This is a genomic window from Pusillimonas noertemannii (assembly GCF_003096595.1).
Classification (GTDB): domain Bacteria; phylum Pseudomonadota; class Gammaproteobacteria; order Burkholderiales; family Burkholderiaceae_B; genus Pusillimonas; species Pusillimonas noertemannii.
On record NZ_QEKO01000003.1, the window covers coordinates 57,672 to 170,602 of the forward strand.

99 protein-coding genes, 3 tRNA genes and 1 other RNA gene (2 of these 103 cut by a window edge) are annotated in these 112,931 nt (G+C 62.9%); 62 read left to right on the top strand and 41 right to left on the bottom strand.

What is annotated here, in order from left to right:
- Window positions 1-205, top strand: the 3' end of a protein-coding gene (gene rsmA / locus C7440_RS11410; RefSeq protein ID WP_116518620.1) for a 16S rRNA (adenine(1518)-N(6)/adenine(1519)-N(6))-dimethyltransferase RsmA. The gene continues 575 nt to the left of window position 1, outside the view; 205 of the gene's 780 nt are visible here — the last part of the coding sequence; the start codon falls outside the window, past its left edge; the stop codon is at window positions 203-205.
- A 42-nt stretch (window positions 206-247) separates the two neighbouring features.
- On the opposite strand, the gene C7440_RS11415 is transcribed toward rsmA, so the two are convergent.
- The gene (locus C7440_RS11415; RefSeq protein ID WP_017524723.1) at window positions 248-1,477 is read right to left on the bottom strand and encodes a spore maturation protein; all 1,230 of its coding nucleotides are present in this window, start codon (window positions 1,475-1,477) and stop codon (window positions 248-250) included.
- 200 nt (window positions 1,478-1,677) lie between these two features.
- Here C7440_RS11415 and C7440_RS11420 point away from each other — a divergent pair, with 200 nt between their 5' ends.
- The 4 genes from C7440_RS11420 to C7440_RS11435 all read left to right on the top strand — a co-directional run bounded on the left by C7440_RS11420 (window position 1,678) and on the right by C7440_RS11435 (window position 6,211).
- Window positions 1,678-3,915, top strand: coding sequence for an acyl-CoA dehydrogenase (locus C7440_RS11420; RefSeq protein ID WP_116518621.1), 2,238 nt, complete (start codon window positions 1,678-1,680; stop codon window positions 3,913-3,915).
- Window positions 3,916-4,014: 99 nt separating this feature from the next.
- Entirely contained in the window at window positions 4,015-4,758 is a 744-nt protein-coding gene (modA, locus tag C7440_RS11425) for a molybdate ABC transporter substrate-binding protein (RefSeq protein ID WP_026067983.1), read from the top strand.
- A 9-nt stretch (window positions 4,759-4,767) separates the two neighbouring features.
- Window positions 4,768-5,442, top strand: coding sequence for a molybdate ABC transporter permease subunit (gene modB / locus C7440_RS11430; protein WP_017524720.1), 675 nt, complete (start codon window positions 4,768-4,770; stop codon window positions 5,440-5,442).
- Between the two features lie 10 nt (window positions 5,443-5,452).
- Window positions 5,453-6,211, top strand: coding sequence for a sulfate/molybdate ABC transporter ATP-binding protein (locus tag C7440_RS11435; protein WP_017524719.1), 759 nt, complete (start codon window positions 5,453-5,455; stop codon window positions 6,209-6,211).
- On the opposite strand, the gene gloA is transcribed toward C7440_RS11435, so the two are convergent.
- From gloA to glyQ, 6 genes are read right to left on the bottom strand one after another with little or no spacing between them, the layout of a single operon-like run.
- The gene (gene gloA / locus C7440_RS11440; protein ID WP_026067982.1) at window positions 6,169-6,564 is read right to left on the bottom strand and encodes a lactoylglutathione lyase; all 396 of its coding nucleotides are present in this window, start codon (window positions 6,562-6,564) and stop codon (window positions 6,169-6,171) included. The genes C7440_RS11435 and gloA overlap by 43 nt on opposite strands.
- 15 nt (window positions 6,565-6,579) lie before the next feature.
- Window positions 6,580-7,464, bottom strand: coding sequence for a M48 family metallopeptidase (locus C7440_RS11445; protein WP_116518623.1), 885 nt, complete (start codon window positions 7,462-7,464; stop codon window positions 6,580-6,582).
- The gene (locus C7440_RS11450; protein WP_017524716.1) at window positions 7,448-8,179 is read right to left on the bottom strand and encodes a lysophospholipid acyltransferase family protein; all 732 of its coding nucleotides are present in this window, start codon (window positions 8,177-8,179) and stop codon (window positions 7,448-7,450) included. Before C7440_RS11450 ends, C7440_RS11445 begins: the two co-directional genes overlap by 17 nt.
- Window positions 8,180-8,181: 2 nt before the next feature.
- Window positions 8,182-8,718: a D-glycero-beta-D-manno-heptose 1,7-bisphosphate 7-phosphatase gene (gene gmhB / locus C7440_RS11455; protein WP_116518624.1), complete on the bottom strand. Its 537-nt coding sequence runs from the start codon at window positions 8,716-8,718 to the stop codon at window positions 8,182-8,184.
- Window positions 8,715-10,856, bottom strand: a complete 2,142-nt coding sequence (glyS, locus tag C7440_RS11460) for a glycine--tRNA ligase subunit beta (protein WP_116518625.1) — start codon at window positions 10,854-10,856, stop codon at window positions 8,715-8,717. The genes gmhB and glyS overlap by 4 nt, the downstream gene beginning before the upstream one ends.
- The gene (gene glyQ, locus C7440_RS11465) at window positions 10,853-11,758 is read right to left on the bottom strand and encodes a glycine--tRNA ligase subunit alpha (RefSeq protein WP_017524713.1); all 906 of its coding nucleotides are present in this window, start codon (window positions 11,756-11,758) and stop codon (window positions 10,853-10,855) included. Before glyQ ends, glyS begins: the two co-directional genes overlap by 4 nt.
- A gap of 206 nt (window positions 11,759-11,964) precedes the next feature.
- Here glyQ and C7440_RS11470 point away from each other — a divergent pair, with 206 nt between their 5' ends.
- Together C7440_RS11470 and C7440_RS11475 are read left to right on the top strand one after the other, a co-directional pair.
- Window positions 11,965-12,732 (top strand): crotonase/enoyl-CoA hydratase family protein, encoded by a 768-nt coding sequence (locus tag C7440_RS11470; protein ID WP_017524712.1) that lies wholly within the window; start codon window positions 11,965-11,967, stop codon window positions 12,730-12,732.
- A gap of 35 nt (window positions 12,733-12,767) precedes the next feature.
- Window positions 12,768-14,291: a fumarate hydratase gene (locus C7440_RS11475; protein ID WP_116518626.1), complete on the top strand. Its 1,524-nt coding sequence runs from the start codon at window positions 12,768-12,770 to the stop codon at window positions 14,289-14,291.
- A 91-nt stretch (window positions 14,292-14,382) separates the two neighbouring features.
- Here the strand turns inward: C7440_RS11475 and folK are convergent, their stop codons facing one another.
- The 4 genes from folK to hda form a co-directional block, all read right to left on the bottom strand.
- Window positions 14,383-14,892, bottom strand: a complete 510-nt coding sequence (gene folK / locus C7440_RS11480) for a 2-amino-4-hydroxy-6-hydroxymethyldihydropteridine diphosphokinase (RefSeq protein ID WP_116518627.1) — start codon at window positions 14,890-14,892, stop codon at window positions 14,383-14,385.
- 63 nt (window positions 14,893-14,955) lie between these two features.
- Window positions 14,956-16,317 (bottom strand): polynucleotide adenylyltransferase PcnB, encoded by a 1,362-nt coding sequence (gene pcnB / locus C7440_RS11485; RefSeq protein WP_116518628.1) that lies wholly within the window; start codon window positions 16,315-16,317, stop codon window positions 14,956-14,958.
- Window positions 16,318-16,326: 9 nt separating this feature from the next.
- Window positions 16,327-17,028 (bottom strand): HAD family hydrolase, encoded by a 702-nt coding sequence (locus C7440_RS11490; RefSeq protein ID WP_017524708.1) that lies wholly within the window; start codon window positions 17,026-17,028, stop codon window positions 16,327-16,329.
- Window positions 17,025-17,732, bottom strand: coding sequence for a DnaA regulatory inactivator Hda (hda, locus tag C7440_RS11495; protein WP_116518629.1), 708 nt, complete (start codon window positions 17,730-17,732; stop codon window positions 17,025-17,027). The genes C7440_RS11490 and hda overlap by 4 nt, the downstream gene beginning before the upstream one ends.
- A 77-nt stretch (window positions 17,733-17,809) precedes the next feature.
- Here hda and purM point away from each other — a divergent pair, with 77 nt between their 5' ends.
- On the top strand, window positions 17,810-18,859 hold the full coding sequence (purM, locus tag C7440_RS11500) for a phosphoribosylformylglycinamidine cyclo-ligase (RefSeq protein WP_116518630.1): 1,050 nt from the start codon (window positions 17,810-17,812) through the stop codon (window positions 18,857-18,859).
- Here the strand turns inward: purM and miaA are convergent.
- The 6 genes from miaA to C7440_RS11530 form a co-directional block, all read right to left on the bottom strand.
- The gene (miaA, locus tag C7440_RS11505; protein WP_017524705.1) at window positions 18,852-19,793 is read right to left on the bottom strand and encodes a tRNA (adenosine(37)-N6)-dimethylallyltransferase MiaA; all 942 of its coding nucleotides are present in this window, start codon (window positions 19,791-19,793) and stop codon (window positions 18,852-18,854) included. The genes purM and miaA overlap by 8 nt on opposite strands.
- Entirely contained in the window at window positions 19,790-21,682 is a 1,893-nt protein-coding gene (gene mutL, locus C7440_RS11510) for a DNA mismatch repair endonuclease MutL (RefSeq protein WP_116518631.1), read from the bottom strand. Before mutL ends, miaA begins: the two co-directional genes overlap by 4 nt.
- Window positions 21,683-21,700: 18 nt before the next feature.
- A complete protein-coding gene (locus tag C7440_RS11515; protein WP_116518632.1) occupies window positions 21,701-22,318 on the bottom strand; it encodes an exopolysaccharide biosynthesis protein in 618 nt (205 codons plus the stop codon).
- Window positions 22,319-22,404: 86 nt separating this feature from the next.
- Window positions 22,405-23,772, bottom strand: coding sequence for an N-acetylmuramoyl-L-alanine amidase (locus tag C7440_RS11520; RefSeq protein ID WP_026067981.1), 1,368 nt, complete (start codon window positions 23,770-23,772; stop codon window positions 22,405-22,407).
- Complete coding sequence (locus C7440_RS11525) at window positions 23,703-24,254, bottom strand: bifunctional alanine racemase/tRNA (adenosine(37)-N6)-threonylcarbamoyltransferase complex ATPase subunit type 1 TsaE (RefSeq protein ID WP_017524701.1); 552 nt, start codon at window positions 24,252-24,254, stop codon at window positions 23,703-23,705. The genes C7440_RS11520 and C7440_RS11525 overlap by 70 nt, the downstream gene beginning before the upstream one ends.
- Before the next feature lie 175 nt (window positions 24,255-24,429).
- Window positions 24,430-25,017, bottom strand: a complete 588-nt coding sequence (locus C7440_RS11530; protein ID WP_017524700.1) for a TetR/AcrR family transcriptional regulator — start codon at window positions 25,015-25,017, stop codon at window positions 24,430-24,432.
- Window positions 25,018-25,126: 109 nt separating this feature from the next.
- On the opposite strand from C7440_RS11530, the gene C7440_RS11535 reads away from it, so the two are divergent.
- Window positions 25,127-25,393 (top strand): c-type cytochrome, encoded by a 267-nt coding sequence (locus C7440_RS11535; protein WP_116518633.1) that lies wholly within the window; start codon window positions 25,127-25,129, stop codon window positions 25,391-25,393.
- Between the two features lie 134 nt (window positions 25,394-25,527).
- A tRNA-Arg gene (locus C7440_RS11540) sits at window positions 25,528-25,602 on the top strand.
- 92 nt (window positions 25,603-25,694) lie between these two features.
- Here C7440_RS11540 and C7440_RS11545 read toward each other — a convergent pair.
- The 3 genes from C7440_RS11545 to C7440_RS11555 all read right to left on the bottom strand — a co-directional run bounded on the left by C7440_RS11545 (window position 25,695) and on the right by C7440_RS11555 (window position 29,497).
- Window positions 25,695-26,414 carry a hypothetical protein gene (locus C7440_RS11545; RefSeq protein WP_017524698.1) on the bottom strand — a complete coding sequence of 240 codons (720 nt, stop codon included), beginning with the start codon at window positions 26,412-26,414 and terminating at the stop codon, window positions 25,695-25,697.
- Window positions 26,415-26,591: 177 nt separating this feature from the next.
- Window positions 26,592-28,316 (bottom strand): AMP-binding protein, encoded by a 1,725-nt coding sequence (locus C7440_RS11550; protein ID WP_116518634.1) that lies wholly within the window; start codon window positions 28,314-28,316, stop codon window positions 26,592-26,594.
- A gap of 23 nt (window positions 28,317-28,339) precedes the next feature.
- On the bottom strand, window positions 28,340-29,497 hold the full coding sequence (locus C7440_RS11555; protein WP_116518635.1) for an ABC transporter substrate-binding protein: 1,158 nt from the start codon (window positions 29,495-29,497) through the stop codon (window positions 28,340-28,342).
- 128 nt (window positions 29,498-29,625) lie between these two features.
- On the opposite strand from C7440_RS11555, the gene C7440_RS11560 reads away from it, so the two are divergent.
- From C7440_RS11560 to C7440_RS11570, 3 genes are all read left to right on the top strand, one after another.
- The gene (locus C7440_RS11560; RefSeq protein WP_116518636.1) at window positions 29,626-30,444 is read left to right on the top strand and encodes a helix-turn-helix transcriptional regulator; all 819 of its coding nucleotides are present in this window, start codon (window positions 29,626-29,628) and stop codon (window positions 30,442-30,444) included.
- Window positions 30,445-30,516: 72 nt separating this feature from the next.
- Window positions 30,517-31,362: an enoyl-CoA hydratase/isomerase family protein gene (locus C7440_RS11565; protein ID WP_243410894.1), complete on the top strand. Its 846-nt coding sequence runs from the start codon at window positions 30,517-30,519 to the stop codon at window positions 31,360-31,362.
- A 30-nt stretch (window positions 31,363-31,392) separates the two neighbouring features.
- On the top strand, window positions 31,393-32,307 hold the full coding sequence (locus tag C7440_RS11570) for an SDR family NAD(P)-dependent oxidoreductase (protein WP_116518880.1): 915 nt from the start codon (window positions 31,393-31,395) through the stop codon (window positions 32,305-32,307).
- A 78-nt stretch (window positions 32,308-32,385) separates the two neighbouring features.
- Here the strand turns inward: C7440_RS11570 and C7440_RS11575 are convergent, their stop codons facing one another.
- Together C7440_RS11575 and xerD are read right to left on the bottom strand one after the other, a co-directional pair.
- Window positions 32,386-32,880: an aminoacyl-tRNA deacylase gene (locus tag C7440_RS11575; RefSeq protein ID WP_017524691.1), complete on the bottom strand. Its 495-nt coding sequence runs from the start codon at window positions 32,878-32,880 to the stop codon at window positions 32,386-32,388.
- A 15-nt stretch (window positions 32,881-32,895) separates the two neighbouring features.
- Complete coding sequence (gene xerD / locus C7440_RS11580; RefSeq protein WP_017524690.1) at window positions 32,896-33,795, bottom strand: site-specific tyrosine recombinase XerD; 900 nt, start codon at window positions 33,793-33,795, stop codon at window positions 32,896-32,898.
- Between the two features lie 87 nt (window positions 33,796-33,882).
- On the opposite strand from xerD, the gene C7440_RS11585 reads away from it, so the two are divergent.
- The 6 genes from C7440_RS11585 (at window position 33,883) to recR (ending at window position 43,267) form a co-directional block, all read left to right on the top strand.
- The gene (locus C7440_RS11585; protein ID WP_116518638.1) at window positions 33,883-36,540 is read left to right on the top strand and encodes a PD-(D/E)XK nuclease family protein; all 2,658 of its coding nucleotides are present in this window, start codon (window positions 33,883-33,885) and stop codon (window positions 36,538-36,540) included.
- Entirely contained in the window at window positions 36,530-39,835 is a 3,306-nt protein-coding gene (locus C7440_RS11590) for a UvrD-helicase domain-containing protein (RefSeq protein ID WP_116518639.1), read from the top strand. Before C7440_RS11585 ends, C7440_RS11590 begins: the two co-directional genes overlap by 11 nt.
- A 32-nt stretch (window positions 39,836-39,867) precedes the next feature.
- Window positions 39,868-39,965, top strand: an RNA gene (gene ffs / locus C7440_RS11595) — signal recognition particle sRNA small type.
- 97 nt (window positions 39,966-40,062) lie between these two features.
- The gene (locus C7440_RS11600) at window positions 40,063-42,300 is read left to right on the top strand and encodes a DNA polymerase III subunit gamma/tau (protein ID WP_017524687.1); all 2,238 of its coding nucleotides are present in this window, start codon (window positions 40,063-40,065) and stop codon (window positions 42,298-42,300) included.
- Window positions 42,301-42,328: 28 nt separating this feature from the next.
- Window positions 42,329-42,655 carry a YbaB/EbfC family nucleoid-associated protein gene (locus C7440_RS11605; RefSeq protein WP_017524686.1) on the top strand — a complete coding sequence of 109 codons (327 nt, stop codon included), beginning with the start codon at window positions 42,329-42,331 and terminating at the stop codon, window positions 42,653-42,655.
- A gap of 3 nt (window positions 42,656-42,658) precedes the next feature.
- Window positions 42,659-43,267, top strand: coding sequence for a recombination mediator RecR (gene recR, locus C7440_RS11610; protein WP_017524685.1), 609 nt, complete (start codon window positions 42,659-42,661; stop codon window positions 43,265-43,267).
- 96 nt (window positions 43,268-43,363) lie between these two features.
- Here the strand turns inward: recR and tal are convergent, their stop codons facing one another.
- Complete coding sequence (gene tal / locus C7440_RS11615; protein ID WP_017524684.1) at window positions 43,364-44,341, bottom strand: transaldolase; 978 nt, start codon at window positions 44,339-44,341, stop codon at window positions 43,364-43,366.
- Between the two features lie 155 nt (window positions 44,342-44,496).
- On the opposite strand from tal, the gene carA reads away from it, so the two are divergent.
- The 4 genes from carA to greA all read left to right on the top strand — a co-directional run bounded on the left by carA (window position 44,497) and on the right by greA (window position 51,135).
- A complete protein-coding gene (gene carA, locus C7440_RS11620; RefSeq protein WP_165832557.1) occupies window positions 44,497-45,651 on the top strand; it encodes a glutamine-hydrolyzing carbamoyl-phosphate synthase small subunit in 1,155 nt (384 codons plus the stop codon).
- A 9-nt stretch (window positions 45,652-45,660) separates the two neighbouring features.
- Window positions 45,661-48,897 carry a carbamoyl-phosphate synthase large subunit gene (gene carB / locus C7440_RS11625; protein WP_116518641.1) on the top strand — a complete coding sequence of 1,079 codons (3,237 nt, stop codon included), beginning with the start codon at window positions 45,661-45,663 and terminating at the stop codon, window positions 48,895-48,897.
- Between the two features lie 150 nt (window positions 48,898-49,047).
- The gene (locus C7440_RS11630) at window positions 49,048-50,367 is read left to right on the top strand and encodes a solute carrier family 23 protein (RefSeq protein ID WP_116518642.1); all 1,320 of its coding nucleotides are present in this window, start codon (window positions 49,048-49,050) and stop codon (window positions 50,365-50,367) included.
- A gap of 291 nt (window positions 50,368-50,658) precedes the next feature.
- Entirely contained in the window at window positions 50,659-51,135 is a 477-nt protein-coding gene (greA, locus tag C7440_RS11635) for a transcription elongation factor GreA (RefSeq protein WP_116518643.1), read from the top strand.
- Window positions 51,136-51,341: 206 nt separating this feature from the next.
- Here greA and C7440_RS11640 read toward each other — a convergent pair whose 3' ends face one another.
- Window positions 51,342-51,896 (bottom strand): YhbY family RNA-binding protein, encoded by a 555-nt coding sequence (locus C7440_RS11640; RefSeq protein ID WP_116518644.1) that lies wholly within the window; start codon window positions 51,894-51,896, stop codon window positions 51,342-51,344.
- Window positions 51,897-51,913: 17 nt separating this feature from the next.
- Between C7440_RS11640 and C7440_RS11645 the strand changes: the two genes are divergently transcribed.
- The 5 genes from C7440_RS11645 (at window position 51,914) to C7440_RS11665 (ending at window position 57,615) form a co-directional block, all read left to right on the top strand.
- The gene (locus tag C7440_RS11645) at window positions 51,914-52,588 is read left to right on the top strand and encodes an RlmE family RNA methyltransferase (protein WP_116518645.1); all 675 of its coding nucleotides are present in this window, start codon (window positions 51,914-51,916) and stop codon (window positions 52,586-52,588) included.
- Window positions 52,589-52,662: 74 nt separating this feature from the next.
- Window positions 52,663-54,558, top strand: coding sequence for an ATP-dependent zinc metalloprotease FtsH (ftsH, locus tag C7440_RS11650; protein WP_017524677.1), 1,896 nt, complete (start codon window positions 52,663-52,665; stop codon window positions 54,556-54,558).
- A gap of 23 nt (window positions 54,559-54,581) precedes the next feature.
- Window positions 54,582-55,421, top strand: a complete 840-nt coding sequence (gene folP / locus C7440_RS11655; protein ID WP_017524676.1) for a dihydropteroate synthase — start codon at window positions 54,582-54,584, stop codon at window positions 55,419-55,421.
- Complete coding sequence (gene glmM, locus C7440_RS11660; RefSeq protein WP_017524675.1) at window positions 55,418-56,767, top strand: phosphoglucosamine mutase; 1,350 nt, start codon at window positions 55,418-55,420, stop codon at window positions 56,765-56,767. The genes folP and glmM overlap by 4 nt, the downstream gene beginning before the upstream one ends.
- Window positions 56,768-56,832: 65 nt before the next feature.
- Window positions 56,833-57,615: a GNAT family N-acetyltransferase gene (locus C7440_RS11665; protein WP_017524674.1), complete on the top strand. Its 783-nt coding sequence runs from the start codon at window positions 56,833-56,835 to the stop codon at window positions 57,613-57,615.
- A 31-nt stretch (window positions 57,616-57,646) separates the two neighbouring features.
- Here C7440_RS11665 and C7440_RS11670 read toward each other — a convergent pair whose 3' ends face one another.
- A complete protein-coding gene (locus C7440_RS11670; RefSeq protein ID WP_116518646.1) occupies window positions 57,647-59,134 on the bottom strand; it encodes a Ppx/GppA phosphatase family protein in 1,488 nt (495 codons plus the stop codon).
- Window positions 59,135-59,313: 179 nt separating this feature from the next.
- Here C7440_RS11670 and ppk1 point away from each other — a divergent pair, with 179 nt between their 5' ends.
- The 5 genes from ppk1 (at window position 59,314) to pstB (ending at window position 65,345) form a co-directional block, all read left to right on the top strand.
- Entirely contained in the window at window positions 59,314-61,380 is a 2,067-nt protein-coding gene (gene ppk1 / locus C7440_RS11675) for a polyphosphate kinase 1 (RefSeq protein WP_116518647.1), read from the top strand.
- A gap of 132 nt (window positions 61,381-61,512) precedes the next feature.
- Window positions 61,513-62,556 carry a phosphate ABC transporter substrate-binding protein PstS gene (gene pstS, locus C7440_RS11680; protein ID WP_017524671.1) on the top strand — a complete coding sequence of 348 codons (1,044 nt, stop codon included), beginning with the start codon at window positions 61,513-61,515 and terminating at the stop codon, window positions 62,554-62,556.
- Between the two features lie 162 nt (window positions 62,557-62,718).
- Complete coding sequence (pstC, locus tag C7440_RS11685) at window positions 62,719-63,657, top strand: phosphate ABC transporter permease subunit PstC (RefSeq protein ID WP_017524670.1); 939 nt, start codon at window positions 62,719-62,721, stop codon at window positions 63,655-63,657.
- 6 nt (window positions 63,658-63,663) lie between these two features.
- Window positions 63,664-64,524, top strand: a complete 861-nt coding sequence (gene pstA, locus C7440_RS11690) for a phosphate ABC transporter permease PstA (protein WP_116518648.1) — start codon at window positions 63,664-63,666, stop codon at window positions 64,522-64,524.
- A gap of 44 nt (window positions 64,525-64,568) precedes the next feature.
- Window positions 64,569-65,345 carry a phosphate ABC transporter ATP-binding protein PstB gene (pstB, locus tag C7440_RS11695; RefSeq protein ID WP_116518649.1) on the top strand — a complete coding sequence of 259 codons (777 nt, stop codon included), beginning with the start codon at window positions 64,569-64,571 and terminating at the stop codon, window positions 65,343-65,345.
- Between the two features lie 73 nt (window positions 65,346-65,418).
- Here the strand turns inward: pstB and C7440_RS11700 are convergent, their stop codons facing one another.
- The 4 genes from C7440_RS11700 to C7440_RS11715 form a co-directional block, all read right to left on the bottom strand.
- Entirely contained in the window at window positions 65,419-66,462 is a 1,044-nt protein-coding gene (locus C7440_RS11700) for an ABC transporter substrate-binding protein (RefSeq protein WP_017524667.1), read from the bottom strand.
- A gap of 81 nt (window positions 66,463-66,543) precedes the next feature.
- Window positions 66,544-67,842, bottom strand: coding sequence for a Rieske 2Fe-2S domain-containing protein (locus C7440_RS11705; RefSeq protein WP_116518650.1), 1,299 nt, complete (start codon window positions 67,840-67,842; stop codon window positions 66,544-66,546).
- A gap of 32 nt (window positions 67,843-67,874) precedes the next feature.
- Window positions 67,875-68,882 carry an ABC transporter substrate-binding protein gene (locus C7440_RS11710; protein WP_243410895.1) on the bottom strand — a complete coding sequence of 336 codons (1,008 nt, stop codon included), beginning with the start codon at window positions 68,880-68,882 and terminating at the stop codon, window positions 67,875-67,877.
- 48 nt (window positions 68,883-68,930) lie between these two features.
- Window positions 68,931-69,764: an SDR family NAD(P)-dependent oxidoreductase gene (locus C7440_RS11715; protein WP_165832558.1), complete on the bottom strand. Its 834-nt coding sequence runs from the start codon at window positions 69,762-69,764 to the stop codon at window positions 68,931-68,933.
- Window positions 69,765-69,984: 220 nt separating this feature from the next.
- Here C7440_RS11715 and C7440_RS11720 point away from each other — a divergent pair, with 220 nt between their 5' ends.
- The 14 genes from C7440_RS11720 to C7440_RS11785 all read left to right on the top strand — a co-directional run bounded on the left by C7440_RS11720 (window position 69,985) and on the right by C7440_RS11785 (window position 83,365).
- Window positions 69,985-70,908 (top strand): LysR substrate-binding domain-containing protein, encoded by a 924-nt coding sequence (locus C7440_RS11720; RefSeq protein ID WP_116518653.1) that lies wholly within the window; start codon window positions 69,985-69,987, stop codon window positions 70,906-70,908.
- Between the two features lie 74 nt (window positions 70,909-70,982).
- Window positions 70,983-71,059 (top strand) — tRNA-Pro (locus tag C7440_RS11725).
- A 578-nt stretch (window positions 71,060-71,637) separates the two neighbouring features.
- Window positions 71,638-72,441, top strand: coding sequence for a glutathione S-transferase family protein (locus C7440_RS11730; protein WP_133244287.1), 804 nt, complete (start codon window positions 71,638-71,640; stop codon window positions 72,439-72,441).
- Window positions 72,442-72,505: 64 nt separating this feature from the next.
- Window positions 72,506-73,753, top strand: coding sequence for an acyl-CoA dehydrogenase family protein (locus C7440_RS11735; RefSeq protein ID WP_116518655.1), 1,248 nt, complete (start codon window positions 72,506-72,508; stop codon window positions 73,751-73,753).
- Between the two features lie 16 nt (window positions 73,754-73,769).
- Window positions 73,770-74,684 (top strand): VOC family protein, encoded by a 915-nt coding sequence (locus tag C7440_RS11740; RefSeq protein WP_116518656.1) that lies wholly within the window; start codon window positions 73,770-73,772, stop codon window positions 74,682-74,684.
- Entirely contained in the window at window positions 74,681-75,280 is a 600-nt protein-coding gene (locus C7440_RS11745) for a flavin reductase family protein (RefSeq protein ID WP_116518657.1), read from the top strand. Before C7440_RS11740 ends, C7440_RS11745 begins: the two co-directional genes overlap by 4 nt.
- A 61-nt stretch (window positions 75,281-75,341) precedes the next feature.
- On the top strand, window positions 75,342-76,586 hold the full coding sequence (locus tag C7440_RS11750) for an MFS transporter (RefSeq protein ID WP_218940672.1): 1,245 nt from the start codon (window positions 75,342-75,344) through the stop codon (window positions 76,584-76,586).
- A 107-nt stretch (window positions 76,587-76,693) separates the two neighbouring features.
- Window positions 76,694-77,401, top strand: coding sequence for a class II aldolase/adducin family protein (locus C7440_RS11755; RefSeq protein ID WP_243410896.1), 708 nt, complete (start codon window positions 76,694-76,696; stop codon window positions 77,399-77,401).
- A 358-nt stretch (window positions 77,402-77,759) separates the two neighbouring features.
- Entirely contained in the window at window positions 77,760-78,242 is a 483-nt protein-coding gene (locus C7440_RS11760; RefSeq protein WP_165832559.1) for a MarR family winged helix-turn-helix transcriptional regulator, read from the top strand.
- A gap of 379 nt (window positions 78,243-78,621) precedes the next feature.
- Window positions 78,622-79,629, top strand: a complete 1,008-nt coding sequence (locus C7440_RS11765) for an ABC transporter substrate-binding protein (protein ID WP_116518660.1) — start codon at window positions 78,622-78,624, stop codon at window positions 79,627-79,629.
- A gap of 13 nt (window positions 79,630-79,642) precedes the next feature.
- Window positions 79,643-80,428 (top strand): ABC transporter ATP-binding protein, encoded by a 786-nt coding sequence (locus tag C7440_RS11770; RefSeq protein WP_017522836.1) that lies wholly within the window; start codon window positions 79,643-79,645, stop codon window positions 80,426-80,428.
- Window positions 80,429-81,199, top strand: coding sequence for an ABC transporter permease (locus C7440_RS11775; RefSeq protein ID WP_017522837.1), 771 nt, complete (start codon window positions 80,429-80,431; stop codon window positions 81,197-81,199).
- A 243-nt stretch (window positions 81,200-81,442) separates the two neighbouring features.
- Entirely contained in the window at window positions 81,443-82,642 is a 1,200-nt protein-coding gene (locus C7440_RS11780; protein ID WP_026067619.1) for an FAD-dependent monooxygenase, read from the top strand.
- Between the two features lie 15 nt (window positions 82,643-82,657).
- Entirely contained in the window at window positions 82,658-83,365 is a 708-nt protein-coding gene (locus tag C7440_RS11785) for a TetR/AcrR family transcriptional regulator (RefSeq protein ID WP_017522839.1), read from the top strand.
- A 45-nt stretch (window positions 83,366-83,410) separates the two neighbouring features.
- Here C7440_RS11785 and C7440_RS11790 read toward each other — a convergent pair whose 3' ends face one another.
- Complete coding sequence (locus C7440_RS11790; RefSeq protein ID WP_116518661.1) at window positions 83,411-85,318, bottom strand: LTA synthase family protein; 1,908 nt, start codon at window positions 85,316-85,318, stop codon at window positions 83,411-83,413.
- Window positions 85,319-85,487: 169 nt separating this feature from the next.
- On the opposite strand from C7440_RS11790, the gene C7440_RS11795 reads away from it, so the two are divergent.
- The 5 genes from C7440_RS11795 (at window position 85,488) to C7440_RS11815 (ending at window position 90,985) form a co-directional block, all read left to right on the top strand.
- Window positions 85,488-85,967 carry a MarR family winged helix-turn-helix transcriptional regulator gene (locus tag C7440_RS11795; RefSeq protein ID WP_116518662.1) on the top strand — a complete coding sequence of 160 codons (480 nt, stop codon included), beginning with the start codon at window positions 85,488-85,490 and terminating at the stop codon, window positions 85,965-85,967.
- A 351-nt stretch (window positions 85,968-86,318) separates the two neighbouring features.
- Window positions 86,319-87,494 (top strand): ABC transporter substrate-binding protein, encoded by a 1,176-nt coding sequence (locus C7440_RS11800; RefSeq protein ID WP_165832588.1) that lies wholly within the window; start codon window positions 86,319-86,321, stop codon window positions 87,492-87,494.
- Between the two features lie 58 nt (window positions 87,495-87,552).
- On the top strand, window positions 87,553-89,463 hold the full coding sequence (locus C7440_RS11805; protein WP_116518664.1) for an ABC transporter permease: 1,911 nt from the start codon (window positions 87,553-87,555) through the stop codon (window positions 89,461-89,463).
- Window positions 89,460-90,239, top strand: a complete 780-nt coding sequence (locus tag C7440_RS11810; protein WP_116518665.1) for an ABC transporter ATP-binding protein — start codon at window positions 89,460-89,462, stop codon at window positions 90,237-90,239. The genes C7440_RS11805 and C7440_RS11810 overlap by 4 nt, the downstream gene beginning before the upstream one ends.
- Window positions 90,236-90,985 carry an ABC transporter ATP-binding protein gene (locus C7440_RS11815; protein ID WP_116518666.1) on the top strand — a complete coding sequence of 250 codons (750 nt, stop codon included), beginning with the start codon at window positions 90,236-90,238 and terminating at the stop codon, window positions 90,983-90,985. Before C7440_RS11810 ends, C7440_RS11815 begins: the two co-directional genes overlap by 4 nt.
- A gap of 321 nt (window positions 90,986-91,306) precedes the next feature.
- Here C7440_RS11815 and C7440_RS11820 read toward each other — a convergent pair whose 3' ends face one another.
- The 3 genes from C7440_RS11820 to C7440_RS11830 are packed head-to-tail and all read right to left on the bottom strand — an operon-like array spanning window position 91,307 to window position 95,828.
- Entirely contained in the window at window positions 91,307-94,198 is a 2,892-nt protein-coding gene (locus C7440_RS11820; protein WP_116518667.1) for a c-type cytochrome, read from the bottom strand.
- Window positions 94,195-94,671, bottom strand: a complete 477-nt coding sequence (locus tag C7440_RS11825; protein WP_116518668.1) for a (2Fe-2S)-binding protein — start codon at window positions 94,669-94,671, stop codon at window positions 94,195-94,197. The genes C7440_RS11820 and C7440_RS11825 overlap by 4 nt, the downstream gene beginning before the upstream one ends.
- Before the next feature lie 8 nt (window positions 94,672-94,679).
- Complete coding sequence (locus C7440_RS11830; RefSeq protein ID WP_116518669.1) at window positions 94,680-95,828, bottom strand: FAD-dependent monooxygenase; 1,149 nt, start codon at window positions 95,826-95,828, stop codon at window positions 94,680-94,682.
- A gap of 303 nt (window positions 95,829-96,131) precedes the next feature.
- On the opposite strand from C7440_RS11830, the gene C7440_RS11835 reads away from it, so the two are divergent.
- Window positions 96,132-98,393 (top strand): xanthine dehydrogenase family protein molybdopterin-binding subunit, encoded by a 2,262-nt coding sequence (locus tag C7440_RS11835; RefSeq protein ID WP_116518670.1) that lies wholly within the window; start codon window positions 96,132-96,134, stop codon window positions 98,391-98,393.
- Window positions 98,394-98,462: 69 nt separating this feature from the next.
- On the opposite strand, the gene C7440_RS11840 is transcribed toward C7440_RS11835, so the two are convergent.
- Entirely contained in the window at window positions 98,463-99,833 is a 1,371-nt protein-coding gene (locus C7440_RS11840) for a phospholipase A (RefSeq protein WP_257215360.1), read from the bottom strand.
- Window positions 99,834-100,011: 178 nt separating this feature from the next.
- On the opposite strand from C7440_RS11840, the gene C7440_RS11845 reads away from it, so the two are divergent.
- Window positions 100,012-100,088, top strand: a tRNA-Arg gene (locus C7440_RS11845).
- A gap of 3 nt (window positions 100,089-100,091) precedes the next feature.
- Here C7440_RS11845 and C7440_RS11850 read toward each other — a convergent pair.
- Both C7440_RS11850 and C7440_RS11855 read right to left on the bottom strand, forming a co-directional pair.
- On the bottom strand, window positions 100,092-100,385 hold the full coding sequence (locus tag C7440_RS11850; RefSeq protein ID WP_116518672.1) for an addiction module antidote protein: 294 nt from the start codon (window positions 100,383-100,385) through the stop codon (window positions 100,092-100,094).
- A complete protein-coding gene (locus C7440_RS11855; protein WP_116518882.1) occupies window positions 100,382-100,687 on the bottom strand; it encodes a type II toxin-antitoxin system RelE/ParE family toxin in 306 nt (101 codons plus the stop codon). The genes C7440_RS11850 and C7440_RS11855 overlap by 4 nt, the downstream gene beginning before the upstream one ends.
- A 133-nt stretch (window positions 100,688-100,820) precedes the next feature.
- Between C7440_RS11855 and C7440_RS11860 the strand changes: the two genes are divergently transcribed.
- Window positions 100,821-101,711, top strand: a complete 891-nt coding sequence (locus C7440_RS11860; protein WP_116518673.1) for a DNA/RNA non-specific endonuclease — start codon at window positions 100,821-100,823, stop codon at window positions 101,709-101,711.
- A gap of 44 nt (window positions 101,712-101,755) precedes the next feature.
- Here the strand turns inward: C7440_RS11860 and C7440_RS11865 are convergent, their stop codons facing one another.
- The gene (locus tag C7440_RS11865) at window positions 101,756-102,430 is read right to left on the bottom strand and encodes a hypothetical protein (RefSeq protein WP_133244288.1); all 675 of its coding nucleotides are present in this window, start codon (window positions 102,428-102,430) and stop codon (window positions 101,756-101,758) included.
- A 111-nt stretch (window positions 102,431-102,541) separates the two neighbouring features.
- Between C7440_RS11865 and C7440_RS11870 the strand changes: the two genes are divergently transcribed.
- Window positions 102,542-103,711: an ABC transporter substrate-binding protein gene (locus tag C7440_RS11870; protein ID WP_017522865.1), complete on the top strand. Its 1,170-nt coding sequence runs from the start codon at window positions 102,542-102,544 to the stop codon at window positions 103,709-103,711.
- Window positions 103,712-103,729: 18 nt separating this feature from the next.
- On the opposite strand, the gene hpaR is transcribed toward C7440_RS11870, so the two are convergent.
- Complete coding sequence (gene hpaR / locus C7440_RS11875) at window positions 103,730-104,230, bottom strand: homoprotocatechuate degradation operon regulator HpaR (RefSeq protein WP_017522866.1); 501 nt, start codon at window positions 104,228-104,230, stop codon at window positions 103,730-103,732.
- A 388-nt stretch (window positions 104,231-104,618) separates the two neighbouring features.
- Here hpaR and C7440_RS11880 point away from each other — a divergent pair, with 388 nt between their 5' ends.
- From C7440_RS11880 to C7440_RS11890, 3 genes are read left to right on the top strand one after another with little or no spacing between them, the layout of a single operon-like run.
- A complete protein-coding gene (locus tag C7440_RS11880) occupies window positions 104,619-105,659 on the top strand; it encodes an aromatic ring-hydroxylating dioxygenase subunit alpha (RefSeq protein ID WP_116518675.1) in 1,041 nt (346 codons plus the stop codon).
- Between the two features lie 28 nt (window positions 105,660-105,687).
- Window positions 105,688-106,857 carry a Rieske 2Fe-2S domain-containing protein gene (locus C7440_RS11885; protein WP_116518676.1) on the top strand — a complete coding sequence of 390 codons (1,170 nt, stop codon included), beginning with the start codon at window positions 105,688-105,690 and terminating at the stop codon, window positions 106,855-106,857.
- The gene (locus C7440_RS11890; protein ID WP_116518677.1) at window positions 106,857-107,654 is read left to right on the top strand and encodes a helix-turn-helix domain-containing protein; all 798 of its coding nucleotides are present in this window, start codon (window positions 106,857-106,859) and stop codon (window positions 107,652-107,654) included. Before C7440_RS11885 ends, C7440_RS11890 begins: the two co-directional genes overlap by 1 nt.
- Here the strand turns inward: C7440_RS11890 and C7440_RS11895 are convergent.
- Window positions 107,612-108,556 (bottom strand): polysaccharide deacetylase family protein, encoded by a 945-nt coding sequence (locus C7440_RS11895; protein WP_133244289.1) that lies wholly within the window; start codon window positions 108,554-108,556, stop codon window positions 107,612-107,614. The genes C7440_RS11890 and C7440_RS11895 overlap by 43 nt on opposite strands.
- A complete protein-coding gene (locus C7440_RS19875; RefSeq protein WP_165832560.1) occupies window positions 108,553-109,380 on the bottom strand; it encodes a polysaccharide deacetylase family protein in 828 nt (275 codons plus the stop codon). Before C7440_RS19875 ends, C7440_RS11895 begins: the two co-directional genes overlap by 4 nt.
- A gap of 288 nt (window positions 109,381-109,668) precedes the next feature.
- Here C7440_RS19875 and C7440_RS11905 point away from each other — a divergent pair, with 288 nt between their 5' ends.
- From C7440_RS11905 to C7440_RS11915, 3 genes are read left to right on the top strand one after another with little or no spacing between them, the layout of a single operon-like run.
- Window positions 109,669-110,967: a Rieske 2Fe-2S domain-containing protein gene (locus C7440_RS11905; RefSeq protein ID WP_165832561.1), complete on the top strand. Its 1,299-nt coding sequence runs from the start codon at window positions 109,669-109,671 to the stop codon at window positions 110,965-110,967.
- A 7-nt stretch (window positions 110,968-110,974) separates the two neighbouring features.
- Window positions 110,975-111,298 carry a 2Fe-2S iron-sulfur cluster-binding protein gene (locus C7440_RS11910; protein ID WP_116518681.1) on the top strand — a complete coding sequence of 108 codons (324 nt, stop codon included), beginning with the start codon at window positions 110,975-110,977 and terminating at the stop codon, window positions 111,296-111,298.
- Entirely contained in the window at window positions 111,295-112,521 is a 1,227-nt protein-coding gene (locus C7440_RS11915) for an NAD(P)/FAD-dependent oxidoreductase (RefSeq protein ID WP_116518682.1), read from the top strand. The genes C7440_RS11910 and C7440_RS11915 overlap by 4 nt, the downstream gene beginning before the upstream one ends.
- Window positions 112,522-112,574: 53 nt before the next feature.
- Here the strand turns inward: C7440_RS11915 and C7440_RS11920 are convergent, their stop codons facing one another.
- Window positions 112,575-112,931, bottom strand: partial view of an amidase family protein gene (locus C7440_RS11920; RefSeq protein WP_116518683.1) — the final stretch only. The gene runs 1,086 nt beyond the window's last position; only the last 357 of its 1,443 coding nucleotides appear in the window; its start codon lies beyond the right edge, outside the window — the gene reads right to left on this strand; its stop codon occupies window positions 112,575-112,577.

Genomic DNA, 112,931 nt, shown 5'->3' on the forward strand with positions numbered 1-112,931 from the left:
GCAGGCAAAAGACCCGGCGGGTTTTGCCCGGGTCGTGGCCAAGTCATTCGCCCAGCGTCGCAAGATGCTGCGCAAGGGGCTCGGAGACTGGGCCAAGCTCGTCGATTGGGACGTCGTAGGGGTGCCCGAAACGGCTCGCGCCGAAGAACTGTCGGTGGGCCAGTTCATTGCCTTGGCCGATCATTTACACGAAGCCGGCATATAGCGCAGCCGGCGTCCGCGGGCGCGGCCGCCGCCAGGCGGGGCTTCAGCCAAAGAACCAGTAGCACACCCCGATCGAAGCCAGCACCCCCGCCAGGTCGGCCAGCAGGGCGCAGCCCACCGCATGGCGCGCACGCTGTATGCCGACCGCGCCGAAATAAACGGCCAGTACATAGAAGGTGGTTTCGGTACTGCCCTGCACGGTGGCGGCCAGCAGGGCGGGGAAGCTGTCGACCCCGAAGTGCTGCATGGTCTCGATAAGCATCGCGCGCGCCGCGCTGCCCGAAAAGGGCTTGGTCAGCGCCGTGGGCATGGCGTCCACGAAGCGCGTGTCCCAGCCCGCGCCGTGCACGGCCCAGCGCAGGGCGTCGAGCGCCGCATCCAGGGCCCCCGAGGCCCGCAGCACGCCGATGGCGCACAGCATCGCCACCAGATAGGGCAGCAGGTTCTTGGAGATGTCGAAACCCTCTTTGGCGCCCTCTATGAAGGCTTCATACACGGGCACTTTCTTCAGATACCCCGCAATGAGGAACACCGCAATAATGCCGAACAGCGTCAGGTTGCCCATCAGGGAAGACAGGCTGCTGATGGCGGTGGCCGAAAGCGTGGCCAGGACGGCCATGAAGCCGCCCAGAATAGCGACCGCGCCGCCCAGCCAGGCCAGCACCACCGGATCGTAAAGCTTGAGCCTTTGCATGAAGGCCACGGACAGAAGGCCGGCCAGCGTCGAGGCCGAGGTGGCCAGCAGTATGGGCAGGAACACCATGGCCGGATCGGGGGCGCCTTGCTGGGCCCGGTACATGAAGATGGTGACGGGCAGCAGCGTCAGCGAAGAGGAGTTCAGCACCAGAAACAGAATCTGCGCATTGCTTGCCGTGCGTGGCTCGGTGTTGAGCGTCTGCAGTGAATGCATGGCGCGCAAGCCTATGGGCGTGGCGGCGTTGTCGAGCCCTAGGCCGTTGGCGGCAAAGTTCAGGGTGATCAGGCCAATTGCCTCGTGCCCCCGGGGCACGCCCGGCATCAGGCGCGCAAACAGCGGCGAGAGGATTCTCGAGAGCCACTGTACGAGCCCTGCGCCTTCGGCGATGCGCAGGAAGCCCAGCCAGAGTGTCAGCGTGCCGAACAGCAATATCATCAGTTCGACCGAGAGTTCGGCCATGTCGAACAGGCTCAGGACAATGCGCGAGAAGACCTCGGGATCGTGCAGGAAGATCCATTGGTAAAGGCCGGCCAGCAGGGCCACGATGAAGAATGCGAACCAAAGGGTGTTGAGCATGGGCGTTAGATGAAGTTCGGCGCGCGTGCGGTCAAATATCAGGATTGTCGCAGAGTCTTTCCCGCCGGGCACGGTTTACTTCAGCGGACCGCCACGATCGTCCGGTGTTCAGGGATGCACGGTCGCCTGCCCGCAACGCCACGGGTGCCTGCCGGCGCGAATGAGGGATAATGAAATATCTCTGATTGTCGAGGTTGCTCATGAAATGGGACTGGCGAAGCTGGCGCCGCGGATGGCTGACTGAACCCTTGTATCGCATGGCGCAAGGCGCCATGCCGCGCCTGTCGGCCACCGAACAAGAGGCCATCGATGCGGGCGATGTCTGGTGGGACGCGCAGCTGTTCTCGGGCCGGCCCGACTGGCGCCTGTTCATGGCCACCCCCCCTGCCAGGCTGTCGGCCGACGAACAGGCTTTTCTCGATGGCCCCGTGGCCCGGCTTTGCTCGATGCTCGACGACTGGGACATCTCATGGAATCGCCACGACCTGCCGCCCCAAGTATGGAGCTTCTTGAAAGAGCAGGGTTTTTTCGGCATGATCATCCCGCGCGAATACGGCGGCCTGGGGTTTTCGGCGTATGCGCATTCTGAAGTCGTGCGGCGCATTTCGGTGCAGTCCGTCACGGCGGCGGTCACCGTCATGGTGCCCAATTCCCTGGGGCCCGGCGAGCTTCTGATGCAGTTCGGCACCCAGGCGCAGCGCGATTACTGGCTGCCCCGGCTGGCAAAGGGCCAAGAGGTTCCCAGCTTCGGGCTCACCAGCCCCGAGGCGGGTTCCGACGCGGCGGCCATGACCGACACCGGCGTCATATGCCGCCACGAGGTCGACGGCGTCGAGCAGATCGGTATCTTGCTCAATTGGCACAAGCGCTATATCACCCTTAGCCCGGTGGCCACGGTGCTGGGCCTGGCCTTCAAGCTGTACGACCCCGATCACCTGGTCGGAGATCGCACCGACCTGGGCATTTCGGTGGCGCTCGTGCCCACCCACTTGCCCGGCATCACAATAGGCCGGCGCCATCTGCCGGCCATGCAGGCCTTTCAGAACGGACCCAACCAGGGCAAAGACGTCTTCGTGCCTCTCGATGCCCTGATCGGCGGCATCGACAAGGCCGGGCACGGCTGGGCCATGCTGATGAGCGCGTTGGCGGCGGGGCGGGGCATCTCCCTGCCTTCCCTGGCCGCCGCGGCCTGCGTTTTTTCCGCCCACACCGCCGGCGCCTATGCGCGCGTGCGCAGGCAGTTTGGCATACCCATAGGCAAGTTCGAAGGCATACAAGAAAAGCTCGGCCGCATGGCGGCCAACGCCTATCTGGTCGAAGCGGCAAGGCGCTTTACCTGCGCGGGGCTCGACATGGGCCACAAGCCTTCGGTGGTGTCGGCCATCATGAAGCTGCACGCCACCGAGCGCATGCGGCAGTCGGTCAACGACGCCATGGACGTGCACGCGGGCAAGGCTGTCATCGATGGGCCCTCCAATTATCTGGGGGGGCTGTATCGCGCGTTGCCGGTGGGCATTACCGTGGAAGGCGCCAACATCGTCACGCGCAACCTCATCGTGTTCGGGCAGGGCGCCATCCGGGCGCATCCCTATCTGATGAAAGAGCTGCAGGCGCTGGCCGACAGCGACCAAGAGGCCGGCATGGACGCCTTCGACGGCGTGATCTGGAAGCATATCGGCCATAGCGCCAAAACCACGCTGAGGGCCATCGGCCATGCATGGAGCGGCGCGGTGTTGGCGGCGCCGCCCAAGGGCGTGGGCCGCACGGCGCCTTTCTATCGCCGCCTCAACCGCTATTCGGCGGCGTTTTCGGTGCTGTCCGAAATGACCGTGCTCAGCCTCGGAGGTTCGCTCAAGCGCCGCGAGATGCTCTCGGCCCGGCTGGGCGACATCCTGGCCGAACTCTATCTGCTGTCGGCCATGCTCAAGCGCTGGCACGACGAGGGGCAGCACGAAGCCGATCTGCCGCTGGTCAAGGTGTGCGCCTTCCAGGGCTTTTCGGTCATCGAGAAGCGCATCGACGACATCCTGCACAATTATCCTTCGCGTTGGCTGGCCGGCCTGCTGCGGGTCATGCTTTTGCCGCCGTTTACCCGGGTGCGGCCGCCCACCGACGCCGCGCTGGCGGCCTGCGCGCAGATTCTTCTCGAGCCCAGCGAGGCGCGCATGCGCCTGGTGGGCGAGGTCTGGAGCAACTGCAACGGCCGGGCGGTCGAAGAGCTCGAGCAGGCTTTCGACATGGTGGTCAAGACACAGCCGCTCATGGACAGCCTCAAGGACAGCGGCTTGAAAGACTGGCGCGTTGCACATTCCAAGGGCGCCATCAGCGACCAGCAGGCGCAATCGCTGGAAGAAGCCGAGAAAGCCGTAGCGCGAGTCATCCAGGTGGATGATTTCGCGGCTGACGCCTTTGCCCGCACGGGTGCGCAAGAAGCCTGACATGCCTTGCTGCAACGCATGATCAGTGACGGCGGCGTGACAAGCGTAATATATGTCTGTATATTGCGCAGTATTCGCTACACCTTTACCAAGAAGATCATGAGCCGTCTTTCGTTAGTTATCCTGACCTTGTTGTTCAGTGCGCAAGCCGTGGCCGCCGAGCTTACCGTATCGGCCGCCGCCAGCCTCACCAACGCTTTCCGCGAATTGGCCCCGCTGTACGAGGCCAAGCACCCCGACACCAAGGTGCAGCTCAATTTCGCGGGTTCCGGCGCCTTGCTGCAGCAGATCGCCAAGGGCGCCCCGGTCGATGTCTTTGCCAGCGCCGACCAGGTCACCATGAACCAGGCCCAGGAACAGGGCCTGATCAAGGCCGATCAGCGCAGCGACTTTGTTTCCAATTCGCTGGTGGTCATCGTACCCCTGCAGGGCAGCGGGGCGCCGGCCTCGATTCAGGACCTGGCCAAACCGGCCTATGAACGCGTGGCCATCGGCCTGCCTGCCAGTGTGCCGGTTGGTCGCTATACAAAAAGCGTCCTCGAAAAGGCGGGACTATGGGCGGCTATCGAACCCAAGATGATCGGGGCGCAGAACGTACGCCAGGCGCTTGATTATGTGGCGCGCGGCGAGGTCGATGCCGGATTCGTATACGCCACGGATGCGGCCATCATGCCCGACAAGGTCAAGGTGGCATTCACCGCCCCCACCCAGGACCCCATTCTCTATCCGATCGCACCCGTGGCCAGTGCCGCCAATGCCGGGGCGGCAAAGAGCTTTGTCGACTTCGTGCACACTGACGAGGCTCAGGCAGTGATGGCCAAATACGGCTTCGGCAAACCTTGACGGCCAGACATGGCGGATGCATGGATTCCCCTGGCGCTGACGCTCAAGGTTGCGGGCTGGGCGACGCTGCTCAATTTGATTTTTGGCGTCGCACTGGGCTATTTGCTGGCCCGTACGCGGTTTCCGGGCCGCGACCTGCTCGACGCCATCCTGACCCTGCCGATGGTCATGCCTCCCACAGTGCTGGGCTATTACCTGCTGGTGCTGTTGGGGCGCAACGGCGCCTTCGGCGCGTGGCTGCAGTCCACCTTCGGCATCAATCTGATCTTTACATGGCAGGGCGCGGTCCTGGCGGCGGCCATCGTGGCGTTTCCGCTGACATTCAAGTCGGCCCGCGCCGCCTTCGAGGTGGTGGAGCCTCAGTACGAGCAGGCGGCTCGGGTGTTGCGCATCGGCGAGATGGCCATTTTCTTTCGCGTGACCCTGCCTCTGGCCTGGCGCGGCATTCTGGCGGGCCTGCTGCTGGCCTTCGCCCGCGCGGCGGGCGAGTTCGGCGCCACGCTGATGGTTGCCGGCAGCATCCCGGGCAAGACGCAAACCCTGTCGATCGCTGTCTACGAGGCCGTGCAGGCGGGACAGGACGACCTGGCCAACTTCCTCGTGCTGGTCACCTCGCTGACTTGCATCGTGGTGCTGCTGGTGGCGGGCAGGTTGGTGCCTGGCCGCGTTCCGGGGCAGTCATGAGGGCACGTGCATGATCTGGGATGTAGCTTTACGCAAGCGTTTCGAGGGACGAAAGCATAGCTTCGAGCTCGACCTGCGTTTTCAAAGCAATGCGCGGCGGCTGGTGTTGTTCGGGCCCTCGGGCGCGGGCAAGAGCATGACCCTGAAAATGATCGCGGGGCTCGAAACCCCCGATGGCGGCCACGTTCGCATGAACGGCGTCGACATGTTCGACCGCGACCGGCGCGTCGATCTTTCGCCGCAGCGTCGCGGGCTGGCCTACGTGTTTCAGGACTACGCCCTGTTCCCGCATCTGACGGTCATTCAGAACATCGCCTTCGGCTTGCACCTGGGCCTGCTCAATCCGGGACGTAGCCTCAGGCATGAAGCCGTAAGGCGCTGGATACAGGCTTTTCATCTCGAGTCGGTGGCCAATCAATATCCTGAACAGCTGTCAGGGGGGCAACGCCAAAGGACGGCCCTTGCGCGCGCCCTCGTCGCCGAGCCTCGCGCCTTATTATTGGACGAGCCCTTTGCCGCCCTGGACCGGCCGCTGCGCAAGCGCCTGCGAGACGAGCTTGCCCGGCTGCAGGCCCAACTGGACATACCGATGATCCTCATCTCGCACGACGAAGAGGACGTTGCGGTGTTGGCCGACGAAATGGTGCGTATAGAGCACGGACAGGCGGGCCAGGCAAGCCTCCTGCCCGCAAGGGCACGGGGCGGCCGTTCAGAACCGGAAGCGGTTCAATCCACGCGAGAATTCGACTGGATCAACTCTACCTTGTAGCCGTCGGGGTCTTCGACGAAGGCGATGACGGTTTGCCCGTGCTTCATGGGCCCGGCCTCGCGCACCACACGACCGCCTTTTTGCTTGATTTTTTCACAGGCGGCATAGGCATCGTCGACCTCGAGCGCAATGTGGCCGTAGGCGTTGCCCAGTTCGTACGAAGCAGTGTCCCAATTGTGCGTCAGTTCAAGCACCGCGCCTTCGCTTTCGGGCTGGTAGCCCACGAAGGCCAGGGTGAACTTGCCGTCCGGGTAGTCTTTGCGCCGCAGCAGTGTCATGCCCAGCACTTCGGTGTAGAAAGCCAGTGAACGCTCCAGGTCGCCGACGCGAAGCATGGTGTGAAGTAAACGCATTGTGTGGTTCTCCGTTCAGATAAGTGGCAGGGAGGCGGGGTCGTGCCGGCGCAGCGCATCGCGGGCCGACTCGAAGCCCGGCAGGATGCGTCCGACCTCGCGCCAGAAATCCTTGCTGTGGTTCATCTCGCGCAGGTGCGCGATTTCATGGACGATGACGTAGTCGATGACGTCATGGTCGAAGTGGATGAGGCGCCAGTTCAGCATGATGTTGCCGTCGCTGTTGCACGAGCCCCAGCGCGTGCTGGCGGACGACAGGCGCCAGCGCTTGATGGCCAGGTCGTTGGCCGCCAGGAAATGATCGAGGCGCTGCTGAAACCATTCGGTGGCAACGGCTTGCAGCCAGGCGTGCACGCTGTCGCGCACGCGCTGGTGATCGGCATCGCGGGGCAGGGCAAGCAGCAGCCGGTCTCCTTCTTTCGGCGCGAAGCGCTGTCCGGTAAACGAATGCGCCGAGCCCGGGTGGCCCAGGGCCAGTTCGATGCGCTGGCCGAAGTAAGGGACGTGCGTGCCGTCCTTCCAGTGCGTGTCCACCATGGCCAGCTGCTGCTGCCGTTCATGGCGCCACCGCAGTTTTTCAAGTATCCAGCGTGCTTTCTCTTGCACGGCGGCGTCGATCTGGGCCAGCGTTACCCAGTTGGGCGCTGTGACCTGCAGGCCGTCGTCATTCACGACCAGGCCTATGCTTTTACGGCGCGACCGGCGCAGCACGAAGCCGATGGGCTGGTGTTCGGTCTGCACTTCGCGCCAGCGTGCGCGGGGCGGCAGGGAAGGGGGAGGGCTGACGGCAAGGGGTGTGCCGGTAGGGGCGGTGCTGCGCGGAGACGCCGGGGATGGCGGTGCGGGCGGCGCGGCGGCTTCCGGCTCGAAAAGGCTGAGTTGCCTATTCTCGAGCGGCATAGCGTTCGGGGTTGAGCTGGCGCATTTCATTCTCTATCCAGTCCTGAACCTTGCGGTTGACCTCTTCGGCATCGAGTCCGGCGGTTTCGATGGGGGGGCCGATGGAGACGGTGATGAGGCCAGGCCTTTTGATAAAGGAGTTCTTGGGCCAGCATTCGCCCGCATTGTGCGCGATAGGTACGACCACGGCGCCGGTTCGTGTGGCCAGCAGCGCACCTCCCATTTTATAGCGTCCCGTCTTGCCGGGGGGGATGCGCGTGCCTTCGGGAAAAAGCAGGGGCCAACGGCCCTCGTCGAGGCGCTGCTGGCCCAGCCGCACGACCTGCTCGAATGCATCGCGCCCCTTGCTGCGGTCGATGGGTATCATGCGCAGCAGCGCCAGGCCCCAGCCGAAGAAGGGAATGCGGTTGAGCTCTTTCTTGTAGACGAAGCAGACTTCGCGCGGCAGGTAGGCCGGCAGGAAGAGGGTTTCCCAGGCCGACTGATGCTTGCTGAGCACGACCGCCGGACGATCGGGCAGGTTCTCCCAGCCTTTCAGCCGCCAATGCATGCCGGTAATGACGCGGCCGGCCCACATGACCAGGCGGGGCCAGCCGATCGTGAGCCGATAGCGCCATTTCAGGGGCAAGGGTGCCCAGACGAGGCAGGCAAGGGCATAGGGAATGACCGTCACGATCATGAACAGCAGCAGCAGTGCCGAACGCAGGGCCGCCATGATCAGGCTTCCAGCCAGCGGTCGACGATCTGGGCCAGATCGTCGGCCACTTGCGTGCCGGGGGGCAGTTCGCCGCTGTCCAGGGTTTTGAGCCCGTTGCCGCTTAATACCAGCCAGGGGGCACAGCCGGCCTCATGTGCCGCCTGCAGATCGCGCAGCGAGTCGCCGACCGCCGGCACGCTCTTGAGATCGATGTCGTAGCGCCGGGCGATGTCCAGGTACATGCCGGGCCTGGGCTTGCGGCACTGACAGTTGTCGTCGGGGCCGTGCGGGCAGATGAAGATGGAGTCGACATGGCCGCCCAGCTGGGTAAGCTCGATGCGCATCTTGGCGTGGATGGCGTTGAGCGTTTCCATATTGAACAGGCCGCGCGCCAGGCCCGACTGGTTGCTGGCGATGACCACCCGCCAGCCCGCCTGCGACAGGCGGGCGATGGCTTCGAGGCTGCCCGGCAGCGCCACCCACTCGGCAGGGCTCTTGACGAAGCTCGGGCTGTCGTGGTTGATGACCCCGTCGCGATCAAGTATGACCAGCTTCACGATGCAAGCCTTGAAATGTCGGCGACCTGGTTCATGGTGGCGTGCAACTGGCCCAGCAGGGCCAGCCGGTTGGCGCGAACAGCCGGATCGTCGGCCATGACCATGACGTCGTTGAAGAAGGTGTCGACTGCGGAGCGCGCCTGTGCCAGCGTGGCCAGGCTGCCCGTGAAGTCGCCCCGCTGGAACTGTGCCTGGGCCACCGGCCCGATCTGCTCGATGGCCTGGGCCAGGGCGCGCTCGGCGTCTTCGGTGAACCTGGAGGGGTCGACCCGGCTTGCGGCTTCATCGCTTTTCTTGAGGATGTTGCCGATGCGCTTGTTGGCGGCGGCCAGGCTTTCGGCCTCGGGCCGCTGGGCGAAGCTCGAGCAGGCCTGGATGCGGGCGCGTACTTCGTGCAGCGGCGGCTCGGGCGCCAGCACGGCCTCGACGACGTTCTTGTCGTGGTCGGCGCCCAGCTGGTTGCGGTAGCGCTCGTAGATAAAGCCCTTGACCGCCTGGGGAGTGTCGGCCGCAATGTCGAACTGCGAAAATGTGCCGGCGGCGGCGTCGAGCAGGCCGGCGAGTGTCAGGCGCGAATCGTCGGGAACCGAAAGATAGCCGCCCGCGCTAAGCTGCTCGAAGGCGCTGATAATGCCCAGCGCGGCCCGGCGCAGGCCGTAGGGGTCGCGCTCGCCGGTGGGCACGAGGCCGATGCCCCAGATGCCCACCAGGGTTTCTGCGCGCTCGGCGATGAACAGGATGGTGCCGGTCAGCGAGGCGGCGTCGACGGGTTCGTCGAGGCGGATGCGGTACTGGCCGCGCAGGGCCGAGGCCACGTCGGCGGGTTCGCCATCGGCTTGCGCGTAATAGGCCCCCATTACACCCTGCAGCTCGGGGAACTCGGCAACCATATTGGTGACCAGGTCGGCTTTGGCGAGCAGGGCGGCGCGATCGGCCAGGGCGGCGTCGGCGCCCAGCCGTTCGGCCAGGTAGCGCGCAATGGCGCGCACGCGATCGCTGCGCTGCAACTGCGAGCCCAGCTTGTTGTGATAGACGCTGTTTGCCAGTGTGGCGACGCGTTCGGCCAGCGGCTGCTTGCGATCCTGCTCGAAGAAGAACTGGGCGTCGGCCAGGCGGGGACGCACTACGCGCTCGTTGCCTTCGACAATGTTGGTGGGATCTTCCACCCGCATATTGCTGACGATAAGAAAGCGGTGCGTGAGCTTGCCGGTGCCGGGGTCGAACAGGGGGAAATACTTCTGGTTCAGCCGCATCGTCAGGATCAGGCACTCGGGCGGCACCTCGAGGAAGCGCGGGTCGAACTGCCCGGCATAGACCGTGGGGTGCTCGACCAGGGCGGTGACTTCGTCGAGCAGCGCCTCGACCTCGGGATCATTGCCAAGCGTTGCGTTCAGGCGTGCAGCGTGTTGGTCGAGCTGCTTCAGGATGTCGTCGCGGCGGGCCGCGAACGAGGGGACGACCATGCCGTCGTCGAGAAGCCGGCTTTCGTACGAAGTTGCATCGGCAAGGTCGATGCTTTGGCTACCCATGAAGCGGTGGCCCATGGTGTGCCGGCCCGCCTGCAGGCCCAGGGCCTGCACGGGAATGACATCGGCGCCCCACAGGGCGATCAGGCCATGCGCGGGCCGCACGAACTTGACCGAGGTGACGCCATCGGCCAACTGGTAGCGCATGACCTTGGGAATGGGCAGGCTGGAAATGGCCGTGTCCAGGGCTTCCTGCAGGCCGTCGGCCAGCAGGGCGCCGGGTGCGACGCCGTTGGCATAAAGGTAGTCCTGCTTGCCGTCGGACTCGCGCACGAGGTCGGCCGGCTGCAGATGCTGCAGGCCCTTGCTGGCCAGTTTCTTGGCCAGGGCCGGCGTGGCCTCGCCGCTGTCGGTCAGCCCCACCTTGGCCGGCATGAGCTTTTCGCTGTAGTGCTCTTCGGGGGCCTGGGCCAGCACGGCATCGAGGAGCACGGCAAGGCGCCGGGGCGTGGCGTAGTCAACCACCCGGCAGCTGGCGCCAAGCAGGTGCTTTTTCTCGAGCACGCCGCGCAGGCCTTCGGCAAAGGCGCGGCCCAGCTTCTGCAGGGCCTTGGGGGGCAGCTCTTCGGTCAGCAGTTCGACCAGCAGGGGGCGGGTATCGGCCTGGCTCATTGCGCGGCCTCCGCATGGGCGGCAAGCATGGGAAAGCCCAGCCGTTCGCGTGAATCGTAATAAGCCTGGGCGACGCTGCGCGACAGGTTGCGGATGCGGCCGATGTAGGCTGCCCGCTCGGTGACGCTGATGGCGCCCCGGGCGTCGAGCAGGTTGAATGTATGGGCCGCCTTGAGCGTTGCTTCATAGGCCGGCAGTGCAAGAGGCACTTCGATGAGCCGCTTGGCTTCCGCCTCGTAGTCGTTGAAATGGGCAAACAGCATGGTGGTTGAGGCGTATTCGAAATTGTAGGTAGACTGCTCGACTTCGTTCTGGTGGAAAACGTCGCGGTACAAGACGGGGCGCCCGCCGGCGCCGGTGGTCCACACCAGGTCGTAGACGCTTTCGACGCCCTGCAGATACATGGCCAGGCGCTCGAGGCCGTAGGTGATCTCGCCGGTAGCCGGGGTGCAGTCAAGCCCGCCCACCTGCTGGAAGTAGGTGAACTGGGTTACTTCCATGCCATTGAGCCAGACTTCCCAGCCCAGGCCCCAGGCACCCAGGGTGGGGTTTTCCCAGTCGTCCTCGACGAAGCGGATATCGTGCTGCGCGGGGTCGATGCCCAGGGCGCGCAGGGAGTCAATGTACAGATCGAGAATTTCGGGGGGCGCGGGCTTGAGCACGACCTGGTACTGGTAGTAGTGCTGCAGGCGGTTGGGGTTTTCGCCGTAGCGGCCGTCTTTGGGGCGCCTGGACGGCTGTACATAGGCCGCGCGCCAGGGCTCGGGGCCGATGGAGCGCAGGAAAGTGGCGGTGTGAGAGGTGCCGGCGCCCACTTCCATGTCGTAGGGCTGCAAAAGGGCGCAGCCTTGCTGGTCCCAGTATTGCTGGAGTTTCAGGATGATTTGCTGGAAGGTGAGCATGAGCAAGAGCCAGTAAAGCGAAAAGCCGCAAAATTTTTCAATTTTACCGTGCTTCCGGGCGGCGGACCGGCGGTGCGAGGCCGCGGTTGTTTCGGGCCGGGCCCGGCCGCCGATTTTCTTGAGGGGGGCAATGGTCGTATGATACTGGGTTATCGCGAACTTTCAGCTTTGGCCGCGCAGTGGCGCGGCCTCATGGAGACCCTTCTATGCCGGATCTAGTCAAGACGGACGTCGTCGACGGCGTGCTCGTCATCACGATCAATCGCCCCGAGGCCCGCAACGCCATCAACTATGAAACAGCGCTTGCCATGGCCAAAGAGTTCGAGCGCCTGGACGCCGACGACAGCCTGGCCCTGGGCATTCTTACCGGTGCCGGCGGCACGTTTTCGTCCGGCATGGACCTCAAGGCCTTTGCCGCCACGGGCCAGCGCCCGCTGGTGCCGGGCCGTGGCTTCGGCGGCCTGTGCGAAAAAGCACCCCGCAAGCCGCTTATCGCTGCAGTCGAGGGCTATGCCCTGGCGGGCGGTTGCGAGCTCGCCCTGGCCTGCGACATGATCATTGCCGCCGAGAACGCCAATTTCGGCCTGCCTGAGACCAAGCGCGGGCTTGTGCCCAGCTCGGGCGGCATGCTGCGCCTGCCGCAGCGCATTCCGCATCACATTGCGCTCGAGGTGATCCTTACCGGCGAGATGCTGCCTGCCCAGCGGGCCCATCATTTCGGCCTGGTCAATCGCCTGGTCGAGCCGGGCAAGGCGCTCGAGGGCGCCCTGGCCATGGGCCGCGTCATCGCCCAGAACGGTCCGCTTGCCGTGCAGGCCGCAAAAGAAATCATTTCCGCTTCCAAAGACTGGCGCCAGTCTGACATGTTCGACCTGCAACGTCCGCGCACCGCGCCGATTTTTGCGTCGGCCGACGCCAAAGAGGGCGCCACCGCCTTTGCCGAGAAGCGCAAGCCCGTTTGGACGGGCAAGTAGCCATCCAACTCCCTATTTTTACAACCCAGACCGTTATGACAACCCTCATCAAGGAAGATGACCTGATCCAGTCCGTGGCCGACGCGGTGCAGTTCATCAGTTATTACCATCCCGCCGACTACATCCAGCACCTGGCGCGCGCCTACGAGCGCGAGGAAAGCCCGGCGGCCAAGGACGCCATTGCCCAGATCCTGACCAACTCGCGCATGTGCGCCGAGGGACGCAGGCCCATCTGCCAGGACACCGGCATCGTCAACGTCTTTCTCAAGATCGGCATGAATGTGCGCCTGGACACCCAGCGCAGCTTGCAAGAGCTCTGTGACGAGGGGGTGCGCCGGGGCTACACCAACCACGACAATCCGCTGCGCGCCTCGGTGCTGTCCGACCCGCTCTTTACCCGCAAGAACACGCGCGACAATACGCCCTGTATCGTGAACGTCGAGCTTGTGGCCGGCGACACGGTCGACGTGCAGGTGGCGGCCAAGGGCGGCGGCTCCGAGAACAAGACCAAGTTCGTCATGCTCAATCCCAGCGATTCGCTGGTCGACTGGGTGCTCAAGACCGTGCCCCAGATGGGGGCGGGCTGGTGTCCCCCCGGCATGCTGGGCATAGGCGTCGGCGGCACGGCCGAGAAGGCCATGCTGATGGCCAAGCAGGCCCTGATGGACGACATCGACATGTACGAGCTGCTGGCCCGTGGGCCAGCCAACAAGCTCGAAGAGCTGCGCATCGAGCTCTACGAAAAGGTCAACGCGCTGGGCATAGGCGCACAGGGCCTGGGCGGGCTCACCACCGTGCTGGACGTCAAGATCAACACCTTCCCCACGCACGCGGCCTCGAAACCCGTGGCCATGATTCCGAACTGTGCCGCCACCCGCCACGTGCACTTCGTGCTCGACGGCTCGGGTCCGGCTCAATTGACGCCGCCCGCGCTTTCGGACTGGCCCGACGTGAACTGGGCGCCCGACTACAACAAGTCGCTGCAGGTCGATCTCAATACGCTCACCAAAGAGCAGGTGGCCGGCTGGAAACCCGGCCAGACCCTGCTGCTGTCGGGCAAGATGCTGACGGGGCGCGACGCGGCCCACAAGCGCATCCAGGAAATGCTCGAGCGTGGAGAATCGCTGCCGGTCGATTTCACGAACCGTGTCATCTACTACGTGGGGCCGGTCGATCCGGTTCGCGAAGAGGTGGTCGGTCCTGCGGGCCCCACCACAGCCACCCGCATGGACAAGTTCACCGATATGATGCTTGAAAAGACGGGGCTGATCTCCATGATAGGCAAGGCCGAACGCGGTCCCGTGGCCATCGAGTCGATACGCAAGCATGGCTCGGCCTACCTCATGGCGGTGGGCGGTTCGGCTTACCTGGTGTCCAAGGCGATACGCGGGGCCAAGGTCGTGGCCTTCGAAGACCTGGGCATGGAAGCCATCTATGAGTTCGACGTGAAGGACATGCCCGTTACCGTGGCCGTGGACTCGAGCGGCACTTCGGTGCACGAGACGGGGCCGAAGCAATGGCAGGCGCGTATTGCGCAGATACCGGTTGTGCCGGTCTGAGTACGCCTACGCCCCAAGGGCTGAAAGCGACAAGGCGGCCAGGTCTTTACAGACTGGCCGCCTTGTTCATTTGGGAACGGCGCGGGGGGGTTCAGAGGGCTTGCAGTGCCTGGCCGGCGCAGGCTTCCAGGAGCTCGGGCAGGCTTTTCCCCTGGAGTTTCATTTCAGGCGCCAGGTCGAGCAGGGGGCGCAGGACGAAAGCCCGCTGGTGCATGCGTGGATGCGGCACGTTCAGCCGCGGCGTGTCGATGCGTTGCTCACCGTATAGCAGCAGGTCCAGGTCCAGGGTGCGGGGCGCATTGCGATAGGGACGTTCGCGGCCATGGAGCCGTTCGATGTGCTGCAGCACATCCAGCAGTTCATGCGGCGCAAGGTGGGTGCGCAGCGAGGCTACGGCGTTGATGTAGTCGGGGCCGCTCGATTCGATCGGAGCGGTCCGGTATAGCGGAGAAAGCGTCAGTTCGCCGATGCCGTCGGCGCCGGCCAGCTGTTGCGCCGCCTGCCGCAGGGCTCGCCGTGCATCGCCCAGGTTGGCGCCCAGGCCGACGTAGGCGGTGACCCATTTTGCATCGGATTCGTCATGAGGTGCTTGACTGGACATTAGGGGTCTGGCGTGGGGCCTGCTTCAAATTGGCGCAGACGATTCAAACTGCCGCGACAGATGTCAGGCCGGCGTGCCGTCGGGGCTCGCGGCGGCCGGCTTGCGTCGGCGACGGCGCTTGCGGGGCTTGCTCGATGCCGAGCCGGCATTCTGGCGCTGGTATTCGTCGATCATCTGGGCGCGGTCGTTGCTGTCGGCATTGGCCAGGTCCATCCACCATTGGGCTTGCACGCTGTCGACCTCGCGGGCTTCGGCGCGCAGCTGCAGGAAGTCGACGGCGGCGCGGAATCGCTGGTGATCGAGCATGCGCCAGATGGTGCGCGGCGTGGCTCGTTCGAAGCGCGGCTGCATGAACCAGATTTCGCGCATGTCGGCCTGGAAGCGGCGCTGGATGGCCAGGGTGCGGGTCTGTCGGTCGATGACGTCGTCGGCGGCCAGCACGAGTGCCTGGATGGGGTGTTCGCCCTTGGCCGTGATGTCGACCCAGCGCTTGTCCACGAGCTTCCAGAGCAAGGCGGCGAACAGGAAACTGGGGCTGACCGATTTGCCCGAGCGGACTCGCGCGTCGGTGCGCTCGAGGGCGAGGGAGACGAACTGTTCGCCTTCTGGCGTCTGGAACAGGGTGTCGATGATGGGCAGCATGCCCTGGTGCAGGCCCAGCTCGCGCAACTGGCGCAGGCAGCTCATGGCATGTCCGCAGGTAAGCAGCTTGAGCATCTCGTCGAACAGTCGCGAGGCGGGCACGTTCTTGACGAGCGGCGCGAGCTTGCGGATGGGCTCCAGCGTGGCCGGATCGACGGTGCCGTCGAGCTTGCAGGCAAAGCGCACGGCGCGCAGCATGCGCACCGGGTCTTCGCGATAGCGGGTCTCGGGGTCGCCGATCATGCGCACGACGCGCTTCTTCAGGTCGGCCACGCCGCGGTGATAGTCGATGACCACCTCGTCGATGGGATCGTAATACAGTGCGTTGAGGGTGAAGTCGCGCCGGGCCGCATCTTGTTCATGGGTGCCGAACAGGTTGTCGCGCAGAATGCGCCCGTGTTCGTCGGTTTCCTGGTCGCCGGCCTCGGCCGGGGCCCGGAAGGTGGAGGTTTCGATGATTTCCTGGCCGAAGACCACGTGCACCAGCTGAAAGCGGCGGCCGATGATGCGGGCGCGCCGGAACAGCGGGCGGATCTGCTCGGGCGTGGCGTTGGTGGCGACGTCGAAATCCTTGGGTTCGAGCCCGACGATGAGGTCGCGCACCGCGCCGCCCACGATGTAGGCGTCGTAGCCCTTTTGACGCAGTACTTCACAAACCTTGATGGCGTGGCGCGAGACGTTGCGCCGATCGATACCGTGCTTGTCGCGCGACAGGCGCTCGGGGCCGCGTACCGGGCTCGAGAAGAGCCGGCCAACAAAGTTTTTTATTGTCTCTTTCAACATGGGCGTATTTTAGGACTTTGCGTCCTGCATGTCCTTGAAAATGTCCAGCACCAGCCAGCCGCGTGCCAGCGCCACCTGCCGCAAAGCTGGGCTGGGATTGGCGGCGATGGGGTCGGTGACGGCTTCGAGCAGGGGCAGGTCGTTGGACGAGTCGCTGTAGAAATAAGAGCGCTCGAAACTGTGCAGGCTCAGCCCCCGGGAAGCCAGCCAGTCGTTGACGCGCGTGACCTTGCCCTCTTTGAAGCTGGGCACGCCTTGTATGGCGCCCGTGTAGCGCCCCGCGCGCATCTCGGGAACCGTGGCGATGAGGTGGGGAATGTTGAAGGCCCGGGCAATGGGGGCGGTGACGAACTGGTTGGTCGCTGTGACGATGGCGCAAAGGTCGCCTTGCCGCAGGTGCCGGTCGACGAGCTTGCGTGCCACCGGCAGTATGTTGGGCTCTATGACCTCGCGCATGAACACTTCGTGCCACTGGTCCAGGTCGGACGTGGCGGCGGCAGCCAGCAGGCCCAGCATGAATTCGGCGGCTTCCTGGGCGGTGAGGTTGCCGGCATTGTAGCGTTCCATCAGCTCGTTGTTCAGGCGCTGGGCCTCGACGGGGTCGCCGGCGCGGCCGGTGCGGGCCAGGAAATCGGCCCATTGATAGTCGCTGTCGAGCGGCAGCAGGGTGTGGTCCAGGTCGAACAGGGCCAGGTTTTTCGGGGTGGTCATACGGTGGTCGTGTCGTCGGGCGGCGCGTCGGCCGCCAGCAGATCCTTCAATAAAGGCAGGGTGATCGCCCGGTGCTTTTCGAGCGAGTATCGGTCAAGAGCGTCGATCAGGGCGCTAAGGTGGTTCATGTCGCGGGTGTAGTGGGTAAGCACCCAGCCGACGACCTCGGGAGCCAGCTGCAGGCCGCGCTCTGCGGCCCGGGCATGCAGCGCCTGGGCGCGGTCGTCGTCGGAAAGCTGCTGAAGGCGATAGACCAGATCCCAGCCCAGGCGGGTGCGCAGGTCTTCGCGCAGCGGCATGGCCATGGGCGCGCGGTCGCCGGCCAGCAGCAGGGCAAAGGCCCGAGAGGTGGCGGCCGCCTCGCGCCAGCGATTGTACAGGGTGAACAGGGCGGCCTGCGCAAAGGGCTCGAGCTGGTCGACGTCGTCGATGGCGATCAGGCGGACGTCGATCTGGTCGCGGGAAGCCAGGTTCGCCAACTGATGCCCGCTTTGTCCGATGTCGACATACAGGGTGCCGCGGGTAGCGCAATGCGCGCGCAGCAAATGGCTGCGGCCGCTGCCGGGCGAGCCCCACAGGTAGATCGCCCGCCCCGGCTGCCAGTGGCGCAGCGCGTCGACGGCTGCGGCGTTGTCGCCGACGACGAAGTTGTCGAGCGTCGGGGGCGGGGGGGGCAGGAGGTCGAGAATGAGTTGTCGGGGCATTGCCGGGGGTAAAAGCGTAAAATGCGCTGGATGATTCAGTTCAACACGCAATTCTTACACATCCCACAGCTTTTCTCATGACTACCAAAAATTCCGCGTCCCTCACTTACCGCGATGCCGGCGTCGACATCGATGCCGGCGAGGCGCTCGTCGACCGAATCAAGCCGTTGGCGGCCAAAACCATGCGGGCGGGCGTCATGGCCGGCATCGGGGGGTTTGGCGCGCTGTTCGAGGTGCCCAAGCGCTTCAAAGAGCCGGTGCTGGTGTCGGGAACCGATGGCGTGGGCACCAAGCTTCGGCTGGCTTTCGAATGGCAGCGCCACGATACGGTGGGTGTCGACCTGGTGGCCATGAGCGTCAACGACATCCTGGTCCAGGGCGCCGAGCCCCTGTTCTTCCTCGATTACTTCGCCTGCGGCAAGCTTTCGGTCGATACGGCGGCCAGCGTGGTGGGCGGCATTGCCCGCGGATGCGAACTGGCCGGCTGCGCGCTCATCGGCGGCGAAACGGCCGAAATGCCCGGCATGTATCCCGACGGCGAGTACGACCTGGCGGGCTTTGCGGTGGGCGCAGTCGAAAAATCGCTCATCATCGACGGCAAGTCCATTGCCGAGGGCGACGTCGTGCTGGGTCTGGCCTCCAGCGGCGCGCATTCCAACGGCTTTTCCCTGCTGCGCAAGATCCTCACGCATGCCAACGCCCGGCCCACGCAAGAGCTGGACGGCCGGCAACTGGTCGACGTGGTCATGGAACCCACCCGCATCTACGTAAAGTCGGTAATGGCGGCCCTGCAGGCGCACGGATCCGCCATCAAGGGGTTGGCGCACATTACGGGCGGGGGCCTGCTCGACAATGTGCCGCGCATTCTCCAGCCCGGCCTGGCCGCCGAGCTTCACCGCGACGCCTGGCAGCTGCCCGAGCTGTTCCAGTGGCTGCAGCAGAATGGCGGCGTGGCCGATGCTGAAATGCACCGTGTGTTCAACTGCGGCATCGGCATGGTCATTGTGGTGCCGGCCGATCAGGCCGACGCGGTAGAGGCCACGCTGGCCCAGCAGGGCGAACAGGTCAGCCGCATCGGCCGAATCGTGGCCCGGGCCGCCGACGCGCCCCAGACCGTCGTCATTTAAGGCTTCGCCATACCCGGCTGGCCAGGTGCAGAACCTGCCCGGCCGCATCGTCGGCCAGGCAATCCACCACCATGCGGTCAGGCGTAGAGCGCAGCCAGGTCAGCTGGCGCTTGGCCAGCTGGCGCGTGGCCGCAATCGCCCGCTCTATGGCTTCGTCCAGTTCAGTCGTACCGTCCAGGTAGTCCCATAGCTGGCGGTAGCCCACGCAGCGCACCGAAGGCAGGCCGGGATGCAGGTCGGGCCGGCTGTGCAGCAGGGCCACTTCCTCGACCAGGCCCTGCTCGATCATGGCTTCATAGCGCCGGCGTATGCGGTCGTGCAGGGCCAGGCGGTCAGAGGGCTCGAGGCTGATCGTCAGGTAGCGAGGACCCTCGCCTTGCCTTGCGGGCCGTTTTTCCAGCAGCCGGGACATGGGCGTGCCCGTCAGGCCAAATATCTCGAGTGCGCGCTGTATGCGCTGGCTGTCGTTGGGCGCCAGCCGCGCCGCCGTGGGCGGATCGACGGCTGCCAGCTCGCGATGCAGGGCCGGCCAGCCGAGCTCTTTCGCCCGGGCATCGATCTGCGCCCGCAGCTGCGGGTCGGCGCGGGGCAGGTCGTCGAGGCCTTCGCGCAAGGCCTTGTAATACAGCATGGTGCCGCCACACAGCACGGGAATGCGGCCGCGGGCGTAGATTTCCCCGATCAGGCGCAGGGCGTCGTCGTGGAACGCCGCCGCCGAATAGCTTTCGACCGGGTCGCGGATGTCCAGCAGATGATGCGGTATGAGCTTGCGCTCTTCGGCCGAAGGCTTGGCCGTGCCGATGTCCATGCCGCGATAGATGGTGGCCGAGTCGACATTGATGATCTCGATGGGCCATTGGGCGGCGAGGGCCTGCATCGAGGCGCTTTTCCCGGCCGCGGTGGGCCCTGCAATGCAGACGATGGGGATGTTCATTGACCGCGCAGGAAGAAGCGGTCGAGCTCACCCAGCTTCCAGTGTATCCACGTGGGTCGGCCGTGATTGCATTGATCGGCCCGCTCGGTGCGTTCCATCTGCCGCAGCAGGCCGTTCATCTCGTCGAGGGTAAGGCGGCGATTGGCGCGCACCGATCCATGGCAGGCCATGGTCGAGAGCAGGGTGTTGCGCTGTTCCGTCAGCAGGGCGGAACTGCCCACCTGGGCCAGGTCGCGCAGCACGCCCCGGGCCAGCGATTCGACGTCGCCGTGGGCCAGCAGGGCCGGCACGGCGCGCACCATGATGGCGGCCGGGCCCGAAGGCCGCAGCGTAAGGCCCAGCCCGGCCAGGCTGTCTTCATGTTCTTCGATCAGGCCGAGTTCTTTTTCAGTGGCCGAGAACACGACGGGCACCAGGAGTTCCTGGCGCGGAAGATCCCGGGCGTCCATGGCGTTCTTGAGCTGCTCGTACACCACCCGCTCGTGGGCCGCGTGCATGTCCACAAGAATGAGTCCATCGCGGTTCTGCGCCAGAATGTAGACGCCATGGAGCTGGCCCAGGGCCATGCCCAGGGGGAATTCCTCTTCGTCCCGGTCGGGCGGCGCTGCGGTTGCCGGCCGCGCCGCGGCTTGCACTTCCAGCGGGCGGTACAGCGTGCGCCAGTCTTCGCCCTGGTTTCGCGAGGGGTCGTTCAGGCGGAATGCCGCCTGCCTGGGGGTAAAGCCGTAGCCGCCGTGCGCGGGAGGCGCCTGGCGCCCGGCCTGATGATAGGCCTCGCCAGGCGGCGCTGCGGGAGCATGGCCGACGGGGCCGCCGCGTGCCTCGGCCCCCAGCGGCAGGCCTGCTGGGGCCGCAGCGTGTTCCGCATCAGGCTGATGCGCAGTGGAGGGGTGCGAAGCCCCCGCGACGTGAGCCAGCGCCTGGCCTACGGCTTGCGCGACGAAACGGTGCACGGCTCCGCTTTCGCGGAAACGGATCTCGTGCTTGGCCGGGTGGACGTTGACGTCGACGGTGGCCGGGTCGACGGACAGGAAAAGCACGTAGGCGGGCTGCCTGTCGCCGTGAAGCACGTCGGCGTAGGCCTGCCGGATGGCGTGAGCGACGACGCGGTCGCGCACGTAGCGTCCATTGACATACAGATATTGCTTGTCGGCGCGGGGCCGCGCAAACGCGGGCCGTATCACCATGCCGCGCAGTGCGATCAGGCCGGCTTCGAGCTCGATGTCGAGCGATTGCTCGCAGAACTCGCGGCCCAGCACATCGAGCACGCGTTGCTGGATGGGGCCCGCGCGCCAGTGCTTTTGCGGCTTGTCGTTGTGAAAGAGGCGGAAGGCCACATGCGGATGCGCCAGCGCGATGCGTTCCAGCGCGTCCACGCAATGGCCATACTCGGTGGCTTCGGCGCGCAGGAACTTGCGGCGGGCCGGAATATCATGAAAGATCTGACGGATGTCCACCGTGGTGCCCACCGGGCCGGCCGCGGCTTCGGGCGCGGGTGAACCGGGCTCCAGTTGCCAGGCATGGTCGTCGTGGGCGGTGCGCGAAATCAGGGTCAGGCGCGCCACCGAGGCAATGGAAGCCAGCGCTTCGCCGCGAAACCCCATCGAGGCGACGGATTCGAGCTCGTCCAGCGAATGTATCTTGCTGGTGGCGTGCCGGGTCAGCGCAAGACCGAGTTCGTCGCGCGGAATGCCCGAGCCGTCGTCGCCGACGGCGATGCGGCGTATGCCGCCGCCCTCGAGCCGGATCTCGATGCTTTGCGCGCCCGCGTCGATGGCGTTCTCGAGGATCTCTTTCAGGACCGAGGCGGGCCGTTCAATGACTTCGCCGGCCGCAATCTGGCTGACCAGAAGATCGGGAAGCGGGGCAATGGAGCGTCGTTCTGGCATGTGATTAAGGCGCTGCCCCTAACCGAACAGGGCGCCGCCCGCCTGCCAGGCGGCATAGAACAGCACGGAAAAATAGATGACCGTCAGTACGGTGGCCACATAGCCCAGCAGGACGAACAGGCCGTCTCGCTGAAGCATGCCCATGGTCAGCAGCAAAATAGCCACAGCCGGCGCAGTATTGGAGAACGGCACCAGGCCAAAGGGCGCCATCAGCAGCAGGCCGGCAAACACCAGCACCAATCCGTTGAAGCGAGCCATGGGCCCCGTGGTAAGCATCATGATGCGCGGCAATACCCAGGCATCGAGCTTGGACACGATGGCCACGCCCTTGCGCAGCGCCGGCAGAAGTTTGGCTGTTTCGAGAGGGCGGTCGAGAATGCGTTGCGGCAGCCACGGAAGGCGGTTCATGGTTACGGCCGCGGCCAGCAGCACGATGGCCGCACCGAACACCGTGGAAACCCCCGGAATGGAAACCGGAATAAGAAAGGGCAGGGTGGCGATGGCACACAGCACCAGCAGGCCCTGTTCGCCGATGGCGGTCATCAGTTTGCGCAGTGTGACGGTATCGCCTTCGATGCCGTCGACTGCCTGGGACAGAGTCTCGCTGAGCGGGGTGCGGGTGTCGCTGAATTGCATCTGGTATTTGAAGAGTAAGCCGACTCTTATGGTAGCAGTTTTCAACCAGAGGCAAGGGGCGATGGCGGGGCCCGGAGCCCCGCCGATCAGGCGCGCCGGGCCAGGCCCGGGCCGGAGGCGAAATAGCCGCTTATGCCTGTAAGCATGGCGCGGGCGATGCGGTCCTGATGCGCCGAACTGCGCAGAAGGCGCTCTTCTTCGGGGTTGCTGATAAAGGCCGTTTCGACGAGGATCGAAGGGATGTCGGGCGCCTTCAGGACGGCAAAGCCCGCCCGCTCGACACGCTTTTTATGCAGGCGATTGATCTTGCCGATTTCCGACAGCACGTTGCCGCCCACTTTCATCGAATCATTGATCTGCGCCGTGGTCGACAGCTCGAGCAGCACCTTGGCGACCTGCTTGTTGTGGGAGCCCAGATTGACGCCGCCGACCAGATCGGCATTGTTTTCTTTTTGGGCCAGCCACCGCGCCGTGGTGCTGGTGGCGCCGTTCTGCGACAGCGCATATACCGATGAGCCGCGCGCCGAGGGCTTGATCCATGCGTCGGCATGAATCGAGACGAACAGGTCGGCCTTTACCCGGCGCGCCTTTTGTACCCGAACGTGCAGCGGCACGAAGAAATCGTTGTCCCGGGTAAGATAGGCGCGCATATTGGGCTGGGCGTCGATCAGTTTTTTCAGGCGCCGGGCGATGGCCAGCACGATGTCTTTCTCGCGCGTGCCTCGCGGGCCTATGGCGCCCGGGTCTTCGCCGCCGTGGCCTGGGTCCAGCGCCACCAGCACAGGACGAGGCGAGGAGTCAGGAGTGGCTGCAGCCGGCGGTTCCGGCGGAGCGGGCCTTCTGGCCACCGGGGGATTCGTGGGCAGCTTCTGGCCATCGACCGAAGGGATGGGCGCCGTGTCGGGGGCGTTCTGCGCCAGGCTTTCCAACACGTCCGCCAGCGGGTCTTCGTCCTGGAACGAATTTGCGATGGCAAGCAGAGGGTCTTGGGCCACCTGGGGGTAAAGGTCGAGGACCAGGCGGTACTTGTATTCGCCGATGGGCTTCAGGGTAAAGACCTGTGGAGCGATGGGCTGCTTCAGGTCAAGCACCATGCGGATGACGTCGGGCCTGTTCTGGCCGACCCTGACCGATGCAATATAGGGGTCGTTGGGGCGGATCTTGGACACCAGGTCGTTGAGCTTGCCATTCATGCTCAGGCCTTCGATGTCGACGACCAAGCGATCGGGGTTTTCGAGCGTGAAATGTTCGGCCTTCAGCTCGCTGTCCATCTCGAGGGTGACGCGTGTGTATTCGTCGGCGGGCCAGGTACGTACGGCGAGTATGGTGGCGGCGTGCGCCAGGCGGGGCAAGACCGGCAGCACCAGCAAGGTGGTGGCGGTGGCTAGGACTCGGCGGCGGGCGAGTCCCTGGGCGGAAATTCCTGCGGGGGGAGCACCATTGAAGTCAGCCATGATTTTCCTTTGTTGCTATAGGCGGTAAGGCGCGCCAGTCGACCGGCGCCCGCATAATCCAGGGATATCTCGAGGTCGGGAGGCGGTAAAAGCGAGCCGGCCTGTTCCGGCCACTCGATCAACACAACTGCTTGTTTTTGCAGGAGATCTCGGAATCCTGCGTCCACCCACTCCCTGGGATCGCTAAATCTATAAAAATCAAGATGATAGAAGTATAAGTTAGAAACTTTATAGGTTTCAAGCAGGGCATAGCTGGGGCTCTTGATTCTTCCCGCCACCCCGCAGGCCCGCAACAAGGCCCGCACAAAGTGGGTCTTGCCCGCTCCCAGCTCGCCTTTCAGATGTATCCGGCCGCCGGCCCCGCCCTGTTCGCCAGGTGCGAGCAAAAGGGGGGCGAGCTGCTGCGCCAGCAGGGATGTGTGCTCTTCATCGATCAAATAGATGCTAATTTCTTCTAAAACCTGATAATTTTGCATAATCATTTTTTCGGTGGAAGGGGCGGGACGCAGGCGTCGGCCGCAGTGCATGGCTGCTTGCAGAGGGCCCGTACTTATTATCCCGGACTTTGAATTCCAGACCCGAGGCCGGCCTGGAAAAGAAAAAATTGCGCCCGTTGCCTTATCCGGACATTTGCGCGCATACAACAGCCAGGCGGGATCAGTTCGCCAATACGGCCTGCAATACGATGTCGTGGAAGGTGTCCGCCGTTTCCCGGATCATTTCAGGATGATTGGGCCGAATCCAGATATAGCTGTAGTAATACATGCCCAGCAGCCCTTTCAGGCGGGTCTTGGAATAGGGCCGAAAGCTGCCCGCGGCGTGGCCGGCCTTCAGCGCATGGACCCAGGCGGATTCATAAGCGGCATGAAACGCCAGGATTTTTTCGCGCCGCTCCGCCGTAAACGACTGTATTTCACGAAAGCAGACGGTCAGCTCGGCCTTGTGGCGGGCGATGATGTCTATCAGGTCGAATCCCAGCTTGCGCAATTGGGCTTGCGGGTCGGATTCCTGCTCGAGTGTACGCCGCGCCAGCACGCCCAGTTGCGACATATAGCTGCTGCAGATTTCCTCCAGAACGTGTTCCTTGCTTTGAATGTGGTGATACAGGGCGCCCCGGCTCAGGCCTGCCGCCTCGCACAGATCATTGACACCCACCGCGTGATAGCCGCGCTCGGCAAAGAGCTTGGCGGCCACCTTGGCGATGCGCTCTTTGGATGACAGTTGGGTTAGGGACGTGTCGGTCACGGGTGGACACCTTTGCGTGGCAGGAAGAATGCTGACTTAGTCAAAAGAATCAATATTTTACCGTCGCTTTCGCAAAATCCCGGATTTGCCGCCGGGTTCAGGTAGAGCCATGCAGGGCAAGCAGGTCTACCAGGCGAATTGCCTGGCCTGTCATGGCGCCGACCTGAAGGGCACCCCGCCGTGGCCCGCCCTGGTCTACAGTGTGACGGCGTATATTCTTTACATGAACGGCATATTGGACGAGGACGCAACACTTGACGCGAAGAACCTGCCTCAGGTCAAGATGCCCAACCGCGACGGTTTTTATGTCGACGATCGTCCCGACGCCAAGAACGCGCGCTGCATGAGCGACTGCCTGAAAAAGCCCGCCAGTTGAGCCAAAGGGGATCGATTCAGGTGCGGAACCGATCAGGCCTGTTTTGAAGGCGGCTGGGACTCTATCGAGAGCTGTTCAATGGGCGGGCGGCAAGGCGGGCGCCGCCTCGCCGCCTGCTATACTTTCGCTGCCTCGCCCCTGTAGTTAAATGGATATAACTTTCCCCTCCTAAGGGAAGATTGCAGGTTCGATTCCTGCCGGGGGCGCCAGGCCAGAGGGGCGCCAAGCCAGGGGGGCGCCAGCGACGGGCCGGCGGCCGCCCCGGTCGCAGCGCCAACTCGGGCGCTTGGCTCAACCGCCGTCAACCCACCTTCCTGCCAAGCCCGCATTGCTTCATCGCCGCATTGCGCAGCCTTTCGTAGTGGGCGAGGTTGAACGTCGGGTCTTTCACGAAGCCGGATGCCGTTGCGTCCGCCGTACAACTGCAGAACTCCTCCACGTCCTGCGGCCGGTGGCTTTTCATTACTGATACACAGGAATTCCGGGTCCATGCATACGCATTTGTGCGGCTGACGCATTCCTTGCTCACGGGGTGTGTGACCTTCTTGAGGATGGCGTCCAGCCCCACACGGGCCTCGCTTTGCAGCAGCTCGGCCTTGGCGTTCTTCTCGATGCAGTCGCAGTCGAGCATGGCGCTCATGAAAGCATTGCTTTGGCATTTCGCCTTCACGTCTTTAGCGCGCTGGCTGGCTTCCGGCTCTGTGAGCAGGACGACCGGCGCGGGCTTGCCGTCGTCGGTGATTTTTCCGACCCTGGGGTCGCAATAAAGCGCATGCTCCTTTCCTGACGCGGTATCGACGATTTTGATCGGCGACTTCCACCTCAAGCACTCGATGCCTGCGAAATAGCGTGCGCGCTCCTGCGTCGATCTTTTGTACGAGCTTCGCCATGAACCATTCTTCTGCTGGACCTGGACCTCCCAGCCCGCGTCCATTGCTGTTTTCTGTTTGGCTTCCTGTGCGGATGCCGCGCTGCAGATCAGCAAGCAAGCAGCGCCCAGCAGAAAATGTTTTTTGTTCATGATGGTCTCCAGTGCCCGAGAGTTCGGGAGGGCAAAGCCATTCTGTGCTGCACGACCCACTCCCATTGGCGGAGCGGATGCTGCTCATCAGATGATGAACGAGTGCAACAGAGAATCCCATCAGGCATTTGACGGAGAATCGAGCGACGTGGACGCTTGCTTGGGCCCTGGCGACGATCAATGCGGCGCGGAGGGCGGCTTTGTCAGTTCGTCGCGCAGCCGCTGGCGCAGCTCATTCTTCTGGATCTTGCCGCTGGCGGTCAGCGGGAACTCGTCCACGAAAACAAAATACTTGGGCACCTTGTGCCGGCTGATGTTGCTGCGGCAGTATTGGCGCAGCTGTTCGGCGTCCAGCGAGGAACCTTTTGACAGCCTCAGCACCGCCGCGGCCTCCTCGCCCATGTAGTCGTCGGGCACGGCCACGACGGCCGCCTGTTCGACTTCTTCATGGCGCAACAGGAATTCTTCGATTTCAACGGGATAGATGTTTTCGCCGCCGCGGATGATCATGTCCTTCAATCGGCCGATAACGCGCACATAGCCCCGCTCATCCATGGTTCCCAGGTCGCCGGTGCGAAACCAGCCCTCCGCATCGATCGCCTTGGCTGTTTCTTCGGGCAGCAGGTAATAGCCCTTCATGACCAGATAGCCCTTGACCTGGATTTCTCCGGGCTCGTTGAAGCCCACGGGCTCGCCCGTTGCACTGTCGGCAATTTTCACGCTCGTATGCGGCAGGGGCGTGCCCACGGTCGATGATTTAAGTACGAAGCTGTCTTCGGCTTGCGTCTGGCACACGATGGGGCTGGCCTCGGTCAGGCCCAGCACGACGGTCGGATTTCCGCCGATCTTCCGGTGCACTTCTTCAATCAGGACGACCGGTATCGAGGTACCCCCCGTAATCATCTTGGTGATGCTGCGGGTGTTGAATTTGCCTTCTTGAAACAATGGATCGTTCAGCAGGGCGATCAGCATGGTGGGCACCATATTGATGACTGTGGCTTTCTCTGCGTGGATCAGTTCAAGCATTTTCCGGGCATCGAAATAGATGCCCATGATCAGCGTGCCCGAGGTCAACAGGGTGCCCAGTGCATTGACGACGCAACCCGCCGCGTGAAACAGGGGCATGCAGCAAAGGAAGCGTTCCGCCTCGCCCAGACCCGCGCGGTGCGCGGTCAGCAGGGCGTTATTCAGGGTACTGTGGTGCGTCAGCATCACCCCTTTTGGCTTGCCTGTGGTGCCGCTGGTGTACTGGATCTGGGCGACGTCCTGTGGGCTTACCGAAGCTTGCCGGCGTCTCAGGCGATCGTCGTCCACCAGTACGCCAAGCGCCACCACGTCGCGGTAGGCCATGCAGCCGGGGTGGGAGCCTTCACCGATCAATACCACGCGCTGCAGGCGCGGCAGGGCGGCGGCCTGCAAGGCGCTGCTCGCCGGGCTCCTATGGCTGGCGAGTTCAGGCACCAGTTCGTCCAGAGATTGCAGATATGAGTTGTTGCGATACGAGCCCACGGTGAACAGGGTGTGTATATCGCCATTGCGCAACAGATACTCCAGTTCGGACTTGCGATAGCCTGTGTTGACGGTAACCAGTACCGCGCCGACCTTGGCCAGGGCAAATTCGAGTGTCAGCCATTCGGGAAGGTTCGGCGCCAGCACGGCCACCTTTGCGCCCGCTTCTACGCCAAGCTGCATCAATCCCTTGGCCAATTGATTCACCCTGGCCTGGAAAGCCCTATAGTCCAGGCGGAGGTCGACGCCGAGCTCGGGATATGAATATACGACTGCTTCACGTTCCGGCGTGTCGGCCACCCGCTGGTCGAACAGGTCGCCGATCGTGCTGTCGAGCAATTCGGCGCCGTCCGTATCCGCCGTCCACAATGCCCGGTCCTTTGCCACACCCATGTCTCGCTCCGCTTTCTCTATCGTTATTTGACGTAAATCCACTTGCCGTCCTGGATGCGCGCCATGACCTGGGATCGTTCATCCACTCCGTTGTGATCCGTGGAACTGAAGTTGTAGACCGCAGTGGAAGTCGTGACGTCCCGGCTGTTCTCCAGGCTGTCTCTCAAGGCGCGGCGGAATGCCTCGGTGCCGGGTTGTGCCTTGGAGACGGCGTCTGCCGCAGCGTGCTTGAGGATCAGCATGGCGTCCCAGGCCGAGGCTGCAAATATGCCCGCGGTGTCCGGGCTGAATGCGTTTTCATAGCGCTCGATGAAGTCCATGGCGTGCTCGCGGATGGGATTGCCGGCATCCAGTTGCGAAGCCACCATCAGGGGCGACAAGGCGATGAACGCGCCCTCCACGTCTTTTCCGCCTACGCGCAGGAAGTCGTTGTTGGCAACGCCCTGGGTCTGGTAGACAAGGCCCTTGTAGCCGCGCTTCTTCAGCTCGAGCTGCGGCAGAGCCCCTGGCGTGCCGGCGCTGATGATGAGCACCGCATCGGGCTTGCCCACCGCCAGTCTCGTGACCTGGGCGGTAACGCTTTGATCCGTCTGGTTATAGCGTTCCACACCCGTCACTTCAATATCGTATGAAGGCGCGAGCTCGTTGAGTTTCTGCACATAGCCCTCGCCGTAGGCCGTGGAGATCGCAATCGCCCCTACGCGGCCGACCTTCTGTTGCTTCATGTGGTCCAGAATCAGGGCGACGGCATATTTTTCGGGCGCGCTGACCTTGAATGCCCAGGTGCGATGTCCTTCCAGCGGTTCGACGATGGCGCTGCCGCCGCCCAGGGAAATTACAGGGGTGCTGTGCCGCGCCGCAACCTCTGTGATGGCCAGGCTCGGGGGAGTCAGGCTGGAGCCCACGATGATGTCCACGTTGTTTTCGGCGATCAGCTTGGACGCCGCCCGCGATGCCTGGCTGACGTCTGTGGCGTCATTAAGCACCGTCACGTTCAGCTTGTGGCCTGCGATCGATGCAGGCCACAACTGCACCGCTTTCTGTTCGGGCAGGCCCAGCGATGCACCCGGCCCCGTCAGCGACAGGATGACTCCTACATTGATGTCGGCCTGGGCGGCCATGGGCATCGTTCCCACCACCGCGGCCAAGGCCAGGCGGCGCAATTGCTGCACTAGTTTCATTTTCGTCCCCAATATTTATAATGTCTTGCGCCTCCCTGGTGCTTTGACCAGCGGCCAAGGCATGGTAGCAAGCGCCCGCGGTCATCCATGTCATCAAAAATGAGGACACGTCCCAAGGTCGATACGCTATGAGAAGCTGGGAAGTCACAACTTCGGCAACGTACAGCGCGCAGGCGGTGATGTCCGAACTGGTATTGCAAATGGGCGCCAGCGCCTTTGGCGAGACATTGCTTACCCGTCTCAATCATCTGTTGCCTGCCGGGTCGTTTTCGCTTTATCGGGTCTGGCGCGATCAATCGCCTGTCCTGCTCATGTCGCATAGCCTTCAGCCGCTCGACGTCACGAGGCGCTGTTTCGCTGCTTACCGCAATAAGCTGTATCTCGAAGATCGCTCGTTCGACGAGGTGCGCGCAAGGCACGAAGACGCATCCTGCCTGCTGATGCACATTCGCGCCGACGAATTCAAGAACCCCGAGCACCGCGAGCAGATCTATGTGCGCAACCACGTTCGCGAGCGTTTGTCGGTCGCCCAGAGCACAAGCGATGGCTCTGTCCTCAGCCTCAACATCTATGCGCATGACGGGCACAGCTCCTATACCGATCGCCATCTGGGCCGATTTGAAAGCGTGGCGCACGTGCTTTTCGCGGGTGCGCAGCGGCACCTTGCCCTCATCGGAGCGCCCGTCCAGTCCCGGCAGCTGTGCGCCGCGGATGCCGACCTCGACAGGCTGTTTCTTTCCGGCTTGGACAAGGGGTTGACGACGCGCGAAATAGATGTCTGCGCCTGCCTTCTGCAAGGCATGACCTATGACGGAATCGCCCGGCAGCTCGACCTCAGCCGGGCAACGGTCATTACCTATCGCAATAGGGCTTTTGCGCGCCTGGGCATCAATTTCAAGAGCCAGCTCTTTGCCCAACGTGCGCGCTACCAGGACTCGCAGCCGTAGGCGTGGATCGCGGCATGCATTGCCCGCCGGCGGTCATTCTTTCGGGTGACAACATGTTCTCCAGGCCTTGCTATGATCGTTCACGACATAGGGAGACGACGCGCCATGGCAGCCGAGCCGCTACAGTACGAAAAGAACGAACACATCGCCACGATCACATTGAACCGGCCGCAGGCCCATAATGCGCTCACGCCTGAAATGCTGTGCCGCCTGGCGGACGCCCTGGCCGATTCGCGCGATGACGATACGATACGGGCTGTGATTCTTACCGGTGCGGGCGACAGGGCGTTCTGCGCCGGAGGAGACCTCGGCCGAACCTTGCCGCTGCTTACCGGCGACAAGCCGCCGCAAGACCACTGGGACGAGCGCCTGCTGAACGACCCGCAGGTCATGCCGGTGTCGTCCTTGTGCGACGGGGCCATGGGCAAACCCATCATCGCCGCCGTCAACGGCGTATGCGTGGCCGCGGGCGCGGAGCTTCTGCTGGGCACCGACATCCGTGTGGCCTCGCACGAATCCCGTTTTGCCTGGCCCGAGGTGCAAAGAGGCCTTATGCCCTTTGCCGGCTCCCTGGCGCGGCTGCCACAGCAGCTGCCTTATTGCCAGGCGATGGAACTGATGCTAACGGGCGAGGCGATCGATGCGCAGAAGGCCTTGCAATTGGGATTGCTGAACTACGTGGTGCACGGTCCCGAGGTGCTTCCCCTGGCCCAGCGCCTGGCGCGGCGCATTGCCGACAACGCGCCCCTGGCCGTCGCCGCGATCAAGAGGACGGCGGTGGATTCCATCGGGCTGCCCGAGCAGGAGGCCTTCAAGCTTGAAAAGCAGGCTTATCGCAAAGTCATGGCCAGCGAAGACGCGCGGGAAGGGCCGCGCGCCTTCATGGAGAAGCGTGCCCCGGTGTACCGGGGCAGGTAGCGCGGTTCGAGCAAATCAATGGGCATGCACATGGCAACTGAAATAGAACTCAACGGAAAAGTGGCCGTCGTCACGGGTGGCGGCAAGGGGCTGGGCCTGGCGGTATCGAAGGCGCTCGCCAAGGCGGGAGCGGCAGTGGTCGTCAACGACGTTGACGAGAGCGCGGCCCAAGAGGCGGTGGACGCCATACAGGCCGAAGGGGGCAGGGCGGTGGCCGAGGTCGTGGCCATAGGTTCCTCGCAGGCCGCGCAACGCTGCATCGACAGGGCCGTGGATGCCTTCGGCCGGCTGGACATCATGTGCGCCAATGCGGGCATCTTGCGCGACAAGGTGTTGTGGAACATGTCGGACGATGATTTCGACTCCGTCATCGAGACCCACCTGCGCGGCACCTTCACCTGCGCGCGGGCCGCGGTGCGGCGCTTTCGCGAGCAGGGCGGGGGCGGGCGGCTTATCCTGGTTTCGTCTCTGGCCGGCCAGCGCGGCAACTTCGGCCAGACCAACTACGCGGCGGCCAAGGCCGGCATCGCCGCCTTTGCCCGTACCTGGGCCCTGGAGTGCGACCGCATGGGCGTGACGGTGAATGCGGTGCTGCCCATGGCGTTTACCCAGATGGTGGCCAGCATACCGGCCATGGCGCCTTATGCGGAAATGGTGGCCCAGGGCAAGGCGCTGCCGTCCGAGTTGCGCGCCGGCATGGGCCTGGGCCTGCCGGAAGACGTGGCGCCCCTGTTCGTGTTCCTGGCTTCGCAGGCGGCGCAGGGCATTACGGGACAATGCATAGGCCTGGGCGGCGACAAGCTCTCGCTGTGGAGCCATCCGCAAGAGATACGCCATGCCTACAGCCCGGGCGGATGGACGGCCGGGCAGATAGCGCGGCTGTGGAGCAGCACGGTGGGCACGGAACTGCAAACCTACGGCATTCCCATGCCGGGCCAGGACTAGCCGCGGGCGCTTTGCCGGCTTGCGCGGCCACGGTTGCGCGGCGGTTCCAGAGTCGCCCCGGGGCCAAGCCGGGCGCGATCAATGCTTGGGCAGCGCGGCCTGGACCGGCCTGGCGCCCAGCAACTGCACAACGACCGAGGGGGCGAGGCTGATCAGATAGCCTCGCCGGCCGCCGTTCAGGTAGATGACGGGGTAGTCGAGCAGCGATTCTTCCACCCATACCGGCATCTTCTTGCGGGTGGCGAAGGGCGAGGTGCCGCCCACCATATAGCCTGAATGCCGTTGCGCCGTCGCGGGCGCGCAGGGCGCCACCTTCTTTGCGCCGATCTGGCGGGCCAGATTCTTGGTCGAGACCTCGCAGTCGCCATGCATCAGCACGACCAGCGGCTGGCCGTTCTCGTCTTCCATGATCAGCGTCTTGGCCACCTGCTGCGGGTCCACGCCCAGCTGGCGCGACGACTCCATGGCACCGCCATGGTCGACGTATTCATAAGGGTGTTCGCCGAACTCGACCTTGTTCCGCCGCAGCAGTTGCGTGGCGGGCGTTTCCGAGATGTGTTTGTCCTTGGCCATGAGAGGTTCCGGTTATCAGCCGCGGGGATGATGCCTGGCGTGCAGTGTCTTCAGCCGTTCGCGCGCGACATGCGTATAGATCTGGGTGGTGGAGATGTCGGAATGCCCCAGCAGCATCTGCACCACGCGCAGGTCGGCGCCGTGGTTCAGCAGATGGGTGGCGAAGGCATGGCGCACCACGTGGGGCGACAAGGGTACGTGTATGTCGGCCTGCAGGGCGTGCTTGCGCACGATCAGCCAGAAAGACTGGCGCGTCATGGGCGCGGCCCGGGCCGTGACGAAAAGGGCGTCGCAGCGGCGCGAACCCAGCAGCGCTGGCCGCGCCTCGGCCAGATAGCGCTCTATCCAGTGCGCGGCTTCCTGGCCCAGGGGCACCAGCCTGTCCTTGCCGCCCTTGCCCATGTTCACGCGCACCACGCCTTCGTTCAGGTTGACGTCGAGCAGGTTCAGGCCGACCAGCTCGGAAACCCTCAGTCCCGTTGCGTACAGGGTCTCGAGCATGGCCCGGTCGCGCAGGCCGCGCGGCGTGCCGTCGTCGGGCGCCTGCAGCAGGGCGTCCACCTGCTCTTCGGACAAGGTCTTGGGAAAGCGCGCCGCCTGCTTGGCGGCCTTGAGCGTGAGGCAGGGGTCGGCGCCCACCCGGCCCTGGCGCAGCGCCCAGAGGTAGTAGCGTTTCAAGGCCGCCAGGCGCCGGTTGGCGGTGGTGGCCTTGGAGCTTGCGTGCCGGGCGACGAACCAGTCCTGGATGTCGGCGGCCTGTGCGGCGTCGATGTCCTTGCGATGCTGCTCATGCAGCCAGCGCGCGAAGGCGGTCAGGTCGCGCCGGTAGGCGGACAAGGTGTTTTCCGCCAGTCCGTCCTCGAGCCAGACGGCGTCCAGAAAACTGTCGATCGAGGCGGGTGGGGCAAAATCCAAGGCGCGGCCCGTAAGGCAAAAGAAAGGGAATCCAGCAGGCAATTTTACTCATACCCGGGGGCATGCCCGCACGGTACACTTCGCAGCATGGAAACCACGCTGCCTTCCCTGGCGCCGGCTCGGCTGGCCGAGCCCGAAAGCCCCGACACGCTCGTCCTTACGGTCAACAACCGCTATGCCCGCCGCATATTGGCGAACCTGTCCGCAGGGCTCGACGAACAGCGGCGCGTCATGGCGCTGCCCGATATCGTGCCCCTGCGGGCCTGGCTGCAGCAGGCGGGCGACACGCTTTCCTTCGTGCCCGAGGCCGGGCTTGCCTCGCACGTGATCGATGCCTTCGGCGCGCGCAGCCTGTGGCAGCGCGTCATTGCCGACATCGAGGCCGAGCATGTCCTGCTCGATGCCGGCCAGGCGGCGGCGCTGGCCATCGAGGCCGACCGCATGATGTCCGAGTGGCGGCTCTCGCTGCAGCCCGGCGAAGAAACCGTTGACCACCAGCGTTTTCTCTTGTGGCGCGATGAATATCGCCGCCGGCTGCAGTCGCTGGACGCCGAGGACGCCGTACTTGGATTCGAGCGCGTATGCGATGCGGTCGAGGCCGGGCTGCTGGAATACCGCTTCTCCCGCCTGGTGCTGGCGGGGTTCACCGAGTTGTCGCCCCAGTTGCAGCGGCTCCTGGATGTGCTCGCGGCGCAGGGCGTGGAGCTTTACCAGCTAGAACTGGACGCCACGAAGGCCCGGTCGGTCCGGCGCGTCATGGCGCCCGACCCCGATTCCGAATGGCGCCTGGCGGCCCAGTGGGCGGGCGACAAGCTGCGCAGCGACCCCGACGGGCGCTATGCCATTGTTGCCGCCCAGCTCGAGGGCGACGTCGCGCTTGCCCACCGCGTGCTGCGCGAGGCGCTGCGGGGCCAGGGCGGCGAGCCGGCATTCAGCTACAACGTCGCGGTGGCCAGGCCCCTGGCGCAATGGCCGCTTATCCGGGCGGCGCTTGCCTGGCTCTACCTGCTGGCCGAGATGGCGCGTCAACGGCGATGCGCTCCCTCTGTCGCGGGTGCGGCGCTGCTGGCGGGGCGCTGCGTGGCCGACGCCGAAGAATCGGACGGACGTGCGCGCATCGATGCATCGATGCGCGCAGATGCGGTCGTCAGCCTGGCTGCGGGTGAATTCGCGCGGCGCCTGGCCCAACTGGCGCCCGCCCTGGCCGGCGCCTGGGCGGCATGCTTCGAACAGGTGCTCGCCAACGCGGGCAGGGCCTCCATCGATGTCTGGGTCGGGCGCTTCAGGCAATGGCTGCAGATGCTCGGTTTTCCCGGGCCGGCGGCGCTCGACAGCCATGCCTACCAAACCGTCGATGCGCTCGAGCGCCTGCTCGAACGCCTGGCCCGGCAGACCATAGTCCTGGGCCGCATCGACTTCGGCGCCGCCGTGGCCGCGCTGTCGTCGCTGGCCGGCCAGACGCCTTTCCAGCCGCAGCGCGACCCTTCGGCGCGGCTGGACGTCCAGGGCTTTCTCGAGGCCGAAGGCGGCCGCTGGGACGGTGTGTGGATACTTGGCCTTACAGACGAGGTTCTGCCCTCTGTGCCCCGGCCCAACCCCTTGCTGCCCTTGTCCGCCCTGCGCCGCGCCAACGCGCCGCGCGCGACGCCTGAGCGCGAACTGGCCTGGGCCCGGGCCATGTTCGACGCACTGCTGTGCACGGCGCCCGAAGTCAGGGTCAGCCACGCCTTGCAGGAAGGCGAGCGCGAACTGCGCGCCAGCCCCTTCGTCGCGCCCATCGAAACCGAAGAATACGTATTGCGGCGGCAGGCCGTGCCTACAGTGGCCATGGAACGCATCATCGACGAAAAAGGGCCCGCGCTGCCGGCGGGCGCACCCACCCGCGGCGGCATTGCCGTCATCGATACCCAGGCGCGCAACCCTTTGTGGGCGTTCGCCAGGTACCGCCTGGGGGCGGGCCAGATGTGCGACTATGCCGACCTGGCCGACCAGAACGCGCGCGGCCTCTTCCTGCACAAATGCATGGAACTCGCCTGCAAGTCCCTGACAAACAGCGACAGTCTGCTGGCGCAGGCGTCCGACGGCAGCTTGGCGCAGGTCATCGACGCGGCCCTCGAGCAGGCCGCCAGCGAATGCCTGGCCGACTACGGTGCTGTCGTACGAGAGCTCGAGCAGGACAGGGCCTCGGCCATTCTCCACGAGTGGTTTGCGCTGGAACTCGAACGCGGGCCTTTCTCGGTCAAGGCGGTCGAAGAAGCATTTCTATGGACGCGCGGGCCCTTGCAGCTTCGGCTGCGCCTCGACCGCATCGACGAACTGCCCGACGGCAGGCTGGCCGTCATCGATTACAAGACCGGCGGCGGCAAGGCCGACCCGAAATCCGACTGGATGCGCGAGCGGCCGGTGGGCCTGCAGCTGCCGTTCTATGCGGCGGTGCTTGCCGAGGACCAGGCATCGGTTGCCGCACTGCTGCTGGCCAGGCTGCATGCTCGAGGCATCGAAGTCAGGGGTTTGGCCGATGGCGACTGCGGTTTTGCGGGCCCGGCCACACTGGGCGAGTGGGCTGATTTCCAGCATTTGTCGTGGGATGCACTCATGTCGCAATGGCGCATGGTGATACAGCGGCTGGCCGATGAATACGCCCAAGGCATCGCGGCCAATTCGGTCCTGCGGGCCGACGACCTGGCTTATTGCGACGTGCTGCCTTTCCTGCGCCTGAACGAAGAGGCCGATCATGTCGCTTAGGCCGCCATCCGACGCCGCCGTCCGGCAGGCTGCGCTCGACCCCACCCAGTCCTTCCTTATCCAGGCTCCGGCGGGCTCGGGCAAGACCGAACTGCTGACCGACCGCATATTGGCGCTGCTGGCCACGGTCGAAAGGCCAGAAGAAATCCTGGCCATCACCTTCACGCGCAAGGCGGCCTCCGAAATGCATGCCCGCGTGCTGACCAAATTGCGGGCGGGCAAGGGTGAAGAACCCCCAGAGCCGCATAAAAAGCACAGCTGGCACCTGGCCCGGCAGGCCATGGCGCGCAACGATGCAAAACAGTGGAATCTGCTGGACTACCCGGCGCGGCTCAGCATACGCACCATCGACTCGTTCAGTTCGTGGCTGGTGCGCGCCACGCCCTGGCTCAGCACTTTGGGGGGCTTGCCCGGCGTTACCGAGCACGCGCAAGAGCACTATCTCGAGGCCGCCAAGGCCACTCTCGCGATGGCCGACGACGAAGAGGCCGTGGCCCGGCTCATCGCTCATCTCGACGTCGACATTCGTGCGGCCCAGGAGTTGATCGCCGGCATGCTGGGCAGCCGCGACCAGTGGCTGCCGGTGCTGGGCGAAAGCAGCGATGCCGGCCGCCTGCTGCACAACCTGTCCCAGGCCGTAGAGGCCGACTTGCGGCAGCTTGCGCAAAGCATGCCCCCCGGCTGGTCGCAGGCCCTGGCCCAGCCCATTTCGGCTGCCATCGCCGCCTTGCAGGCGGCCGGAAAACCCTGCGCCTTCGATGCGCTGCTCGATTGGGACGGCGCGATGCTGCAGCCGGCATTCGCCGAACTGGCCCGTTGGCAGGCCCTGGCCAGCGTGCTGCTTACCCAGACCAACAGCCTGCGCCGCAGCATCGACAAGCGCATGGGCTTCGAGGCCAAGACGGCGCACAAAGAAGGCCTCATGCAATGGCTGTCGGCCTGCGACCCCGAAGAGCCATGGATCAACTGCCTGGCCAGGATACGCAGCGCCCCGGTGGGCGGCTACGAGCCGGGCCAACTGGCCGTGCTGGGCGATCTGGTCCAGGTGCTGTGGCTGGCCACGGCGCAACTGAAACTGCGTTTCGCAGAGCAGTCCGAGGTCGATTTCATCGAAGTTTCCCAAAGCGCGCTGCACGCCCTGGGCAGCGCCGAACGTCCTTCCGAACTGTTGCTGAAGCTCGACGCCTCCATACGCCATTTGCTCGTCGACGAATTCCAGGACACCAGCCAGTCGCAAATACGCCTGGTGAGCCTGCTGACGGCGGGATGGGAGCCGGGCGACGGCCGCAGCGTGTTCCTGGTGGGCGATCCCATGCAGTCCATCTACCGCTTCCGCAAGGCCGAGGTGGGGCTGTTCCTGAACGCGCGCGACCAGGGGCTGGGCGAGATCGAGCTCAACTCCCTGCAGCTGACCGACAACTTCCGCTCGCAGGCCAATATCGTGCATTGGGTCAACCGCATGTTCGAGCCCTTGTTTCCGCGGCAGGCCGATCCGGGCATGGGGGCCATTCCGTATACGCCGTCCATTGCCTACAACGAGGCGCTGGACGAAGTCGGGGTCGAGCTGCATCCGGTATGGGTACACGCTTCGCTCGATGCCGGCCAGGCGGCCCGCACGGCAGAGGCCATTGCCGTCGACCTTGCGCGCGAGGCCCTGCACCGGCATGCCGGCAGCAGCCATCCCGTCGCCATCCTGGTGCGCGCGCGCGGCCACCTCGAAGAAGTGGTGCGCAGGCTCACGGCTGAAGGCATTCCTTGCCGCGCCGTAGAGCTTTCTCCGCTGAAATCGCGGCAAGTGGTCAGCGATGCCGTGCAACTGGCCCGGGCCCTGTCGCATCCGGCCGATCGCCTGGCCTGGCTTTCGGTCTTGCGTTCGCCGCTGTGCGGCGTCACGCTGCATACCCTGCACGAACTCTTCGGCACAGATCATCACACCACCGCGCGCGAGCTGCTGCGCCGATGGCTGCGCGACGAGTCAGGGGCCTCCGTGCCGCCCGACGAGGCGCGCCGCCTGCGCCACGCCTGCGTCGTCCTGCTCGACGAAGGCAACGCTTCGGGGGGCATTCCCTTCACCGCCTGGCTGCAGCACTGCTGGGAGCAACTGGGCGGGCCTGCCGTATACCCCGGCGCGGGCGACCGTGCCGACGTCGAAAGCCTGTTCCGCCTGATCGAAAGAATTGCGCCCTATGGCGGCCTGGACCCGGCCGAACTCGAGGCGCGGCTCGAGCAGCTCTACGCAGCGCCCGAGGGCGCCGGCCACGCTGTCGAGGTGATGACCATACACAAGTCCAAGGGGCTGCAGTTCGAAACGGTCATCCTCATGGGCATGCATCGCCGGCCGCGCGCTGATACCCAGCCACTGCTTCGCCTCGAGCACAGCGAGGGCCGCCTGCTGCTGGGGCCGATCAGGCACCGCGCCTCGGATACGGCCGATCCGGTATCGACGTATCTTGCCGAGCGCGAAAAACAGCGCGCCGCCTACGAGGCGGACCGCCTGCTGTATGTGGCCGTTACCCGGGCCTGCCAGCAGCTGCATCTTATCGGCGAGATCGCGCTCGATGAGCAGGGCGGCGTCAAAGAGCCTTCGGCGACCAGCTTGCTGGGGCGTCTCTGGCCCTATCTGCCGCAGCCTGTACCTCCTGAAATGGCCGAGCTGCTCGCGGGCGGGCAGGCTTCGGCCGCAGGCCCTGTTTCGCGCCCCTTGCTGCGCATGCAGATCGCAGTCCTGCCCGCCGGCGAGCCGGCCAGGGCGCCGGCGCAGGCGTCGGCCTGGCAGTGGACGCCCGATACGGCGCACGAGGCGGCGATCGGCACGGTGGCCCATGCCTGGCTCGAGCGCCTGGGACGCGAGGGGCCCGACCGTTGGCCTATCGAACGCATAGGGCAAAGCCTGCCCGTGCTGCGCAAGCAATTGGGGCGTGCCGGCCTGCCGGCGCCGTCGCTGGACGAGGCCGCGGCCGTGGTCAGCGAGGCGTTGCGCGCCACGCTGGCAAGCGAGCGGGGGCAGTGGCTGCTGCGCGCCGCGCGCGCCCATCGCGAGTGGTCGCTGCTTGACGTATCGGGTCGGGTCTCGGTCATCGACCTGGCCATTTCCGACGAAGCGGGCTGGCTGGTCGTCGACTACAAGACCGGAAGGCCCCACGACGGCGAGGGCGCCGAAGCGTTTGCGGCGCGCATGCGCCAGCGCCACGGGGCGCAGCTGCAGCGCTACTGCGAACAGGTTGCGGCGCTCGACGGACGGCCCGCGCGGGCCGCCCTGTATTTCCCCCGGGCCGACTTATGGCTCGAATACTGAAGGCCGATGCAACTCCTGTTAAACTTCTACGTGGCGGGCCCCTTCGCATGGTCCGGCGGCAAACCTGGTCAGGTCGGGAACGAAGCAGCCATAGTCGCTCAGGATCAGTGCCGAAGCCAGGCTCGCCACCCTATTTGCGCCATCCGCCCGCCAGTGCCTCAAGCCGTGTCTAATCCGGTACACTTTTCCTTTGTCTTCCGATCGCCTTCTGATACGGGTCTTCCTGCATGACATATCTGGTGCTGGCGCGCAAATGGCGGCCGCGTTCGTTTGATACTCTGGTCGGACAGGACCACGTGGTCCGCGCGCTGAGCCACGCCCTGGCCACCCAGCGCCTGCACCATGCCTGGCTGTTCACCGGCACCCGCGGCGTGGGCAAGACAACCCTGTCCCGCATTCTTGCCAAGTCGCTCAATTGCGAGAACGGCATTACCGCCACGCCCTGCGGAAGCTGCCGGGCCTGTGTCGAGATCGACGCCGGCCGCTTCGTCGACTATCTAGAGCTCGACGCCGCCTCCAATCGCGGTGTCGACGAAATGACCCAGTTGCTCGAGCAGGCCGTGTATGCGCCCAGCTCGGGCCGCTTCAAGGTCTACATGATCGACGAAGTCCACATGCTTACGGGGCATGCGTTCAACGCCATGCTCAAGACGCTCGAAGAGCCCCCGCCGCACGTCAAGTTCATCCTGGCCACCACCGATCCGCAAAAGATCCCCGTCACCGTCCTGTCGCGCTGCCTGCAGTTCAATCTCAAGCAAATGACAGCCGAGTCCATCGTGGCGCACCTTCAAGAGGTGCTGGCGCAAGAAGGCATCCCGTTCCAGGCGCCGGCACTTCGGCTTATTGCCCAGGCGGCTTCGGGCTCCATGCGCGACGCCCTGTCCCTTACCGACCAGGCCATCGCCTACAGTGCCGGAGACCTTACCGTCGAGGCCATGCAGGGCATGCTGGGCACCATCGACCAGCGCTATCTTGCGCGGCTGCTGCAGGCCCTGGCGGCGGGCAGCGGCACCGAAGTGCTGCGGGTCGCCGACGAGCTCGCCACCCGGGGCCTTTCCTATTCGGGTGCGCTGGCCGACCTGGCGATATTATTGTCCCGCGTGGCCATCCAGCAGCGTATCCCCGGCGCCGCCGATCCGGCCGAGCCCATGGCCGACGCCATTGCCGAGCTCGCCGGAACAATGCATCCCGATCTCGTCCAGCTGTTCTATTCGGTGGCCGTGCACAGCCGCAACGAGCTTTCCCTGGCGCCCGACGAATACGCCGGCTTCGTCATGGCCTGCCTGCGCATGCTGGCGCTCGCCCCCAAGGCGCACACGGACGGTCCGGCTGGCCCCCAGGGCGAGCCCTCCGGCGGCAAGCCTGCGCGGGCAGCATCGGTCGACGGCGGTCCGTCCACCCAGCCGGCGGCCGCTGTCGCCCAGCCGGCCGCCACCGATTCCGCAGCGGCTCCGGCGGGGCAGGCCACAGCTGAAGTCCGGGCCCCCGCCGATGCGTCCGCTGGCTTCAAGCCAGCTTCGGTTCCTGCGGCAGCCCCGGTTGCCGAGCCTGCTCCGCCCTCGGGTCCTTCGCCCGTTGCCGCGCCGCTTTCGCACGGTGCCGCGGCCCGCGCGTCTACGCCTGAAACAAGCCGGCAAGAAAGCCCCGCGCTTGAAGACGCTACGCCGCCTAAGCCGGCGCCCGCCGGCAATTCATCCGCTGAAGCCGGGCCCGAAGCCCGGTCCGATTCAAGCGCCCCCGCGGTCCGTGCCCAGGCGGCCGCGCCAACGCCTCTGGGAACTCCAGAGCAGGTTCGGCCACAGGCAGCGCCGCAGCCGGCGGCCCCGGCCCCTGAAGCCGCTGCCCCGGGCCAGCCCGACGACGTCCCCGCTTGGGAAGACATCCCTCCCGATGCTCAGGCGGCACAGTTAGAACCCTACGACGAGGCCGACTATGGGCCGGACGGCGGGTTCTCCACCGAGGGCGCCGGGAGCGTTTTCATCGCCCCCGACGACGCCGCCGCGCAATGGGTGCCCGACACGCCTCTGTTCGAGGCCGAGCGTCCCAAGGCACGCTCGCCGCGGCTCGCACAAATGACGGCCAAGGCGTGGCCGGCCCTGGCCGCCAAACTGCCGGTCACCGGCCTGGCGGCCGAACTGGCGCGCCAGAGCGAATGGCTGGGCGTGCAAGAAGACCAGGTCAGGTTGCGTGTTGCCGTGCGCACCTTGGCGGCCACGGCGGGCAAGCAGCGCTTGCGCACCGTGCTGTCCGAGCATTTCGGCGCTGTCGTGCAGCTGGACGTCGAGTTCGGCGCCACGGGCGAAGAAACCGCGCACGCCGTGGCCCAGGCCGAAAGGGCGGCGCGCCAGAAGCAGGCCGAAGAGGCCGTGCAGCAAGACCCATTCGTGCAGGCCCTGATCGGCGAATTCGGCGCCCAGCTCATTCCGGGCTCGGTAAAGGCCGTATACGACAACCGGGCCGCATAGCTCATTTCACTACACAGGAAACATTCTCATGATGAAAGGACAGATCGCCGGCCTGATGCGTCAGGCGCAGCAAATGCAAGAGAACATGAAGAAAGCGCAAGAGGCGCTGGCCGACGTTCTCGTCGAGGGTGCTTCGGGCGGCGGCCTGGTCAAGGTCACCATGACCTGCCGCAACGACGTCAAGCGCGTGGCCATCGATCCCACCCTGCTCGAAGAAGACAAGGACATGCTCGAAGACCTTCTCGCCGCCGCGGTCAACGACGCGCTGCGCAAGGCCGAAGCCACAGCCCAAGAGAAAATGTCGTCGGTAACGGCCGGCATGCCCCTGCCTCCGGGAATGAAGCTGCCTTTCTGATCAATGTCGTCCACGCTGCCCGAACCCGAGCCGCTCAAGGCGCTGATCGAGGCCTTGCGCCGTCTGCCGGGCGTCGGCGCGCGTACGGCGCGCCGCATGGCCTATCACATGCTTCAGCACGACGTTGCAGGCGCCCAGCACCTGGCCGCGGCGCTGGGCGATGCCGTGCGCGACCTGCGCCATTGCGAGCGCTGCAACGGCTTTTCCGACGAGGCGATATGCCCGGTATGCGCCAATCCCAAGCGTGATCCCTCTCTGCTGTGCGTGGTCGAGACGCCGGCCGACCAGAACATGATCGAATCCAGCCACGGCTACAAGGGGCTGTACTACGTGTTGATGGGAAGGCTTGCGCCCCTCGAGGGCGTGGGGCCGGCCGAGCTCCAGTTCGACCGCCTGATCAGGCGGGCCTGCGACGGCGAGGTGCGCGAGGTGATCCTGGCCACCAATTTCACGGCCGAGGGCGAAACCACGGCCCATTACCTGGCTGAATCACTGCGCTCGCATGGCTTGGCGGTATCGCGGCTGGCCAGGGGCGTTCCGGCGGGAAGCGAGCTGGAATACGTGGACGCGGGCACCATCGCCTGGGCGCTGATGGAACGGCGCAGCTCTTGAAAAGCGCCGCACCCCGCATATAGGCCGCTCTCTTTGCATGTATCGGCGCAGCGCCCGTGACGAAGCGTGCGCCAGACGCCGGCGCGGCCGCTATCTTTAAATCGTATCGACCGAAGCCCCCGCCCGCACCTGTTCGACCAGGTCGTCGAGCTTGGCTGCGTCTGCCGAGAAGATCCGGATGCCTTCGCCCAGCTTGTCGCTGGCCATGGCGTCCATGTTCAGTGTGGTGCGGAACAGCACTTCGTCCATCACGATGCGTTGGGGCGGATTTTGCACCGCGGTGCTTGGATCGAGCTGGCGGCTGAGGGGCTGGGTGCTGCCGGCCAGTTCGCCCAGCAACTCGGGGCTGATGGTCAGCAGGTCGCAGCCCGCCAGGGCACGGATCTGGCCGATGTTCCTGAAGCTGGCCCCCATGATTTCGGTGGGGATGCCGTGCGCCTTGTAATAGTGATAGATGTTGCGCACCGACAGCACGCCCGGGTCGGAAGGGCCGGCATTGGCCGCTTCGTCCCATTGCTCGCCCGCCGCCTTTTTATGCCAGTCGTAGATGCGGCCGACAAACGGTGAAATGAGACGGACCTTGGCCTGTGCGCAGGCAACAGCCTGGGCCAGCGAAAACAGCAGTGTCAGGTTGCAGTCGATGCCCTCGGCCTGCAGCGCTTTGGCCGCCTGGATGCCTTCCCAGGTGGATGCGATCTTGATCAGCACCCGCTCGCGGGGGATGCCGGCCAGCCGGTACAGCTCGATGATCTGCCGGGCGCGAATGACGGTTGCCTTGGTATCGAAGGACAGCCGCGCGTCGACTTCGGTCGAGACGCGGCCGGGCACGATCTGGAGGATTTCGCGGCCGAAGGCCACCAGCAGGCGGTCGACCAGTTCTTGCAGCGGCGCGCCCGGGTGCTCGGCCACCGTGCGCTCGAGCAGCGGCCGGTAGGCGTCTTTTTGCACGGCCTTGAGAATGAGCGAAGGATTTGTCGTGGCGTCGGTGGGACGATGCGCCTGCATCGCCTCGAAATCACCGGTATCGGCGACGACCGTGGTGTATTGGCGCAGGGCTTCGAGTTGATTGGACATGGATACGAATCTTCTTTGGGCGTTTGGCGCCCCCGGGGTATCCGAGGGGGCACACTCATAGTATAGGCGTAAAGCACAAGGCGCCGCCGAGGGTCGCCTGCAACTAAAGTATAATTGGAGGGTTTACTTACTGACTTTATAACCGGGGTTTAGCGTTGCTGCCGTCACTACTTCCCGAGGGGTCCGATTCGACTCCTCCCGCAATCCTGGCCTTGGCGGACGGTACCATCTTCAAGGGCGTCTCGATCGGCGCAGATGGACATACCGTCGCCGAGGTCGTCTTCAATACCTCCATGACGGGCTACCAAGAGATCCTTACCGATCCCAGCTACAGCGGCCAGATCGTCACGCTTACCTATCCGCACATCGGCAATACCGGCATCAATGGCGAAGACGTCGAGTCGACGCGCGTCCATGCGGCGGGGCTCGTCGTGCGCGACTGCTCGCTGCGCGTATCGAGCTTTCGCTCCACCATGTCTTTGCCCGCCTACCTGAAACAGCAGGGCGTCGTGGCCATTTCGGGCGTCGACACCCGCAAGCTTACCCGCATCCTGCGTGATGGCGGGGCCCAGGGCGCCTGCATCCTGGTGGGCGACGACGAACAAAAGGCCGTCGCGCTGGCGCGCGGTTTTCCCGGCATGGCCGGGCAAGACCTTGCCCGCACCGTGTCCACCAAAAGCATAGAGTCCTGGAGCGAAGGCACCTGGAAGCTGGGTTCGGGCTATACCCAGATCGGCCAGGGCCAGCACCACGTGGTCGCCTACGATTTCGGCATCAAGTCCAATATCTTGCGCCTGCTGGCCGATCGGGGCTGCCGCATCACCGTGGTGCCGGCGCAAACCCCCGTCGACGAGGTGTTGGCGCTCAACCCCGACGGCATCTTCCTGTCGAACGGCCCGGGCGACCCCGAGCCCTGCGACTACGCCATTGAAACCGCAAGGGCGGCCATCGCGCGCAAGATTCCCTTGTTCGGCATCTGCCTGGGCCAGCAGATCATCGGGCTGGCCGTCGGCGGCAAGACGGTCAAGATGAAGGCCGGCCATCACGGCGCCAACCACCCGGTGCACGAGCTCGGCACGGGCAGGGTGTTCATCACCAGCCAGAATCACGGCTTCAACGTCGATGGCGAGTCGCTGCCGGGCAATGCCCGCGTCACGCATGTGTCGCTGTTCGACGGCACCCTGCAGGGCTTCGAACTGACCGATGCGCCTGCCTTCTGCTTTCAGGGCCACCCCGAGGCCAGCCCCGGCCCGCACGACATCGTCGTGCTTTTCGACAAATTCATCAGCCTCATGGCCCAGAAAAAGTAATTCAGCACCATGCCAAAGCGTACAGACATAAAAAGCATACTCATCATCGGCGCGGGGCCCATTGTCATCGGACAGGCCTGCGAATTCGATTATTCCGGCGCGCAGGCGTGCAAGGCGCTCAAGGCCGAGGGCTATCGTACCGTTCTGGTCAACAGCAACCCGGCCACCATCATGACCGACCCGGAAACGGCCGACGTCACCTACATCGAGCCCATCACCTGGCAGGCCGTAGAAAAAATCATCGAACGCGAAAAGCCCGATGCATTGCTGCCCACCATGGGCGGGCAAACCGCTCTTAATTGCGCGCTCGACCTGGCGCGCCATGGCGTGCTCGAAAAACACGGCGTCGAAATGATCGGCGCCAATGCCACGGCCATCGACAAGGCCGAAGACCGCCAGAAGTTCAAGCAGGCCATGACCGATATCGGCCTGGAATCGGCCAAATCGGGCGTGGCACATACCATGGAAGAGGCCTGGGCGGTGCAGAAGCGCATCGCCGAAGAAACCCGTTCGGCGGGCTTTCCGGCTGTAATCCGCCCCAGCTTCACGCTGGGCGGCACGGGCGGCGGCATTGCCTACAACCAGGAAGAGTTCGAGGTGATCTGCCGCCGCGGGCTCGAGGCTTCGCCCACCAACGAGCTGCTTATCGAAGAATCTTTGCTGGGCTGGAAAGAATTCGAGATGGAGGTTGTGCGCGACTGCGTCGACAACTGCATTATTGTCTGCTCCATTGAAAACCTCGACCCCATGGGCGTGCATACGGGCGACTCCATTACCGTCGCCCCGGCCCAGACGCTGACCGACAAAGAATATCAAATCATGCGCAACGCCTCCATTGCGGTGCTGCGCGAGATCGGCGTCGACACGGGCGGCTCGAACGTGCAGTTCGCGGTCAACCCGGACAACGGCCGCATGATCGTCATCGAGATGAACCCGCGGGTGTCGCGTTCGTCGGCCCTGGCTTCCAAGGCCACCGGCTTTCCCATTGCCAAGGTCGCGGCCCGGCTGGCGGTCGGCTATACGCTCGATGAGCTCAAGAACGAGATCACCGGCGGCGCCACGCCGGCATCCTTCGAGCCCACCATCGACTACGTCGTCACCAAGGTGCCGCGTTTCGCGTTCGAGAAATTCCCCCAGGCCGATTCGCGCCTGACCACCCAGATGAAATCCGTGGGCGAGGTCATGGCCATCGGCCGCACCTTCCAAGAATCGTTCCAGAAGGCCCTGCGCGGCCTCGAGGTGGGCGTCGACGGCCTCAATCAAAAAACCACCGACCGCGAAAAGCTGCAGGTCGAGCTGGGCGAGCCCGGCCCCGAGCGCATCTGGTACGTGGGCGACGCCTTTGCACAGGGCTTCAGCCTCGAAGAGGTGTTCGGCCTTACGCACATCGATCCCTGGTTCCTGGCCCAGATCAAAGAAATCGTCGACATCGAGCTGGCCCTCGAGCAAAAGACGCTGGCCGATCTCGACCGCGACACGGTGTGGCAACTGAAGCGCCGCGGCTTTTCCGACCGCCGCCTGGCCTTCCTGCTCGACACGTCCGAGTCCGAGTTCCGCAAGCTGCGCCATGCGCTGGACGTGCGCCCGGTCTACAAGCGCGTCGACACCTGCGCCGCCGAGTTTCCCACCAAAACCGCCTACATGTACTCCACCTACGAGGACGAGTGCGAGGCGGCGCCCACCGACCGCAAGAAGATCGTCGTGCTGGGCGGAGGGCCGAACCGCATCGGGCAGGGCATCGAATTCGACTACTGCTGCGTGCATGCCGCGCTGGCCCTGCGCGAAGATGGTTTCGAAACCATCATGATCAACTGCAACCCCGAGACGGTGTCCACTGATTACGACACCTCCGACCGCCTGTATTTCGAGCCCCTTACGCTTGAAGACGTGCTCGAGATCGTGCACAAGGAAAACCCGGCGGGCATGATCGTTCAATACGGCGGGCAGACGCCGCTCAAGCTGGCGCGCTCGCTCGAGGCCAATGGCGTGCCCATCATCGGCACCAGCCCCGAGTCCATCGACGTGGCCGAAGACCGCGAGCGCTTCCAGAAGCTGCTCAACAAGCTCGGCCTGCGCCAGCCGCCCAACCGCACCGCGCGCACCGAGGGCGAGGCCATGGCGCACGCCGCCGAAATCGGCTACCCGCTCGTCGTGCGGCCCAGCTATGTGCTGGGCGGCCGCGCCATGGAAATCGTGCACGAGCCGCAAGATCTCGAGCGCTACATGCGCGAGGCGGTCAAGGTCAGCAACGATTCGCCCGTGCTGCTCGACCACTTCCTGAACAACGCCACCGAGGTCGACGTCGACTGCATCGCCGACGGCGAAGTCGTCTTCATCGGCGGCGTCATGGAGCACATCGAGCAGGCAGGCGTCCACTCCGGCGACTCGGCCTGCAGCCTGCCGCCGTATTCGCTGTCCGACGAGACCATCGCCGAGATCGAGCGCCAGACCGCGCTGATGGCCCGGGCGCTCAATGTCAAGGGCCTGATGAACGTGCAGTTCGCCATCCAGAATGGCGACGTCTACGTGCTCGAGGTCAACCCGCGCGCCTCGCGCACCGTGCCCTTCGTGTCCAAGGCCACCGGCCTGCAACTGGCCAAGATTGCGGCCCGCGTCATGGCGGGCCGTTCGCTGCAGTCCCAGGGCGTTACCCGGCAGGTCGTTCCCGGCTACTTTTCTGTCAAGGAAGCCGTCTTCCCCTTCGTGAAGTTCCCGGGTGTCGACACCATTCTGGGCCCCGAGATGAAATCCACGGGCGAAGTCATGGGTGTCGGCGAAAGCTTCGGCGAAGCCTTCGTCAAGTCCCAGCTGGCCGCCGGCGTGGCCCTGCCCGAATCGGGCGTGGCCTTCATCAGCGTGCGCGACCAGGACAAGCCCCGCGCCGTCGAGGTGGCCCGCGGGCTTATCGCCCTGGGCTTTACGGTGGTGGCCACGCGAGGCACCGCGGCGGCCATTGAAACAGCCGGCCTGGCGGTGCAGGTGGTCAACAAGGTCACCGAAAGCCGGCCCCACATCGTCGACATGATCAAGAACCAGGAAATCTCCCTGGTCATCAATACCGTCGAAGAGCGCCGCAACGCCATCGCCGATTCGCGCATGATCCGCACCAACGCCCTGCAGGCGCGCCTTACGTTCTTTACCACCATCGCCGGGGCGCGCGCCGCCGTCGAAGGCCTGCAGTATCTGCGCCAAGGCGGCGGCCTGAAGGTCTATCCGCTGCAAGAGCTGCACGCCAGCCTGCATTAGACCGCACAGGCGCGTTCTCGCTGCACCAAGGGCGACGGCATTGCCGTCGCCCTTTCTTCTGCCGTGCCGCTCTTGCGCACCGGCGGGGCCTGCGCGTAAACTCTGGCCCCAGCGCTGCTCCTTCAATCAATAATCAATAAGGCATGGACAATGTCGCAATCTTATTTCCCCCGCTGGAAGCCTGTACTGAACAAGAGTGAAAACATGGTGGTGCAGCCCGACGAGTACCTGTCGGCGCCGCAGAGCCTGGCCATGGGCGCCCAGCACGTCGTGGCCATGTTCGGGTCCACCATCCTGGCCCCGCTGCTGATGGGTTTCGACCCGAACGTCGCCATATTGATGTCGGGCATCGGCACGCTCATCTTCTTCCTGTTTGTGGGAGGCCGGGTGCCCAGCTACCTGGGCTCCAGTTTCGCCTTCATCGGCGGTGTCATCGCGGTAACCGGCTATGCCGGCGCCGGTCCCAATGCCAATATCGGCCTTGCCCTGGGCGCCATCATCGTCTGCGGCCTGGTGTACACGCTGATAGGCCTGGTCGTCTGGTGGCTGAATGCCCGTTCGGGCGGCGGCGCCCAATGGATAGACCGGCTGATGCCGCCCGTGGTCACAGGCGCCATCGTTGCCGTCATCGGCCTGAACCTGGCGCCCATCGCGGCCCGGGGCGCCATGGGCGGCAGCACCTTCGAGGCCCTCATGGCGCTTCTTACCGTACTTTGCGTGGGCGGGGTCGGCGTCTATACGCGCGGCACCACCCAGCGCCTGCTGATACTGGTGGGCCTGCTGCTTTCCTGCGTCATTTACGCCGTGCTGGCCAACGGCCTGGGCCTGGGCAAGCCGCTGGACTTCAGCGGCGTGGCGACGGCGCCATGGCTGGGCCTGCCGCACTTTGCCAGCCCCGTATTCAATTTCCATGCCATCAGCATCATCGCTCCCGTGGCCATTATTCTCGTGGCCGAGAACCTGGGCCACATCAAGGCCGTCAGCGCCATGACGGGCCGCAACCTGGACGTCTACCTGGGCCGCGCCTTTGTCGGCGACGGGGTGGCCACCATGATATCGGGCTCGGTGGGCGGCACGGGCGTGACCACCTATGCCGAGAACATCGGCGTAATGACCGTGACGCGCATCTATTCCTCGCTGGTCTTCGTGGTGGCGGCCTTCATCGCCATCTTGCTGGGTTTCTCGCCCAAGTTCGGCGCACTCATCCAGCTGATTCCGGGGCCGGTGCTGGGCGGCATGTCGGTCGTGGTGTTCGGCCTCATTGCCGTGGCGGGCGCCCGCATCTGGGTTGTGAACCAGGTCGACTTCAGCGATAACCGCAACCTTATCGTCGCGGCGGTCACGCTGGTGCTGGGCGCAGGCAATTTCTCCATCGCCTTCGGCGCCTTCAAGCTGGACGGCATCGGAACGGCCACCTTCGGCGCCATCATTTTGTACGCTCTGCTTAGCGCCTGCCGCGCGCGACGCTGAGTCCGGCGCGGGCAAACCAAGGGCTTGTCACAAAACGGCAATAACCCGGGGCAGGGGGGCTTGCAATTTGCCCCAACTTTGCCGACAATAACTTATGCACCCCCGGTTCAGGAGAGCCGGGGTTTTGCTTTAAATCATAAAAACTCCTTGTTTTCATAGTTAAAGAGCCAGCTCAAGAACCCAACTTCCAGTTAGTCCTTGCTGATCGCCGCCGGTGCTCCACCGACGGCACTCTTTACAGAGGCGCTCCCTCGTTGCGGAGCGTCTTTTTACTTTTCATTCAGGAACACCATGGCTGCCATACCATTGACAGCAAGCGGCGCTGAACGCTTGCAACAAGAACTGCATCGCTTGAAAACCGTCGAGCGCCCCGAGGTCATCAACGCCATCGCCGAGGCGCGGGCTCAGGGCGACCTGTCCGAGAACGCCGAGTACGAAGCCGCGCGCGAGCGCCAGGCTTTTGTCGAGGGCCGTATCCAGGAGCTCGAGGGCACGCTTTCCAATGCGCAAATCATCGACCCCACGGCGCTCGACGTCGACGGCACCGCTGTGTTCGGCGCAACCGTCGAAATCGAAGACCTCGAGTCGGGCGAGCGCCTTACCTACCAGATCGTGGGCGATGCCGAGGCCGACATCCGCGCCAACCGCATCTCGGTCTCCAGCCCTGTGGCCCGCGCGCTTATCGGCAAGGCCGAAGGCGACGTCGTCGAAGTCAAGGCGCCTGCCGGCATTCGTGAATACGAAGTGGTCGGTATCAGTTACATCTAAGCGCCGGCCGGTGCGGCCGCGTTCGCAAAGCCAGGCTTGCGGACGTGTAAAATGGCCGGCCGTTGTCGTCGCTTTACAGGCATTCATGCCAGGGCCCGGCGGGCATAAAGCCCCGGGGCAAAAAAAAGCCCACACAATCGTGTAGGGCTTTATTGTTTCTGCGCTGTATTGCTATTTCCGGCCGCCCCGGCGACTGAAGCGGGCGTTTATCGCTTGCGGGTGTCTGCGGCCCTGCCGCGGCGCACGCCGGCGCGCAGTGTCAGGGCGCTGCCTGTGCTGCGGCGCGGAATGCCATGGGCGGGCGAGGGGGCCTGTGCGGCCCGCCGTGCGGGCCGGGCGCCCGAAGCGCCCTCGTCGGCCGGGCGACGAGGCTTGCGGGCCGGCTTTGCGCCCGAGGCCGCCTGTTTTTTGGAAACATAGGGCTCGGTGGGCTTGCGGCGCGCCCGCGTGGCGTTGCGGGCCTGTTCTTCGGCTGCGGCTTTTTCTGCGTCGGGCCGGTAGATAATCAAGGTTTTGCCCAGGTGGTGCACGGCGGCGCACGACAGGGCGTCGCAGATGGTTTCCAGGGTGGTGTCGCGCTGGGCGCGCTCTTGGCCATTGACCCTTATTTTTATAAGTTCATGGGCCGTAAGATTGAGGTCGATTTCTTTAAGAACGGCCGGAGTCAGGCCCTTGTCGCCGATCATGACGACGGGATGCAGCGGGTGGGCGGCGGCGCGCAGGGCGCTGCGTTCTTGGGATGTAATGTCTAGTTTGGGCATAATGGAATTGTACGGGAATGGCCAAGAAAAAATTCTCAAAAAACTGGATTCAGCAGCACATCAATGATCCATATGTGAAATTGGCGCAACAAAAGGGCTACCGCGCCCGCGCCGCCTTCAAGCTGCTCGAGATCATCGAGGCAGAGAAACTGATGAACAAGGGCGACCTCGTGGTCGACCTGGGGTCGGCTCCCGGCAGCTGGTCCCAGGTGGCGCGAGAGCGCCTGGCCGGGCCGGGCGGCGTGGTGCAGGGGCGCATCATCGCCCTGGACATGCTGCCCATGGAACCCGTTGCCGGTGTCGAGTTCATCCAGGGCGATTTCCGCGACGACGCCGTGCTGGCGCAATTGAAACAAATTGTGGGCGATTCGCAGGTCGATCTTGTGATTTCCGACATGGCCCCCAATTTATCCGGAGTGGGTTCGGCCGATTCGGCTCGTATCCAGCACGTATGCGAACTGGCGCTCGACTTCGCCCTGCAGCATCTGCGGCCCGAGGGCGCCTTGATCGTCAAGGCGTTCCACGGCAGCGGCTTTTCCCAGATAGTCGAGTTGTTCAAGCAGCATTTCCGGCGGGTCGTCGAGCGCAAGCCCAAGGCTTCGCGCGATAAATCGTCTGAAACATTTCTGGTTGCCCGAGGCCTGAAAGCCCGGGAAAACCAAAGCGACGTTCGTTCTGTCGGGTTAGAATGAATCATTCAAGTTCCTGATCGGCTGCCAAGAACGCGGGGCGGTGAGTCAGGTCGAGGTTACGTAGGAGGTTGGCTTTGAACAACTCGTTTTCCAAGGTTGCCATATGGATGGTGATCGCGCTGGTGCTCTTCACTGTCTTCAAGCAGTTCGATGGCCGCGTCGCATCCACCGAATCGGTAACGTACACCCAGTTCATGTCCGACGCGCAGGCGGGCAAGATCAGCAAGGTCGACATCCAGGGCGACACCCTGTATGTAACGCCTGATTCCGGCCGCCCGTACAGCCTCACCTCTCCGGGCGACCTCTGGATGGTTCCCGAGCTGGTCAAGGCGGGCGTCGAGGTCTCGGGCAAGGCGCGCGAAGAGCCCTCCTTCCTTACCAGCCTGTTCATTTCGTGGTTCCCCATGCTGCTGCTCATCGGCGTGTGGATCTTCTTCATGCGCCAGATGCAGGGTGGCGGCAAGGGCGGGGCCTTCAGCTTCGGCAAGTCGCGCGCCCGCATGATGGACGAAAACACCAACAACATCACCTTCTCCGATGTCGCGGGCTGCGATGAGGCCAAAGAAGACGTCACCGAGCTGGTCGACTTCCTTCGCGACCCCACCAAGTTCCAGCGCCTGGGCGGCCGCATCCCCCGCGGCGTGCTGCTGGTCGGCCCTCCGGGCACGGGCAAGACCTTGCTGGCCAAGGCCATTGCCGGCGAAGCCAAGGTGCCTTTCTTCAGCATCTCGGGTTCCGACTTCGTTGAAATGTTCGTCGGCGTGGGCGCGGCCCGCGTGCGCGACATGTTCGAGAACGCCAAGAAGCAGGCCCCCTGCATCATCTTCATCGACGAAATCGACGCGGTGGGCCGCCAGCGCGGCGCCGGCCTGGGCGGCGGCAACGACGAGCGCGAGCAAACCCTCAACCAGTTGCTGGTCGAGATGGACGGCTTCGAAACCGGCCAGGGTGTGCTGGTGGTAGCGGCCACCAACCGTCCTGACGTGCTCGACCCGGCGCTCTTGCGTCCCGGCCGCTTCGACCGCCAGGTGGTGGTGTCGCTGCCCGACATTCGCGGCCGCGAGCAGATTCTCAAGGTGCACATGCGCAAGGTGCCCCTGGCCCCCAACGTCGACGCGCTCATTCTCGCGCGCGGCACGCCGGGCTTTTCGGGCGCCGACCTGGCCAACCTGGTCAACGAGGCCGCGCTGTTTGCCGCGCGCCGCAATGGCCGCACGGTCGACATGAGCGACTTCGAAAAGGCCAAAGACAAAATCATCATGGGGGCCGAGCGCCGCACCCTGGTCATGCCCGAAGAAGAGCGCCGCAACACGGCTTATCACGAGTCGGGCCATGCGCTGGTGGCACGCAGCCTGCCCAAGACCGACCCTGTGCACAAGGTCACCATCATCCCGCGCGGCCGGGCGCTGGGCGTCACCATGCAGTTGCCTGAAGGCGACCGCTACAGCATGGACAAAGAACGCCTGCTCAACACGATCGCGGTGCTGTTTGGCGGCCGTATCGCCGAAGAAGTCTTCATGAACCAGATGACCACCGGGGCCTCCAACGACTTCGAGCGCGCCACCGCCATTGCGCGCGACATCGTCACCCGCTACGGCATGACCGATTCCCTCGGTCCTGTTGTCTACGCCGAAAACGAGGGCGAGGTCTTCCTGGGGCGCAGCGTAACCAAAACCACGCACGTGTCCGAGTCCACCATGCAGAAGGTCGACCAGGAAATCCGCAAGATCATCGACGAGCAGTACACCGTGGCGCGCGACATCATCGAAGGCAATCGCGACAAGATGGAGGCCATGGCGGCTGCCCTGCTCGAGTGGGAGACCATCGACTCCGACCAGATCGACGACATCATGGAAGGGCGCGCCCCGCGTCCGCCCAAGAACTTCGATACGCCCGACTCGCCCACGCCGCCGGCCGGCGCGCCGGCGGTGGGTGGCGGCAGCGGCAGCACCGCCGCCACGCCTGTATAGCAACAGGTAGCCGTGATACATCCATGAGCGCCAAGCTGCTCTGCGGGCGCTTCGAGCTTTCGCTCGAGCGCCCCGTGGTCATGGGGATCCTCAACGTCACCCCCGATTCGTTTTCCGACGGATCGCGCCATTTCGAAACCGACGCCGCCATTGCGCACGGCCTGAAGCTTGCCGCCGAAGGCGCCGACATTATCGACATCGGCGCCGAATCCACGCGTCCGGGCGCGACCCCGGTGGGCCTGCAAGAAGAAATCGACCGCCTGCTGCCCGTGCTGGAAGGCCTGCGCGATTGCGGCGCAGCGCTGTCCGTCGACACGTTCAAGCCCGAGGTGATGCGCGGCGTCCTCGATGCCGGCGCCGACATGATCAACGACATCTACGGGTTTCGCCAGCCAGGCGCCCTCGAGGCCGTCGCTGCTTCGTATTGCGGGCTTTGCGTCATGCACATGCAGGGCGAACCGCGCACCATGCAGCAGGCGCCTTGCTACGCCGACGTGGTGGCCGAGGTGCGCAGCTTCATGCTCGAGCGCATCGAGGCCCTGAGGACGCTGGGGGTGCACCCCCAGCGTGTGGTGCTTGACCCGGGCTTCGGCTTTGGCAAGACGGCCGAGCACAACTACGAGCTTCTGCGCCGCCTGCAAGATCTTTTCTTCGACGATTACCCCTGGCTGGTGGCCCTGTCTCGCAAGTCGATGATAGGGCATGTCACCGGCCGTGAACCCGACCAGCGCCTGGGTGGCAGCATCGCCGGGGCGCTTGCGGGCATTGTCCGCGGCGCCGCCATGGTGCGCGTTCATGACGTGGCGCAAACGGTCGATGCCATCAAGGTGTGGCAGACAGTACAAAACGGAGTCTCCGGATGAGTCAGCGCAAGTATTTCGGCACCGACGGGGTGCGCGGTGAAGTGGGCGGCCCCACCATCAACCCCGAATTCACCCTGCGCCTGGGCTACGCCGCCGGCCAGGTGTTGGCCAGGCAGCACAACCCCATACGTGGCCGGCCCACGGTGGTCATAGGCAAAGACACGCGCATCTCGGGCTATATGCTCGAATCGGCGCTCGAGGCCGGCCTGTCCGCGGCCGGTGTCGATGTATTGCTGGCCGGCCCCGTGCCCACGCCGGCGGTGGCCTACCTGACCCGCGCGCTGCGCCTGGCCGCCGGCGTGGTCATCAGCGCTTCACACAACCCCTACCAAGACAACGGCATCAAGTTCTTTTCGGCCCAGGGCATGAAGCTGCCCGACGAGGTCGAAGAGCAGATCGAGGCCGCAATCGATCAGCCGCTGGGCTGCGTCGGCTCTGAAGCACTCGGACGCGCGCGGCGCATAGACGACGCCTCGGGCCGCTACATCGAATTCTGCAAAAGCACTTTTCCCAACGAGCTCGACCTGTCGGGCATGAAGATCGTGGTCGACGCCGCGCACGGCGCCGCCTACCAGATCGCGCCCCACGTTTTCCGCGAACTGGGCGCCGAAGTGTTTCCCATCGGCTGCCAGCCCGATGGCTTCAACATCAACGAGGGCGTGGGTGCGCTTCATCCCGAAGCCATGATCGCCGAAGTGCAGAAGCGGGGCGCCCACGTCGGCATCGCGCTCGACGGCGATGCCGATCGGCTGCAGATGGTGGACCAGGCCGGGCGCCTCTACAACGGCGACGAGCTGCTGTACGCCATAGTGCGCGACCGCCTGGCACAGGGCGAGGTCGCCGGCGTGGTCGGCACGCTGATGACCAATTTCGGTTTTGAAAAGCGCATGAAGGCCATGGGCATAGGCTTTGACCGCGCCAAGGTCGGCGACCGCTACGTGCTTGAAAGCATGCTGCAGAAGGGCTGGCTGTATGGCGGCGAAAGCTCGGGACACCTGCTGTGTCTCGATTGCCACACTACGGGCGACGGCATCATCGCCGCGCTGCAGGTGCTTACCGCCGTGCGCCGCAGCGGCCAGAGCCTTGCGGAGACGGTCGGCGACCTGAAGATGTATCCGCAAGAAATGGTCAACGTGCCCTTGCAGCCCGGAACGCAGTGGGAGTCCCATCCTGGCCTGGCCCAGGCGAAAGAGCGTGTCGAGCGCGAACTCAACGGCCGTGGCCGCGTATTGATACGCGCTTCGGGCACCGAGCCCAAGCTGCGCCTCATGGTCGAGGCCGAAGACTTGCAACTGGCGCAACAGGGTGTGCGGGAACTGGTTGCGGTCGACTTAACAAAGCGTTAACGTAGTCATCAAATACCTGAAACATTCCGCTGCCATAATGGCACAATGTCTGTGGAGTGATATTTATGCTAGAGCTTGCGCGAGTCAACGACGAACCAGAAGTCGGAGCCACATGGTCAGAGCATTCGACCGGGGGCCTGGTGCTCGGTTTGGCCCGCACCAATGAAGAGCTCGAGGCCATTCAGCGCCTGCGTTACGACGTCTTCACCAAAGAAATGAACGCCGTGTTCCCCGACGCGGTCGACGGGCTCGATTCCGACCGTTTCGATCCCTGGTGCGAGCACTTCATGGTTACCGAGGCGGGCAGCGGCCGCGTGGTGGGCACCTATCGCCTGCTTACGCCCGCCAATGCCATCAAGGCGGGCGGCTATTATTCCGAATCCGAGTTCGACATCTCTTCACTCGACGGCATACGTTCATCGCTGGCCGAGGTGGGGCGTTCATGCATTCATGCCGACTACCGCAAGGGGTCGGTCATTATGCTGCTTTGGTCGGGCATCGCGGCCCTGATGCAGCAGGGCGGCTATCAATACGTATTGGGGTGCGCCAGCGTCAGCCTGCGCGACGACGGCGTCACGGCCGCCGAGGTGTGGCGCGCCGCCAAGAAAAGCATGGCCGCGCGCCCCGACGTGCCCCACGTCACGCCGCGCCACCGCTATCCGGTCGAGCGCCTCAACAGCGAACTGCCTGCCCGCGTGCCGCCGCTCATCAAGGGCTATCTCGCGCTGGGGGCCTCTATATGCGGCGAACCCGCCTGGGACCCCGACTTCAACACCGCCGACTTCCCCGTGCTGCTCGATATCGCCAAGGTCGAGCCTCGCTATCGCAAGCATTTCGGGCTCGATTAAGGCCTGTCCTTGATCCCCGTGGGGCCCGGGCTTATTGCTCGATCAGCTTGAAATTGAAGTCGGTCTTGTTCCACTCGCAGGCTTCGCGCTGCAGCGAGTATTCCGACAATGCGTGGGTGGCCAGCCACGATTTCAGCACCTTGGTCTTGATGGTGCCCTCTTTGATCTCGAGCGACAGCGGCAGCGAGTCGAGGTCTTCCCGGCGCCGGCACAGCAGGGTGGCCAGGCGCAGGCACAGCAGAGCCTGCCACTGAAGCCGTGTGGCCGGGTATGTGCCCTTTTTGTTGAGCTTGCCCTGCAGGCTCTGGGCAAGCCACGCCAGCACCGCCTGGTCATCGTTCGAAAACCCCGGCATGTCGGCGTGCTGAAGTATGTAGGCGCTGTGGCGGTGGTAATTGGCCTGGGTAATCGACAAGCCCACCTCGTGCAGGCTGGCGGCCCATCCCAGGGCCTGGGCGACTTCTTCTTTCTCGTCGCCCGAGCCGGCCAGTGGCTCGAACAGGCTCAGGGCCGCCTTACGTACCCGCTCGGCCTGCTTGACGTCGACCTGATAGCGTTTCTGGTAAAGGGTAACGGTTTCGTCGCGCTTGTCGTGCTCTGAGTCGCGGCCGAGCAGGTCGTACAAAACGCCGACCCGCAGCGCGCCTTCGCCGGGCAGCATGAGGTCGATCTTCAGTTCGTGGAAGGCCGCCATCATGATGGCCAGTCCCCCCGGCAGCACGGGTGCGCGCGCCGCCTTGATGCCGGGCAGGTTCTGCATGACGACCTTGCCGTCCTTGATGAGCCTGGCCTGCAGCTTTTCCATGCCTTCCAGGGTAATGCCTTTTCTGGACATGCCCCCTTCGGCGAGGATGGCCAGCAGCCCTTTGGCGGTGCCCGAGGAGCCGTAGGCCTGCTGCCAGCCGGTTTTCCGGTAGCGGCGCGCGATGCCCTGGAGCTCGCCGCGCGCGGCGATTCGCGCCTGTTCCATGCGCTGGGCGGTGATCCGGCCATCGGGAAAATAGCGGCGGCTGAAACTGACGCAGCCCATGTTGAGCGAAGCCAGGTGTAGCGGCTCGAAGCTTTGTCCCAGGATGACTTCGGTCGAGCCGCCGCCGATGTCGATGACCAGGCGCTTGTCGCGTGAGGGCGCCAGCTCGTTGGCCACGCCGGAATAGATGAGGCGGGCCTCTTCGGCGCCCGAGATCACCTCGATGGGAAAGCCCAGGGCGGCCTCGGCCAGGGGCAGGATCTCGGCGATGTTGCGTGCCACGCGGAAGGTGTTGGTGGCGACGGCTCGCACCCGATTGGGATGAAAGCCCTGAAGCCGCTCTCCGTAGCGCTTGAGCACGGCCAGGGCGCGCTCGACCGCCGCGGCACTGAGGTTTTGATGAGAATCGAGCCCCGCGGCCAGCTGGACCGACTCTTTCAGCCTGTCGACGGCGTAGATCTGGGCATTGCCATTGTTCTGTTCGACGCGTCCGATGGAGAGTCGAAAGCTGTTCGAGCCGAGGTCGACGGCGGCGAGAAGATAATCCATGATGGCTGTGTTTGGCGTTGGCAGGTCCGAACCGGGTTCACGAGATTATAAAGATGAATTCGCCGCCTTAGCCCGGACAAGGGTATTTGCAACTGCTTGCGGCTGCCTGGGCCCCCTGTCATGATAGTGTAAAAAAAGTGCAGTAAAACGCTCGTTTATTCCGCAACAGGTCATATCGCATGCCTTCCGACTACTCGTCCGCTACGCCCAAGCTGCTCAATCGCGAGCTGTCCCTGCTCAAGTTCAATGAAAGGGTGCTTGCCATGGCCGAGTATCCCGACACACCGCTGCTCGAACGCCTGCGCTATCTGTGCATTGTCAGCTCGAATCTCGACGAGTTCTTTGAAATACGCATTTCGAGTCTGAAAGAGCAACTGGCCCAGCATGCCAACATTACGGCCGAAGACGGCTACACGCCGGCCCAGGCTTTCGAGCGGGTACAAGAGGCCACGCACGCGCTCATCGAGCGCCAGCACCGCCTGCTGAACGAAGAGGTTCTGCCCCTGATGGCTCTCGAGGGTATTGTCATACTTGACCCCGCCGAATGGGACGAAGCCCAGCGCGCCTGGGCAAAAGCGGCCTTCATGCGCGACGTCATGCCCATGCTCACGCCCATAGGGCTCGATCCGGCCCACCCGTTTCCGCGCGTTTACAACAAAAGCCTCAATTTCATCGTCGCCCTGTCGGGCATCGATGCATTCGGGCGGCGGGCGGCCATCGCCATCGTGCAGGCTCCCCGGGCCTTGTCCCGCGTCATGCAGGTGCCGTCCGGCATATCGGGCGTCGAGCATGGCTACATCATGCTTACCTCCCTCATCAGCGAGTTCGTGGGCGAGCTGTTCCGGGGGCTCGAGGTCAAGGGCTGCTATCAGTGGCGGGTCACGCGCAACAGCGACCTGTTCGTCGACGAAGAAGAAATCACCAACCTGCGCCTGGCGCTGCAGGGCGAGCTGTCGCAACGCAATTTCGGGGCCGCGGTCAGGCTCGAGATCGATCACGAGATGCCCGAGCATCTCGAGCGCTACCTGCAGCAAGAGTTTGCCCTGCAGCCGCAGGACACCTATCGGGTCGACGGGCCGGTCAATCTTTCGCGGCTGATGCAGTTGTGCAACGCCATCGACCGCCCAGACCTGCTTTTTCCCGAATATCGCCCGCGTGTTCCCGCGCCGTTCGACATGGTTGCGGACGACCCTCCGGCGCTATTCGAGGCCATTGCCGAGCGCGACCATCTGCTTCATCACCCCTACCAGTCGTTCGAGCCGGTGCTGGCGTTTTTGTCGGCCGCCGCCCGCGATCCGGCCGTTGTGGCCATCAAGCAGACCATCTACCGCACGGGCGAAGATTCCGAACTGATGAGCCTGCTGTTGTCGGCGGCCAGGGCGGGCAAAGAGGTTACCGTCATCGTCGAGCTCATGGCGCGCTTCGACGAACAGACCAATATCGGCTGGGCGGCCAAGCTCGAAGAAGTGGGCGCCCATGTCAGCTACGGCGTGGTGGGGCACAAGACCCACGCCAAGATGGCGCTGGTGCTGCGCCGCGAAAACGGGCGCATCCGCCGCTATGGCCACCTGGGCACGGGCAACTACCATTCGCGCACGGCCCGGCTGTACACCGATTTCGGTCTGCTTACGGCGGACCAGACCATTTGCGCCGACATGGACAAGGTATTCTCGCTATTGACAGGCCTGGGCGAAAAACCCGCCCTCAAGTCGCTGCTTCAATCGCCCTTTACCCTGCACGACACCATGGTGGCGCTCATACGCCGCGAGGCCGAGGCTGCGGCCGCGGGGCGCAAGGCCCGCATCATGGCCAAGATGAACTCGCTGCTCGAGCCCACCATCATCGAAGAGCTCTACAAGGCCAGCCAGGCGGGCGTGCGCATCGACCTCGTGGTGCGGGGCGCATGCGCCCTGCGCGCCGGCGTGCCGGGGCTGTCGTCGAACATACGCTTGCGCTCCATCGTGGGCCGGTTCCTCGAGCATTCGCGCGTTTTCTATTTCTACGCCGATGGCGAAGAGCTGGTTTATCTTTCGTCGGCCGACTGGATGGACCGCAACTTCTTCCGGCGCGTCGAACTGGGTGCGCCGGTGAATGATCCCGCATTGAAAAAACGTGTAATAAAAGAGGCCTTCATGTACGCATTACGGGATAATCAGCTGGCATGGCGCGCATTGCCCGACGGCGGCTATGTAAAGGTGCGCGCCCGGGGCAGGCCTTTCAACATCCAGAAGCAGCTCATGCAGTAGCGGGAACACCGCTTGCCGGGCCGGGGCCTGGCAGGCCGCCATATGTCATTAACCTGTCATATTTGCTGTTTAACATTCAGTCCGTGCAGGTAGCCACCTGTTATTTGACCTGAAAATCAAGAGGATTGTTCGATGTTCAAACGCGTAATATTGCAAGCCGCGGTCGGTATCGCCTTCGGCGCCGCTACTTTGGCCGCCCAGGCGGCCGACATTACCGGCGCTGGCGCGTCGTTCCCCTATCCCATCTATGCAAAGTGGGCTGCCCAGTACCAGCAGGAAACCGGCAACCGCATCAACTACCAGTCGATCGGATCGGGTGGCGGCCAGCAGCAGATCATCGCCAAGACGGTCGATTTCGGCGCATCGGACGACCCCATGAAGGCCGCCGATCTTGAAAAGAACGAGCTGTTCCAGTTCCCGGCCATCGTGGGCGGCACGGTGCCCGTGGTCAACATCGACGGCGTCAAGCCCGGCGAACTCAAGCTGTCGGGCCCCGTCGTGGCCGACATCTTCCTGGGCAAGATCAAGAAGTGGGACGATCCCGCCGTCAAGGAAATGAACCCCGGGCTGTCCCTGCCCGGCGCCGACATCGTTGTCGTCCACCGTTCCGACGGTTCGGGCACGACCTTCGGCTGGACAAACTACCTCTCCAAGGTTTCGCCCGCCTGGAAAGAAACCGTTGGTGAAGGCAAGGCCGTCAAGTGGCCCACAGGCCAGGGCGGCAAGGGCAACGAGGGCGTCGCCGCCTATGTCCGCCAGCTGAAGAACTCCATCGGCTACGTCGAATACGCCTATGCCAAGCAAAACCAGCTGTCCTGGACCCAGCTCAAGAACCAGGAAGGCAAGTTCGTCCAGCCTTCGCAAGAAGCCTTTGCGGCCGCCGCGGCCAATGCCGACTGGAAGAGCGCTCCCGGCATGGGCGTGGTGCTGACCAACGAGCCCGGCGCCGAATCCTGGCCTGTTACGGCGGCTTCCTTCATCCTGGTTCACAAGAAGCAGGGCAAGCCCGAAAACGGCAAAGAGGTCCTGGCCTTCTTCGACTGGGCATTCAAGAAGGGCGACGACATGGCCATCGAGCTCGACTACGTGCCGATGCCCGACTCGATCGCTGATCAGATCCGCGCTGCCTGGGCCTCCGACATCAAGGCTGCCGACGGCTCGGCGATCTGGAAGTAATCGTTACAATCGGGGTTTGGCCCTTGTCCAACCCCCGCAAAGACGATGCCGTGTTTCATGGCATCGTCTTTGTTGTGTAAAAATTGCGTATTCCGCCCACTTCCGACGAGGTCATCGCGTGAACCCATTCCAGGCCGCCGCGAACCGCATGCACGAGCAGTCATGAAGAAAAACCAAAATGCCCTGATGGACGTCATATTCAAGAATATGACACGAACGTTCGCCTTCCTGGTGTTCATCCTGCTCGCCGCCATCATGATCTCGCTGATCTATGGCAGCCGCGAGTCCATTGCCGAGTTCGGGTTTGCCTTTCTGTGGACCAATGACTGGAATCCGGTGACGCACAATTATGGCGCCCTGGTTCCTATTGTCGGAACCGTGCTTTCGTCGTTCATTGCCTTGCTTATCGCCGTGCCGGTGTCCTTCGGCATCGCCATGTTTCTTACCGAGCTGTCGCCGGTATGGCTGCGCCGGCCCCTGGGTACGGCCATCGAGATGCTGGCGGCCATTCCCTCTATCATCTACGGCATGTGGGGCCTGTTCGTGTTCGTGCCCATATTCCAGCAGTACATACAGCCTTACGTCATTCAGGCGTTTTCGGGCATACCCGTGCTGAGCCAGGTGTTTTCGGGTCCGCCGTTCGGCATAGGCGTGTTCACCGCCGGTCTCATCCTGTCCATCATGGTGATACCCTTCATTACCGCCGTGATGCGCGACGTGTTCGAGCTGGTGCCACCCCTGCTGAAAGAATCCGCCTACGGCTTGGGGGGCACTACGTGGGAGGTCATCTGGAAGGTGGTGCTGCCCTACACCAAGCATGGCGTGATCGGGGGCATTATGCTGGGCCTGGGGCGGGCCCTGGGCGAAACCATGGCGGTCACCTTCGTCATCGGCAACGCCTTCAACCTGCCGACTTCCATTTTCTCGCCTTCCAATTCCATCGCTTCGGCGCTGGCAAACGAATTCAATGAAGCGGGCGGCATGCAAAAAGCCGCATTGCTGCAGCTGGGCCTGATCCTGTTCCTGATCACCACGGTCGTGCTGGCTTTCTCCAAGGTGCTGTTGCTGCGCCTGTCCAAAAACGAAGGAACCTCGCGGTAGGCCACCATGTTCAATTCCGATTCCATCGTCTCCCTCGACAACAAGGTATACAAGAAGCGCCAGCGCACCAACCGGCTCATGCTGACGCTGTCGTCCGCCGCGCTCGTGTTCGGCCTGTTCTGGCTGTTCTGGATCATTCTTACGCTCATCATCAAGGGCGGCGGGGCGCTTTCATTCACCCTGCTCACCGAGGCCACGCCCCCTCCGGGTCAAGACGGCGGCCTCATGAACGCCATCGTGGGCAGCGTGATGATGGCGGCGGTGGCCACCCTTATCGGCACGCCTATCGGCATCCTGGCCGGAACCTTCCTGGCCGAGTACGGCCGGCGCGGCTGGCTGGCGCCCGCCACCCGCTTCCTGAACGACGTGCTGCTTTCCGCGCCCTCGATCGTGATCGGCCTGTTCATCTATGCCATCTATGTGGCCCAGGTAGGGCATTACTCGGGCTGGGCGGGCTCGTTTGCGCTGGCCATCCTGGTCATCCCGGTCGTGGTGCGCTCTACCGACAACATGCTGTCCCTGGTGCCCAACAGCCTGCGTGAGGCCGCCGCGGCACTGGGCTGCCCCCAATGGCGCATCATCACCATGATCTGCTACAGGGCCTCGATATCCGGCATCATCACCGGCGTCCTGCTGGCGGTTGCGCGCATCTCGGGCGAGACCGCGCCCCTGCTGTTCACGGCCCTGAACAACCAGTTCATGTCCTGGAACATGGGCGCGCCCCTCGCCAACCTGCCCGTCGTGATCTTCCAGTACGCGGCCAGTCCGTTCGAGGACTGGAACCGCCTGGCCTGGGCGGGCGCCGTACTCATTACACTGCTCGTGCTCGGCATCAACATCGCCGCCCGTTCTCTCTTTCGCAAGTAAATAAATAGCGGCGGGCCCCGCTGGGCCCGCCCGGGAAATCGACCATGAACACCGCTCAGCCCGCAGAACGCGTCAAGCTCGAAGTCAAGGACCTGAACTTCTACTATGGCAAGTACCAGGCCATCCACAACGTCAACATGTCCATCCGCGAGAACAAGGTCACGGCATTCATCGGGCCTTCGGGTTGCGGCAAGTCGACGCTGCTGCGCACCTTCAACCGCATGTACGAGCTGTATCCGGGCCAGCGTGCCGAGGGCGAGATCAACCTTGACGGCGAGAACCTGCTGACGTCCAAGATGGACATTTCCCTCATCCGGGCCAAGGTCGGCATGGTCTTCCAGAAGCCTACGCCGTTTCCCATGAGCATCTACGACAACATCGCCTTTGGCGTGCGCCTGTTTGAAAGGCTCAGCAAGGGCGAGATGGACGAGCGCGTCGAGTGGGCCCTGACCAAGGCGGCGTTGTGGAATGAAGTCAAGGACAAGCTCGGCCAGAGCGGCAACGGCCTTTCGGGCGGGCAGCAGCAGCGCCTGTGCATAGCGCGCGGCGTGGCCATCAAGCCTGAAGTGCTGTTGCTGGACGAGCCCTGCTCGGCCCTCGACCCCATTTCAACCGCCAAGATCGAAGAGCTGATCACCGAGCTCAAGACCGACTACACCGTGGTCATCGTCACGCACAATATGCAGCAGGCGGCGCGTTGTTCCGACTACACCGCCTACATGTACCTGGGCGAGCTCATGGAGTTCGGCGAAACCGACAGCATCTTCGTCAAGCCGGCGCGCAAAGAGACCGAAGACTACATCACGGGCCGTTTCGGCTGACACGCGCCCGGCATCCCGGGCGCGTTGCCGGGCGGTTCAGGCGGGCGCCGCGCCAGCCCGCGCGCAATGCTGATCATCTTGCCTGCTTGATGAATATCTGCTCGTAGAGATTGGTCCATTTGTCGGCTTCGTCCAGCAGCTTGGCCACATCGACCAGCTTCATCGGCGTGTTGCCCAATGCACTCTGGATATTGGAGCTGGTGGGCACGAAGTTGCGGTCGGCCAGAATCTGCTGGCCCTCTTCGCTGATCGAGAAATCGTAGTAAAGCAGGGCGGCATGTGGATGGGGCGCCTGGCGGGGCACGGCCAGGCCGTTTGCGCGCGCAATGGCCGGCGGCATGACGAACCAGTCCAGCGGGGCGCCTTCCTGCTTGAACTGCTCGGCGGTGAAGTTGTATACGGTCAATGCGAAGGGCACCTCGCCCGAGGCCACCATATTGGTCAGCAGCGTATGCCCCTTGCGCACCGATATGCCGTTGGTGGCGACGATCTTCCTGAACAGCGCCAGGCCTTGCTCTTCGCCCAGCGAGTCCACCACATTGGCGAACCAGTCTTCATCGGCGGCTTCTATCCCCAGCTTGCCTTTCCATTTGGGGTCGGCGAGCTCTTGGTACGATTTCGGCAGGTCTTGCTTGCGCACCAGTTCAGTGTTGTAGGCATGAACGAACACGTTCAGGCGCGAACCCACCCATTCCCGGTGCGGGGGCACAGCGCCCTCGATCAGGCCGGCGTGGCGGGGCGAACGCACGGCCGCCAGCAGGCGCTCGCGATGCAGGGATTCGAGCGCGGGCGTGCTTGCCTCGATGACGTCCACGTCGTAGCGCTTGCCCTGGGCCTCGGTGACCACTCTTTGCAGGACCTTGTCGGCTCCGGCGCGCCAGACGTTCACCTTGATGCCGTATTTCTTTTCAAACGCATCGTTGACCGCCGTTATGTCCTCCATGGTGGCCGAGGTGTACAGGGTCAGTTCCCCTTCCTTGCGGGCTTCGTTCAGCAGCCGGTCAAGGTAATCGGGCCCGTCGTAGGCGGCCAGCGCCTGGAGCTCTTGAGGGCCCGCGGCGACCGCCGGGCCCATGGCGAAACAGAGTACGGCGACGGCAAGCAGAAATGAACGCATGTTTGTCTCCTATTCCGGCTGCAAGTACTGCTGTGGCGGGCATTCGCAACATAGAGGCGTGCTATTTGCGTGCCCGTGTAGTCATGTCGGCAGGCCCTGGGTCGCAGGCTGTTCGACGCCTTCGGCCGATACCTGCATTTCGGGGGCCGAGTGCAAGGCGGCGTCGCGCGGCAGCACTGAAGAGAACGCGCGCACGCGCTGGGATGCGGCGTCCAGGCCCGGAGGAAGCACGCCTTCTTGCACCATTTTCGCTGCCTTGAGCAGCCGCTGGCGAGTCATGATGATGCCTTTGTCGGTACCGACCAGATGCTCCTTGCTGCGGTCTTCTATGGGGCCCATGCTTTCCTGCACGGCCGCGTCCTGCTCGCCGAAACCCATGACGCCGCAGTAGCTGCGGCCTTCTTTCTGGGCCTGCCTGTCCATCAGGTAGTCGTTGTCCTTGTTGGCCAGGGGGCGGAAGGTGCCCGGTATGGTCTTGCAGTGAATGCCGCGGCCTTCGAGCATGGCGTCCATCTCTTCCTGGTTGAAGGGCCGGTCGGGATGGTAGTCGAAGCTGAACGTGTAGGCGTGTTCGTCGTCGATGGGAACCCAGGCGTGGCCGCCGTGGGGGTTGCCCTTGTACGGGGGGAAGAGGCTGGTGCAGGGCATCAGCCATTGCGTGACGCGCCAGTAGTAATTACTGTCGCTCTGGTTGCGCCGGGTGGCAATATACAGGCCGCCGGGGGATTCCAGGGGTATGAATGCCGGCCGGGGGTCTTCTTTTATGTGGGCGATGCTTTGAGGGTCGCGCTTCAGCAGGGGGTCGGCGCTGGCCGACATGCTGTGCAGAAATATGGAGTGGAAGGAGTCCAGGCCTCCTTCCATGAGCTGCAGGTAGTTACAGTCCTGCTGCCGTTTCGAGACATAGCGCTGGCCCTCGGGCACGGTGGCCCATTCATAGGCGGGCAGCGGCGGCTGCTTGTCGGGCGGGCCCATGTAGGTCCACAGCACGCCGCCATGCTCGACCAGCGGGTAGGCGCGCAGCTTTATGGTCTTGCAATAGCCGCGCTCTTGCGGCTCGGAGGGAACGTCGACGCACTGGCCGGTAACGTCGTACTTCCAGCCGTGATAGGGGCAGCGTAGGCCGTCCTCTTCGTTACGCCCGAACCATAGCGACACCCCGCGATGCGCGCAGAATTCGTCTATCAGCCCCAGCCTGCCCTGGCTGTCGCGGAAGGCAAGCAGCCGTTCCGACAAGAGCTGGATGCGGACAGGAGGGCAGTCGGGCTCCGGCAATTCCTGCGGCAGCAGGGCGGGTATCCAGTAGCGGCGGAACAGCTCGCCCATCGGCGTGCCCGGGCCGGTCTGCGTCAACAATGCATTTTGTTCGGCGGTCGTCATGTCACTCCTTGCTGCGGTTGCGTAATGGTCGATCAGTGGCCGTGCGCGACGTCGTCGAACAGCTTGTCCCATTTTTCATAGCTGTCCAGAATGCGCACCGGGTCGCTGAAAACGATGGGCTTGAAGCGGGCCAGAACGGCCTCGTCGCGGCGATTGGTGCTGATCGAGTTGTCGGCCAGAATCTTCTGGCCGTCGCTCAGAAGAAAGTCATAGAAAAGCTCGGCGGAATGGGGGTGCCTGGCACCGCGCATAATGGCTATGCCGTCCGTGGATGCAATGGTCGGAGACAGCGACAGATAGTCTATCGGCGCCTGCTTGGCGAGCAGCGGCTCGACCACGTGCAGATACAGGTTCAATGCAAGCGGCACTTCGCCGGCACTGACGAGGTTGGCCGTAAGCGTGCTGCCCTTGCGTATGGTCATTCCATTGGTGGCCACCATCTTGCGGAAAAAACGCAAGCCTTGCTCCTCGCCCATGGACTGCACCAGCGTATAGAACCACTCATGCTTGGATTCGACCCCCAGTTTGCCCTTCCACTTTGGATCGAGCAGGTCTTGATAGCTGCGCGGCAGATCTTCCGGGCGGATGCGTTGCGTGTTGTATGCCTGAACATAGACATATACCCGCATGCCGGTCCACTCGCGGTGCTCGGGCAAGGCCTCGGGAATCAGTTCGCGCTGCAGCGGAGAGTCGACAGGGCGCAACAGGCCCTCGCGGTGCAGCGCTTCCATTTCCGGGGCCGTGCTGAGCACGAAGTCGACTTCATCGCGTCCGGCGCGCGCCTCTGAGATGATGCGCTGCAGTACGTTGTCGGTGCCTGACCGCCATACCTTGGTCTTGATGCCATATTTGGTTTCGAACGCCTTGACGAGCCGGGAAATGTCTTTCTCGGCCATCGAGGTATATATGGATAGTTCGCCTTCCTTGCCGGCTTGCTCCAGCAGTCTTTGGCTGCGGTCGCCCTGCGGGCCGGAGGGTTCGGCATGGGCCTGCGCCGCCGCCATCAGCATGCCGGCCAGCAGACAGGAGAGGGACTTCATCAGAGGGCTCATCGTCGTCCTTTCTTGGTTGCGGCGCGCGCGCCGGGGCTATATGGCGATGGTCTGCCCACCGTCAATGACCAGGCCGTGGCCTGTAATGAATGAAGATTCGTCGCTGGCAAGAAAGAGCACGGCGTAGGCGACTTCCTCGGGCGTGCCCATGCGATGCAGGGCCTTCGTGCTCTGAATGGAGCGTGCGCGCATCTTCTCTTGTTGCGGGCCGTCGCCGGCCAGCTCGGAGCGGGGCGGAAAACCCCGGAACCTGGGCGTGTCTATGGACCCCGGACAGACGCAGTTGACCCTGACGCCATAGGGGCCATAGTCGAGTGCCAGGGAGCGCGTAAGGTTCATCATCGCAGCCTTGGTGGCGCAGTAGGCGGAATAGTCGGGCGACACCATGAAGGAGCGCGTCGAGGCATTGCTGACAATATTGCCGCTGCCTTGCTTCATGAAATGCGGCAGGGCCGCCCTGGCCGCGCGGAACATGGAATTCAGGTTCAAGTCGAGCACGAAATGCCATTCGGCATCGGTGAATTCATGGGCCTTCTTGCGTACCGAGCCCCCCGCGTTGTTGAACAGGATGTCCAGGCCGCCCAGGCGGTCCAGGGCCATGTCCACCATGCGCTCACAGTCCTGCTGGCGGCTGACGTCGATGTGGGCATAAAGCGCCGAGCCGCCGTCCAGCCCGATGAGCTCGTCTATTCTGGGCCGGATGTCCTGCTGGATGTCGCAACACAGTACCCTGGCCCCTTCGCGGGCGAAAAGACGCGCGGTGGCGCGCCCGATGCCGCTGTTGGCGCCCGTTACGATGGCCACCTTGCCTTCCAGGCGCGCCATGCCGGGCTTCAGGCCGGGGTGTTCTTGCTGTGTCTCGCTGCCCATGTGTTTTTCCGGTTGAGGGTTCGGCGGCTTGCGAAATGCGCGGCCATGCCTTGGCTTGAAAAAAGTGTAGCGGCGCATGCCGGCGCCATGAAGCGATATTTCGGAAACTCTGACATGAGCAAAATTTGATTCTTGCCCTACAATCATTCACAGGACAGGCCGGGTGCCACTCGAGCCTGGCGCCATTTTCCCAATCGCATTTGCCGGAAGCGTTGATTTCATGTCATTCCAGCCGACACTCAATTTTCTGCGCAGCTTCCAGGTAATAGGCAAGCATCTGAATCTCGCGCGCGCGTCCGAAGAGCTGAACCTGACGCCATCCGCCTTGAGCCACCAATTGGGCATGCTCGAAAGCCAGTTGGGGGTGCGCCTGTTCACGCGCACCGGAAGAGGCCTGGCATTCACCGACAAGGGCCGCGACCTGCACGAAGAAGTGGACGCCTGCCTGGCCCGGCTGGGCGTGGCGCTGCACAATGCGCGCTCTGCCGACAAGAAGGACGTGCTGGTGGTCAGCTCCATGGCCACGATTGCCATGCGCTGGCTGCTGCCGCGCTTCGCCAGCTTCCAGAAGGCCTATGCCAGCATTGAAATCCGTATTTCAGCGCAGCCCATAGACTTCCAGCACAACGGCGTCGACTGCGCCATCTACTACGGCAGCACGCCCGCCCCGGGACTGGGGTTCGAGCTGCTGCGCAAGGTCAGCCTGATCGTTGCGTGCGCGCCCAGCGCCATCACGCGCGACAGGCCCTTGAATCAGCCCAGCGACTTGTCGCGGCACCACCTGCTGCGCGTCAAGTCGGGTCTGGACGGCAAGCGGCTGGACGAGTGGGGCGTGTGGTTCGAGTCGGTGCAGATGGAGCCGCCGCGCGAGGCCAAAGAGCTCATGCTGGAGAACCGCAACCTCGTCATCGAGGCAACCAAGTCGGGCCTGGGCGTGGCTGTGCTGGACCCCTTGATGATTCAGGACGAATTGGCGTCAGGGGCCCTGGTAAGGCCTTTGGAGCACACGGCAAAGGCTCGCGGGGCTTATTACCTGGTCTATCCTCGCACTTCGCCGCCGTCCGAGAAAGTGGCGGCGTTTCGCGACTGGCTGTTTGACGAGCTGCACAAGTCGGGGGCCGCGCAAGAGCGGAGCCTTGCCTGAGCCGGCCGCCTTTCACGAGCCTTGCCGCCGCCCCGAAAAAGGCATGCCGTTCATGCTAGAATGGCCGTCTTTGTCGGGGCGTGGCGCAGTCTGGTAGCGCATCTGGTTTGGGACCAGAGGGTCGCATGTTCGAATCATGTCGCCCCGACCACAAATTTCTAATTAAACAAAGGGCTTGCACGATACATTGTGCAAGCCCTTTGTTTTGCTGTCGAAAATTCGCAGCCTCTCTACTATTATTCGTACCTCTTCTCGGGGGGCGGTGACGCTTTCTTCCGCTTCGTCTTCCAACGAACGACTTATAGCCGGCATCGCATACGTGCAAGGCGATCCGGCTTCCATTGCTATGTGAGATGTCTGCGTTCCACACGAGTTTGCCTCTAGGCCTCAAAGCAGTCGCATGGCGGCATCTCGACCGGCCGGTCAGGGCGCTCTGACGGGTGCGCCGTCATCGCCTCAACCGTCACCTCTTTCAAGCATTGCTCCAATGCCTGGGTGCTGCGTTGTTTGTGTACCACGCCTGATAGTCGCCAGACGCGTACACACGGAACGACGAACGATCCGGATCCGAGTCATATTAGGGTAAACGTAAGGTTGTTTAAGCAACCATTAAGTGCTTTAATTGCGCCATGGAAGGTTGTTTAAACAACCATTTGTTGGCTCGATCGATTCCTGTATTGCCGTGGGCATCGGTTGCAAATACAGACATGTCACTTGGGAGACAAAAGCATGGTAGAGCTATATCACTTCTGGAGTTCGGTATGCTCGGTACGCGTTCGGATGGCGCTTGAAGAGAAAGGCGTCGAATGGGTTAGCCGCTATATCGACTTGTTCAAATTCGACCAGCTGCAGCCTTCATATTTGGCAATCAGCCCCAACGGCGTGGTTCCAGCGCTGGTTCACAATGGCGTGCCAGTGCGCGAATCGCTTGTCATCAACGAATACATCGACGAAGTATTCGACGGACCGTCGCTCAGCCCTTCCGATCCAATCGCGCGGGCACGCATGCGCGAATTCAACAAAGCCTGTGAAGACGACTTCACCCCGATTGTGAAGCTGACCCTGATGAAGTACATCTTGCCGAAGCTGCGCCGCCGCTGGGGCGAGGATGCGCTGCACGCATATGCCGAAAAGAGGCCGTCTCGATATCTGAAGGACCTGCACGGTCGTGCGCTTCGCGGCGACATTGATGAACATGAGCTCGCTGAGTGCAACGAAAATATCCAGCTCCTCCTGGACAAGGTCGAAGCCATATTGTCGTCGCCGGAATTTGGGCCTGACGCCAACGGGCACCAGTGGATCGTCGGAACTTTCTCGTTGGCGGATATTTGCATCGCTCCCTACATGTATCGACTGTATGCCTTAGGGGCAGAGCAGTTCTGGTCTGATACGAGGCGCCCGAACGTAGCGAGATGGTACAGCCAGCTATCGGCCCGGCCCGCATTCAAGGTCGCCGTTGAGTGGCCGGACGAATCAGGCGGCGGGTATGAAGAGGTGAACCTCACCTCGCAGCCGCTCAATTTAACTCGATGACTCTAGCGTGCCGCAATCAGGCTGCGTGCGGCACTTCCTTGCCTGCACTTATACCGGAGACCGCATGAAAGCAGAAGCCGTACTTTTTGACCGAGCCCCTGAACAAGCCGATTCCATCTCGGGCGCGACACGTTCCGAATTCAGCGAACTGTTGGAGCGCGCCCGCGCGCTGGCCCCCATCGTGCGAGAGCGCGCAGAGCAGACTGAGCGCGACCGCCGCGTCAGCGCCGATGTCACTACCTTGCTGAAGCAAGCTGGCCTCTATCGAGCTGTGCAGCCGCGCCGCTTCGGTGGCTACGAGCTTGAACTTGAGAATCTGCGTCAACTCGCGTTCGAGGTTGGACAGGGCTGCACATCCACGGGATGGTGCTATGGCTTGAGCGCCGCCAACGCATGGACGATGGGCATGTTTCCACTGCAAGCTCAGGAAGATGTCTGGGGTGCCGATGCGGACTGCCTGCTGGCCGCCTGCATAGCACCTACCGGCAAGGCCAGGTGCGTCGAAGGCGGCTTCCGCGTCCGTGGGCGCTGGGGTTTCGCGAGCAATTGCGATAACGCCGATTGGCTGGCGCTGGGTACGCTAGTGGATGAGGGCGAAGGCCGGCCTCCGCGTCCGATGTACCTGCTATTGCCGCGGGCCGATTGCCGCATTATTGATAACTGGCACACGGTCGGCCTTGCTGGAACCGGCAGCAAGGACATTGTGATTGATGAAGAGGTGTTCGTGCCGTCTCATCGCAGCGCGGGCTTTGCCGAGTTGCTGGGCCAGGAGGCGCCCGGAGCGCTTGTGAACAGCGGTGGGCTGTATCGCATTCCCTTCTTGAGCGGATTTCCCCCGCTCCTGGCCAACCCCGCTGTGGCGGCTCTGCGAGGGGCGGTCGATGAGTTTATCGAGCATGTCGCCATGCGCGCTACGCGTGGCGCTTTTGCCGGTGGCGGGTCCACCATCGCGCAGTTCGGCCATGTCCAGACCGCTGTGGCGGAAGCAGAGGCGGCCATCGACGCTGCACAGCTCATCCTGCAACGTGATTTGCGGTTGGCTTCGGAGCTTTCGGCAGCGGACGTCAAGATTTCCACGGAGCAACGCATTGAGTTTCGCCGCGGACACGCCTATGCGGTGAGGTTATGCGTGCAAGCCGTCAACGGCCTGTATGACGTGGTGGGCGGCACCGGCATCCACTTGGACAACGGCATTCAGCGCGCGTGGCGCGACATCAACGCGGTGGCCCACCATATCAGCGTCAACTGGAACGCGGTTTCCACGATGGTTGGCCAACAGCGTTTGGGTCTGCCGCCTCGAGGCCAGTACTGAACGGGAAGGAGCAACCGTGATTCGCTATCAAAAATTTGGCCGGGTAGAGCTCGGTGTGACCGATGTGGTCCGCGCACGCCGTTTCTACGAGGACATTGTCGGCCTTCAATATGTGGGTACCGGCGCAGCCGGTGAAGTGCTGCTGCGTTGCGACAATGAGCATCATAGTCTTGTACTACATGCGGCGGATGTGGCCGGTTTGCGTGTTGCGGGGTTCATGCTGGAGGGCGAGGACCAGTTTGCCGTGCTGCTGGAACGCCTGCGTAGTGTTGGCCTGGGTCCGCGAGAAATGTCCACTGCGCATTGTGAGCGGCGCTACCAGCAACGCGCGATCCGTGTGTTTGAGCCGCTGGTGGGGGCCGTAATCGAGTTCTACACGCCTGCGGCCGACGCGTCGCGCCCTTTTCTGCCGACCGTGGCTCACATCCAGCGCTTGGGCCACGTGGTGTTCAATACGCCGCATGCTGCCAAAGCGGTTGCCTTCTGGCGCGACATACTGAACTTCCGCGTTTCAGACGCGGTGGGCGAGATGATTACCTTCATGCGCTGCTGGCCCAACCCATGGCATCATGGGATCGGCATCGCGCAGTCGGAGAACTGCAGTCTGCATCACGTTAACTACATGGTCAGCGAAATCGATGACATCGGACGCGCGCTTGCACGCCTGCGCACGGCCGGTTCGGACGTCGTATTCGGTCCCGGCAGGCATCCCGCCTCGGACAGCATTTTCTTGTACTTCCTTGATCCGGATGGCCTGACGATGGAGTACAGCTTCGGCATGGAGGGATTCTCCGAGGATTTCGCACGCGAGCCGCGGCGCTTGCCGCTTGCGCCGGAATGGTTGGATTACTGGGGTTCGGTGCGCGACCCGCGCTGCTTCACTGGCGCCGGCGCCAACACCATCCCCGAGAGTCTTGAGGAAACGGTATGAGCGGGCCACAGACCGATGCACACGAGCACCTCGAGGCAGAACTAGCCTGGTGGACGGCTTCCAATGATCTCTTCGAAGCCGCCGCGGTGGCGGCACAGAACCTCAGGGCGGGTGGTCCAGCCATCGATCCGCGTGAGTTGCGCAATGCGCTGGGCCGCTTTGCCACCGGCGTGTGTGTCGTAACCACTCGCGCCGCAAGTGGGCGAACCGCAGGGCTAACCGTAAATTCGTTTAGTGCTGTATCGCTTGACCCCCCGCTGGTCGCTTGGTGCCTTGGCCGCAAGGCCCCGAGCATACAAGTGTTTTCAGAGGCCGAGCACTTTGCGGTGCATGTGATGGCCCACGATCAGCATGAGCTTGCGATGCACTTTGCTCGTCCGGCGGACGACAAGTTTGCTGCGGTATCTGATGCCTTTGAGCCTGGTATCGATAATGTGCCGGTGCTGCGCGATGCGCTGGCACGTTTCGAGTGCCGGAAGGCGTCGATGATCGACGGCGGTGATCATGTGATTTTCCTTGGACGTGTCGAGCGTTTCGTCTATGCCGACCGCCCCCCTTTGCTGTTCCATGCGGGACGTTTTCTATCTAGAGCGTAGTGTGGAATGCCCGGCCTCATTACCCTGAACTTTTAGGGTCAAATAAAAAAGAGAGACAAGTATGAAAATATTTCGAAACCCGTGGTGGATCGTGTTCGGATCGGTGCTCGGACTGATCGTCGGAAACGTCACAATCCTGCAGTTCTCCACTTCGGTCCTGATGAAGCCCATCATGGCTGAGTTCGGCTGGTCACGAACGATACCGTCGGCGGCCGTCGGCCTCGGAACGCTGTGTGCGGCGCTCGCCACCCCGTTTGTCGGCCGTATGATCGACAGGAGGGGCGTCAGGTCCGTGACGCTGGCGAGCATCGTTTTATTTTCCCTGGCTACGGCCGCCATGGCGTTGACGCCGGCGGCAGCATTCGTGTTTCTTGGCATGTTTGCGGCGGTGGGAATGTTTAGTGCTGGACAGGCGCCGCTGCCGTATGCACAGTCGATCGCGGCCGCTTTCGACCAGCGCCGCGGCTTGGCGTTGGGAGTTGCAATGACTGGGGTCGGCCTGGGAGCCGCGTTGATGCCCATGCTGGCACAAGCCTTTCTAGAGAGCTTTGGCTGGCGGGGCGCTTTCATTGCGCTTGGCGCGACGGTGTTTTTGGTGTCCTTTCCCGCAGTTGCGCTATTCCTGCGCGACGTTGGGGAGAGGGCCCGTGCAGGGGGGGCGGGCTTGCCTGGGCTGGAAGCCCGCGAAGTTGTCCGCAGCGGCAATTTTTGGATTCTGGCACTGGTCTTTACGTGCATTCCCGTTGTGGCCAATGGGGTCATCTTTCATATTGTGGCGTTGCTGACGGACCGCGGAATTACCGCTGAAAGCGCCGTCATCGTCTTTACTGTCATCGGGCCTTCGTTGATTGTCGGGCGCCTGCTGTGTGGTTACTTTCTGGACCGCTTCCACGCACCGTATGTAGCAGTGGTCTTCATAGCCTTGCCAGCATTGGGTGTGCTGGTCTTGCTCTCTGGCTACGACCCGAAGATCATCGCCATGGGCGCTGTACTGGTGGGCCTGGGCCTGGGCGCAGAGGTCGACCTCATTGGCTATCTGCAAAGCCGGTATTTCGGCTTGCGCGCATTTGGCCAGGTGTATGGATACCTGTTTGCGATCTTCACGATCGGCGCCGCTATCGGTCCCTTTGTAATGGGAGCCGCCTTCGACACCTTTGGATCGTACAGGCCGATCCTTATTGTGTTCTTGATGGTGCTCCTAGTCGCGGCGGGGGCTGTTGTTCGACTTCCGCGCGCTTATCCTTATCCTGTGGTGAGACCGAGCAAGCCTTCCGTGGAATCACTTGCAACGGTCGCCGGGCACTAGTTCTTTCGTTCAGCAATCATGAAACTCGTTGTACACAACCACGGTGGCCACACTTCGATTTGCAAGACTGAAGCCCTTGCCATCTTTTTTTCGAAAAACCATGAAACATGCACGGCCTCAAACCGTTCCCACCCATGAGTAACTTAGCTTTTAGGCAGCGCGAGGTCCGCCAACTGGCACGCGCATGCGATCGAGCCGCACTTGCCACCGCGTACGGACATTGCAGTGTCCGGCTGGATGAGGACTCTTTTCTCGTTTGCGCGTCCAAACCGATGGGCCTGATTTCGCCGCAAGACGAGGGCACTATCGTGACGCTTGATGCCTCTCTTCCCGATGGCGTATTGGGCGAGGTACGGATGCACCGCGAGGTATATCGGCTGCGATCAGATGTGAACGCTATCGTGCGCTTTATCTCGCCGAACATTACGGCGCTCGCAGCGCTGGGACGTACGCCGCGGGCACGGCATGGCTTCGGCGCCTACTTTGCACCCGAGGCCCCAATGTGGCGGAATCCGGAACTGGTGCGCAACGACGCAGCGGCTGCCGGCGTTGCCCGTGTCCTTGGAAGTGCGTCCGGCATCGTGGTTTCGGTCAATGGCGCGGTGGTCGCGGGGGCCAATGCTGCGCAGGCACTCGCGCTGGCAGTTTTTCTGGAGGACAGCGCACGAGTTGAGCTTGCGTCTCTCCATGCAGGATGCGAAGGCCATCGTGAGTTGACAAATGAACAGTGCCGGACGCGCGCGACATGGGCTGGAAGAGTGGCTGAGCGAATGTGGGATTATTGGACTCAGGGTGATCCTGAGTACATCTCGTGAGCCGGCTTGGAACATCGACCCGAAGTAACCGGTAGAGTTCTTCGACGCGGAGCGACATTTGTTATTCTATAGGGAGCAGTTCATCTGAGATGTACTGCTCCTCGGTTTTGAGCAACATACGTAGCAAATAGGCAGAACCATTATTAGCTCAAACTGCCTGCACACAGAAAAATACGGATACTCCTATGGCGGTTACCACGTACGGCAATAAACTTGGCGTGAGGCGGGTTGCCGGCCTGCCGTTCCGTACATGAAGCAAGCCCGTTCAAGCACGTCTCCTGCGGCGTCGCCACGTACCGACAAGCCCGTCGAACGCAGCAAAGCGCGCCATAACCCGCTGTGGGATCTGGAGCGGTCAATGGGTTATCTGCTCAACCGCGCCGCCAATATCATAGCTGCGCGATTCAGCGACGAGCTCAAGCTCCATGGAATCAACTTGCAAATTTGGCGTGTGTTAGCCGCGCTTGATCATAAAGACGGTCAATCAGTAACCGACTTGGCCAGTCACACGGCCGCTGAACTATCTTATCTGTCGCGGTCGCTGGCTGACATCGAGAAGCGCGGGCTTGTCGTACGCGTCACGTCTTCGCAGGACAAGCGCACTGTGCGACTGTCACTCACGCCGGCCGGCCGGCGTTTGGTCAAGGCACTGGTACCGTGCGGCGAGGAGGTGGAGAGCATGGCGCTGGCTGGCATTCCGAAGGCCGACGTCGAGGCGATGCAACGCGGGCTGCAGGCCGTCTATCACAACGTGGTGGCGGGCACTCAGAAAGATGTAGCCATGGGGGTAAATCGCAAGCTCACCGTGGCGCGCCGGGCTCGTCAACGGACGCGGGATTAAGCAGATGTCTCATTGGCCCAACTCGTTGCCAGCCGGTCTGGCTGCTGTCGCCGGTTAAAGAATAAGGCCCTCCCATTAACTGCCTGGAAGTTAATGGTATTTATACGTCGAGTGAGTAAATGGCGGTCCGCACATCGAAATAGAGCAGGCCGCAAAATGCCGCGAGGCACCGCTTTGGGTGCGTCCCGGCTTTTTTTCATTGCTGAATTTACGGTGCACACACGTGAATTGGGGTAACTACCTAGAAGCTTTGGCCGCGAGTTTTAAATACTATTAGGCTCATCCGAAGGTTTGCTGCAACAAGTTCAGTACAGAAGAACAGGCAGGGCAGCAGGGTTCGCAGCTGTCCCGCCCCAGACAACCCCCACGGAGACAGCCCATGCGTGTCCATCGCTATTTGCTTTCAGCATTGATCGCCGTTTGCGCCAGCAGCGCCTTTGCTAACACAGAAGTAAAGTTTGCGCTCGACTGGCGCTTCGAAGGCCCGGCCGCCCCATACCTGGTAGCCCTTGACAAGGGCTACTACAAGGACGAAGGCCTGAACGTCACGATCGACGCGGGGGCCAGCTCGGTCGAGCCCATCAATCGTGTCGCAACAGCTACCTATCATATCGGTTTCGCCGACATCAACTCGCTGATCAAATACCGTGACAACCCGCAGAACCCGCCGGTGAAGGCGGTGATGATGGTCTATGACACCCCGGCGTTTTCCATTGTTACCCTCAAAGACAAGGGCATCACCAAGCCCAAAGACCTCGAAGGCAAGATCCTGGGGGCCCCGGCGCCAGACGGCGCTTACGCCCAATGGCCCATTTTCGTGGCTGCCAACGACATCGATGCCTCGAAGGTGCGTATCGAGAACATCGGCTTTCCGGTGCGCGAGCCCATGCTGGCGCAGGGCAGGGTAGACGCCATCACCGGCTTCTGGTTCTCGTCGTTCATGAACCTCAAGGCCAATGGGGTCGAGGACGAAGACATCGTCGTCATGTTGTTGGGCGATTATGGCGTCGATCTTTATGGCAACGCCATCATGGTCAACCCCGATTTCATGAAGACCAACCCCGAGGCGGTGAAAGGGTTCGTGCGGGCCACCATCAAGGGCATACAAGACACCATCAAAGACCCCGATTCGGCCATCGACCACCTGATGAAGCGCAACGCCATCGCCAACCGCGATGTCGAACTGCAGCGCCTGAAGCTTGCGCTCGAGCGCAATTTCGTCAACGACGCCGTGCGTAAAAACGGCCTGGGCGATGTCGACATGCAGCGCTTCGAAAAATCCATCGACCAGATCGGCCTCACCTTCAACTACACCCACAAGCCGAAGGCGGCCGATATCTTCACCGCTGAATTTCTGCCTCCGCGCGAACAGCGCCTCGTTGACTGAAGGAGCCTCCCGCATGGCCGAAACCCTGGTCGAGCTCGATAATATTTCGATGGCCTACGGCGACGGCGAAACAGCCGTGCGGGCCATCGAGGATGTCACCCTGTCCATCCAGAAAGGCGAGTTCATCGCGGTCGTGGGGCCCTCGGGCTGCGGCAAGAGCTCGCTGATGAAACTGATCTCCGGCCTGCATCCGCCCCTGTCGGGCCGTCTTGCCGTCGAAGGGAAGCCGGTCAATGGGCCGCTCAAGTCTGTAGGCATGGCCTTTCAGGCCAGCAATCTGCTGCCGTGGCGAAATTGCGTGGACAACATCCTGCTGCCGCTCGAGATTGTCCAGCCGTACCGCAAGAACATCTCGTCCCAGCGGGCCAAGTACAAAGAGAAGGCCGTGAAGCTGCTCGACTCGGTCGGCCTTGCCGGGTTCACCGAGAAGTTTCCCTGGGAACTGTCCGGCGGGATGCAGCAGCGTGCGTCCATCTGCCGCGCCCTGATCCACGAGCCCGAGATTCTCATGCTCGACGAACCCTTCGGGGCGCTTGACGCCTTCACCCGCGAAGAGCTCTGGTGCGCCCTGCGCGACATACAGCAAGAGCGCCAGGTAACGGTCATGCTGGTTACCCACGATCTGCGCGAGGCGGTGTTCCTGGCGGACACCGTCTATGTCATGTCCAACCGCCCCGGCCGGGTGGTAAAGAAGTGCCCGGTCAATCTGCCCCGTCCGCGCGATCTGGAAATCACCTATGGCAAAGAGTTCCAGGAAATCGTCTACGAACTGCGATCGATGATCGGAGGAAAACACTAAATGCGTCGTTCCGATCTGCTTGTCAATGTTGTTCCTCCGCTGATTTTTACCGTGGTGCTGTTCGTTGTGTGGGAGCTTTTCTGCCGGGTGTTTTCCATTCCCCTGACCATTCTGCCGGCTCCCTCCGTCATCTTCGTCGCCTTATGGCAGTATCGCGCGCCGATCATCGACAATTCGTGGGTCACGCTGTGGACCACCCTCGTGGGCTTCCTGATGGCTACCGTGGGCGGCCTGGCGCTGGGCATTGCGGTGGGCTGGAAGAAAAGCCTCTACACCGCCATCTATCCGGTCCTGGTGGGTTTCAACTCGGTGCCCAAGGTTGCCGTGGTGCCCATTCTCATCCTGTGGTTTGGGCTGGGCGAAATCCCCGCCATCATCACGGCGTTTCTCATCTCTTTCTTTCCCATCGTGGTCAACGTGGCCACAGGCCTGGCCACCACCAGCCCCGAGCTCGAAGACGTATTGCGGGCCCTGGGCGCTTCCAAGCTCGACATCATGCGCAAGGTCAGCATACCGGGGTCGCTGCCTTATTTCTTCGGTTCCCTGAAGGTGGCCATCACTTTGGCGTTTGTCGGGGCGGTGGTGTCGGAAACCGTCGGGGCCAACAAGGGCATCGGCAAGCTCATGCTTGATGCCCAGGCAGCCTTCCAGGTGCAGATCGTCTTTGCGGGCCTGCTGGTACTGGCTTTCCTGGGCATCGTGCTGTATGCGGCCACTGCCTTGGTCGAAAAGCGTTTCACGGGGTGGGCCTTCCGCGGCCAGAATCGCTGACGGCGGCCGATCATCGCCCGCCCGCCCAAGGGTGGGCGGGCGCGGAAATGAAAACTGGTCGTTGAGTAGTGCGTGTCCGCGAATGCCCTCTCTTCTTCCTCTGTGCAGGGATGAGTCGTCGGTGACAATATATTCTTGCTGAGTTGAAAATTTTTATTATATGGCCGATTAATTAATATATAATGTGCCAATCGGTTGTAAAAATTCGTACTGGAAGTACGCGACGCACACAGGGGAGCATTCATGGCTAAATCATTGAAAATCGGCATTATCGGCGGTGGAATCGGCGGCGTGGCGCTGGCGGCGGCACTGAACCAGCGCGGCATCCAGGCGCACTTGTTCGAGCGCGCCAACGAGTTCGGCGAAGTGGGGGCGGGCATACAAATGACGCCCAATGCCGTCAAGGTCATCAAGGCGCTGGGCGGCGAAAGCGAGCTGGACAAGGTCGGCTTCCTGCCCGAGGCCCTGGTGGGCCGCGATTGGGATACCGCCGAAGAAAAGTTCCGCATCCCGCTAAAAGAAGACTGCCCGCGCCTGTACGGCGCCCATTTCTATCACGTGCACCGCGCCGATCTGCATCAATTGCTGGCCGGCATGATAGGCGACACCAAAGTGACCTTCGGTGCCCAGTGCACGGGTGTGGAACAGAATGAGCAGGGCGCTGTCGCGCATTTTGCCGACGGCTCGCGCTTCGAGGGCGACCTCATCGTCGGGGCCGACGGCGTGCGCTCTGTCGTGCGCCATGATCTGTTCGGCGCGGACGACCCGCAGTTCACGGGGCACATGTGCTATCGCGCTGTCGTGCCATTCGACCAGCGCCCTGATTTCGTACCTCCCGAATCGGCCTTCTGGCTGGGGCCCAAGAGCCACGTCGTTACTTATTACGTCAATGGCGGCAAGGCGGTCAATATCGTGGCGGTGCACGAAACCGAGAAGTGGGTGGAAGAGTCCTGGAACAGCCTTAGCAGCCGCGAGGCGCTGCTTGGCGATTTCCCGGGCTGGCACAGCTACATCCAGCAGCTTTTCGAACGCGTAACCGAGGTCTATCGCTGGGGCCTGTTCGACCGCGACCCGATGCAGACCTGGTCCAAGGGCCGCATCACGCTCATGGGCGATGCCGCGCACCCCATGCTGCCCTTCCTGTCGCAGGGCGCGGCCATGGCCATCGAAGACGCCTATGTGCTGGCCAAGGCCCTGGACGGGCTGCCGGGCCAGCTGGACAAGGCCCTGGCGCAGTACGAGGCCGAGCGCCTGCCGCGCACCAGCCGGGTACAGCTCGAGGCGCGCGAACGGGGCAAGACCTATCACCTTTCCTCGAAAGAAGAGCAGGCCAAGCGCGACGCCGAGTACCGCGAGCAGCAAAAAAAAGATCCGCATGCGGGTGGCATCAAGGCCAACTGGGTCTACGCTTACAATGCAACAGACTTCACACCGGTGCCTTAGCCCAATTTCAATGCCATGACCCAGATCAGACGTCGTTCAGAAATCTCCGCCCGCTCGGCGGGGCGCCGCCCCGGGCGTCCCGAGGGCAGCGGGGCGGGCGACAATACCTCCGAGCGCATCCTCGATGCCGCCGAAGAGGTATTCGCCGAAGTGGGCTACTCGGGCGCCACGCTGCGCATGGTGGCCGCCCAGGCCGACGTGACCCAGGCGCTGATCAACTATTACTTCGGCAGCAAGTACGGCCTTTACGAGGCGGTGTTCATACGCCGGGGCCGTGTCATTGCCGACGGGCGCATGGAGCGCCTCGAGGAGCTCAAGCAGCGTACCGATGTGTCGGTGCGCGACGTGGTTCAGGCGTTTCTTGCGCCCACCATCGCGTTGCGCGACAGCCCGGGCGGCAGGCTGTTCCTGCGGCTGCAGGCCAGGCTGCATACCGAGCCGGCCGAGATTTCATATAAATTGCGCGGCGAAGCCTATGACGCATCGACTCGCGCCTACGTGCAGATGCTGGCCAGCGTCTGCCCGCAGCTTTCGGCCAAAGAGGTCAATTGGCGCATGGCCCTGATGATCGGCGCCTACATGTATGCGTTTTCCGACACGCATCGTCTCGAGCAGCTTGCGCCCGCCGCCTGTGACATCAACGACACGGCGGAAGTGTTCGAGCAGATCACGGCCTTTGTCACCGCCGGCATCAGTGCGCCGCCGGGCTCGGGCGCCCGCTAGCGCCGGCAGGCTTCGAGCTTTCCAGTGTTGCCGGGCCCCGGCGGTTCAGGCCGCTTTGGCAGCGGCCGGCTTGCGCAACAAATGAGGCAGGGTGTAAGCGCTATTCTGGTAGGCCCACGAGGGCCACAAGGCATGCGCAAGGGCTTCTTGGGCCAGTGACTCGTCAAGCTTTTGTGGCTCGTACAAGTCGGGCGCCTGGTAGTGAAACTGCCGGGCTTCTTTGTGCGGCTCGAGCACGACCAATTGGTCGCCCTTCAGGTAGCCGTAGTTTTCGCTGTACTGCATCATGGCCCGGCCGCCGCCTTGGCCGGTCAGGTCGTGGCCGATCATGGGATGCTCGGTATTCAGCCCTGCCACTGAAAGAAGCGTGGGCGCCAGGTCGATCTGGCTGATCAGGCGCTGGTCTTGCCGCGCGGCGACGTCGGCGCCCACGATAAGGGCGGGAATGTGGAAATGGCGCAGCGGCACCAGGCTTGCGCCTCCCACCCGTGCATCGTGGTCGGCCACCACCAGAAACACCGTGTCCTGCCAATAATCGCAGTTGCGTGCCTGCTCGAAGAACCGGCCCATGGCCCAGTCGGCGTAGCGCACTGTGTTCTCGACCGTGGCGGGTTCGCCCACCGGTTCGATACGGCCTGCCGGATATTCCCACGGAGAATGGTTGCTGACTGAAAAAGCCAGCGTAAACGTGGGCTGCGCGGGCGGCGCGGCAAGCAGCTCATGGAGGCGGTCGAACATGTCTTCGTCTGAAGCCCCCCAGGTGCCGACGAACTTGGGGGCCTGGAAAGAGGGCCGGTCGTGCAGCTCAGTGAAACCATTGCCCAGGAAGAAGCTCTTCATGTTGTCGAAGTGGGCTTCTCCGCCGTAGATGAAACGCGATCGGTAGCCGTGCGCGCCAAGCAACTGCGCCAGGGTGAAGAAGTTGCTCTGGGCTCCCGGCAGCCGCAGCACCGCGTCGGCAATCGTAGGCGGAAAGCCGGCGGCGACCGCTTCGAGCCCACGCACCGAGCGGGTGCCCGTGGCATAGGCGCGCGTGAAATTCCAGCCTGTTTGCGCCAGGGCGTCGAGATGCGGGGTAAGGCCCATTCCGCCCAGGTTGCCGACGTACTGCGCTCCCAGGCTCTCCTGGACGATGATGACGATATTGAGAGGCCGCGGGCGGGGGTGGCGAGAGGGCTGCGCATGCAATGTGGGCAGTTCGCCGGAGCCGGGCTCGAACCCTGCGCCTTGGCATACGGTCTGCTGCATTTGCGCGGCATCCATGCCGCCGTAGACGTCGGTTGCCGAACGCTCGTTCTTCATGCTGTATACGGCGTAGCAGACGTTGTAGAACGAGTTGAGCGGCAGCGTGTTGAGCATGCTGTCGCCGCAATAGGCGACGGTGGACGGGTTCATGGGTCGGTGGCCCAATGTGCCGCGTATGGCCAGGAAGCTAAGGGCCAGGATGGCGATGGACGCCGGCAGTGCTTGCCACCAGGGCATGGACCAGTCGGGCCTCGAGTCGTCGAACATGGCGTGCCCCATCCATGCAAAGCCGGCAATGCCTACTGCGGCGGCAATGAGCAGGCCCTTGTAGCCCTTCCACAGCATGCCGAAGACTTCTTGTGGATGGCGCAGGTACTCGATGTAGAGCCTGTTGGGGCGGGTGTCGTATTCGGTGATGAACTGCGGCGTGGAAAGTTCGAGCAGCACGAGCAGCAGCCAGGCGAACTGGAACCACCATCCAGTCGCTGCAACCGCCATGGGCATATGGCCCATCCACGGTGCCAGCAGGGCCGGGACGGCTGCGAAGATGGCGATCTGGTGGGCGTCGATACGCAGTCCGCCCCGAAGCACCGGCAGGATTCCCCCGGCCTGTTCGACACGGCGCCATTGCCATGCCGCCAGCAGGCAGCGGCTCAATGTCAGGAGACACAGGCTGGCGACCATGAAGATGAGGACTAGGTGGCGCATATGCGAGGGGGCCGGCGAAGGCCGCAGGTTGGGGCGCTTGCGGCTCGGTGCATGCCGCGGCTGCCTTGCGCGGAGAGTGGCGGAACTGCCGCGAACATTGAAAAGGATGGCGTAATATATAACAATGCGACGGAAAAAGCGCGAAACATAATACTTTCAGGCCAAGACCATGACCAAGAACACGCGTCGCTTGCCCGGCACTTCCGCATCAGAAAACTACGATTTTTCCGAGCAGGTAGGGCACTTGCTGCGCCGCGCCTACCAGCGGCATACGGCGCTTTTCCAGCAGATCATTCCCGATACCCAGCTTACCGCGGCCCAGTTCGTGGTGTTGTGCTCGGTACGAGACAGCGGCGCATGCTCGCTTAGCCAGATCGTCAAGCAGACGGCCATTGACCAGGCCACCATACGTGGGGTTATAGACAGGCTCAAGGCGCGCAAGTTCGTTTCCGTGCGGCACGACGAAATGGATCGCCGCAAGGTGCTGGTAAGCCTTACCGAGGCGGGGCAGAGTCTGGTTGAATCCATGGTTCCATTTGCATTCGAGATCACCGAAAAAACCTTCAACGGATTCAATCCGGCCGAGCGCATGGCCTTGCTTTACCTGCTCAACAAGATGTGCGCCGGCGACGGCGACGAAGAAGAATGAGCGGCGGCGTCTCGCGCAATGCCAGCTTAAAGCTGGCAATTTACTATGTATATGTTATAAAAATGCACGGCTCACCCGGCATCAAGGTGTGTCGTTACTCGCAGTGGTAGTTTGATTTCATTTTTTTTTGTTGGTGTTTTTAGTGCTTTCCGGTGTGTCGCTGACGTGAATGACATAAAACAAATAAAGGGTTTATCCCTATGATTTGTATCTTTTGTTCAAAAAATTACATGTGTACACTTCAATCGATGCATCTAACCCCTTCAATTGCGCGCGACTCCTTGGCCTTCGCCGGAATCGTGCATTGAATAAGGAATTTCCATGAAAGGCTCGAGAGTATGTTCCCTGCTGATGGCCGCAATAATGGGTGCTTCACTATCCATGGCGGCTGCGGCGCAAGAAACGCTCAAGATCGGCGAGATCAACAGCTACAAGACACAGCCCGCGTTCCTGGGGCCATACAAGAACGGCATGGATCTTGCCGTTGAAGAAATCAACAAGGCGGGCGGAATCAACGGCAAGCAGGTCGAGCTCGTCATCCGCGACGACAACTCCAATACCGGCGACGCCGTCCGTGCCGTCGAAGACCTGCTGGCACGCGACAAGGTCGACGTGCTGACCGGCACCTTCCTGTCGCACATCGGCCTGGCCGTCACCGACTACGCCAAGCACAAGAAGGTCTTCTTCCTGGCCAGCGAGCCGCTCACCGACAAGATCGTCTGGGAAAACGGCAACCCCTATACCTTCAGGCTGCGCGCATCCACCTACATGCAGGTGGCCATGCTGGTGCCCGAGGCCGTGAAGATGAACAAGAAGCGTTGGGCGCTGGTGTATCCCAACTACGAATACGGCCAGTCGGCCGTGGCCACCTTCAAGAAGCTGCTCAAAGAAGCCCAGCCCGACGTCGAGTTCGTCGCCGAGCAGGCCACCCCGCTGGGCAAGGTCGATGCCGCGAACGTCATCCAGGCCCTTGCCGACGCCAAGCCCGACGCCATGTTCAACGTGCTGTTCGCCGCCGACCTGGCCAAGCTGGTGCGCGCCGGAACCCAGCGCAACTTCTTCAAGGATCTTTCCGTAGTCAGCCTGCTTACGGGCGAGCCTGAATACCTCGATCCTCTGGGCAACGAAACCCCCGAGGGCTGGGTGGTAACCGGCTATCCCTGGTACGCCATCGATACGCCCGAGCACAAGAAGTTCCTCGATGCCTACCAGGCCAAGTTCAATGACTATCCGCGCCTGGGCACCATCGTGGGCTACAGCGCCATCAAGTCGCTGGCCGCCGGTATTAAAAAAGCCGGCTCCACCGAGACCGACGCCATGATCAAGGCCTTCAAGGGCCTCGAGGTGGAAACGCCCTTTGGCCAGATCATGTACCGCCCCATCGACCATCAGTCGACCATGGGCGCCTACGTGGGCAAGCTGGCCAAGAAGGACGGCAAGGGCATCATGGTCGACATCCGCTATGTCGACGGCGCCGACGTCCAGCCTTCCGACGAGGAAGTCAAAAAAATGCGTCCGGCCGATTGACCACGCAAGAGCGCGCCGCAATGCGGCGCGCTTCTTCGACCACAAGGCATGAAGAAAAATGGATTTGTCGGGTTTGATCGTCCAGCTCCTGAACGGGCTGGCTGAAGCATCTTCGCTGTTTCTCGTCGCTGCGGGCCTTTCGCTTATTTTCGGCGTTACCCGCATCGTCAACTTTGCGCATGGCTCGCTTTACATGCTGGGCCTTTATGTCGCCTATACGCTGGTCCAGTCCATAGGCCATACGCCGCTGGGGTTCTGGTTCGGCCTTATTGCCGCAGCCCTGCTCATTGGCGCCCTGGGCGCCGCCATCGAGATCATATTATTGCGGCGCATTTATCGTGCGCCCGAGCTTTTCCAGTTGCTGGCCACCTTCGCCCTGGTGCTCATATTCAATGACGCGGCCTTGTGGCTGTGGGGCCCCGAAGACCTTCTCGGCCCCCTGGCGCCTGGCCTGAACGGTTCGTTCATGATCCTGGGCCGCTACTTCCCGTGGTACGACCTGGTGCTTATTTTCATCGGCCCCGTCGTGCTGGGCCTGCTGTGGCTGCTGCTTACTCGTACCCGCTGGGGCACGCTGGTGCGCGCCGCAACGCAAGACCGCGAGATGCTGGGCGCCCTGGGCGTCAACCAGGCCTGGCTGTTCACCGGCGTGTTCGCCCTGGGCGCATTCCTGGCGGGCCTGGGCGGTGCGGTGCAGATTCCCCGCGTTCCAGCAAACCTCACCCTCGACATCAGCGTCATCGGCGATGCCTTCGTCATCGTCGTCGTGGGGGGCATGGGCTCCATTCCCGGCGCCTACATTGCGGCGCTGATCATCGCCGAGCTCAAGGCGCTTTGCATCGCGCTTGGCACGGTCACCATCGGCGGCATCAGCTTTGCCTTTCCCAAGCTCACGCTGGTCGTCGAGTTCATCTTCATGGCCATCGTGCTGGTCTTCCGGCCGTGGGGCCTGTTCGGCCGCCCGCAAGGCCACAGCCGCAACTCGGCACCCATCGAAGCGCCGCTGCGGCGCTCCACCAAGCCGTTCCGGGTGCTTATTGCGGTGGTCATCGCCGTGCTGGTCGCCATTCCGCTGCTGTCCAAGTGGTTCCCGTATGCGCCGGTGCTCATGCTGGACATCATCGTGGCCGCATTGTTCGCCTTGAGCCTGCATTTCATGATGGGACCGGGCGGCATGAACTCTTTCGGCCATGCGGCCTACTTTGGCCTGGGCGCCTACGGGGCCGCACTGCTGCTGAAGGCGGCGGCGTTCTCCATGGGCTGGTCCATCGCCCTGGCGCCGCTGATCGCGGGGGTAGGGGCCCTGGTGTTCGGTTGGTTCTGCATCCGCCTGTCGGGCGTCTACCTGGCCATGCTCACGCTGGCTTTTGCCCAGATCGTCTGGTCCATCGTCTTTCAATGGGACGATTTCACAGGCGGTTCGAACGGGCTTATCGGCATCTGGCCGCCGTCGTGGCTCGAGGGCGACACCTACTACTATTTTGCGCTGGCCGTCGTGCTGGCCGCGGCCCTGCTGCTGCGCCGCATACTTTTTTCGCCGTTCGGCTATGCCATGAGATCGTGCCGCGACTCGACCCTGCGGGCCGACGCGGTGGGCATCGACGTCAAGCGCGTGCAATGGATCACCTTCATCTTGTCCGGCATTTTTGCGGGCCTGGCCGGCGCCTTGTTCGTGTTTTCCAAGGGTAGCGCGGCGCCTGAGGTCATTTCCATCAGCAAGTCGGTCGATGCCCTGGTCATGGTATTGCTCGGCGGGGTGCAAACCCTGATGGGCCCTGTCGTGGGCGCGGCCACCTTCAAGCTGCTGCAGGATTACTTCCTTGGCGCCACGCAATACTGGCACGCCATGTTCGGTGGGGTCATATTGGTGCTTGTGCTGGCCTTCCCGCAAGGCATCGCCGGCTACTTCAAGCAGCTGTTCGAAAACCTGGAATCCCGCCGCCAGAAGGTCAAGGAGAAAGCGGCATGAGCCTGCTCGAAGTCAGAAACCTTTCCAAGAAGTTCGGCGGCAACCTTGCCGTGGACGACATCAGCTTCGATCTTCACCAAGGCGAGCTGCTTGCCCTGATCGGCCCCAACGGCGCCGGCAAGACCACCACCTTCAACATGGTCAACGGCCAATTGAATGCGACGGCCGGCTCGGTGCGGCTGCAGGGCACTGAACTGATCGGCCTGGCCCCGCGCAAGATCGCGCACATGGGCGTGGGGCGCACCTTCCAGATCGCCGCCACCTTTGCCTCGCTGACCGTGGTCGAAAACGTGCAGATGGCGCTGTTGTCGCATTATCGCAAGGTCTATTCCTTTCTTAGCGTGGCGGCCGACCAGTACCGCGACGAGGCGGTGGCGCTGCTCGAACAGGTCGGCATGCAGTCGCAGGCCGACCGCCCATGCAGCGAGCTGGCCTATGGCGATGTCAAAAGGGTGGAACTGGCCATGGGCTTGGCCAACAACCCCAAGCTGCTGCTCATGGACGAGCCCACCGCGGGCATGGCCCCCAAAGAACGCAACGAGCTCATGGCGCTTACCAAGAAGCTGGTGGTCGAGCGCAACATGGCCGTGCTGTTCACCGAGCACAGCATGGACGTGGTCTTCGCCTACGCCGACCGCATGATCGTGCTGGCGCGGGGCAAGCTCATCGCTGAGGGCGATGCCAACCACATTCGAAACCATCCCAAGGTGCAAGAGGTCTACTTCGGCACCGGCAAGACATTCGAAAAGAACCAGAGTACGCAGGCAACGACATGAACCAGACAGCCACCGATAGCGGCCAGCCCCTGCTGGAGATAAACGGCCTGAACGCATGGTATGGCGCGGCCCATATTCTTTTCGACGTCAGCCTGAACGTAAGGCGCGGCGAAGTGGTGGCCCTGATGGGTCGCAATGGCGCGGGCAAATCGACCACCTTCAAGTCCATCATGGGCCTGATGGCGAAATGGAAGGGCGAAGTCAGCTTCATGGGCAAGCGCATAGCCGGACAGCAGCCCTACGAGATTGCGCGGGCCGGCCTGGGCTTCGTACCCGAAGACCGCCGCGTCTTCACCGACCTTTCGGTTACCGAGAACCTCGAGGTGGGCCGCCAGCCCTCACGCAAATGGCCCGACGGCTCGGCCGCGCCCACCTGGACGCCCGAGGCGCTGTATCAGCTGTTTCCCAATCTCGGCGCGATGCAAGACCGCCCGGGCGGTCACATGAGCGGCGGCGAGCAGCAGATGCTCACGGTGGCCCGCACGCTGATGGGCAATCCTTTCCTGGTATTGCTCGATGAGCCCTCCGAAGGGGTGGCGCCGGTGATCGTCGAGCAGATGGCGAACATGATCATCGCGCTCAAGGAGCAGGGGGTCAGTATTCTGCTGTCGGAGCAGAATGTGCATTTTGCCGAACTGGTGTCCGATCGCGTGTATGTGCTTGAAAAGGGGCAGATACGGTATAGCGGGTCGATGGATGAGCTTGCGGCCAATGAGGAAGTGCGGCGGGCTTATTTGACTGTCTAGCTTGGCAGAAAGCGCCGCTACGAATAGATCCAAGCAATCATCTGGCCGGTGGTCAAATCCAGACTATCTGAGTTCTAAAACGCCGTTGGAGGCGGGGCCTCTTCAGGCGGGCGGTCGGGCGGTCCGGCTTTGCCGGACTTCCCGCGTCTGCCTCGTACGCGTGGGCGGCGAAAGAACTCGCCCTCGCCGCTACGCGCCTCGGAACTCGAACAGGCTTTCGCCGACTGCCCCCACGCTCCCTTCGTCAGCACGCGGCGCCCTCCGACGCCCGCCTGAAGAGGCCCCGCCTCCAACGGCTTGCGTTTGTGGCTTGCCCTGCCGTCAGCTCTCACCCTCACGCAAGGCCCGAATCTTCTCCGGTAGTCCTTCCCAGGCTGGCTTGTCCGGCGCGAATCGCATCCGCAGGTATTCCAGCAGCGTTTCCAGTTGCTGGTCGTTCATGCTGTCGCCGAAGCCGGGCATATAGCCCAGTTCGGCCATGGCCGGGTTGTCGATGCCGTGCAGCAGGATCTGGATGGCGTTGTCGGGGCTGTCGCTGTGCAGATTGGTGTTGAGCGCCAGCGAGGGACGGGCGCCGAACAGGGGCGGGCCTTCTCGCGCGTCGTGGCAGACGGCGCAGGCGCCCTGGAAGAGGTTTTCGCCTGCGAGTGACAATACCCGCTGGTCGTTGCGGCTTTGCTCTTCGAGGCGTGCGGCCTGCAGCGCGGGGCTGGCCTCGGTCGAGGGAGCGGGTGCCAGGGTGCCAAGGTAGTGGGCAATGGCGCGCACGTCCTGGTCGGGCAGTTCGGCCATGCTTTGCACCACGGGCGCCATGGGGCCCGATGCCACGCCGTGCAAGGAAGAGTAGCCTGTGCGCAGATAGCGGTACAGTTCGTCTTCGGTCCAGGGAATGGGCGCCTTGGACAGCGCGTTCAGCGCGGGAGCTTCCCAGCCTTCGGCGAAGCCGCCCGCCAGGAAATTTTGCTCGCCCGATTTCTCGGCCCCCAGGGCGTTGCGCGGAGAGTGGCACGCGGCGCAATGGCCCATGCCCTGCACCAGGTAGGCGCCGCGATTCCACAGCGTCGACTGGGAAGAGTCGGGCTGGTAGGTTTCGTTCTTGTGGAACAGCAGGTTCCAGCCGGCCAGCAGGGGGCGCGCACTGTAGGGGAAAGGCAATTGGGTCGGCTCGACCCGGTTCTTTACCGGTTCCTGCGTCATCAGATAGGCGTACAGCGACTGCATGTCGGCGTCGGAAATCTTTGCAAACGCTGTATACGGAAAGGCAGGGTACAGGTGGCGGCCGTCGCGGTGTATGCCTTCGCGCATGGCGCGCTCGAAAGCCGCGTATGACCACGCGCCTATGCCTGTTTCCTTGTCGGGCGTAATGTTGGTGGTGTAGATCTTTCCGAAAGGGGTTTCCAATGCCAGGCCGCCCGCATTGGGAACGCCGCCCTCGGCGGTGTGGCAGACCATGCAGTCGCCCCCGGCCGCGACGAGGCGGCCTCGTTCTATGGCCGCCGCCGAATAGATCGAGGTGTCGACATTTGCCACGGGCGCAATGGCCGGACGCCAGGGCATGGCGGCGACCAGCAGGCTGCCCGCGGCCGCGGCCATGCCGCCCAACAGGGCGTAGGCTGTCTTCTTGGCGCGGCCGCCGCTTTGGGCAAGCGCGAGCCGTTGCTTGAGCTCGCCCGAATCAAAGGGGGGCTGGCGCAGGCGTATGCCTGTGGCGTCGTGGATGGCGTTGGCGATGGCCGCCGCCGCGGGCAGTTCGGCGTCATGGCTCCAGGCCAGGCCGACGGGGCCCTGCTCTACAAGCTGCACCTGGGTCGCCGATTGGGCCAGGGGAAAATCAGTGTCGGCGGTGGCGCCCCAGCTGTCGTGGCCAGAGGCGTCCTGTAGCCAGCGCGCGGCCGCCCTGCGCACGTCTTCTTCGATGCGCGGCGCGCTGGGGGTTTGCAGGGCGCCGGCATTGTGCCCCACGGTCAGCCCGGTCAGGTCGATGGCGCCTGTGGCGGGGTCTACGCGGATGTCGGCCACCCAGGCGGACCAGACTTCGCGAGGGGGCTGCTGGGTTTGATCGATGACATGGGCATAGGCGAACCCCCGGCCTTCGTACGAGTTCTTGCCGCTTTTGCGCGGGCTGCTCCACTTGGCCCGCTCCGCCACCGAGGCGATAAGCTCGCGGCCCGTCGCGTTGTCGATGGCGTCGAGCCTGGCCTGGACGGGGTCGCGGCCCTGAAGGCCGCAGGCTTCGTCGAAGAAGGATTCTTGCGCAAACACCTGCGCGGCGGCGGGCAGGCCCAGCATGCCCGCATAGGGTTGGGAACTGCCCGGCTCTGCATGGCGCGCTTGCGGCGCATAGTCGGCGATGCGCACGATGTGCGCGGGCGGCTGGCCGGCTTCGTACCCGCACAGCATGGCCGCTATCGACGGGCGATGGCCCGCATGCAGGCTGGCCGAGACAAGGAGTTCGCCGGCAGGCGGCGCCGCATTGCCGCTGCCCGCCTGCCCTTGCGATGTGTCGCCTGCAGCCGGCCGCGCAGAGACTTCGATGCTTACGGGCTTGGTATTGAAAGTGTCGGGGTCTTGCTGCACACGCACGGGCCGCCCGCAGGAGCGCGAGAGCAGGGCGGCGTCGACCGCCACGTCGTAGCCTTCGCTGTCTGTCTGCCCATTGGCGATGAGGCGTACGCAGTCTTCGGCGAGCCCGCATAGCTGGGCCAGTTCGCGGCGCAGCGCTTCGCTATGGCGAGTATGGGTCCAGACGACGAGCGTGTCGCCGGAGCGATGAGCGATGGCCCATGCCGGGGCCTGCTGCCGCGGGGCGGGCCAGAAATAGGTGTGCGATATCCGCTCTTCGTTCGGGCCGTGCGGTGTGTTGTTGCTGCCGAGCCTGGCGTGGCTGGCCGCGGTGGCTTCGGGCGCCGGAAGCGGCATTGCCCAGCCGGGCTGCAGCCGGCTTCGTGCTTGTTGCGCCTGCCCCGGCTGCGAGGCGATGATGCCGATGAAATCCTGGCGTACGACAATGTCGACCACGCCCGGCGTGTTGCGGGCGGCATCGGTGTCGAGATGGCTGAGGCGCGCGCCCGTGTAGGCCGTGCCGTTCCAGGCCATGCCCGGCGGACGCTGCGTGACGGCGTGCAGCAGTTCGCTCGCGGCAGGAGGCGCGATGCTGGAGGAACCCGCACGAGAGGCCGCGCCCTGCACGGGCCCTTGCACCGGGAGCGTCATGGCTGGGCTTGCGCGGCCTGGACCGCCGAGGCCATGATTTCAACATGGGTGCCGCAGCGGCACAGGTTGAACTTGAGCTCGTTGCGGATCTGTTGCTCGGTAGGGTGCGGATTGCGATTGAGCAGGGCCTGGAGCGTCATGATCATGCCGTTGAGGCAGTAGCCGCACTGCGCGCCCTGCTGGTCGATGAAGGCCTGCTGGATGGGAGCGAGCCGCTCGGGGGTGCCCAATCCTTCGAGCGTGGTGACCTCGTGCCCCGCCACGCCCTTGACGGGTATGACACAGGACCGGGCCGCCACGCCGTCGACCAGCACCGTACAGGCGCCGCATTCGCCCAAGCCGCAGCCGAACTTGGGGCCGTTCAGCTGCAGGTCGTTGCGCAGGATATAAAGAAGAGGGGTGTCTGCCTCGACCTGCAGTTGGTGCGTTTGCCCGTTGACGACGAGGGTTTGTGTCTCTGTGCGGCGTTTCATGCTCTTGTTCAGGTGTGTGCGGGTGCGCTCACGAGCGGCTCGTTGAACACATCATAGCCGAAGCACCAGTCGGGGTTTTCATTGGTGCGCAGCCACGTATTGTTGTGCGAAACCAGCTGGACCTTGCTTGCGCGCTCGGCGCGGTTGGCCTTGTACAGGTCGAATACCGCCGAGTGGTCGCTGAAGCCCAGCTCTTGGAAGCATCGTAGCAGCATGGCGGCGTCTTCGATAGCCATGGCGGCGCCCTGGGCCATGTGGGGCTTCATGGGGTGGCAGGCATCGCCAAGCAGCACCAGGCGCCCGCGGCTCCACAGGGGCAGCGGCTCGCGCTCGAGCAGCGGCCAGCGCGTGACTTCTTCGGTACCCTCGATAAGCGCCTGCACGGAAGAGTGCCAGCCGTCGAAGGTGGCGCGCATTTCGTCCTTGGTGCAGGGCAACCAGCTCTTGCTCATGTCCCAGCTTTCTTCGGGCACGCCCGTGACGTAGTAGATTTCGTCGCGCTTGCTGGTAACGAAGTAGACCATCATGTGGCGATCGCCGGCCCACCACTTGCAGCACATGTCGAAGGGCAGGGCGCCGCTGTCGACGGGGGTGGGAAACACGGCGCGGTGCGCCACGTAGCCGCTGTAGATGGGCAGCTCCGCCCCAAGCAGGGAATCGCGGATCTTCGAGTTGATGCCGTCGGCGCCGATGACGATGTCGGCCGTTTCGGTCGTGCCGTCGGTAAAGGTCAGCAGCACGTCGTCGCCGCGGTCTTCGACTTTGTCGAGCTTCTTGTTGAACTCGAGTATGCCCGGCGGCAGGGCGTCGGTCATGAGCTTGTGGAAGTCGCCGCGGTGTACGGTCAGGTACGAGGCGCCATAGTGCGACAGGGCGTAATCGCCCAGGGGGATCTGGGCAAGGACGTCGCCGGTGATGCCGTCGCGGCTGTACCAGTAGTCGGGATGGGCGCCGGTGCGGTTCAGTTCGTCTTCGATGCCTATGCGGCGCATGATCTTCATGACGTTGGGGCCCAGGTGTATGCCCGCGCCCAGGCGCGAGAAGGCGGGCGCCTGTTCGTACACCTTGACGTTCAGGCCTGCCTTGGCCATAAGGGCGGCGCAAGCCGTGCCGCCGAGTCCGGCGCCGATGATGGCGAGTTTGGGGCTGCGATTCATGGTGTCTCTCCTGTTGGTGCGTTCTTTCTGGAACGTATAATTTAAGTGTATACGCTTTAATTTTTCAGGTAAAGAGATTTTTTCACCCGCAAGGAAGAGAGCTGTCCCTGCTGTCCCTATGGGAATGGTTTGCTAAAAATAGAGTTGATTCATAGTGGTTTACCCTTAGTATTGCCTAAGGGAAGCCGCGTGGAACTTTATTTTCACGCCTATTTGCAGTATGGTGAAAATTCAACGTATACGTTGTATTAAACCCTTAGCGACGCACCCCGCGCCGCCACCAGGCAATATAAGGTGTGCCCTATGTCGTTCGCTCATCCCCAAGAACAGCTTCAGGCTCTATTCGATCGCCCCGGCGCCTTGCTGGTAACGCGCGCGGCGGGCAAGGCTCCCAAGCCGCCTCCACGCCAGCCGGGCATCGCGTCCGACTACGTACAGCCCTACGACGACATCTTCATTGCCATGCTTGCCGAAGGCAGGGTGCAGGCCTTCAACGGCCACGTCGATCTCGGAACGGGTGTGCGCACTGCGTTGGCCCAGGTGGTGGCCGAAGAGCTCGACATCGATTTCGGCCTGGTCGACATGATTCTCGGCCATACCTCGGCCACGCCCAACCAGGGGCCCACGATCGCCAGCGCCACCCTGCAGATATCGGCCGTTCCGCTGCGCCAGGCAGCGGCCCAGGCCAGGCATCACCTGGTGGGCAAGGCCGCGGCGCAGTGGGGCGTCGAGGCGCAGGCCCTCTCCGTGGCCAACGGCGTCATCAGCGCGCCCGACGGGCGTTCGGCCACTTATTGGTCATTGCTCCAGGGCGAGCAGGTCAGGCTGGAGCACGACGCACAGGTTGCCACCAAGCCGGCTTCGCAATACACGACCATCGGCAAATCCATACCCCGGGTCGATATTCCCGCCAAGGCGACGGGCCAGCTGGTGTTCGTGCACGACGTCCGGGTTCCGGGCATGTGGCACGCTCGGGTGGTGCGGCCCCCCTATGTGGGCCGCGACAGCGGCGACTTCGTCGGCAACAGCCTCATTTCCATCGACGAATCCTCAGTGGCGCACATCGCGCCCGAGATACGCGTGGTGGCCATTGGTGACTTCGTTGCGGTGGCCGCCGAACGCGAAGAACACGCCATCAAGGCCGCCAAGGCGCTGAAGGTAGTCTGGAAGCAGCCTCCCGACCTTATCGATCTGTCCGACCTCGACACGGCCATACGCGCGCAGCCCTATCAAGAACGCGTGCTGCTCGAGCAAGAGCAGGTGGGTGCAGAAACCCCGGCTGGCGTATCGCTTGAATGCAGCTATCTCTGGCCTTACCAGATGCATGCTTCGGTGGGCCCCTCCTGTTCGGTTGCAGACTACCAAGAGGGACATGTGCGCGTATGGTCCGGAAGCCAGAACCCGCACATGCTGCGGGTAGAGCTGGGCCGGCTGCTTCAGCTGGACGAAGGCCAGATCGAAGTCATCCGCATGGAAGCCTCGGGCTGCTATGGCCGCAACTGCGCCGACGACGTCTGCGCTGACGCCGCGCTGGTGTCGCGCGCCATCGGCAGGCCGGTGCGAGTGCAGCTCACCCGTGAGCAAGAGCACGGCTGGGAACCCAAGGGCTCGGCCCAGCTTATCGATGTGGCGGGCGGCCTCGACACGCACGGCGAATTGCGCTCTTACGAGCTCACCACGCGCTATCCGTCCAACGATGCGCCCACGCTGGCGCTGCTGCTTACTGGCACCACCAGCGCCGAGCCGCGCATGCTCGAGATGGGCGACCGCACGGCAGTGCCGCCCTACAGCTATCCCAACATGCGTGTGGTGTGCCACGACATGGCCGCCATTGTGCGGTCGGCATGGCTAAGGGGGGTTTCGGCCCTGCCCAATTCTTACGCGCATGATTCCTTCATCGACGAACTGGCCGTCGCCGCCGGGCGCGATCCGGTTGAATTCCGCGCAAGCAACCTCAGCGATGAACGCGCCCGCGATGTCCTGCTCGAAACGGCACGCCACGCGGGCTGGCAGGCGGGCAGCCGTGGTTCGCGCGGCCGCCCCGATGCCGACGGCATGCTGCACGGGCGCGGCGTTGCCTATGCCCGGTATACGCACAGCCGCTTCCCGGGCTTCGGCGCTTCCTGGAACGCCTGGGTCGTCGACCTTTCCGTTCACGCGGCCACGGGGCGAGTGACTGTCACTCGCGTCGTCGTGGGCCAGGACACCGGCATGGTCGTCAACCCCGACGGCGTGCGGCACCAGATACAGGGCAACATCATCCAGATGCTCAGCCGCACGCTCAAAGAAGAGGTGGCCTTCAATGCGCGCGGCGTGGTCGACCTCGAGTGGGGGGCCTATCCCATCATTTCCTTTACCGACATCCCGCCCATCGAGGTGGTGCAGGTTCAGCGCCAGGATCAACCCCCCATGGGGGCGGGCGAGTCGTCTTCGGTGCCCGCGCCGGCCGCCATCGCCAATGCGCTCTTCGATGCAACGGGCCAGCGCTTTCGCTCGGCGCCGTTCACGCCCGACAAGATACTGCGGGCGCTTGAAGGCGCCGAAGCGATTGAAGCTCTGGCCTGAGCGGCGGTGATTTTGCAAGAATGGCAGCGGCGGCCGTGTTGCCGCCGCTGCCGTGTTTTTCGGGGTTGGTCAGGGCACCAGGGCAAGGCCCACGCGCACCTGACCGGGGCTTTTCTGGTTGTAGCCCAGCAGTGTTTCGCCATAGCCCCTGAAATACTGCACGTGCAGATAGCCGTTCATGTTCAGGAAGGTGCGGCGCAAGGGCCAAGCAGCTTCGAACTGCATGGCATTGCGGCCCTCGGTGCCCTGGCGGTACAGGCCCGTCAGGACCAGGCCGTCGTCCTGGGCCCAGCGCAGCTTCCAGTCGACGTGCCCCGCATAGTGGGCATAATCGTCATTGTCAGGCTTGGCGAAATAAGCCTTGACGCGCGGCGTGAACGCCAGGGTGCTGCCGCCGTCAAAGCGATATCTGAACTCGGGCTGTATGAATACATCATTGAGCGAGCGCGATTCTTCGCCGCTTTTGCCGTTGGACTTGTGTTCGACACCCGCGGCCAGGCCCAGGTAGAAGGGGCTGTGTTCTTCAGGGCTCCAGATGCGCTCGCGGTGCCAGAACAGGCTGGGGTTGTAGGTTACGTCGACGAAGGGCTTCGATTCGCCGTCCAGGTCCCACAGGGCAAGCTGGGTATAGCCCAGATAGATATGATTGAAGAAGCGTGGCCGGGTGGGGTCGTCGGGCGTGGCAAGCCGATACTTGAAGCTGAGCTGGAAGCGCGCGTTGGTGCCGCCTCTTTGCCCTACGCCGAAATAGATCGGTTCGTAGGTGGATATGGCGTTGCGGAATTTCTCGAACGCCGCGGCACTGGCGTCTGTGCCTGCGGCCGCCACCGTGGCGGTTGCCGGAGGAGGCGGACCCTGGCTGGCATCGGCCCCTGCCGCCGCCACGACATTGTCGGGCAGCGGCGGATCCTGAGTGGCGCCCGGAGCGGCCGCGCCGGCGTCCACCACGGGGGTCAAGGCGGGCGAACTTGCCACCTGGCTGTCCTGCAAGGGGCTGGTGTCCAGTGCCAGCAGCACCGGTTCACCCTCGATGTTCAGGGCCTGCAGGCCGTTGGCCTCGGTAGGCACGACCGCCTTCCATGAAAAGGCCGCAAAGTTGTTGACAGGCAATTCGACCGGCTGGGCCGAGGCTTCCAGGTAGGCCAGGCTTCTTATCGTTTTCCCTTGCTCGTTGCGCCATTGCAACACCAGGTTCTTGGGCGGCGTCCAGCTCAGGGCATCATCGGTATCGTTGAACAGCATGCCCTTGATGCGCACGGTTTCGCCGGCCGAGGCCTGGATGGTGTCGAGCTGATAGCTCATGCCCGCCGAGGCGCCGCCGGCATACAGGCCGCTTGCCAGCGCCAGGGTGACAAGGGGAATCGCCACGTCAAAGCGGGCGCGAGCGCCTGGATTGCGATGTCGAACCGCACCGGGCTGTTTTAGCAGGGGTTGTTTCATGGGATAAGGGCTATTCGGTATTTCCATTGCCGGAAACTTTAGCACTTGCCCCACGGGGTGTCGCTACCGCTTGTAAATGTTTTATCTTTCGCCCTGTTTCCCCTGTGTGGGTGCCCTAAAACAAGTGTTGTTTTTCAAGTTTTGCGCGAGCACGGTAAAATGCGGGCACTCTTCACATGCGTCAGTAGCTCAGCTGGATAGAGCACGGGCCTTCTAAGCCTGAGGTCGGGGGTTCGAGACCCTCCTGACGCGCCACTTTCAAGCGTTGACTGGCTCTACAGTGAGCTTTACACCTGCGGCGCGGGCTAGTTTTAGCACCGTGTCATAGCGAGGCTTGGCTCCGGGGGCGAGCGCCTTGTATAGGCTCTCACGGCCAAGGCCAGCGTCTTTAGCCATTTTGGTCATGCCGCGAGCCTTGGCCACGTCGGCAAGCGCCGCCAGGAACAGGGCGGGATCGTCCTCTTCCAGAGCGGCTGAGAGGTATTCAGCGATAGCATCTTCGCTGTCGAGGTACTCTGCTGCATCGAATGGTGCGATTTTGATGGTGCTCATAGTTGTTCCTCTTGAATTTTCTTCCACATGGCAATAGCGGTCTTGATGTCCTGCTTTTGGGTGGATTTATCTCCGCCATTGAGTAGAAGGTAGACCACGCGGCCCTCGCGTGCGTAGTAGAGCCGATAACCAGGGCCGAAGTGGATGCGCATTTCCCATACGCCATCACCGATCGACTTCACGTCACCGAAGTTTCCTTGGCTGGCTTGTCTGATTCGGACCACGATCTTGGCCCGGGCTTTTAGGTCTTTCAGACCGGCTAACCAGGCAGTGAATGTCTCGGTCCGGTTGATCGTGTTCATGAACAGAATTGTATCCAAGCGGATACTTCAATGCAACTGCTTTTCGCCCCGCGCTGGAGCGGGGCTATTGCTTAGACTTTCATCGGGTCATGCCCCTGAAGTGCTTCTTCTCTGTCGCCTACAATGGCGGCGCATGACAAGAAAGAGATCCACCCCGAAGAAACGCACATCCAGAGTCAGGAAGCCGGCAGGCCGCTTCAAGCGGTTCTTCCGGGCGCTTGTTGTTTCCGCCGTCACATCGTTCAGCGCGGCCAGCTGTGTGCTCAACCCGCAGTTGCGCGAGCAGGTTCCGCTCGAACCGATTCTGTCGCAGTTGGGCCTGCCCAGCCAGGAACAGACCGCGCCACTTGTGCCGGCCACCGGCCCGCGGGTCCAGACTAATTTCGCCCAATGCCGCCAGTTCTTCCCGGGCGGACAGCCGCCAGTCGTACCAGCCGGCCCGGCCCTGCGCGAGCTGTGCTTTTCGTCGTTCGCCATATTGCACAGCGGCCAGACCAAGACGCCGGTATTTGTCGCTGAGCGCCTAAACCGTCAGATGCTAATCCGGGGGCAGGGGATAGGGCGCGCCAACCGGTTCTACACAGAGGCGCGATTGCCGGCCGCCGAACGCGCCGAGCTGGATGACTATCGCGGCTCCGGCTACTCGCGCGGACACATGGCGCCCGCCGGCGATATGGATACGGCTGAGGCCATGGCGCAAAGCTTTAGCCTTGCCAACATGGTGCCGCAGGATCAGCGACAGAATGCGGGTCCGTGGAGCAAGATCGAGGCCGATACCCGCAAGTACATCATGCGGGCGAAGGGCGACGTGTACGTGTTTACCGGGCCGGTGTATGCGCAGCGGTCAGAGCAAATCGGGGCGGGGCGGGTGGCGGTGCCGAGCTATCTGTTCAAAGTTGTGTATGACACGACGAAGGGGCGGTCATGGGTGTACTGGCAGGCGAATAGTCCAGATGCCAAGGCTGGGTCGCCGATTAGCTACGCCGAATTTGTGAGGCGAACGGGGATGCAACTCTTGCCTTGAGGTCGAAGCAGGCAAAAGAGTCGTCGAAAGCCGATTTTCCAGCCCTAGGCCTCGTCCCGCGCCAACAAATAGTGCACCGAGAAAAAAAGCTGCTCGGCTGATCGACAATCATGGCTGTGCATTGCAGCCTGGCTGGGCCATGCCTCTTCTTCGCGTTCATGCGTCAGCCTGTGATGCGCATGAATCAGTCCGCGCAGGGGTGGGGCGAGTTGTTCGAGCATGCTGCACTCAGCATCGGAAAAATGCGGCGAGCCGGCGCGGCGGTAGAGGCTCAGGTAATAAGTTTGCCCGTTCTTTTCAAAGATCAGGCTGCACTTGGCGCCAAAGCCGAGATACCGGCGAAGAGGATCCGGCTGCGACGCCGCGCTGTTGTGCACCTCGGTGTGTGCCCCCTTGTCATTGCCGTATCGGGCAACCCGGTCGAAAAGCGGGTCGAGCTGAAAGTATTTTCTGCAATAAAGCCGTGAAAGACGGGCGGCCGCCTGGGGCGCCAGCAGGGTTCCGGTATTGAATATCGGTTCGAAGCCGCTGGATTCGTCCAGTGCGAACAGAGCAAGCTGATCGACATCCGCATACTTGCGCACTAATTCCAGCAGGGCCGTTGCAAAAGCAGGTTCGCCCAGCACGGCGGCCAGGTGACCCATTGACGTGACTTCCAGCGCGGAATCTGCGCCGTCCATCGAATGTCGTGCCGTAATGCCTTGAACGAAAATTGACATGGCGTGCTGGGTTGACTTATTAGGGTTTGCGCGAAGTTCAGGAATCTTGACCAGATACTTAATATATTATCTAATTATCTAACATATTAACCATCATGAGAAGAGGGTGAGATGAGACAAACTTGGCGCGCGCTCTGCGCATCTACCGCCACCGTTGTGCTTGCGGCGTTTGCCGCGGGCGCCCAGGCGGAAACCGTGAATGTGGGCGTTACCGTGCCCACCACCGGCCCGGCTGCCATTCTGGGAATCGGGGCTCGTAATGCTATTAGCCTTTTCCCGAAGCAGGTTGCAGGCTTCGACGTCAATTTCAAGGTGCTTGACGATGCCAGCGACACCACTACATCCGTCAAGAACGCCAATCAGTATCTCAGCGAGGGGGTCGACTTGATCGTGGGTTCATCCACGTCGCCGCAATCGCTGGCCATCATCGAGGCCATCGCTGGGCGGGAAACCCCCCTGATTGCCTTGGGCGCCTCGTCGCGACTGGTCCTGCCGATGGACGACAAAAGAAAATGGGTGTTCAAGACGGCGGCCAACGATTCGCTGATGGCGCAGGCCATTATCGAACACATGGCTGCCCACAACGTGAAGACGCTGGGGTTCATCGGGTTTGCCGACGCATATGGCGACAGCTGGCTCAATGAAATCACGCCGCTTGCCAAGAAGCACGGCATTGACCTGCGCGTGACCGAACGCTTCCATTCCAAGGACAACAGCGTTACCGGCCAGGTGCTGCGCGTTATCGCCGCCGACGTCGATGCCGTCCTGGTGGCGGGCTCGGGAACACCCGCCGCGCTGCCCCATGCCACCCTGACAGAGCGGGGCTACAAAGGCCTGGTCTACCAGACCCACGGCGCGGCCAACGAAGACTTCCTGCGTGTGGGCGGCAAGGCCTTGAACGGCGGCTTCCTGCCGGTCGGCCCCAATCTTGTCTGGGAACAACTGCCCGACGACTATCCCACCAAGGCGGCGAGCGCAAAGTTCGTGCCGATGTACGAGGCCAAGTTCGGCGAGAAATCGCGTTCGAACTTCGCGGCGCAGGCTTACGACGTGCTGCTGCTTCTCGAGCGCGCCTTGCCCGAGGCGGCAAAAGTGGCCAAGCCGGGCACCAAAGAGTTTCGTATCGCGTTGCGCGATGCTCTTGAAAAGACAAGCGACTTGCGTGCCAACGCGGGGGTTTTCAACATGACGCCTGAAGACCACTCGGGCCTGGATGCCCGTGCCCGTGTCATGGTCAAGATCCAGGACGGTGAATGGGTGCTGGATAAGGCCGCTAAGTAAACCGCTGGGGCCCGGCGCTTAGGCGCCGGCTTTCTCGGCATCTCGTTTTGAGCGGATGCGAGCCTGCTTTCGAGGTTCGCTTTCCTCAACCGGGCCGGGTAGCGAAATAAGTTGGTCCAATAGGGCGTAGGCGTTCAACAGGCCGTCTCGCCCTAATTGCTTTTCAAGAGTGCCGTATTGCACCTCGATAGAGCGGCTGATGTGGTCGACGAGGTCGCGGCTTTGGTCGGTAAGGCCGACAAATACTTTGCGCTGGTCGATTGCAAGCCGGTGGCGCACGATGAGGCCGTTGCGTTCCATGCGATCGAGCACGCCGCTAAGGCTGGGGGCCAAAATGCACGATTCCACGGCGATGCGGCCGGTTTCCATTTCTCCCCATTCGTTCAATACCCGGATCACGCGCCATTGCTGTTCGGTCAGGCCATGTTCTTTGAGGCTTTTGCGGAAATAGCGCATGACGGATTCTCGCGCCCGCAGCAGAAGCATGGGTAGATTGCGGTGCTGAAACTTGTTGCTCATGGGTTCCGGCGAGAACGAGGCTGAAGGCGGTGTGGAAGCTGGCATAGCTGCCGATTATACTGGGCGAAATACTTAGTATATTTTCTAATTGATTAATGTATTAAGTTGTCAGAAGCGGCAAGGGCTTCTGAAAAGAACATGGATTTCATGAAAAATAATATTAAAACAATGGATTAAGAAGGTTTTTCTTATCGCCAACCAATATGAAAGCCAATGCCTTGTACCCTGTTGAGGGTATGGAAATCTTGCCGCTGGCCGATATACTTTTTATATGCGGCACTGAAACAGACATTTTCAGCCGGTCGACGCCAATAGAACAGCGGGGGTGCCATATGTGCGCGCCGGGCCCGCGATAAAAGTACAGGCCGATCAGAACCAGGAGACAAGCATGTTCTTGAAAAACACGTGGTATGTGGCCGCTTGGTCGCATGAAATAAACAACGAGGCCTTGCTGGGGCGCACCATCATCGGCACGCCGGTGGTGTTCTGGCGCGATGCCAAAGGCGAAGTGGCGGCTTTTCCCGATCGCTGCCCCCATCGCGGCGCACCCCTGTCGAAGGGCCGCGTCGAAGGCAGCACGCTGCGCTGCATGTATCACGGCATGACCTTCAACGGCCAGGGCGCCTGTACCTACGTTCCGGGCGGCCAAGAACGCATTCCCGCCGCGGCCAATCTGCATCGCTTCCCGGTGGTAGAGCGCAACAACTGGGCGTGGATCTGGATGGGCGAGGCCGACAAGGCCGATCCGTCGCTTATTCCCGATACCTATTGGCTCGACAGCCCCGAGTGGCGCTACAAGCCCGACTACATGCACTACGGCGTCAATTACCTGCTTATCGCCGACAACCTGCTCGATTTTTCCCACCTGGCTTTCGTGCACGAGAAAACGCTGGGCGGCAGCGCTGGCTATGCCGACGTGCGGCCCGAGATCGAAAGGCTGGACAACGGCTTGCGAGTCAGCCGCTGGTACATGGATTCCCCCCCGGCCCCCTTCGTCAAGAACCTGGTTGGCTGGACCGATAACGTCGACCGCTGGAATATGTACGACTTTGTCGTGCCCGGGGTGTTCTTGATGGATTCGGGCAGTGCGCCGGTGGGCACGGGCGCGCGCGAAGGCGATCGCAGCCAGGCGGTGCAGTTTCGCAGCGCCCAGGCCATTACGCCCGAAACCGAAAACAGCACGCATTATTTCTTCTCGCAGGCGCACAACTTCTCTATTGACGACCCAAGCGTGACCGAGACGCTGCACGCGGGCTTGCTGGCGGGCTTCAAAGAAGACTGGGACATGATCCACGCGCAAGCCGCCAGCCTGGCCCTTGATCCCGATTTCAAGATGATGCCCCTGAATGTGGACAATGCCCTGGGAAACTTCAGGGCCTTGATGAAAAAGCTTGTTTCGTCCGAGCAAGCCTTGTCCCGCGCGGCCTGACAGTGCCAGTACAGTAGGAGCAACCGACATGACTCTTCCATCTTCCCCCGTATTGCAGGCGCTTAAGAAAAGCGCCTCATCCATGGCCAACCGCAATACGCCCTTTGTCTATAACGAGTGGTACGTGGCCGCATTTGCGCAAGAGGTCAGCCGCGAATTCCTGCCGCGCATCCTGCTCGGAAAGCGCGTGATGCTGTTTCGCACTGAAACGGGTCAGGCGGTGGCCTTGTCAGACCGCTGCGCCCACCGGGCCTACCCCTTGTCCCTGGGCAAGCTCGACGGCGATACCATTGTGTGCGGCTACCATGGCTTCCGGTTCAACACAGAGGGCAATTGCATCGAGGTGCCGTCGTCTTCCAAGTGTCCGAAAGACCTGGGGGTGGCGCGCTACAAGGTGGCGGAACGCGGCCCGCTGGTGTGGATCTGGATGGGCGACCCCGACCAGGCCGATGAATCGCGGCTGCCCGAGCATGAATGGCTGTGCGACGAATCGGCGTGGGCCACGTCAAGCGGTTATTTCAACCTGCAGTCCAACTATGTCAGCATGCACGAGAACCTGCTCGACCTGACCCATCTTTCTTTTCTGCATGCCGCTACTTTCGGTACCCCCGATTATGCGCGCGCCGAATTCCGCTCCGAGATCAGTCAGGGCTATTTTGCGCTGCATCGCGATGTGGTACCCACCACGCTGCCGGCGCTATGGGCCAAGCCCACGGGGCTTGAAGGCTGCGCCACCGCGGCGCGCATCGTAAAGTCAGAGTTCAAGTCTCCGGCATTTCATCAAGTGAACGTTTCGTTCTACGACAGCAAGCTGGCCGAGCAAGACCGACGGGTATCACGTATAAAGACGGCCCACATCCTGACGCCGCAGACCAACTCCAGCTGCCATTACTTCATTGTGCACGGACGTGATTTCGGCCTGGAGGACGATGCCATCACGGGTTTCATGCACGAGAATCTGTTCAAGGCCTTCCAGGAGGACGTCGACGGCATGGCGGCGCTTGAACAGGTATGGGAAACCACCGACCCGGACGATATGTACGAAATCTCGGTGGTGTCCGACGGCCCGTCGGTGGCCATGCGGCGCTACCTTAAACAACGAGCCGATGCCGAGGCGGCCGCACGAGCTTTACCGAACGCTTCTGTACAAACGGTGTCGACGGCCGAAACACCCAGCCGCAAGGCCGAAACGGCCTGATGCCAAGCCCGGAAACGGCTGCGCCTTATCAGGCCATTGCGCGGCTGATCACAGCGATCGGCCGCGACGACTTTGGCGCTGCCGCGTTCGACCTGGTCAGCCGCGAGGTACAGGCAGACCATATCGTGGTGCAGTTCGTAGAAGGCCATCGCATCAGCGGCCTGTTTACGCAGGGCAGGGTTCTGGCGCGCGTTGCCGATGCCGTCAATCGGCGCTATCTCGAGCGTTATCACATGCTTGATCGCAGCCTGTCGTCGTTTCGAGACCTGGGAGACGGCGCTCCGGTCGTGACGCGCTTTGATCCCAAGCTGAATGACTCCCCCACCTACACGACTTACTTTTTTGAAAGAACGGGCTTGTGCGACAAGCTTTCGATTGTGAGCAATCGCGGCGACAGCATGGTGTGCTGCAATTTATACCGCCTCGAGGCGTCGGGCCCGTTCGACCAGCACAATGTAGAACGCGCCGGGCAAGTGGCGCCGGTGCTCATGGCAGCCCTGTGGCGGCATGCGGGCGAAGCGGGCAAGGTCAATTTGCCCAGCATGAAAGCAGGCGCCGAACCCGGAGAAGCCGAGCGCCAGTCCTTGGCGGCCTTGTCGCAGCGAGAGCTCGAGGTCTGCAAAAGGCTGCTGGCCGGAGCCAGCACCGAAGGCGTGGCGCTCGATCTTGGAATCAGTCCGCATACGGTACGGACATTGCGCAAGCGGCTGTACAAGAAGCTTCAGGTCAATTCGCTGGGCGATCTCTTTGCCCGCTACCTGAGCGTCATGTCGGCGGTTTCGAGCGGAGAGCGTTGAAGCGGCGAGGGGGGCGCAGCATGTGCCGCCATGCGGTCGGTGGTTGTAAACCAGATGTCGTCGCGAGAGCAAAGTTGCTGTAGAAGCTGCTCGAGGTGGCTGGAGCGGTAGGGCTGCCCTATCAGCCAAGGATGCAGGTTCAGAATAAGCAGGCGGCCGCCATTGACGCCTTCCTGGCAGAGACGCTGCACGGCGTCAAGTACCGAGCGGCACCATCGCTGCATGGATATTTTACGGTGCCAATGGGCCATGACGTCATCCAGGTCGGCGCTCATGGGCAAAGACAGAATTGTCCCATTGGGGGTTGCCATTGGGACGACACGCTCATCATGCGGCCAGTCCAGCAGGTAGCTGATACCCTGTTCGGCAAGCAAGCTCGGGGTGCGTGTGGATTCCCCGTATTCAGCCCCGTGCCAACCACATATCTTAGAGCCCGCCAGTTGCCGTAGCGGCGTCAACGAGCGGTCCAGGTAGTCGCGTTCCTGGACTTCGGTCAGGTGCTCCCCGATTACCTCGGTCACGCTGACGCCATGGCCGGCAATGTCCCAGCCCAACGCCATCGCCGTCGTAACGACTTCGCTACGAGTTGTTGCTACATGGGCGTCTGCCGCAAGCGTCGCCTTGAGGCCAGCCTTTTCAATGATGTTCATGACACGGAAGACACCCACCCGGTTTCCGTACTCGCGTATGGAGAACGCCCGAAAGTCGGGATAGGGGCCGCGGCCGAATCCGCCTGGAACATTGGGCGGCGTAAAGGCATGTGGCGCGGGATACAGGTCGTAGTATTCCGCGCTTACGACCAGGGCCAACGCTAGAGGCTTTGCCCCCGGCCACGTCAGTGGCGCTAGCTGGTGGACGGAGTCTCGTGCGTAAAAGCTGTGTTCAGTCGATTGCGGATTCATTGCCCGACCCCGTTCAGATAAGCCATGGCATTGTCGTAGCAATGCGCCATGTAATGATCTGAGATCTCGCTTCCGGTTGCATGCCAGACCCCCTCGTACGATCGAAGATACTCAAATATTTCTTCGAGGTATTTGATTCGGTGCGCCTGGCCAAAGAGCGAAGGATGCAATGAGACGCACATGACTTTCCCGCTGTGTTCGCCTTCGCGGTACAGCACGTCGAAATGCCGCTTGACCATGTCCACGAAATCTTCCGCCTCGAACGCGGAGCCTAGAAACGGCGAGTCGTTGATGTCCATGGCGTATGGCATTGAAATCAGCCTTCCCGATCGCACGCGAAGCGGCGTTGGCATGTCGTCATGAAACCAATCGCTATGGTAGGTGAAGCCCAGTTGCGCGAGGATATCCGGGGTGTTTTCAGTGGCGGCCTGGGGGCCGGGCCCGCCAGTGCCTTTTAGTGTCTTTCCTGTTTGTTCATGCACGATCTGCCGCATGCGCCGGTAGTAGGCGGCTTCTTCGGTTCCAGCCAGGCCATGCACGAATCGCGTGTTGTTGATGCCGTGGCCCAGGTAGTCCCAATCCCGTTCAACCATGGCGTCGCGGATGCTGGGGTTCTGAATCAGTGCTTCGGCATTGAGCACCGCGGTGCAGCGCATGCCATGGCGGTCCACTGCCTCAAGCATGCGCCAGAAGCCCACGCGGTTTGCGAAGTCTTGACGCCCGTACATCATCACATCAGGCGCGGGCACGCGGGCCCACGCATTGATCCATGCGTTTTCGGGCGGCAGATACTCGTAATGCAGGACATTGGGACATATCCACAAGGCGACTCGTGCCTTGTTCGGCCATCTGACAGGCGGAAGGGACGACGAAACGGCGTTTTGAAGCCACTCTTGGCGAGATCGTTGCCGTGGGGTCGGGGGGAGGGGCGAGCGATAGGAATATTGGAGCATGATGCAAGTCGAGTGGCGGATCAGCAGTTGGGGCATGCAGTAATTTCAGTTTATATCACACAAAACTCAATTAATGTATATTGCAATAGTTGTGATATACAAATAAAATTAAATCAATTGGGGCTAATGGTCTGCCCCTTCGTCATACAGGAGTTCAAAATGCTAACCAGTGAAGACAACAAGCGTTTGACGCAAGTGGGGCCGGGCACCCCTCTGGGGAATTTCTTTCGCCGTTACTGGATTCCGGCCGCAGTGCTCGAAGAAATCAAGGAACCCGGTGGTGCGCCCGTGCGGGTCGGTCTGTTGGGCGAGAAGCTGGTGGCATTTCGAGACCCCGACGGCGAGCCCGGCCTGATGAAAGAGCACTGTCCGCACCGCGGGGCCTCGTTGGCTTATGGCCGCAACGAGTCCGGGGGACTGCGCTGCCTGTACCACGGTTGGAAAATGGCGCATAACGGAAGCATTTCAGACATGCCGCCCGAGCCGCCCGAATCCAGAATGAAAGACGTGCTCAAGCACACGGCCTATCCGGTACAAGAGGCCGGTGGTATTCTCTGGACATATATGGGGCCGGCTGAAAACATGCCTCCGTTCCCCCGCTTCCCTTGGCTCGATTTACCCGAAGGGCAGCTATTGGTCGTCAAGATGTTCCAGGACAACAACTACCTGCAGGGCCTGGAGGGCGACCTCGATCCGGCCCACCCCAATTATCTTCATAAGGATTTCGACGAAGAAATCGCCCGCCAAAGCTGGTCGGGGGCGGGCTGGAAGTCCATCAGCAACCTGATGTCCGACGGCGCGCCGGCGATTCATGTGGAAGAGACGCCTCAGCTGATGCGGGTGGGGGCGGTGCGCAAAACAGACGAACCAGGCGTCGCCTATGTGCGTACGACAGAGTGGGTGGCTCCTTTTTACACCCACATTGCTACGGGGCCGAATGAATCGCAGTTGTTCAAGGCTTGGCTGCCTATAGACGACTATTCGTGTTTTACCTTTTATATTCACTACGACACGCGCAAGAAGCTGGACGTGCCCGCCATTTATTCAAATTGGGGGCATAGAACGCAGTACCCGGATTATCGAACGCCGCACACGCTGGAGAACAAGCACCTGCAAGACCGCAAGATGATGGTGGATGGTAACTTCTCGGGGGTCTCGGGCGCGGCGGTGCAAGATCGCGCGGTCCAGGAAAGCATGGGCGCGATCTTCGATCGTACGCAAGAGCACTTGGGCACCAGCGACAAGGCCGTCATCTTCTATCGGCGGCTCATCCTGCGCAAGATGCGCGAAATGCAAGAGGGCAAACCTCTACCCGCCACGACGGACGAAGCAAACTTCAATCTGCGGGCGGCATCCGTATACATGCCCGTCGACCAGCCCTGGCAAGAGGCGGTGCGTTGGATCGAAGCGCAAGAGGCGGGGCTGAAAGAGCCGGCGTCCATGGAATTGAAAGGTTGAGGCTTGCATGGTCTGGATCACATACGTCGCGACCGACGGTTCTGAGTCCCGTGTCGATGTCCGCAGCGGAGACAGCCTGATGATGGGCGCCATCCTCAACAACGTCCGAGGTATCGATGGCGAGTGCGGAGGGTGTTTGTCATGTGCCACATGTCACGTCTATGTCGAGCCCGAATGGGCTCAACGTCTCCCCGAGCCTGACTCAATGGAGATCGAGCTTCTTGAGGGCGTCATGGCCGAGCGGCGTCCCAGCAGCCGCCTCAGCTGCCAGATTTCGGTTACGGCCGAACTGGACGGCATGCAGGTACTGCTGCCGGAGTCTCAAGCATGACTCAGCCGGGCCTTGTCATTGTGGGGGGGTCGTATGCCGGGCTCAATGCCGCCGTGGCCGCCAGAAACGCTGGCTATACAGCTCCGCTTACCCTGATCGGAGACGAAGATCGGCTTCCCTATCAACGTCCCCCGCTTTCCAAGGGTTTTCTGAGGGGGGACGTGGATGCCGGCCAACTACCCTTGCGTCCTCAAGCGTACTTCGATACGGCGGGCATCACCATGCGTATGGCGACTCGGGCAGCGTCGATTGACCGGGTCGAAAAGGTTGTGAGGCTCGCCGATGGCGAGTCGCTGCCGTACGACAAGCTCGTCGTCGCTACCGGTTGTTCCCCACGCATGCTGGCGGTGCAAGGGGCCGATGCCGATGGCATCCACTATCTGCGAACCATGGACGATGCTCTGGAGATTGCAGCGCGGCTGGACAGCATTACAGCGGTGGCCGTGATAGGCGGGGGCTTCATCGGCCTGGAGATCGCCGCTTCGCTCAAACGCATGGGCAAGACCGTGTCGCTTATCGAGGCTCAATCGCGCTTGCTGGCGCGGGCGCTTTCTCCCGAGATGGCAAACTATATAGCCGACCGGCATGCGCGCGAAGGCGTGCAGCTGTATTTCAATGCGCAGATCGCTCGTTACCATGCGGCGGCAGGCCATATTGCGGGGGTAGAACTGGCTGGCGGCACCGTCGTCCCCGCCGACATGGTCATCGTGGGCATAGGTGTGGTTCCCAACGTGGCGTTGGCGGCTGAGGCGGGTATTGAATGCGGCAACGGCATAATCGTTGACGAATACTGCCGTACTTCTGATCCGGACATCTATGCCGCGGGCGACTGCACCTGGCATCCGAACCCTTATGCTGGTGGAATGGCGCGCCTGGAATGTGTTCAGAACGCGACAGACCAGGGAAAGATTGCGGGAGCAAATGCCGCAGGCGCCAACCTGGTTTACGATGTACCGCCTTGGTATTGGTCGGATCAATACGAGCTCAAGCTGCAAGGGGCGGGCCTCGCCAGCGGCTACGACCGCGCGGTCGTGCGCGGCAGCATGAGCGACAATACGTTCTCTACCTTCTATTTTTCCAAAGAAAAGTTGTTGGCGGTAGAGTCGGTGAACCGGCCCGGCGAACACATGCTTGCCCGCAAACTGTTGGCGGCGCGAGCCCAGCTAAGCGAAGACCAAGCAGCCGATACGGCTTACGACTTGCGTCAAGCCCTCATTAACTGAGTATTGCAATGGTTCCGTGGTCATGGCCACGTAACCATTGCATGCCGGTCGGATCAATCCAGTGCCGGCTCTATTCTTTCCCCCACCGCTTTTTCGATTGCCGCCGCCGCGCGGAGCAACAGGCGGTCTTGTCCTGGCGGAGCGAATATCGTAATGCCAAAAGGACGGCCTGCCGCATCTCGGCCCGTGGGTATGGCAACCACGGGTCCTCCTGCCTTGCCGGTGCACTTGGCGGCCGCGCTCATGGGTGCAAGCAAGAAGTCCGCATCGGCGCTTTGCAGGGCCGCCCGTATGCCTCCGTCGAGACTGAGGGCGAGGTCGCGTTGCCGGTCTGCGACATACCGGGGATCGAGCAGGCCGGTGGTTTGACTGGCGGCTTCCAGCAGCGACTGCCCATATGGAATAGCATC

What these genes read in the sequence shown, in the direction of transcription:
- C7440_RS11445 (WP_116518623.1), bottom strand. Translation starts at nt 7,464, where the DNA reads ATGCCGCTCGAGAATAGGCAACTCAGCCTTTTCGAGCCGGAAGCCGCC.
- C7440_RS11800 (WP_165832588.1), top strand. Translation starts at nt 86,319, where the DNA reads ATGGCCGCAATAATGGGTGCTTCACTATCCATGGCGGCTGCGGCGCAA.
- C7440_RS11855 (WP_116518882.1), bottom strand. Translation starts at nt 100,687, where the DNA reads ATGAACACGATCAACCGGACCGAGACATTCACTGCCTGGTTAGCCGGT.
- C7440_RS11785 (WP_017522839.1), top strand. Translation starts at nt 82,658, where the DNA reads ATGACCCAGATCAGACGTCGTTCAGAAATCTCCGCCCGCTCGGCGGGG.
- C7440_RS11470 (WP_017524712.1), top strand. Translation starts at nt 11,965, where the DNA reads ATGCCGGATCTAGTCAAGACGGACGTCGTCGACGGCGTGCTCGTCATC.
- C7440_RS11705 (WP_116518650.1), bottom strand. Translation starts at nt 67,842, where the DNA reads ATGACGACCGCCGAACAAAATGCATTGTTGACGCAGACCGGCCCGGGC.
- C7440_RS11760 (WP_165832559.1), top strand. Translation starts at nt 77,760, where the DNA reads ATGGGTTATCTGCTCAACCGCGCCGCCAATATCATAGCTGCGCGATTC.
- C7440_RS11720 (WP_116518653.1), top strand. Translation starts at nt 69,985, where the DNA reads ATGTCATTCCAGCCGACACTCAATTTTCTGCGCAGCTTCCAGGTAATA.
- C7440_RS11565 (WP_243410894.1), top strand. Translation starts at nt 30,517, where the DNA reads ATGATCGTTCACGACATAGGGAGACGACGCGCCATGGCAGCCGAGCCG.
- C7440_RS11600 (WP_017524687.1), top strand. Translation starts at nt 40,063, where the DNA reads ATGACATATCTGGTGCTGGCGCGCAAATGGCGGCCGCGTTCGTTTGAT.
- C7440_RS11830 (WP_116518669.1), bottom strand. Translation starts at nt 95,828, where the DNA reads ATGAATCGCAGCCCCAAACTCGCCATCATCGGCGCCGGACTCGGCGGC.
- C7440_RS11515 (WP_116518632.1), bottom strand. Translation starts at nt 22,318, where the DNA reads ATGCAATTCAGCGACACCCGCACCCCGCTCAGCGAGACTCTGTCCCAG.
- C7440_RS11745 (WP_116518657.1), top strand. Translation starts at nt 74,681, where the DNA reads ATGAGCGGGCCACAGACCGATGCACACGAGCACCTCGAGGCAGAACTA.
- ppk1 (WP_116518647.1), top strand. Translation starts at nt 59,314, where the DNA reads ATGCCTTCCGACTACTCGTCCGCTACGCCCAAGCTGCTCAATCGCGAG.
- pstB (WP_116518649.1), top strand. Translation starts at nt 64,569, where the DNA reads ATGAACACCGCTCAGCCCGCAGAACGCGTCAAGCTCGAAGTCAAGGAC.
- C7440_RS11835 (WP_116518670.1), top strand. Translation starts at nt 96,132, where the DNA reads ATGTCGTTCGCTCATCCCCAAGAACAGCTTCAGGCTCTATTCGATCGC.
- C7440_RS11545 (WP_017524698.1), bottom strand. Translation starts at nt 26,414, where the DNA reads ATGAACAAAAAACATTTTCTGCTGGGCGCTGCTTGCTTGCTGATCTGC.
- C7440_RS11825 (WP_116518668.1), bottom strand. Translation starts at nt 94,671, where the DNA reads ATGAAACGCCGCACAGAGACACAAACCCTCGTCGTCAACGGGCAAACG.
- pstS (WP_017524671.1), top strand. Translation starts at nt 61,513, where the DNA reads ATGTTCAAACGCGTAATATTGCAAGCCGCGGTCGGTATCGCCTTCGGC.
- C7440_RS11730 (WP_133244287.1), top strand. Translation starts at nt 71,638, where the DNA reads ATGGTAGAGCTATATCACTTCTGGAGTTCGGTATGCTCGGTACGCGTT.
- carB (WP_116518641.1), top strand. Translation starts at nt 45,661, where the DNA reads ATGCCAAAGCGTACAGACATAAAAAGCATACTCATCATCGGCGCGGGG.
- C7440_RS11715 (WP_165832558.1), bottom strand. Translation starts at nt 69,764, where the DNA reads ATGGGCAGCGAGACACAGCAAGAACACCCCGGCCTGAAGCCCGGCATG.
- pstC (WP_017524670.1), top strand. Translation starts at nt 62,719, where the DNA reads ATGAAGAAAAACCAAAATGCCCTGATGGACGTCATATTCAAGAATATG.
- C7440_RS11865 (WP_133244288.1), bottom strand. Translation starts at nt 102,430, where the DNA reads ATGTCAATTTTCGTTCAAGGCATTACGGCACGACATTCGATGGACGGC.
- C7440_RS11735 (WP_116518655.1), top strand. Translation starts at nt 72,506, where the DNA reads ATGAAAGCAGAAGCCGTACTTTTTGACCGAGCCCCTGAACAAGCCGAT.
- glmM (WP_017524675.1), top strand. Translation starts at nt 55,418, where the DNA reads ATGAGTCAGCGCAAGTATTTCGGCACCGACGGGGTGCGCGGTGAAGTG.
- C7440_RS11765 (WP_116518660.1), top strand. Translation starts at nt 78,622, where the DNA reads ATGCGTGTCCATCGCTATTTGCTTTCAGCATTGATCGCCGTTTGCGCC.
- C7440_RS11415 (WP_017524723.1), bottom strand. Translation starts at nt 1,477, where the DNA reads ATGCTCAACACCCTTTGGTTCGCATTCTTCATCGTGGCCCTGCTGGCC.
- C7440_RS11895 (WP_133244289.1), bottom strand. Translation starts at nt 108,556, where the DNA reads ATGAATCCGCAATCGACTGAACACAGCTTTTACGCACGAGACTCCGTC.
- C7440_RS11905 (WP_165832561.1), top strand. Translation starts at nt 109,669, where the DNA reads ATGCTAACCAGTGAAGACAACAAGCGTTTGACGCAAGTGGGGCCGGGC.
- C7440_RS11550 (WP_116518634.1), bottom strand. Translation starts at nt 28,316, where the DNA reads ATGGGTGTGGCAAAGGACCGGGCATTGTGGACGGCGGATACGGACGGC.
- recR (WP_017524685.1), top strand. Translation starts at nt 42,659, where the DNA reads ATGTCGTCCACGCTGCCCGAACCCGAGCCGCTCAAGGCGCTGATCGAG.
- C7440_RS11665 (WP_017524674.1), top strand. Translation starts at nt 56,833, where the DNA reads ATGCTAGAGCTTGCGCGAGTCAACGACGAACCAGAAGTCGGAGCCACA.
- C7440_RS11805 (WP_116518664.1), top strand. Translation starts at nt 87,553, where the DNA reads ATGGATTTGTCGGGTTTGATCGTCCAGCTCCTGAACGGGCTGGCTGAA.
- C7440_RS11535 (WP_116518633.1), top strand. Translation starts at nt 25,127, where the DNA reads ATGCAGGGCAAGCAGGTCTACCAGGCGAATTGCCTGGCCTGTCATGGC.
- modB (WP_017524720.1), top strand. Translation starts at nt 4,768, where the DNA reads ATGGCGGATGCATGGATTCCCCTGGCGCTGACGCTCAAGGTTGCGGGC.
- C7440_RS11670 (WP_116518646.1), bottom strand. Translation starts at nt 59,134, where the DNA reads ATGGATTATCTTCTCGCCGCCGTCGACCTCGGCTCGAACAGCTTTCGA.
- C7440_RS11770 (WP_017522836.1), top strand. Translation starts at nt 79,643, where the DNA reads ATGGCCGAAACCCTGGTCGAGCTCGATAATATTTCGATGGCCTACGGC.
- C7440_RS11890 (WP_116518677.1), top strand. Translation starts at nt 106,857, where the DNA reads ATGCCAAGCCCGGAAACGGCTGCGCCTTATCAGGCCATTGCGCGGCTG.
- C7440_RS11710 (WP_243410895.1), bottom strand. Translation starts at nt 68,882, where the DNA reads ATGAAGTCCCTCTCCTGTCTGCTGGCCGGCATGCTGATGGCGGCGGCG.
- C7440_RS11585 (WP_116518638.1), top strand. Translation starts at nt 33,883, where the DNA reads ATGGAAACCACGCTGCCTTCCCTGGCGCCGGCTCGGCTGGCCGAGCCC.
- C7440_RS11555 (WP_116518635.1), bottom strand. Translation starts at nt 29,497, where the DNA reads ATGAAACTAGTGCAGCAATTGCGCCGCCTGGCCTTGGCCGCGGTGGTG.
- modA (WP_026067983.1), top strand. Translation starts at nt 4,015, where the DNA reads ATGAGCCGTCTTTCGTTAGTTATCCTGACCTTGTTGTTCAGTGCGCAA.
- C7440_RS11640 (WP_116518644.1), bottom strand. Translation starts at nt 51,896, where the DNA reads ATGCCCAAACTAGACATTACATCCCAAGAACGCAGCGCCCTGCGCGCC.
- C7440_RS11915 (WP_116518682.1), top strand. Translation starts at nt 111,295, where the DNA reads ATGACTCAGCCGGGCCTTGTCATTGTGGGGGGGTCGTATGCCGGGCTC.
- C7440_RS11525 (WP_017524701.1), bottom strand. Translation starts at nt 24,254, where the DNA reads ATGATTATGCAAAATTATCAGGTTTTAGAAGAAATTAGCATCTATTTG.
- C7440_RS11570 (WP_116518880.1), top strand. Translation starts at nt 31,393, where the DNA reads ATGGCAACTGAAATAGAACTCAACGGAAAAGTGGCCGTCGTCACGGGT.
- C7440_RS11645 (WP_116518645.1), top strand. Translation starts at nt 51,914, where the DNA reads ATGGCCAAGAAAAAATTCTCAAAAAACTGGATTCAGCAGCACATCAAT.
- C7440_RS11575 (WP_017524691.1), bottom strand. Translation starts at nt 32,880, where the DNA reads ATGGCCAAGGACAAACACATCTCGGAAACGCCCGCCACGCAACTGCTG.
- pcnB (WP_116518628.1), bottom strand. Translation starts at nt 16,317, where the DNA reads ATGTTGAAAGAGACAATAAAAAACTTTGTTGGCCGGCTCTTCTCGAGC.
- pstA (WP_116518648.1), top strand. Translation starts at nt 63,664, where the DNA reads ATGTTCAATTCCGATTCCATCGTCTCCCTCGACAACAAGGTATACAAG.
- C7440_RS11630 (WP_116518642.1), top strand. Translation starts at nt 49,048, where the DNA reads ATGTCGCAATCTTATTTCCCCCGCTGGAAGCCTGTACTGAACAAGAGT.
- miaA (WP_017524705.1), bottom strand. Translation starts at nt 19,793, where the DNA reads ATGAACATCCCCATCGTCTGCATTGCAGGGCCCACCGCGGCCGGGAAA.
- C7440_RS11700 (WP_017524667.1), bottom strand. Translation starts at nt 66,462, where the DNA reads ATGCGTTCATTTCTGCTTGCCGTCGCCGTACTCTGTTTCGCCATGGGC.
- C7440_RS11815 (WP_116518666.1), top strand. Translation starts at nt 90,236, where the DNA reads ATGAACCAGACAGCCACCGATAGCGGCCAGCCCCTGCTGGAGATAAAC.
- C7440_RS11755 (WP_243410896.1), top strand. Translation starts at nt 76,694, where the DNA reads ATGCACGGCCTCAAACCGTTCCCACCCATGAGTAACTTAGCTTTTAGG.
- gloA (WP_026067982.1), bottom strand. Translation starts at nt 6,564, where the DNA reads ATGCGTTTACTTCACACCATGCTTCGCGTCGGCGACCTGGAGCGTTCA.
- C7440_RS11475 (WP_116518626.1), top strand. Translation starts at nt 12,768, where the DNA reads ATGACAACCCTCATCAAGGAAGATGACCTGATCCAGTCCGTGGCCGAC.
- C7440_RS11795 (WP_116518662.1), top strand. Translation starts at nt 85,488, where the DNA reads ATGACCAAGAACACGCGTCGCTTGCCCGGCACTTCCGCATCAGAAAAC.
- C7440_RS11490 (WP_017524708.1), bottom strand. Translation starts at nt 17,028, where the DNA reads ATGACCACCCCGAAAAACCTGGCCCTGTTCGACCTGGACCACACCCTG.
- C7440_RS11790 (WP_116518661.1), bottom strand. Translation starts at nt 85,318, where the DNA reads ATGCGCCACCTAGTCCTCATCTTCATGGTCGCCAGCCTGTGTCTCCTG.
- C7440_RS11810 (WP_116518665.1), top strand. Translation starts at nt 89,460, where the DNA reads ATGAGCCTGCTCGAAGTCAGAAACCTTTCCAAGAAGTTCGGCGGCAAC.
- C7440_RS11605 (WP_017524686.1), top strand. Translation starts at nt 42,329, where the DNA reads ATGATGAAAGGACAGATCGCCGGCCTGATGCGTCAGGCGCAGCAAATG.
- C7440_RS11560 (WP_116518636.1), top strand. Translation starts at nt 29,626, where the DNA reads ATGAGAAGCTGGGAAGTCACAACTTCGGCAACGTACAGCGCGCAGGCG.
- hda (WP_116518629.1), bottom strand. Translation starts at nt 17,732, where the DNA reads ATGCCCCGACAACTCATTCTCGACCTCCTGCCCCCCCCGCCCCCGACG.
- C7440_RS11435 (WP_017524719.1), top strand. Translation starts at nt 5,453, where the DNA reads ATGATCTGGGATGTAGCTTTACGCAAGCGTTTCGAGGGACGAAAGCAT.
- C7440_RS11850 (WP_116518672.1), bottom strand. Translation starts at nt 100,385, where the DNA reads ATGAGCACCATCAAAATCGCACCATTCGATGCAGCAGAGTACCTCGAC.
- glyS (WP_116518625.1), bottom strand. Translation starts at nt 10,856, where the DNA reads ATGAGCCAGGCCGATACCCGCCCCCTGCTGGTCGAACTGCTGACCGAA.
- C7440_RS11775 (WP_017522837.1), top strand. Translation starts at nt 80,429, where the DNA reads ATGCGTCGTTCCGATCTGCTTGTCAATGTTGTTCCTCCGCTGATTTTT.
- glyQ (WP_017524713.1), bottom strand. Translation starts at nt 11,758, where the DNA reads ATGCTCACCTTCCAGCAAATCATCCTGAAACTCCAGCAATACTGGGAC.
- C7440_RS11885 (WP_116518676.1), top strand. Translation starts at nt 105,688, where the DNA reads ATGACTCTTCCATCTTCCCCCGTATTGCAGGCGCTTAAGAAAAGCGCC.
- C7440_RS11880 (WP_116518675.1), top strand. Translation starts at nt 104,619, where the DNA reads ATGTTCTTGAAAAACACGTGGTATGTGGCCGCTTGGTCGCATGAAATA.
- purM (WP_116518630.1), top strand. Translation starts at nt 17,810, where the DNA reads ATGACTACCAAAAATTCCGCGTCCCTCACTTACCGCGATGCCGGCGTC.
- folK (WP_116518627.1), bottom strand. Translation starts at nt 14,892, where the DNA reads ATGTCCAGTCAAGCACCTCATGACGAATCCGATGCAAAATGGGTCACC.
- C7440_RS11860 (WP_116518673.1), top strand. Translation starts at nt 100,821, where the DNA reads ATGACAAGAAAGAGATCCACCCCGAAGAAACGCACATCCAGAGTCAGG.
- greA (WP_116518643.1), top strand. Translation starts at nt 50,659, where the DNA reads ATGGCTGCCATACCATTGACAGCAAGCGGCGCTGAACGCTTGCAACAA.
- C7440_RS11750 (WP_218940672.1), top strand. Translation starts at nt 75,342, where the DNA reads ATGAAAATATTTCGAAACCCGTGGTGGATCGTGTTCGGATCGGTGCTC.
- C7440_RS11870 (WP_017522865.1), top strand. Translation starts at nt 102,542, where the DNA reads ATGAGACAAACTTGGCGCGCGCTCTGCGCATCTACCGCCACCGTTGTG.
- C7440_RS11420 (WP_116518621.1), top strand. Translation starts at nt 1,678, where the DNA reads ATGAAATGGGACTGGCGAAGCTGGCGCCGCGGATGGCTGACTGAACCC.
- mutL (WP_116518631.1), bottom strand. Translation starts at nt 21,682, where the DNA reads ATGCCAGAACGACGCTCCATTGCCCCGCTTCCCGATCTTCTGGTCAGC.
- C7440_RS11590 (WP_116518639.1), top strand. Translation starts at nt 36,530, where the DNA reads ATGTCGCTTAGGCCGCCATCCGACGCCGCCGTCCGGCAGGCTGCGCTC.
- C7440_RS11910 (WP_116518681.1), top strand. Translation starts at nt 110,975, where the DNA reads ATGGTCTGGATCACATACGTCGCGACCGACGGTTCTGAGTCCCGTGTC.
- tal (WP_017524684.1), bottom strand. Translation starts at nt 44,341, where the DNA reads ATGTCCAATCAACTCGAAGCCCTGCGCCAATACACCACGGTCGTCGCC.
- C7440_RS11780 (WP_026067619.1), top strand. Translation starts at nt 81,443, where the DNA reads ATGGCTAAATCATTGAAAATCGGCATTATCGGCGGTGGAATCGGCGGC.
- C7440_RS11520 (WP_026067981.1), bottom strand. Translation starts at nt 23,772, where the DNA reads ATGGCTGACTTCAATGGTGCTCCCCCCGCAGGAATTTCCGCCCAGGGA.
- C7440_RS11450 (WP_017524716.1), bottom strand. Translation starts at nt 8,179, where the DNA reads ATGGCGGCCCTGCGTTCGGCACTGCTGCTGCTGTTCATGATCGTGACG.
- C7440_RS11840 (WP_257215360.1), bottom strand. Translation starts at nt 99,833, where the DNA reads ATGAAACAACCCCTGCTAAAACAGCCCGGTGCGGTTCGACATCGCAAT.
- hpaR (WP_017522866.1), bottom strand. Translation starts at nt 104,230, where the DNA reads ATGAGCAACAAGTTTCAGCACCGCAATCTACCCATGCTTCTGCTGCGG.
- folP (WP_017524676.1), top strand. Translation starts at nt 54,582, where the DNA reads ATGAGCGCCAAGCTGCTCTGCGGGCGCTTCGAGCTTTCGCTCGAGCGC.
- C7440_RS11820 (WP_116518667.1), bottom strand. Translation starts at nt 94,198, where the DNA reads ATGACGCTCCCGGTGCAAGGGCCCGTGCAGGGCGCGGCCTCTCGTGCG.